At 72.0% G+C, this 112,120-nt stretch carries 100 protein-coding genes, 1 tRNA gene and 1 pseudogene (2 of these 102 running past the window's edge); 52 read left to right on the top strand and 50 right to left on the bottom strand.

Going from position 1 to position 112,120, the window contains the following annotated elements:
* Positions 1-663, bottom strand: the 5' portion of a protein-coding gene (locus tag ACFRIC_RS12850) for a sensor histidine kinase (protein ID WP_382784256.1). The gene continues 432 nt to the left of window position 1, outside the view; only the first 663 of its 1,095 coding nucleotides appear in the window; the start codon lies at positions 661-663; its stop codon lies off the left edge, out of view.
* 14 nt (positions 664-677) lie between these two features.
* A complete protein-coding gene (locus ACFRIC_RS12845; protein WP_382783626.1) occupies positions 678-1,514 on the bottom strand; it encodes a response regulator transcription factor in 837 nt (278 codons plus the stop codon).
* A gap of 103 nt (positions 1,515-1,617) precedes the next feature.
* Here ACFRIC_RS12845 and ACFRIC_RS12840 point away from each other — a divergent pair, with 103 nt between their 5' ends.
* The 3 genes and pseudogenes from ACFRIC_RS12840 (at position 1,618) to ACFRIC_RS12830 (ending at position 4,390) form a co-directional block, all read left to right on the top strand.
* Entirely contained in the window at positions 1,618-2,400 is a 783-nt protein-coding gene (locus ACFRIC_RS12840; RefSeq protein WP_382783623.1) for a glycosyltransferase family 2 protein, read from the top strand.
* Positions 2,397-3,002 (top strand): annotated as a pseudogene (locus ACFRIC_RS12835) (DUF2064 domain-containing protein); the annotation flags it as partial. The gene ACFRIC_RS12840 and the pseudogene ACFRIC_RS12835, both read left to right, overlap by 4 nt.
* 512 nt (positions 3,003-3,514) lie before the next feature.
* Positions 3,515-4,390, top strand: coding sequence for a methyltransferase domain-containing protein (locus tag ACFRIC_RS12830; protein WP_382783621.1), 876 nt, complete (start codon positions 3,515-3,517; stop codon positions 4,388-4,390).
* Between the two features lie 442 nt (positions 4,391-4,832).
* Here ACFRIC_RS12830 and ACFRIC_RS12825 read toward each other — a convergent pair whose 3' ends face one another.
* Complete coding sequence (locus tag ACFRIC_RS12825; protein ID WP_382783618.1) at positions 4,833-6,113, bottom strand: molybdopterin-dependent oxidoreductase; 1,281 nt, start codon at positions 6,111-6,113, stop codon at positions 4,833-4,835.
* Between the two features lie 255 nt (positions 6,114-6,368).
* On the opposite strand from ACFRIC_RS12825, the gene ACFRIC_RS12820 reads away from it, so the two are divergent.
* Complete coding sequence (locus ACFRIC_RS12820) at positions 6,369-7,784, top strand: hypothetical protein (protein ID WP_382784254.1); 1,416 nt, start codon at positions 6,369-6,371, stop codon at positions 7,782-7,784.
* On the opposite strand, the gene ACFRIC_RS12815 is transcribed toward ACFRIC_RS12820, so the two are convergent.
* Positions 7,756-9,009 (bottom strand): threonine/serine exporter ThrE family protein, encoded by a 1,254-nt coding sequence (locus ACFRIC_RS12815; RefSeq protein ID WP_382783615.1) that lies wholly within the window; start codon positions 9,007-9,009, stop codon positions 7,756-7,758. The two genes, ACFRIC_RS12820 and ACFRIC_RS12815, sit on opposite strands and share 29 nt — an antisense overlap.
* A 271-nt stretch (positions 9,010-9,280) precedes the next feature.
* On the opposite strand from ACFRIC_RS12815, the gene ACFRIC_RS12810 reads away from it, so the two are divergent.
* The 5 genes from ACFRIC_RS12810 to ACFRIC_RS12790 all read left to right on the top strand — a co-directional run bounded on the left by ACFRIC_RS12810 (position 9,281) and on the right by ACFRIC_RS12790 (position 13,709).
* Positions 9,281-10,756, top strand: coding sequence for an APC family permease (locus tag ACFRIC_RS12810; RefSeq protein ID WP_382783612.1), 1,476 nt, complete (start codon positions 9,281-9,283; stop codon positions 10,754-10,756).
* Complete coding sequence (locus ACFRIC_RS12805) at positions 10,753-11,190, top strand: hypothetical protein (protein WP_382783609.1); 438 nt, start codon at positions 10,753-10,755, stop codon at positions 11,188-11,190. The genes ACFRIC_RS12810 and ACFRIC_RS12805 overlap by 4 nt, the downstream gene beginning before the upstream one ends.
* Positions 11,187-12,551, top strand: a complete 1,365-nt coding sequence (locus ACFRIC_RS12800) for a dipeptidase (protein WP_382783606.1) — start codon at positions 11,187-11,189, stop codon at positions 12,549-12,551. Before ACFRIC_RS12805 ends, ACFRIC_RS12800 begins: the two co-directional genes overlap by 4 nt.
* A 63-nt stretch (positions 12,552-12,614) precedes the next feature.
* Entirely contained in the window at positions 12,615-13,205 is a 591-nt protein-coding gene (locus tag ACFRIC_RS12795; protein WP_382783603.1) for a hypothetical protein, read from the top strand.
* A 108-nt stretch (positions 13,206-13,313) separates the two neighbouring features.
* The gene (locus tag ACFRIC_RS12790; protein ID WP_382783599.1) at positions 13,314-13,709 is read left to right on the top strand and encodes a molybdopterin-binding protein; all 396 of its coding nucleotides are present in this window, start codon (positions 13,314-13,316) and stop codon (positions 13,707-13,709) included.
* A gap of 21 nt (positions 13,710-13,730) precedes the next feature.
* On the opposite strand, the gene ACFRIC_RS12785 is transcribed toward ACFRIC_RS12790, so the two are convergent.
* The gene (locus ACFRIC_RS12785; RefSeq protein WP_382783597.1) at positions 13,731-14,228 is read right to left on the bottom strand and encodes a molybdopterin-dependent oxidoreductase; all 498 of its coding nucleotides are present in this window, start codon (positions 14,226-14,228) and stop codon (positions 13,731-13,733) included.
* 220 nt (positions 14,229-14,448) lie between these two features.
* Between ACFRIC_RS12785 and modA the strand changes: the two genes are divergently transcribed.
* The 3 genes from modA to ACFRIC_RS12770 all read left to right on the top strand — a co-directional run bounded on the left by modA (position 14,449) and on the right by ACFRIC_RS12770 (position 17,390).
* The gene (gene modA / locus ACFRIC_RS12780; protein ID WP_382783594.1) at positions 14,449-15,288 is read left to right on the top strand and encodes a molybdate ABC transporter substrate-binding protein; all 840 of its coding nucleotides are present in this window, start codon (positions 14,449-14,451) and stop codon (positions 15,286-15,288) included.
* A complete protein-coding gene (gene modB, locus ACFRIC_RS12775) occupies positions 15,285-16,169 on the top strand; it encodes a molybdate ABC transporter permease subunit (RefSeq protein ID WP_382783591.1) in 885 nt (294 codons plus the stop codon). The genes modA and modB overlap by 4 nt, the downstream gene beginning before the upstream one ends.
* Before the next feature lie 138 nt (positions 16,170-16,307).
* Positions 16,308-17,390: an ABC transporter ATP-binding protein gene (locus ACFRIC_RS12770; RefSeq protein WP_382783588.1), complete on the top strand. Its 1,083-nt coding sequence runs from the start codon at positions 16,308-16,310 to the stop codon at positions 17,388-17,390.
* An 8-nt stretch (positions 17,391-17,398) separates the two neighbouring features.
* Here ACFRIC_RS12770 and ACFRIC_RS12765 read toward each other — a convergent pair whose 3' ends face one another.
* Entirely contained in the window at positions 17,399-18,343 is a 945-nt protein-coding gene (locus ACFRIC_RS12765; protein WP_382783586.1) for an FkbM family methyltransferase, read from the bottom strand.
* A gap of 81 nt (positions 18,344-18,424) precedes the next feature.
* On the opposite strand from ACFRIC_RS12765, the gene ACFRIC_RS12760 reads away from it, so the two are divergent.
* The gene (locus ACFRIC_RS12760; protein WP_382783583.1) at positions 18,425-18,883 is read left to right on the top strand and encodes a cupin domain-containing protein; all 459 of its coding nucleotides are present in this window, start codon (positions 18,425-18,427) and stop codon (positions 18,881-18,883) included.
* Between the two features lie 255 nt (positions 18,884-19,138).
* Positions 19,139-19,561 carry an ATP-binding protein gene (locus ACFRIC_RS12755; RefSeq protein WP_382783580.1) on the top strand — a complete coding sequence of 141 codons (423 nt, stop codon included), beginning with the start codon at positions 19,139-19,141 and terminating at the stop codon, positions 19,559-19,561.
* 142 nt (positions 19,562-19,703) lie between these two features.
* Here ACFRIC_RS12755 and ACFRIC_RS12750 read toward each other — a convergent pair whose 3' ends face one another.
* Positions 19,704-19,907, bottom strand: a complete 204-nt coding sequence (locus ACFRIC_RS12750; RefSeq protein WP_020871138.1) for a cold-shock protein — start codon at positions 19,905-19,907, stop codon at positions 19,704-19,706.
* Positions 19,908-20,210: 303 nt separating this feature from the next.
* Positions 20,211-20,525 (bottom strand): MerR family transcriptional regulator, encoded by a 315-nt coding sequence (locus ACFRIC_RS12745; RefSeq protein ID WP_382783576.1) that lies wholly within the window; start codon positions 20,523-20,525, stop codon positions 20,211-20,213.
* A 200-nt stretch (positions 20,526-20,725) separates the two neighbouring features.
* Here ACFRIC_RS12745 and ACFRIC_RS12740 point away from each other — a divergent pair, with 200 nt between their 5' ends.
* On the top strand, positions 20,726-21,574 hold the full coding sequence (locus tag ACFRIC_RS12740; RefSeq protein WP_382783573.1) for a hypothetical protein: 849 nt from the start codon (positions 20,726-20,728) through the stop codon (positions 21,572-21,574).
* Between the two features lie 83 nt (positions 21,575-21,657).
* On the opposite strand, the gene ACFRIC_RS12735 is transcribed toward ACFRIC_RS12740, so the two are convergent.
* The 4 genes from ACFRIC_RS12735 to ACFRIC_RS12720 all read right to left on the bottom strand — a co-directional run bounded on the left by ACFRIC_RS12735 (position 21,658) and on the right by ACFRIC_RS12720 (position 25,137).
* A complete protein-coding gene (locus tag ACFRIC_RS12735; protein ID WP_037614735.1) occupies positions 21,658-21,879 on the bottom strand; it encodes a hypothetical protein in 222 nt (73 codons plus the stop codon).
* 308 nt (positions 21,880-22,187) lie between these two features.
* Entirely contained in the window at positions 22,188-23,258 is a 1,071-nt protein-coding gene (locus ACFRIC_RS12730; RefSeq protein WP_382783570.1) for a tyrosine-protein phosphatase, read from the bottom strand.
* 209 nt (positions 23,259-23,467) lie between these two features.
* Positions 23,468-24,064, bottom strand: coding sequence for a hypothetical protein (locus tag ACFRIC_RS12725; protein ID WP_382783567.1), 597 nt, complete (start codon positions 24,062-24,064; stop codon positions 23,468-23,470).
* A 122-nt stretch (positions 24,065-24,186) separates the two neighbouring features.
* Positions 24,187-25,137 (bottom strand): L,D-transpeptidase, encoded by a 951-nt coding sequence (locus tag ACFRIC_RS12720; RefSeq protein WP_382783564.1) that lies wholly within the window; start codon positions 25,135-25,137, stop codon positions 24,187-24,189.
* Between the two features lie 111 nt (positions 25,138-25,248).
* On the opposite strand from ACFRIC_RS12720, the gene ACFRIC_RS12715 reads away from it, so the two are divergent.
* Both ACFRIC_RS12715 and ACFRIC_RS12710 read left to right on the top strand, forming a co-directional pair.
* Complete coding sequence (locus ACFRIC_RS12715; protein WP_382783561.1) at positions 25,249-25,797, top strand: SigE family RNA polymerase sigma factor; 549 nt, start codon at positions 25,249-25,251, stop codon at positions 25,795-25,797.
* Entirely contained in the window at positions 25,787-26,509 is a 723-nt protein-coding gene (locus ACFRIC_RS12710) for a L,D-transpeptidase (RefSeq protein WP_382783558.1), read from the top strand. The genes ACFRIC_RS12715 and ACFRIC_RS12710 overlap by 11 nt, the downstream gene beginning before the upstream one ends.
* Before the next feature lie 55 nt (positions 26,510-26,564).
* On the opposite strand, the gene ACFRIC_RS12705 is transcribed toward ACFRIC_RS12710, so the two are convergent.
* Positions 26,565-27,908, bottom strand: coding sequence for a tetratricopeptide repeat protein (locus ACFRIC_RS12705; RefSeq protein WP_382783555.1), 1,344 nt, complete (start codon positions 27,906-27,908; stop codon positions 26,565-26,567).
* Positions 27,909-28,058: 150 nt separating this feature from the next.
* Here ACFRIC_RS12705 and ACFRIC_RS12700 point away from each other — a divergent pair, with 150 nt between their 5' ends.
* On the top strand, positions 28,059-28,232 hold the full coding sequence (locus ACFRIC_RS12700; RefSeq protein ID WP_382783553.1) for a hypothetical protein: 174 nt from the start codon (positions 28,059-28,061) through the stop codon (positions 28,230-28,232).
* A 73-nt stretch (positions 28,233-28,305) separates the two neighbouring features.
* Positions 28,306-29,547: an amidohydrolase gene (locus tag ACFRIC_RS12695; RefSeq protein ID WP_382783550.1), complete on the top strand. Its 1,242-nt coding sequence runs from the start codon at positions 28,306-28,308 to the stop codon at positions 29,545-29,547.
* A 58-nt stretch (positions 29,548-29,605) separates the two neighbouring features.
* Here ACFRIC_RS12695 and ACFRIC_RS12690 read toward each other — a convergent pair whose 3' ends face one another.
* The 3 genes from ACFRIC_RS12690 to ACFRIC_RS12680 all read right to left on the bottom strand — a co-directional run bounded on the left by ACFRIC_RS12690 (position 29,606) and on the right by ACFRIC_RS12680 (position 32,824).
* A complete protein-coding gene (locus ACFRIC_RS12690; RefSeq protein WP_382783547.1) occupies positions 29,606-30,892 on the bottom strand; it encodes a hypothetical protein in 1,287 nt (428 codons plus the stop codon).
* A 71-nt stretch (positions 30,893-30,963) separates the two neighbouring features.
* Positions 30,964-32,046, bottom strand: coding sequence for a PP2C family protein-serine/threonine phosphatase (locus tag ACFRIC_RS12685; RefSeq protein ID WP_382783544.1), 1,083 nt, complete (start codon positions 32,044-32,046; stop codon positions 30,964-30,966).
* A gap of 139 nt (positions 32,047-32,185) precedes the next feature.
* On the bottom strand, positions 32,186-32,824 hold the full coding sequence (locus tag ACFRIC_RS12680; RefSeq protein ID WP_382783541.1) for an NAD(P)-dependent oxidoreductase: 639 nt from the start codon (positions 32,822-32,824) through the stop codon (positions 32,186-32,188).
* Between the two features lie 123 nt (positions 32,825-32,947).
* Here ACFRIC_RS12680 and ACFRIC_RS12675 point away from each other — a divergent pair, with 123 nt between their 5' ends.
* Complete coding sequence (locus ACFRIC_RS12675) at positions 32,948-33,382, top strand: hypothetical protein (protein ID WP_382783538.1); 435 nt, start codon at positions 32,948-32,950, stop codon at positions 33,380-33,382.
* 145 nt (positions 33,383-33,527) lie between these two features.
* On the opposite strand, the gene ACFRIC_RS12670 is transcribed toward ACFRIC_RS12675, so the two are convergent.
* Positions 33,528-34,079: an SH3 domain-containing protein gene (locus ACFRIC_RS12670; RefSeq protein WP_382783535.1), complete on the bottom strand. Its 552-nt coding sequence runs from the start codon at positions 34,077-34,079 to the stop codon at positions 33,528-33,530.
* A gap of 189 nt (positions 34,080-34,268) precedes the next feature.
* Here ACFRIC_RS12670 and ACFRIC_RS12665 point away from each other — a divergent pair, with 189 nt between their 5' ends.
* From ACFRIC_RS12665 to ACFRIC_RS12640, 6 genes are all read left to right on the top strand, one after another.
* Positions 34,269-35,168 carry a hypothetical protein gene (locus tag ACFRIC_RS12665; protein ID WP_382783533.1) on the top strand — a complete coding sequence of 300 codons (900 nt, stop codon included), beginning with the start codon at positions 34,269-34,271 and terminating at the stop codon, positions 35,166-35,168.
* A 77-nt stretch (positions 35,169-35,245) separates the two neighbouring features.
* Complete coding sequence (locus ACFRIC_RS12660; protein ID WP_382783530.1) at positions 35,246-37,180, top strand: FUSC family protein; 1,935 nt, start codon at positions 35,246-35,248, stop codon at positions 37,178-37,180.
* 244 nt (positions 37,181-37,424) lie between these two features.
* Complete coding sequence (locus ACFRIC_RS12655; protein ID WP_382783527.1) at positions 37,425-38,942, top strand: VWA domain-containing protein; 1,518 nt, start codon at positions 37,425-37,427, stop codon at positions 38,940-38,942.
* 165 nt (positions 38,943-39,107) lie between these two features.
* Entirely contained in the window at positions 39,108-40,832 is a 1,725-nt protein-coding gene (gene metG, locus ACFRIC_RS12650) for a methionine--tRNA ligase (RefSeq protein WP_382783524.1), read from the top strand.
* A 195-nt stretch (positions 40,833-41,027) separates the two neighbouring features.
* Entirely contained in the window at positions 41,028-44,207 is a 3,180-nt protein-coding gene (locus ACFRIC_RS12645; RefSeq protein WP_382783521.1) for an FG-GAP-like repeat-containing protein, read from the top strand.
* 187 nt (positions 44,208-44,394) lie between these two features.
* Positions 44,395-44,871, top strand: coding sequence for a hypothetical protein (locus ACFRIC_RS12640; RefSeq protein ID WP_382783519.1), 477 nt, complete (start codon positions 44,395-44,397; stop codon positions 44,869-44,871).
* A gap of 115 nt (positions 44,872-44,986) precedes the next feature.
* On the opposite strand, the gene ACFRIC_RS12635 is transcribed toward ACFRIC_RS12640, so the two are convergent.
* A complete protein-coding gene (locus tag ACFRIC_RS12635) occupies positions 44,987-45,916 on the bottom strand; it encodes an intradiol ring-cleavage dioxygenase (RefSeq protein WP_382783516.1) in 930 nt (309 codons plus the stop codon).
* Between the two features lie 139 nt (positions 45,917-46,055).
* Complete coding sequence (gene aspS, locus ACFRIC_RS12630) at positions 46,056-47,819, bottom strand: aspartate--tRNA ligase (RefSeq protein ID WP_382783513.1); 1,764 nt, start codon at positions 47,817-47,819, stop codon at positions 46,056-46,058.
* A gap of 154 nt (positions 47,820-47,973) precedes the next feature.
* On the opposite strand from aspS, the gene ACFRIC_RS12625 reads away from it, so the two are divergent.
* The gene (locus tag ACFRIC_RS12625) at positions 47,974-50,421 is read left to right on the top strand and encodes a SpoIIE family protein phosphatase (protein WP_382783510.1); all 2,448 of its coding nucleotides are present in this window, start codon (positions 47,974-47,976) and stop codon (positions 50,419-50,421) included.
* On the opposite strand, the gene ACFRIC_RS12620 is transcribed toward ACFRIC_RS12625, so the two are convergent.
* The 3 genes from ACFRIC_RS12620 to ACFRIC_RS12610 all read right to left on the bottom strand — a co-directional run bounded on the left by ACFRIC_RS12620 (position 50,319) and on the right by ACFRIC_RS12610 (position 53,184).
* Entirely contained in the window at positions 50,319-51,437 is a 1,119-nt protein-coding gene (locus tag ACFRIC_RS12620; RefSeq protein ID WP_382783507.1) for an AI-2E family transporter, read from the bottom strand. The two genes, ACFRIC_RS12625 and ACFRIC_RS12620, sit on opposite strands and share 103 nt — an antisense overlap.
* Before the next feature lie 122 nt (positions 51,438-51,559).
* Positions 51,560-52,537 carry a pirin family protein gene (locus tag ACFRIC_RS12615; RefSeq protein ID WP_382783505.1) on the bottom strand — a complete coding sequence of 326 codons (978 nt, stop codon included), beginning with the start codon at positions 52,535-52,537 and terminating at the stop codon, positions 51,560-51,562.
* 155 nt (positions 52,538-52,692) lie between these two features.
* Positions 52,693-53,184: an SseB family protein gene (locus tag ACFRIC_RS12610; protein WP_326786670.1), complete on the bottom strand. Its 492-nt coding sequence runs from the start codon at positions 53,182-53,184 to the stop codon at positions 52,693-52,695.
* A 142-nt stretch (positions 53,185-53,326) separates the two neighbouring features.
* Between ACFRIC_RS12610 and ACFRIC_RS12605 the strand changes: the two genes are divergently transcribed.
* The 3 genes from ACFRIC_RS12605 to ACFRIC_RS12595 all read left to right on the top strand — a co-directional run bounded on the left by ACFRIC_RS12605 (position 53,327) and on the right by ACFRIC_RS12595 (position 57,172).
* The gene (locus ACFRIC_RS12605) at positions 53,327-55,153 is read left to right on the top strand and encodes an acyl-CoA dehydrogenase (protein WP_382783501.1); all 1,827 of its coding nucleotides are present in this window, start codon (positions 53,327-53,329) and stop codon (positions 55,151-55,153) included.
* 328 nt (positions 55,154-55,481) lie between these two features.
* Positions 55,482-56,777: a M18 family aminopeptidase gene (locus tag ACFRIC_RS12600; RefSeq protein ID WP_382783498.1), complete on the top strand. Its 1,296-nt coding sequence runs from the start codon at positions 55,482-55,484 to the stop codon at positions 56,775-56,777.
* 149 nt (positions 56,778-56,926) lie between these two features.
* Positions 56,927-57,172: a DUF6458 family protein gene (locus ACFRIC_RS12595; protein WP_355765090.1), complete on the top strand. Its 246-nt coding sequence runs from the start codon at positions 56,927-56,929 to the stop codon at positions 57,170-57,172.
* A 6-nt stretch (positions 57,173-57,178) separates the two neighbouring features.
* Here ACFRIC_RS12595 and ACFRIC_RS12590 read toward each other — a convergent pair whose 3' ends face one another.
* The 3 genes from ACFRIC_RS12590 to ACFRIC_RS12580 all read right to left on the bottom strand — a co-directional run bounded on the left by ACFRIC_RS12590 (position 57,179) and on the right by ACFRIC_RS12580 (position 61,313).
* Positions 57,179-59,014: an NHL domain-containing thioredoxin family protein gene (locus tag ACFRIC_RS12590; RefSeq protein WP_382783494.1), complete on the bottom strand. Its 1,836-nt coding sequence runs from the start codon at positions 59,012-59,014 to the stop codon at positions 57,179-57,181.
* 159 nt (positions 59,015-59,173) lie between these two features.
* Positions 59,174-60,739, bottom strand: a complete 1,566-nt coding sequence (locus ACFRIC_RS12585; protein ID WP_382783492.1) for a recombinase family protein — start codon at positions 60,737-60,739, stop codon at positions 59,174-59,176.
* A 163-nt stretch (positions 60,740-60,902) separates the two neighbouring features.
* Positions 60,903-61,313: a cupin domain-containing protein gene (locus tag ACFRIC_RS12580; protein WP_382783490.1), complete on the bottom strand. Its 411-nt coding sequence runs from the start codon at positions 61,311-61,313 to the stop codon at positions 60,903-60,905.
* Between the two features lie 51 nt (positions 61,314-61,364).
* Between ACFRIC_RS12580 and ACFRIC_RS12575 the strand changes: the two genes are divergently transcribed.
* Together ACFRIC_RS12575 and ACFRIC_RS12570 are read left to right on the top strand one after the other, a co-directional pair.
* A complete protein-coding gene (locus ACFRIC_RS12575) occupies positions 61,365-62,408 on the top strand; it encodes a helix-turn-helix domain-containing protein (protein ID WP_382783488.1) in 1,044 nt (347 codons plus the stop codon).
* On the top strand, positions 62,405-62,899 hold the full coding sequence (locus ACFRIC_RS12570; RefSeq protein WP_382783485.1) for an LURP-one-related/scramblase family protein: 495 nt from the start codon (positions 62,405-62,407) through the stop codon (positions 62,897-62,899). The genes ACFRIC_RS12575 and ACFRIC_RS12570 overlap by 4 nt, the downstream gene beginning before the upstream one ends.
* Positions 62,900-63,080: 181 nt before the next feature.
* Here ACFRIC_RS12570 and ACFRIC_RS12565 read toward each other — a convergent pair whose 3' ends face one another.
* The gene (locus ACFRIC_RS12565) at positions 63,081-63,896 is read right to left on the bottom strand and encodes a carbon-nitrogen family hydrolase (RefSeq protein ID WP_382783483.1); all 816 of its coding nucleotides are present in this window, start codon (positions 63,894-63,896) and stop codon (positions 63,081-63,083) included.
* Positions 63,897-64,050: 154 nt separating this feature from the next.
* Here ACFRIC_RS12565 and ACFRIC_RS12560 point away from each other — a divergent pair, with 154 nt between their 5' ends.
* On the top strand, positions 64,051-64,875 hold the full coding sequence (locus tag ACFRIC_RS12560; protein WP_382783480.1) for a maleylpyruvate isomerase family mycothiol-dependent enzyme: 825 nt from the start codon (positions 64,051-64,053) through the stop codon (positions 64,873-64,875).
* A 26-nt stretch (positions 64,876-64,901) separates the two neighbouring features.
* Here the strand turns inward: ACFRIC_RS12560 and ACFRIC_RS12555 are convergent, their stop codons facing one another.
* Together ACFRIC_RS12555 and ACFRIC_RS12550 are read right to left on the bottom strand one after the other, a co-directional pair.
* On the bottom strand, positions 64,902-66,197 hold the full coding sequence (locus tag ACFRIC_RS12555) for a nitrate/nitrite transporter (RefSeq protein WP_382783478.1): 1,296 nt from the start codon (positions 66,195-66,197) through the stop codon (positions 64,902-64,904).
* Positions 66,194-66,868, bottom strand: coding sequence for a GntR family transcriptional regulator (locus ACFRIC_RS12550; RefSeq protein ID WP_382783475.1), 675 nt, complete (start codon positions 66,866-66,868; stop codon positions 66,194-66,196). The genes ACFRIC_RS12555 and ACFRIC_RS12550 overlap by 4 nt, the downstream gene beginning before the upstream one ends.
* A 202-nt stretch (positions 66,869-67,070) precedes the next feature.
* On the opposite strand from ACFRIC_RS12550, the gene ACFRIC_RS12545 reads away from it, so the two are divergent.
* Positions 67,071-67,967 carry a D-alanyl-D-alanine carboxypeptidase family protein gene (locus ACFRIC_RS12545; RefSeq protein WP_382783472.1) on the top strand — a complete coding sequence of 299 codons (897 nt, stop codon included), beginning with the start codon at positions 67,071-67,073 and terminating at the stop codon, positions 67,965-67,967.
* A gap of 82 nt (positions 67,968-68,049) precedes the next feature.
* Here ACFRIC_RS12545 and ACFRIC_RS12540 read toward each other — a convergent pair whose 3' ends face one another.
* Genes ACFRIC_RS12540 through pdhA (ACFRIC_RS12530) form a run of 3 tightly spaced genes read right to left on the bottom strand, consistent with a single transcriptional unit; the run spans position 68,050 to position 71,741 of the window.
* Positions 68,050-69,519, bottom strand: coding sequence for a dihydrolipoamide acetyltransferase family protein (locus ACFRIC_RS12540; RefSeq protein WP_382783469.1), 1,470 nt, complete (start codon positions 69,517-69,519; stop codon positions 68,050-68,052).
* 9 nt (positions 69,520-69,528) lie between these two features.
* Complete coding sequence (locus tag ACFRIC_RS12535) at positions 69,529-70,509, bottom strand: alpha-ketoacid dehydrogenase subunit beta (RefSeq protein ID WP_382783466.1); 981 nt, start codon at positions 70,507-70,509, stop codon at positions 69,529-69,531.
* Positions 70,510-70,511: 2 nt separating this feature from the next.
* Positions 70,512-71,741: a pyruvate dehydrogenase (acetyl-transferring) E1 component subunit alpha gene (pdhA, locus tag ACFRIC_RS12530; protein WP_382783463.1), complete on the bottom strand. Its 1,230-nt coding sequence runs from the start codon at positions 71,739-71,741 to the stop codon at positions 70,512-70,514.
* Positions 71,742-72,153: 412 nt separating this feature from the next.
* Here pdhA (ACFRIC_RS12530) and ACFRIC_RS12525 point away from each other — a divergent pair, with 412 nt between their 5' ends.
* On the top strand, positions 72,154-72,816 hold the full coding sequence (locus ACFRIC_RS12525) for a response regulator (protein WP_382783461.1): 663 nt from the start codon (positions 72,154-72,156) through the stop codon (positions 72,814-72,816).
* Positions 72,817-73,019: 203 nt separating this feature from the next.
* On the opposite strand, the gene ACFRIC_RS12520 is transcribed toward ACFRIC_RS12525, so the two are convergent.
* Entirely contained in the window at positions 73,020-74,579 is a 1,560-nt protein-coding gene (locus tag ACFRIC_RS12520) for a protein kinase (protein WP_382783458.1), read from the bottom strand.
* A gap of 304 nt (positions 74,580-74,883) precedes the next feature.
* On the opposite strand from ACFRIC_RS12520, the gene ACFRIC_RS12515 reads away from it, so the two are divergent.
* A complete protein-coding gene (locus tag ACFRIC_RS12515) occupies positions 74,884-76,503 on the top strand; it encodes a protein kinase (RefSeq protein WP_382783454.1) in 1,620 nt (539 codons plus the stop codon).
* A gap of 179 nt (positions 76,504-76,682) precedes the next feature.
* Here ACFRIC_RS12515 and ACFRIC_RS12510 read toward each other — a convergent pair whose 3' ends face one another.
* Entirely contained in the window at positions 76,683-77,225 is a 543-nt protein-coding gene (locus ACFRIC_RS12510) for a bacterial proteasome activator family protein (protein WP_382783451.1), read from the bottom strand.
* Between the two features lie 228 nt (positions 77,226-77,453).
* Between ACFRIC_RS12510 and ACFRIC_RS12505 the strand changes: the two genes are divergently transcribed.
* Positions 77,454-78,344, top strand: a complete 891-nt coding sequence (locus ACFRIC_RS12505; protein WP_382783448.1) for a hypothetical protein — start codon at positions 77,454-77,456, stop codon at positions 78,342-78,344.
* Between the two features lie 81 nt (positions 78,345-78,425).
* Here ACFRIC_RS12505 and ACFRIC_RS12500 read toward each other — a convergent pair whose 3' ends face one another.
* From ACFRIC_RS12500 to pdhA (ACFRIC_RS12470), 7 genes are all read right to left on the bottom strand, one after another.
* Positions 78,426-79,406: an NAD(P)H-quinone oxidoreductase gene (locus tag ACFRIC_RS12500; RefSeq protein ID WP_382783445.1), complete on the bottom strand. Its 981-nt coding sequence runs from the start codon at positions 79,404-79,406 to the stop codon at positions 78,426-78,428.
* A 30-nt stretch (positions 79,407-79,436) separates the two neighbouring features.
* Positions 79,437-80,534 (bottom strand): potassium channel family protein, encoded by a 1,098-nt coding sequence (locus ACFRIC_RS12495; protein WP_382783442.1) that lies wholly within the window; start codon positions 80,532-80,534, stop codon positions 79,437-79,439.
* A gap of 107 nt (positions 80,535-80,641) precedes the next feature.
* Entirely contained in the window at positions 80,642-82,108 is a 1,467-nt protein-coding gene (locus tag ACFRIC_RS12490) for a molybdopterin molybdotransferase MoeA (RefSeq protein ID WP_382783440.1), read from the bottom strand.
* Positions 82,105-83,241, bottom strand: a complete 1,137-nt coding sequence (locus ACFRIC_RS12485; RefSeq protein WP_382783437.1) for an NTP transferase domain-containing protein — start codon at positions 83,239-83,241, stop codon at positions 82,105-82,107. Before ACFRIC_RS12485 ends, ACFRIC_RS12490 begins: the two co-directional genes overlap by 4 nt.
* Positions 83,242-83,320: 79 nt before the next feature.
* On the bottom strand, positions 83,321-84,850 hold the full coding sequence (locus ACFRIC_RS12480; protein WP_382783434.1) for a dihydrolipoamide acetyltransferase family protein: 1,530 nt from the start codon (positions 84,848-84,850) through the stop codon (positions 83,321-83,323).
* Complete coding sequence (locus ACFRIC_RS12475; RefSeq protein ID WP_382783432.1) at positions 84,850-85,854, bottom strand: alpha-ketoacid dehydrogenase subunit beta; 1,005 nt, start codon at positions 85,852-85,854, stop codon at positions 84,850-84,852. Before ACFRIC_RS12475 ends, ACFRIC_RS12480 begins: the two co-directional genes overlap by 1 nt.
* On the bottom strand, positions 85,851-87,020 hold the full coding sequence (gene pdhA / locus ACFRIC_RS12470; RefSeq protein ID WP_382783429.1) for a pyruvate dehydrogenase (acetyl-transferring) E1 component subunit alpha: 1,170 nt from the start codon (positions 87,018-87,020) through the stop codon (positions 85,851-85,853). Before pdhA (ACFRIC_RS12470) ends, ACFRIC_RS12475 begins: the two co-directional genes overlap by 4 nt.
* Positions 87,021-87,194: 174 nt before the next feature.
* On the opposite strand from pdhA (ACFRIC_RS12470), the gene ACFRIC_RS12465 reads away from it, so the two are divergent.
* Complete coding sequence (locus tag ACFRIC_RS12465; protein ID WP_382783426.1) at positions 87,195-87,695, top strand: Lrp/AsnC family transcriptional regulator; 501 nt, start codon at positions 87,195-87,197, stop codon at positions 87,693-87,695.
* Between the two features lie 70 nt (positions 87,696-87,765).
* On the opposite strand, the gene ACFRIC_RS12460 is transcribed toward ACFRIC_RS12465, so the two are convergent.
* Positions 87,766-88,356, bottom strand: coding sequence for a TetR/AcrR family transcriptional regulator (locus ACFRIC_RS12460; RefSeq protein WP_382783423.1), 591 nt, complete (start codon positions 88,354-88,356; stop codon positions 87,766-87,768).
* Entirely contained in the window at positions 88,353-89,867 is a 1,515-nt protein-coding gene (locus ACFRIC_RS12455; protein WP_382783420.1) for a 3-hydroxyacyl-CoA dehydrogenase, read from the bottom strand. The genes ACFRIC_RS12460 and ACFRIC_RS12455 overlap by 4 nt, the downstream gene beginning before the upstream one ends.
* A gap of 148 nt (positions 89,868-90,015) precedes the next feature.
* Between ACFRIC_RS12455 and paaN the strand changes: the two genes are divergently transcribed.
* On the top strand, positions 90,016-91,728 hold the full coding sequence (gene paaN, locus ACFRIC_RS12450; RefSeq protein ID WP_382783418.1) for a phenylacetic acid degradation protein PaaN: 1,713 nt from the start codon (positions 90,016-90,018) through the stop codon (positions 91,726-91,728).
* A 22-nt stretch (positions 91,729-91,750) separates the two neighbouring features.
* On the opposite strand, the gene ACFRIC_RS12445 is transcribed toward paaN, so the two are convergent.
* Genes ACFRIC_RS12445 through ACFRIC_RS12435 form a run of 3 tightly spaced genes read right to left on the bottom strand, consistent with a single transcriptional unit; the run spans position 91,751 to position 94,847 of the window.
* Positions 91,751-92,500, bottom strand: coding sequence for a TrmH family RNA methyltransferase (locus ACFRIC_RS12445; RefSeq protein ID WP_382783415.1), 750 nt, complete (start codon positions 92,498-92,500; stop codon positions 91,751-91,753).
* Complete coding sequence (locus ACFRIC_RS12440; protein WP_382783412.1) at positions 92,497-93,732, bottom strand: HTTM domain-containing protein; 1,236 nt, start codon at positions 93,730-93,732, stop codon at positions 92,497-92,499. The genes ACFRIC_RS12445 and ACFRIC_RS12440 overlap by 4 nt, the downstream gene beginning before the upstream one ends.
* A complete protein-coding gene (locus ACFRIC_RS12435) occupies positions 93,729-94,847 on the bottom strand; it encodes a DUF5819 family protein (protein WP_382783409.1) in 1,119 nt (372 codons plus the stop codon). Before ACFRIC_RS12435 ends, ACFRIC_RS12440 begins: the two co-directional genes overlap by 4 nt.
* A 261-nt stretch (positions 94,848-95,108) precedes the next feature.
* On the opposite strand from ACFRIC_RS12435, the gene paaA reads away from it, so the two are divergent.
* The 6 genes from paaA (at position 95,109) to ACFRIC_RS12405 (ending at position 100,050) form a co-directional block, all read left to right on the top strand.
* Complete coding sequence (gene paaA, locus ACFRIC_RS12430; protein WP_382783406.1) at positions 95,109-96,149, top strand: 1,2-phenylacetyl-CoA epoxidase subunit PaaA; 1,041 nt, start codon at positions 95,109-95,111, stop codon at positions 96,147-96,149.
* On the top strand, positions 96,146-96,433 hold the full coding sequence (gene paaB / locus ACFRIC_RS12425; protein ID WP_164372737.1) for a 1,2-phenylacetyl-CoA epoxidase subunit PaaB: 288 nt from the start codon (positions 96,146-96,148) through the stop codon (positions 96,431-96,433). Before paaA ends, paaB begins: the two co-directional genes overlap by 4 nt.
* On the top strand, positions 96,430-97,149 hold the full coding sequence (gene paaC / locus ACFRIC_RS12420; RefSeq protein WP_382783401.1) for a 1,2-phenylacetyl-CoA epoxidase subunit PaaC: 720 nt from the start codon (positions 96,430-96,432) through the stop codon (positions 97,147-97,149). Before paaB ends, paaC begins: the two co-directional genes overlap by 4 nt.
* A complete protein-coding gene (gene paaD / locus ACFRIC_RS12415) occupies positions 97,143-97,670 on the top strand; it encodes a 1,2-phenylacetyl-CoA epoxidase subunit PaaD (RefSeq protein WP_382783398.1) in 528 nt (175 codons plus the stop codon). The genes paaC and paaD overlap by 7 nt, the downstream gene beginning before the upstream one ends.
* Positions 97,670-98,734 (top strand): 2Fe-2S iron-sulfur cluster-binding protein, encoded by a 1,065-nt coding sequence (locus ACFRIC_RS12410; RefSeq protein WP_382783395.1) that lies wholly within the window; start codon positions 97,670-97,672, stop codon positions 98,732-98,734. The genes paaD and ACFRIC_RS12410 overlap by 1 nt, the downstream gene beginning before the upstream one ends.
* Before the next feature lie 182 nt (positions 98,735-98,916).
* Positions 98,917-100,050, top strand: coding sequence for an acyl-CoA dehydrogenase family protein (locus ACFRIC_RS12405; protein WP_382784251.1), 1,134 nt, complete (start codon positions 98,917-98,919; stop codon positions 100,048-100,050).
* Between the two features lie 119 nt (positions 100,051-100,169).
* Here the strand turns inward: ACFRIC_RS12405 and ACFRIC_RS12400 are convergent, their stop codons facing one another.
* The 4 genes from ACFRIC_RS12400 to ACFRIC_RS12385 form a co-directional block, all read right to left on the bottom strand.
* The gene (locus ACFRIC_RS12400) at positions 100,170-100,517 is read right to left on the bottom strand and encodes a rhodanese-like domain-containing protein (RefSeq protein WP_382783392.1); all 348 of its coding nucleotides are present in this window, start codon (positions 100,515-100,517) and stop codon (positions 100,170-100,172) included.
* A 33-nt stretch (positions 100,518-100,550) separates the two neighbouring features.
* Positions 100,551-101,546 carry a hypothetical protein gene (locus tag ACFRIC_RS12395; RefSeq protein ID WP_382783390.1) on the bottom strand — a complete coding sequence of 332 codons (996 nt, stop codon included), beginning with the start codon at positions 101,544-101,546 and terminating at the stop codon, positions 100,551-100,553.
* Positions 101,547-101,894: 348 nt separating this feature from the next.
* The gene (locus ACFRIC_RS12390) at positions 101,895-103,481 is read right to left on the bottom strand and encodes a DUF2252 domain-containing protein (protein ID WP_382783387.1); all 1,587 of its coding nucleotides are present in this window, start codon (positions 103,479-103,481) and stop codon (positions 101,895-101,897) included.
* 204 nt (positions 103,482-103,685) lie between these two features.
* A complete protein-coding gene (locus tag ACFRIC_RS12385; protein ID WP_382783384.1) occupies positions 103,686-104,048 on the bottom strand; it encodes a winged helix-turn-helix transcriptional regulator in 363 nt (120 codons plus the stop codon).
* Between the two features lie 328 nt (positions 104,049-104,376).
* Between ACFRIC_RS12385 and ACFRIC_RS12380 the strand changes: the two genes are divergently transcribed.
* On the top strand, positions 104,377-105,030 hold the full coding sequence (locus tag ACFRIC_RS12380) for an FMN-dependent NADH-azoreductase (protein ID WP_382783381.1): 654 nt from the start codon (positions 104,377-104,379) through the stop codon (positions 105,028-105,030).
* 539 nt (positions 105,031-105,569) lie between these two features.
* Here ACFRIC_RS12380 and ACFRIC_RS12375 read toward each other — a convergent pair.
* A tRNA-Leu gene (locus ACFRIC_RS12375) sits at positions 105,570-105,656 on the bottom strand.
* Positions 105,657-106,150: 494 nt separating this feature from the next.
* On the opposite strand from ACFRIC_RS12375, the gene ACFRIC_RS12370 reads away from it, so the two are divergent.
* From ACFRIC_RS12370 to ACFRIC_RS12345, 6 genes are all read left to right on the top strand, one after another.
* Positions 106,151-106,276, top strand: a complete 126-nt coding sequence (locus tag ACFRIC_RS12370; RefSeq protein WP_362393720.1) for a hypothetical protein — start codon at positions 106,151-106,153, stop codon at positions 106,274-106,276.
* Positions 106,264-107,106, top strand: a complete 843-nt coding sequence (locus ACFRIC_RS12365) for an FhaA domain-containing protein (protein WP_382783377.1) — start codon at positions 106,264-106,266, stop codon at positions 107,104-107,106. Before ACFRIC_RS12370 ends, ACFRIC_RS12365 begins: the two co-directional genes overlap by 13 nt.
* Before the next feature lie 10 nt (positions 107,107-107,116).
* The gene (locus ACFRIC_RS12360) at positions 107,117-107,638 is read left to right on the top strand and encodes an FHA domain-containing protein (protein ID WP_355762002.1); all 522 of its coding nucleotides are present in this window, start codon (positions 107,117-107,119) and stop codon (positions 107,636-107,638) included.
* Between the two features lie 90 nt (positions 107,639-107,728).
* A complete protein-coding gene (locus ACFRIC_RS12355) occupies positions 107,729-109,300 on the top strand; it encodes a Stp1/IreP family PP2C-type Ser/Thr phosphatase (RefSeq protein ID WP_382784248.1) in 1,572 nt (523 codons plus the stop codon).
* 26 nt (positions 109,301-109,326) lie between these two features.
* On the top strand, positions 109,327-110,772 hold the full coding sequence (locus tag ACFRIC_RS12350) for an FtsW/RodA/SpoVE family cell cycle protein (RefSeq protein WP_382783373.1): 1,446 nt from the start codon (positions 109,327-109,329) through the stop codon (positions 110,770-110,772).
* A protein-coding gene (locus tag ACFRIC_RS12345) for a peptidoglycan D,D-transpeptidase FtsI family protein (protein ID WP_382783370.1) crosses the window boundary here: on the top strand, positions 110,769-112,120 show its 5' portion. It continues 130 nt past the right edge of the window; 1,352 of the gene's 1,482 nt are visible here — the first part of the coding sequence; its start codon is at positions 110,769-110,771; the stop codon falls past the right edge of the window. Before ACFRIC_RS12350 ends, ACFRIC_RS12345 begins: the two co-directional genes overlap by 4 nt.

The following is a 112,120-nucleotide window of genomic DNA, read 5'->3' as shown; positions in this document are numbered from 1 at the left end:
GTCGTACACCGAGACGCGGGAGGGGGAGAGGACGAGCGCGCCGGCGTGGATCCGGGAGAGTTCGAAGAGGTCTCCGACCATGTCGTTGAGGCGTTCCACCTCGGTGCGCATCTGGCGCAGATAGCGGTTCGGGTCCGCCGCCACCCCGTCCTCCAGCGCCTCCGACATCGCGCGCAGCCCGGCGAGCGGGGTGCGCAGGTCGTGCGAGATCCAGGCGACGAGTTCGCGGCGCGAGGTCTCCAGCGCCCGCTCGCGGTCACGGGACTCGGCCAGCCTGCGGCTGGTGTCCGCCAGTTCACGGCTGAGCGCGGAGAGTTCGGCGGTCGCCGGGCCGTCGGGGGCGGCGAAGGCGCCGCCGTCGCCGAAGGACCGGGCGGCGAGGGTCAGCGCCCTGCTGCGGGCCACGAACCAGCGGCCCAGCAGCAGCGCGGTGGCCAGGGAGACGACGGCCGCCATGGCGACCACCGTGGTGACCACGCTCAGGTCGTGCGGCGACAGGAACATCGCCCACGCCACCGCCAGGGTTCCCGCGAGCATCGCGCACACCGCGACGGCGGCGATGACGGTCAGGGACGCGGTGAGCGAACGGTGGCGGAGGAGCCGGAGGGCGCCCGCGCCCAGGAGGCCCGCCGCGGCCGCGCCCAGGAAGGCGTACAGAGCCATGACCGCTATGTCGTTCACGAGCCGCTCTCCCTCACGGTCGCGGGATGTTCCCGTCCGGGCCCGGCGGACCCGCCCTCCGATCCCGCGTCCTCCGATCCCGTCTCGTCGAAGCGGTAGCCCACGCCCCACACCGTCTGGATCAGCCGGGGCCGGGCGGGATCGTCCTCGACCTTGCCGCGCAGTCTGCGTACGTGGACGGTGACCGTCGAGAGGTCGCCGAAGTCCCAGCCCCACACCTCGCGCATCAGGTCCTCCCGCGCGTACGCGCGGCCGGGGTGGCGCAGGAAGAAGGCGAGGAGGTCGAACTCGCGCAGGGTGAGCGCGAGTTCGGTGCCGTTCTTGGTGGCGCGGCGGGCCGACGGGTCGACGGCGAGCCCGGCCGCGTGCAGCGGGCGGGCGGCGGCCACCGGCCGGGTCCTGCGGAGCACGGACTCGACCCGCAGGACCAGTTCCCGGGGGCTGAAGGGCTTGGTGACGTAGTCGTCGGCGCCGACCTCCAGGCCGAGGATCCGGTCGTCCTCGTCGCCGCGCGCGGTGAGCATGATGACCGGCACGGGCCCCTGGGCGCGCAGCCGGCGGCACACCTCCAGGCCGTCCATGCCCGGCAGCATCAGGTCGAGCACCACCAGGTCGGGCCGGTGCGCGGCCGCTCGGGCGAGCGCGGCGATGCCGTCCGCGGCCCGGTCCACGCGGTATCCGGCGCGTTCGAGGTACCCGGAGACGACCTCGGCGACGGTCGGATCGTCGTCCACGACGAGCACACGGGTGGACGGGGCGTCCTCGGGCCGGGCCGGGACGGTGGCCGTGCTCGGCGTCGGTGCGGGACCTGGGGATTCGGGCGGTCGATCCATGGATCCAGCGTCCCACCCGGACCGGTCCGGTGCGGCTCCTCCACTCCGACGTCCGAGTTTCGTAAGGACACGAAGTCCGCTATATCCCTTTCGCGTTCGTAAGGTGAAGGCCGTGACGACCCTTCCCGTACCGGACCCGGACGTCGACCTGGTCCTTCCCTGTCTGAACGAGGCCGGCGCCCTGCCCTGGGTGCTCTCCCGGATCCCGCCCGGCTGGCGCGCGCTGGTCGTGGACAACGGTTCCACGGACGGCTCCGCGGAACTGGCCCGCGCGCTGGGCGCCACCGTCGTGCGCGAGGAGCGCCGCGGGTTCGGTGCCGCCTGCCACGCCGGGCTGACCGCCGCCACCGCCGCCATCGTGTGTTTCTGCGACTGCGACGGTTCCCTCGACCCGGCCCTCCTCCTGCCGTTCGTCGCCGAGGTACGGGCCGGGGAGTCCGACCTCGTGCTCGGCCGGCGCCGGCCGACGGAGCGCGGAGCCTGGCCCGCGCACGCCCGCGCGGGCAACATCGCGCTGGCCCGGATGCTCCGGCGCCGCACCGGCCTGCGCCTGCACGACCTCGGCCCGCTCCGCGCGGCCCGCCGCGAGGCGCTGCTCGGCCTCGGGCTCACCGACCGGCGCAGCGGCTATCCGCTCCAGATGGTGGTGCGCGCCGCCGACGCCGGCTGGCGCGTGGCCGAGCACGACGTGCCGTATCTGGCGCGTACCGGCGTCTCCAAGGTCACCGGCACCTGGCGCGGTACCTGGCAGGCGGTACGGGACATGCGGCGCGTCCTCGCCGAACCGCCCACGCCCGCACCGGTGCCCGCCCGGACCGGAGCCCAGGTCCCGGCTCCGTCACCGACGGCCGACCCCGCACCGTCCCGAGGAGGAACCGCCCAGTGAGCGTCACTCTGCTCGTCATCGCCAAGGAACCGCGTCCCGGACGGGTCAAGACCAGGCTCACCCCGCCCTTCACCCCCGGGGAGGCCGCGGCACTGGCCCAAGCGGCACTCGTGGACACCCTGCGCGCGGTGGCGGCGACGCCCGCGCGGCGCCGGGTCCTCGTGCTCGACGGAGCGCCCGGCCCCTGGCTTCCGGCCGGCTTCGACGTCGTACGACAGTGCGCGGGCGGTCTGGACGAGCGGCTGGCCGCGGCGTTCGCGGCCTGCGACGGACCCGCGCTGCTCATCGGCATGGACACGCCCCAGGTGACGCCCGCCCTCCTCACGGTGGACTTCGCGGACTGCGACGCGTACTTCGGGCCGGCCGAGGACGGCGGCTTCTGGGCGCTGGGGCTCGCCGAGCCCGACCCGGAGCTCCTGCGGGGCGTACCGATGTCGACGAGCACGACGGGTGCCGTGCAGCGGCGGCGGCTGGTCGGGGCCGGGCTGCGGGTACGGGACCTTCCCCGGCTGCGGGACGTCGACACGGCCGCGGACGCGACGGCGGTCGCGGCGGCCGCGCCCGGAGGCGCCTTCGCGGCCGAGCTGGACCGGCTCGGGGCACTGGTCGCCCCGGGCGCGGGACACGTTCCCTCGCCCCCCGGGAGCGAGGCGACCGCCACGGCCTCGGGCTTCGTCGCCGGGCTCAGAGCCGGACGGCCCGCCGATGCCCCGGCCGACATCCGAACGGGCCGGGACCTCGGCACGGTGGCCGGGCAACGAGGTACCGACCGATGAGCGGCACACGGACCAGCACGAAGACGGGCCCGGAAGCGGGCCCGGGGACGGTACCGGGCCCCGGGACAGGACCGGGGACGGAACCAGGACCGAGGACGGAGACGGGAAGGGCCTCGGAAGCGGGCGAGGCGAGGACCGGAAGCCGGGCCGGAGGCGCGGGCGTTGGCGACGACACAAGCGATGGCGGCAGCAGGAGCAGAAGCGTCGGCGGGAGCGAAGGTACCGGCGGCCGGAGCGCCGTCGACAGCGGCGGCCGGCGCGGAGCCGGGAACTGGAGCGGCAGCGCCGACGGCGGCAGTGGAGGCGCGGGCGGCGGCAGGAGCCGAGGTTCTGGTTCTGTGGGTGGTGGTCTGTCCGGGCGGGCCGCGCGGTCCTGGGCCGCCGATCCCTACGCGGAGGCGCTGGGCGCCGGCCGGGGTCCGCTGTTCCTGCGCCGGACGGACGGCTGGCTCCTCCCCCTGGAGGTGGAGCGCTGGTGCGCCCGCGCCGACGCGGTGGACCTCCAGGTGCTCGCGTACTGCGAGGGTCCCGTCCTCGACGTGGGATGCGGGCCCGGACGCCTGGTCGCGGAACTCGCGGCACGCGGCCGGCCCTCGCTCGGCATCGACGTCAGCGAGGCGGCCGTGGCCCGCACGCTGCGGCTCGGCGGACGCGCGCTGCACCGGTCGGTCTTCGAGCCGTTGCCCGGCGAGGGCCGCTGGGGCACCGCCCTCCTCGTCGACGGCAACATCGGCATCGGCGGCGACCCGGCCGCCCTCCTGCGCCGCACGGCCGAACTCCTCGCCCCGGGCGGCCTGCTGATCGCCGAGACCGTGCCGGGCGCGGACATCGACGAACGCGTGGACGTCCGTATCGTCCGCGCCGCGCATCCCGGCGACACCGATGACACGCACCCCGGCGGCCGCGCGGCCGGTGCGGCCGGGGGCGGGGTCGCGGGCGAGGCCCAGGACGCGTCCGGGGACCGGACCGCCTTCCCCTGGGCCCGGCTCGGCACCCCCGCCCTGCTCCGGCACGCGGAGCGCGCCGGATGGCGCGCCGACGCTCAGTGGTCCGCGGGCGGACGCTCCTTCGTGGCCCTGCGCAACGGGCCCCGGCCCGGGGCCCGGAGGGACCGCAGGACCAGCAGCAGCGCGGACCCGGCGAACAGCGCCGCCGTGATCAGCAGCCAGCGGGCGAGGAACCCGTCGGCCGGGAGGGCGGTCGCCGAGCGGTAGCGGTCGGCGACCTGCCCGCTGATCAGCGGGAACCACACCAGCAGCAGGAGAGCGGAGAGAGCCGCCGGAACCCGGACGTACATCGTCCGGTCCCGGTGGCCGCTCACGTCCAGCGTCTTCGCGACGGCCCGGTCCGCACCGGCGTACAGCGGTACGAGCACGAGGTCGTGCAGCACGGCGGCGCCCACGAACCAGAGCGCCACCCGGGACCAGTCGGCCGAGAGCAGCCGCAGCCCGGCATAGGCGGCGAGCGCGAACGCGCAGGCGAGAAGCAGCAGTTGGAGGGGGCTGCCGATCAGGTCACGGACCCGGCGCGAACCCGCGGCCGGTCGTCGTGGCGCGGATCCTCCCGGTCCGGATCCTCGCGGTCCAAGGCGTCGTGATCCAAGGCGTCGTGATCCAAGGCGTCGTGATCCAAGGCGTCGTGATCCAAGGCGTCGCATCACAGGTCTCCGAACGTCATCCGGGCCACCCACTTGGTGTTGAGCACACCGGGCGCGGCCGGGACGATGACCCGCGCCGGGTAGCCGTGATCGGGGGTCAGGTCCTCGCCGTTGACGAGCAGCGCGAGCAGGGAACGCGGGTCGCGCACCTGGTTGTCCCGCAGCGCGGCCACCCGGAACGCGCCGTGCCGCTGCAACGACTCCACGAGCACGTCGGGGGCCGCCTCCGTCTCGTAGCCGACGAGCCCCGCCAGGTCGCGCAGCCGCACCCCCCGCCACCACTGGTCGGACGTCGACCAGCCCTCCACGCAGGCGATGGGCAGCGCGGCGCTGCGCAGGGGGAGCCGGAGAAGGTCGGCACGGCTCAGCCGGACCGTCCGTCCGTTCCCCGTGACGACCAGGCGCCAGGCCTCGTCACTCGTCTCGGTGGCGGTGATGCCCCGTGAGGCGGCCGTCTTGTTGATCTGGAAGCCGCCGGGCCCCGAGCCCGGTTCGGCGCCTCCGTGCGGGGCCAGCAGTGCCGTGTCGCGCAGCGGCCCGTCGAAGCTGTGGCCCGCCGAGGTGGCGGCCAGCAGCAGGGATCCGCCCCCGACGAACCCGAGGGCCCCGCGCCGCGAGACGGTGGGCGGCAGCGGGTCCGGGGACACCAACGTGTCCTCGGGCCGCGCAGGTTCACCCGCTCCGGCCGGTGGGCCCGCCGCCTCCGGCTCGTCCGGGTGACGCATCCGGCGCAGGTTGCGGAAGGCCGCCGGCACCCGCAGGACCGCGTGCGCGACGAACGCCGCGATGAACACCCAGGCTCCGTAGAAGTGCAGCGTGTAGAAGGAGCCGGGGAAGACGTAGTCGAGCTGGATGTTCAGCACGCCGGTGGTGAACTCGAAGAGCGCGCCCCCGACCAGAAGCAGCAGCGAGAGCCGTTCCAGGGCGTGGGCGAGCGAGCGGGCCGGGGGCAGCTCGAACAGTTTCGGCACGACCGACCACAGCTTGGCCAGCAGGACGGGGATCAGCGCGAGGCCGAGCGTGACGTGGACGCCCTGGGTGAGGCGGTACAGCCAGACCGGACCGGTCGGCCAGGAGAAGAGGTAGAACCCGAGGATCCCCTTGTCGGGGGTCTTGTCGTTCACAGGCGAGAGGTTCGGGTTGTAGGCCGCGTACGACAGGAGCCCGGTCACGAACAGCACCGTGATGCCGACGAGGAGCACCACGCCGAGCACCGAGGTGAACCAGGGGCCGCGCAGCGGGCTGCGCCAGAACGCGGGGGACGAGGGAGACCGTGGCATGCCCCGACCGTAGGCCGCGGGCACCCCCCGAACGGGTTCTCAAACCATGACGAAACTCTGACGTCCACCTCGGTGGCCGCTGTCGCCGGCGCCTCCCGGCCTAACGTGCGAGGAGTGAACCGCGACCTCCCCCGCGATCTGCCGCGCGACCTGCCGCGCACCCGCCCCGAAGACCTCCCCGGGGCTCCTCCGACGCCCTCCGACGTCCTGACGCGGGCCCGGGACCGGGCCCGGTCCCCCTGGCTGTCCCGGACGCTGCTGGGCGACCGGCCCCGCGACACCCGGCGCGACCTGGCCGCCGCCCTGGCCGCCGGGCTGCTCGTGCTGACGGCGGCCGTCGTCGGTCACGTCATCGAGCACCGCTACGGCACCCTGTTCGTGAGCGCGGCTCCGCTGCTCGGGCGCTGGGGGCCGCACGCCGGACCCGGCACCGCCGCCGCGATCGCCGTGGCCGTCGCGGTCGTGGCGTACGGACCCGTCCTCGCCGCCCGGCTGCCCTGGCGGGGGCTGCTGCCGGCCGTGTGGGGCACGACGACGGCGTGGACGTTCTCGCTCGCGCTGATCGACGGCTGGGAGCGGGGCGTGGCCGGTCGCCTCACCACGCGGTACGAATACCTCCAGGTCATCTCCCCGGTCGACCGCTTCCACGACATCCCGGCCGCCCTGCGGGACTTCACCCACCACATCCTGCTGCACTCCCCCGACCACTGGCCCCCGCACGTCGCCGGGCATCCGCCGGCCGCCACCCTCACCTTCGTCCTCCTCGACCGGGCCGGTCTGGGCGGCGGGGCCTGGGCCGGCGTCTGGTGCGTCGTCGTCGGCGCGACGGCCGGGGTGGCGGTGCTCGTCGCCCTGCGGGCGCTCGCCGGTGAGGCGCTCGCCCGCCGTGCCGCGCCCTTCCTCGCCCTCGCCCCGGCGGCCGTGTGGATGGGCACCTCCGCCGACGGCTACTTCGCGGCCGTCGCCGCCTGGGCCCTGGCCCTGCTGGCCCTCGCGGTCACCGGACACCGGCCGCGGCCGGCCGGCCTCGCCTCCGGTCTCCTGTTCGGCCTCACCGCGTATCTCTCGTACGGCCTGACGCTGATCTCGGTGATCGCGGGCGCCGTCCTTCTGCTCGGGCGCCGTTCCCGGCTCCGTCCGCTCCCGTACGTGCTGGCCGGACTCACCGTCGTACCCCTGGTGTTCACCCTGCTCGGCTTCAACTGGTGGGAGGCCTACCGCCTGTTGGTCACCCGCTACTACGAGGGGGCGGGCGGCATCCGGCCGTACGGCTACTGGGTCTGGGCGAATCTCGCCTGCACGGTGCTGATCACGGGACCGGCGACCGCGGCGGGACTGCGCAGGGCCGGGGCGGCGGCCGGACGGATCGCGGTCGCGACGGTACGGCCCCGGCCGGCCCCGGCGCCGGCCGGCCCGCCTCCCGCGCCCGCGCCGCCGGGCCCGGCCGCCGGGGAACCGGCGCGTCTCGCCGTCCTCGTCGTCGCGGCGCTGCTGGCCCTCCTCGTCGCCGATCTCTCCGGCATGAGCAAGGCGGAGACGGAGCGCATCTGGCTGCCGTTCGCGCTGTGGCTGCTCCCGGCGGGCGCCTTCCTCCCCCGGCCCCGTGCCTGGCTCGCCGCGCAGGCCGTACTGGCGCTGCTCCTCAACCACCTTCTGCTGACGGGCTGGTGACCCTCGGCTGCGCGAGCGCCGCTCCGAAGACCAGGCCGACGGCGATGGCCGTGACGATCGTGACGAGTTTCAGCAGGTCACGGAAGCCCTCGATGGCGTAGCCGCCGGCCAGGGTGGTCAGCCCGCGCATGCCGAGGGAGCCGACGGTGAGGGTGAAGAAGCCGGGCAGAACCAGCACGAGCCGGGGCGGCTGGTGCGGGCGCAGGGTCAGCCGGGTGGCGACGGCGGACAGGACGGCGGCCGCGACGAACGTCCCGCCGGTCTCGCCGATCGCCTTGGTGGCCAGGGACTGCACGGCCACGGTGAGGTACACCAGCACGAGCAGGGGCCCCAGCAGCCGGAAGGGGACGGCGAAGGCGAGCACGGTACCGACCGTGAAGACGATCCAGCTCAGGAAGAGGGCCCAGCGCGGCAGATCGGAGGCGGCGGCGAGGTCGAAGAGGGCGCGGGTCGAGGTGCCGGTGAGGAACAGGCCCAGCAGGACGCCGACATAGAGCTGGACGAGGAGGAACGCCGCGTAGACGAGCCGGATCGCGCCGGTGGTGATGTAGCCGGCGGCGAGTTCGGCCGCGGCGGCGCTCAGGTAGTCGCCGGGGACGAAGAAGAAGAGCGCGGGCAGCATCAGCAGGACCGGCCCGCCGTGCGAGACGTCGCGGGCGAACACCTCGACGGTGATCACGGAGACGGTGGTCGAGACGACCAGCGGGAGCACCGTGGCGAACCGGGGGATCCGGTCCGCGGTGACGGCCAGCGCGGCGGCGACGGTGCCGAGGACCGCGGTGGCGCCGACCTCGTACCACGTGGACTGCATCAACGGGGCGAAGCCCAGCGTGAACAGGACGATGCCGAGCAGCTTGAGCCACCACGGGTAGGGCGGCTCGGACGACTCGATCGCGGCCAGCCTGCGGTCCGCCTCGGCCGCACCGATCCGTCCGGCGACGACGTCCTGGACCAGCGGCTTCAGCGCGACGACCTGATCGAGCCGGAAGACCTCGGGGAAGCCGCGCAGGGTCACCGTGCGGGAGTCGCCGCGGGTGCTGACGGTCAGTGCCGCGCCGTCCGGCACGAGAAGGACGGAGGCGTCGGCGCCCAGCGCGCGGGCGGTGTGCCGGACGGTGCGCTCGACGACGGCGGCGCCCTCGCCGCTGGATCGCAGCAGCAGCCCGGTCAGCCGGGCCAGGAACGCGGCGACGTCGTCCGGGGCGGCCTCCGTGTCCGGTCTCATCGGCCGCCTCCCCTCGCCGTCGGGCCCGCCGCACGCCGGGATGCGCGCGGACCCGCGTCCAGCCTGCGGACCCTCCGTCCGCCCCGGCCAGCGAGGCGACCCGAACGAGTGAGAAGGCCGCCCGTCCGACGGCACGACCGCCACAGCGTGGTGAACCGCTCCCGTCCACCGGGGGCGTTGCTCACCCGGACGGGCCACTCGGCGCGCGGTGGCCGTCACTCGCGCGGAGGCTGGCGTCATCGCTTTCGACTCGGGAACAGGGAGGCGTCCGATGAGCTCGATGGACATGCCGGCGGACGCACCACGGCCGAGTGCGGGTGCGCGGACCGCCCGGGCCGCGGTCCCGGCGGCGCCGAGACTCACCTGGCTGACCCTGGCCCTCATGACGACCGCCTCGGTCGCGAGTCTGCGGGCCGCCCCCACGATGGCGGTGTACGGCCTGGCCTGCGTGTTCCTCTACCTGGTCCCGGCGATCGTGTTCCTGCTGCCGACCGCCCTGGTCTCGGCGGAGCTGGCCTCGGGCTGGAACGGCGGCGTCTACCGCTGGGTGAGCGAGGGCCTGTCCAAGCCGCTCGGATTCCTCGCCGTGTGGTGCCAGTTCGCGATGACGATCTTCTACTACCCGAGCCTGCTGGCCTTCGTGGCGAGCACCATCGCGTACATCATCGATCCCGCCCTGGCCTCCAGCGGTCTCTACACCGCGATCGTCATCGTGGTCCTGTACTGGACCGGCGTCTGGGTCTCCTCACGCGGCACCAAGGCCCTCGCGGGACTGTCCAGTTGGGGTCTGGTCATCGGCACCCTGGTGCCCGGCACGATCCTCGTCGTGCTCGGCATGGTCTTCCTGGCCCAGGGCAACCCCTCGGCCGCACCCATGACGGCCAGCCATCTGCTGCCGGCCTGGACGGGACTGGCCAGCCTCGTCCTGATCGTCAACAACTTCCTCTCGTACTCCGGCATGGAGATGAACGCCGTCCACGTGTCGTCGCTGAAGGACCCGGCGAAGGAATACCCGAAGTCGATGTTCCTGGCGATGGGTCTGGTGCTGCTGATCTTCATCCTGCCCGCGCTGGCGATCAGCTGGGTGGTGCCCGCCGACCAGACCAGCCTCACCGCCGGTGTCATGCAGGCCTTCGACGCGTTCTTCTCGTACTTCGACATCGGCTGGATGACCCCGATCGCGGCGGTCATGCTGATCTCCGCGTCCCTGGCCGGCATGCTGACCTGGCTCGCCGGACCCTCCAAAGGCCTGCTGGAGATCTCCCGCAGCGAGGGCTATCTGCCGCCGTACCTCCAGCAGCTGAACCGCTTCGGCATCCAGCAGAACATCCTGGTGACCCAGGGCATCGTGACGACGGTGATCGCGCTGGGCTACGCGTTCATCCCGAACGTCTCCAACGTGTACTGGATCTTCTCGACGATCACCACGCAGGTGTACCTCATCGTCTACCTGCTGATGTTCGTCGCGGCGATCCGGCTGCGGAAGAACCAGCCCGACCACCCGCGCGGCTACCGGGTCCCGGCGCTGACCCTGGTGTGCGTCGTCGGCTTCCTGGCCTCCGCCGCCGCCATGGTCATCGGTTTCGTGCCGCCCTCGCAGTTCGGCAGCAACAGCGTCCTGGTGTACGTCGTCATCATCGGCTGCGGCCTGGGCGTCCTCGGTCTGCTGATCCCCTGGGCGTTCCTGAGGTTCCGCAAGCCGAGCTGGCAGACGGAGGCCGCGCGCGAGGAGGAGGCGGGGGCATGAGTCCCACCCGGTTCGCATCCGAGCACAAGTGGCTCTACTACGGCGCGATCGTCGTGCTGCTCGGTCTCGTCGTGGCCGGCCTCGTGCGCTACTCGGCGATCACGACGAACAACAAGGCCGTGAGCAAGGCCAATCAGCTCGCCGACGCCGCGGTGGAGGCCGGACTGCCGCGCCCCGACACCGAGTTGGTCGCGAGCCTCCTGGGCACGGACGGCGGCCTGGTCTGCGACGATCCGGCCAGCGCCCTCAAGTCGGCGCTGTGGAAGATCAACGTGTCCAACGGCGCCGCGTTCGTCGGGCAGCGGCCCGTCATCGGCGACGGCAAGGCACTGCGGGCGGAGGCCACGATCATCGAGATCTACTGCCCGGAGAAGCTGGACAAGATCCAGGACAGGCTCGACGACCTGAAGACCGACGACACGGTGAGGCGGTGACCGTGTCCGAACTCGCCGAGAGGATCGCCGGTTTGATGGGCCGGGCCAGGACCGACCTGGCCGAGCTGGTCGCCATCCCCTCCGTCGCCGACCCGCGCCAGTACCCGCCCGAGGAATGCCGCAGGGCCGCACAGTGGGTGGCCGACGCCTTCACCGAGGCGGGGCTGCACGACGTGCATCTCGCCGAGACGCCCGACGGCAGCCACGCGGTCATCGGCCATCGCCCGCCGCCGCCCGGCGCCCCCACCGTCCTGCTGTACTGCCACTACGACGTGCAGCCGCCGCTGGACGACGCCGCCTGGACCACCCCGCCCTTCGCCCTCACCGAACGCGACGGCCGCTGGTACGGGCGCGGCACCGCGGACTGCAAGGGCAACATCGTGATGCACCTGACCGCCCTGCGCGCGCTCGGCGACGACATCCCGGTCGGCCTGAAGTTCGTCGCCGAGGGGTCGGAGGAGCAGGGCACGGGCGGCCTGGAGAGCTACGTGGCCGAGCATCCGGAGCAGTTCCTCGCCGACGCGCTGCTCGTGTGCGACACCGGCAACGCGGAGGTCGGCACGGGCACCGCCACCGTCACCCTGCGCGGCCTCGCCAACGTCGTCGTCACCGTCGACACCCTGGCCGGAGAGATCCACTCGGGCATGTTCGGCGGCCCCGCCCCGGACGCGCTCGCCGCCCTCATCCAGATGCTCTCCACGCTGCGCGACCCGGCCACCGGCGCCACCCGCGTCGACGGACTCGACTGCGAGGGCGTCTGGGAGGGCGTCGGCTACGACGAGGAGCAGTTCCGCGCCGACGCCGGCGTGCTGGACGGCGTCCGCCTCACCGGGACCGGCACGGTCGCCGACCGGCTGTGGGCCCGCCCCGCCGTCACCGTCCTCGGCGTCGACTGCCCGCCCGTGGTCGGCTCCGCCGCCGCCGTGCCGCCGAGCGCGCGGGCCCGCGTGAGCCTGCGGATCCCGCCCGGCACGGACCCGGCGACGGCCCGCGCGGCCCTCACCCGGCATCTCACCGAGGCCGCGCCCTGGGGAGTCCGGGTGGGCGTCGAGGACGAGAGCACCGGCGCCCCCTTCCGGGCGGCCACCGACGGCCCCGCCTACGCGGCGCTCGGCCGCGCCATGAACGAGGTCTACGGCAGGCCCATGGCCTTCCTCGGCCAGGGCGGCTCCATCCCGCTGTGCAACGTCCTCGCCGAGACCTACCCCCGCGCCGAGATCATCCTCATGGGCGTGGAGGAACCCAAGTGCCTCATCCACGCGCCCGACGAGAGCGTCGACCCGTCCGAGATCGAGCACATGGCCCATGTCGAGGCCCTCTTCCTCCGCGCCTACGCGACCACCGGAGGCCGCGGCCGCTGAACGTATCCGCCCGCCCGCGCGTCCCCGTACCGACGCTACGGTGCAGGGGACGGGGAGGGCTCGATGAACAGGCGGAGCAGGATCAGGGAGACGGCCGGCGTCGTGGCCGTGAGTACCGCGGCGCTCGTCGCGGTCCAGGGGTCGAGCGCCGGTGCGGGAGGCGACGAGAGCCGGACCGCGGAGCGCGTGACCGTGTGCGTCGGCACCCGGCCGACGGCCGGCCCACCCGACCCGGAGACCTCGCTGGACCGGGTGCTGCGCTACGTCCAGAGGAGGGGCGAGACACGCTACGCGAGTGTCTTCACCGGTCTGTCCGCCGACGACGACCCGAGGACGGCGGACGTGTACCGCATCCCCTCCAAGGCGTTCGACGCGGACGTCTGCGCCCATGCGGAGAAGGGGACACGGCTGCGGTTGCACGACACCGACGTCACCGCGCGCCGGCTCGAAGCCCTGGTCGACAGCACCGGCGACCGGATGGACCGCTGGGACGGCGAGTTCGACCTGCGGGAGGTGGGCCCGGACCCCAGTGGCTTCGTGTTCTTCGGCGTCGACGACCCGGCCAAGGCCGATCTCGTCCTCAAGAAGGACCTCGGCCCGTTCTGGGCGAAACACATCCGGGTGGAGTACGCGGAGTCGGCGTCGCCCCTCTGACACCGCGGCGGACCGGGCGAGAACCCCTCGCCGCGCCCCGGGGACGACTCGCGCCGCGCCCAGGGTCCGGCTTGCAGGGGTGAGAAGCACCTGCCTATCGTCGCGGCCATGCAGTCCTACACCATCGGCCAGGCCGCCCGGCTCCTCGGAGTGAGCCCCGACACCGCCCGCCGCTGGGCGGACGCCGGGCGGGTGGCCACCCATCGGGACGAGAGCGGACGGCGCCTCATCGAGGGCCGCGACCTCGCCGCGTTCTCGGTGGAACTGGCCGGAACCGGTGGCGAGGAGGGCATCACGTCCCACACGTCCGTGCGCAACGCCTTCCCCGGCATCGTCACCGCCGTCAAGCTCGGCGACGTCGCCGCCCAGGTGGAGATCCAGGCGGGACCGCACCGGCTGGTCTCCCTGCTGACCCGGGAGGCAGTCGAGGAACTCGGCCTGGAGGTCGGCGTGGAGGCCACGGCCAGGGTCAAGTCGACCAACGTGCACATCGATCGCTCCTGACCGGCCGCCGGGCGCGAACGCTCAGCCGGGGACCCCGGCGGTCCAGGACGGATAACGGCCGTCCACCCGGATGCTGTTGATGCCGCTGATGTGCCGGGCCCCGCACCGGTCCTGCGGCAGGACCAGTTGCGGTCCCGCCCGGTCCAGCGGCGTGCCGTCGATGCCCACCGCGAGCAGCACCGGGGCGTCGGCGAAGTCGGGGTCGATCTCGGCCCAGGTGAGCAGGGCGTGATGGCCGTCCGCGCCCGCCACCGCGATGAGGAAGCGCAGCCGGTCCTTGCGACGGGACGGATCGAAGCGGGGACCGGCGTCCCGCAGCACGTCGTGCAGCAGCGGGCCCTCGAATCCGTGGTGGCGCACACCGCTCGTGGCGCACTCGAAGGCGACGCGCGCACGGTGCTGGGGCCAGGCGAGCAGGTCGGGCACGGTCAGCAGGGCGGGCCGGGCGAGGTCACCGCTCAGAGCGAGTTCCGCGAGCGGGGGAGCCGGCGGCGTCGGCTGTGCAAGGGACTGGCTCACTGGACAGCACCTCCCGGTGGACCGTACCCCGCACGCAACCCGAGGCAAACGCACATGCGTACATCCGAAGCCCGTGGGCACAGCTCATGCGATGCGACAGGAGACGTACAGCTTGCATATGCGGAAGTATGATCAGGCCATAGCAGAACGTGAGCTCAGGACTGAGGATCACGACGGAGGTCTCAGCGGGCCTCCGAGTCTTCGAGGGAGTAGATCCGTGATGACCCGATCCGCGCGCCGGACCCGCCGCACCACCCGGACCCTTCAGGCGGCCGGCATCGGTGCCGCCGCGCTGCTGGCCCTGAGCGCCTGCTCCTCCTCCGACTCGTCCGACTCGCCGGAGAAGGCGAAGGGGTCGACGCCGTCGTCCTCCTCGCCGAAGCTCTCCGGCACGGTGACCGTGTTCGCCGCCGCCTCCCTCAAGGAGAGCTTCACGGCCCTGGGCCAGCAGTTCGAGAAGGCCCACCCGGGCACCAAGGTCACCTTCAGCTTCGGCGGCAGCGACAGCCTCGCCGCGAGCATCACGGGCGGCGCGCCCGCGGACGTCTTCGCCGCGGCCAGCCCCAAGACGATGGCCATCGTGACCGACAAGGGCGACGCGGCCACCACCCCCGAGACCTTCGTGCGCAACCAGCTCGAGATCGCGACGCTGCCCGGCAACCCGGACAAGATCGCCTCCCTGAAGGACCTCACCAAGTCCGGCCTCAAGGTCGTCCTGTGCGACAAGACCGTGCCGTGCGGGGCCGCCGCCCAGAAGGCGCTGGACGCGAGCAAGCTGAAGCTCACCCCCGTCTCCTACGAGCAGGACGTCAAGAGCGCCCTGACCAAGGTGGAGCTGAAGGAGGCCGACGCGGCGGTCGTGTACAAGACCGACGTGAAGGCGGCGGGTGACAAGGTGGAGGGCGTGGAGTTCCCCGAGTCCGCCGACGCCATCAACGACTACCCGATCGCCCTGCTCAAGGACGCGCCCAACAGCGCCGCGGCCAAGGCGTTCATCGAGCTGGTGCGGTCCCCCGAGGGCCAGAAGGCACTGACGGAGGCCGGCTTCCTGAAGCCATGAGTGATCCCCTGACCCCGCCCGCCGCGTCCGGCGCCCCGGCCGCCGACACCCTCGCCGGTGGACCGCGGCGCGGGCGCGTCCGGACGCCGGGCCGGGTGCGGGGCAAGGTGCCGCTCCCCCTGCTGCTCCCGGCCCTCGTCGGGCTCGCGTTCCTGCTCCTCCCGCTGATCGCGCTGCTCGTACGGGCGCCCTGGCGCAGCCTGCCGGAGCAACTGGCCAAGCCCGAGGTCTGGCAGGCCCTCCAGCTCTCCCTGTTCTCGGCCACGGCGGCCACCGCGGTGAGCCTGGTGCTCGGGGTGCCCCTCGCCTGGCTGCTGGCCCGTACGGAGTTCCCGGGCCGCGGACTCGTCCGGGCCCTGGTCACCCTGCCCCTCGTCCTGCCTCCGGTGGTCGGCGGTGTCGCGCTGCTGCTGGCCCTCGGCCGCAACGGCGTCGTCGGCAGACTGCTCGACTCGTGGTTCGGGATCACGCTGCCCTTCACGACGGCCGGGGTCGTCGTCGCCGAGGCCTTCGTGGCGATGCCCTTCCTGGTGATCAGCGTGGAAGGCACCCTGCGGGCGGCCGACCCGCGCTACGAGGAGGCCGCCATGACCCTCGGCGCCTCCCGCTTCACCGCGTTCCGCCGGGTCACCCTGCCCCTCATCGCGCCGGGCATCGCCGCCGGTTCCGTCCTGGCCTGGGCCCGAGCCCTCGGCGAGTTCGGCGCGACGATCACCTTCGCGGGCAACTTCCCCGGCCGCACCCAGACCATGCCGCTGGCCGTCTATCTGGCCCTCCAGAGCGACCCCGACGCGGCGATCGCCCTGAGTCTCGTCCTGCTGCTGGTGTCGGTCGCGGTGCTCGCCGGACTCCGGGACCGCTGGATGACGGCGGCCTCATGACGGACACGAGGACGAGCCGGACGACGGACACGGGTACGCAGGACGACGCCTGGCACGGGTACACGGGTACGAGGACGACACCGGGGACGGGTACGAGGACCGTACCCGGCGTCCGCACGAGGGTGGGGTGATCGCGTCATGACCGAGGCGGACCCGGTGGCGAAGGACGCCCCGTCCGGCACGGGCCTCGACGCCCGTCTCGTCGTCCGGCGCGGCTCGTTCCACCTCGACGTGGCGCTGTCCGCCGCCCCCGGGGACGTCGTCGCGCTGCTCGGCCCGAACGGCGCGGGCAAGACGACCGCGCTGCGCGCCCTGGCCGGGCTCACCCCGCTGTCCGAGGGCGGCCGGCTGCTGCTGGACGGCGCCCGTCTGGACCGTACGCCGCCGGAGTTGCGCCCCGTCGGCGTCGTCTTCCAGGACTACCTCCTCTTCCCGCATCTGTCCGCGCTCGACAACGTCGCCTTCGGACCGCGCTGCCAGGGCGTGCCCAAGGCGGAGGCCCGCGCCCAGGCCGCCGCGTGGCTGGAGCGCATGGGCCTCGCCGCGTTCGCCGGGACCAAGCCGCGCCGGCTCTCCGGTGGACAGGCGCAACGGGTCGCCGTCGCCCGCGCCCTCGCCACCCGCCCCCGGCTGCTGCTGCTCGACGAACCGCTCGCCGCGCTCGACGCCCGTACGCGGCTGGACGTGCGGGCCCAGCTCCGGCACCATCTGGCCGACTTCGAGGCGGTCGCCGTCCTCGTGACGCACGATCCGCTCGACGCGATGGTGCTCGCCGACCGGCTCGTGGTCGTCGAGGACGGCCGGGTGGTCCAGGAGGGCGGCCCCTCGGACATCGCCCGCAGACCGCGCACCGACTACATCGCCCAGTTGGTCGGGCTCAACCTCTACCGGGGCGCGGCCGAGGGCCACACCGTACGGCTGGAGGCGGGCCCGGCGATCACCACGACCGAGCGGCTCGACGGGCCCGTCTTCGTGGCGTTCCCGCCGGGCGCCGTGACCCTCCACCGCGACCGCCCCACCGGCTCCAGCGCCCGCAACCTGTGGCAGTGCCGTGTCGCGGGTCTGGAGACGCACGGCGACCAGATCCGCGTGGACCTCACCGGCGAGCTCCCGCTCGCCGCCGACCTGACGACGGTCGCCGCGGCGGAACTCGGCCTGCATCCCGGCGCGCCCGTCTGGGCCACGGTGAAGGCGGCCCAGACGCACGCCTATCCGGCGTAGACCCTCGTCTACGCACCTGTCTGCGTCCCCGCCGGGACCGCCGTCGCGCGGACCATCACGCAGTCGAACTCCACCACCCGGCCGGTCGCCTCCTCCCGCGACACCGGGTACATGCCGGTGATCTCGAAGCCGCGCTCCTCGTACACGGCGATGGCCTCGCCCATGCGGGGGCTGCCCTCGTACAGCCGCAGCGTGGCGACCTCCGACTGCATGCCCACGAACTCCGCCGCGCGATCCCCGGCACCCGCGAACACCTCCAGGTCGTAGCCCTGGGTGTCCATCTTCAGATAGGGGCGGGGGTCGTCGATCCCGGCGAGGGCCGCGTCCATCATCCCGTCGAGACGGCGGACCTCGATCTCCTCCGTACGGGTCTTGGCGAATCGCTTGTAGCGGTCCTTGCCGTAATCGCTGGGCGGGAGAAGGGAGTTCATGGTGTTCCAGCCCACGTGGATGGACTGGGTGGTGTTCTCCCGTCCGAGCCCGATCCGGTGCACCCGCCAGTCGGGGTCGCCCTCGGCGGCCTGCCGGAGCTTCTCGAAGGCCTCCGCTGTCGGCTCGAAGGAGACGATCCGGCCGGTGTAGCCGAGGCGGCGCAACTGGCGGCCGTACTGACCGGAGTTGGCGCCGACGTCGAAGACGCAGTTCACCTCGTACCGGTCCAGCAGGGCGGTGACGTGCTGCCCGCACAGATAGGACGCGGCCGAGAGCTGGAACTTGCGCTCGTCGGCCGCCGTCTCCTTCTCGTCGAGCAGGAGACGGGCGCCGGTGCCCCCGAGCGGGACCTGCTTCCAGGCCGCCGTCCGCCCCCGCAGCACCAGATCGGCGCCCTTGCCCAGGGCGACGCGTCTGCGCACACCGCGCCGGTAGACCACCGCGGCTCCCGATCCGAGGTCCAGCACCTGCACCCCGATCCGGGGAAGCAGACCTAGCAGCTTTCTGTGAAGGGTCGCCATGGACCACACCCTGTCAGACATCCCCGCGCGTCCACCGGCAGTTGGTTGAACCGCCCTTCGGCCGCGTGATAGAGGCAGGGGGTGACCTCACCTGAGACCGGCATCCCGCCACTGGCCGCCGCACTGGGCATGAGCCCCCACCCGGAAGGTGGCTGGTTCGTCGAGACCTGGACCGCGCCCCAGGCCTTCCTGCCCGACGGCTACCCGGGTCCCCGCGCCGCCGCCTCCGCCATCTACTTCCTCCTCACGCCGGGCGACACCTCCGCCTGGCACACCGTCCGCTCGGACGAACTCTGGCTGTGGCACCGCGGCGGACCCCTCGACCTCCTGCTCGGCGGCGACGGGACCAGCCCCCAGTCCACTCCGCAGGTCGTCCGCCTCGGGCCCCGCGTCGAGGCCGGGGAGCGCCCCCAGGTCCTCGTCCCGGGCGGTGTCTGGCAGTCGGCCCGGCCGGCCGGTGACGAGGAGGTTCTGGTGAGCTGCGTGGTGGCGCCCGGATTCGACTACGACGACTTCCATCTCCTGGACTCCGGTCGCTGAAGGGGCCGTTGACACGGAAGGGGCCGCCGAGGGACCGCCGGGCGTCCCTGGGACGGCCTCCGGGCGGCCTTCCGACCGCCTCGGTGCGTTCCTTGGCGGCTTTGTGACGCGGGTCCCCGGTTGCGGATCGCCCGGGTGGGGCATCACCCGAGGGCAGGACCGGCCGCGCACCGTTTCGCGCGGGGTCCCGGTCGACGGGGACGGAGCCGTCGGCCGGGTGCTTGTCGTCCTGGAGGGGGAAGAGAGGTGTCAGTCATGCGTGCGCACCAGCGCACCGTCCGGCCGACCGCCCGCGTGGAGTACACACTGCCGCGTACGGCCGTCTCGGCGGGCAGGGCCCGCAAGCTGACGACGGCGTTCCTGACCCGGCCGCGGTCACGGCTCGCCGCGCCGACCGCGGACCAGGTGGACGACGCCACACTGATCGCCTCCGAGCTCGTCGCCAACGCCGTGCGCCACGGGCGCAGCGGCTGCCGGCTGCGGCTGCAACTGGGGCACGGGCGGGTGACCGTCGAGGTCCACGACGACAGTCCGGGACGGCCGCGGATCGGCGCGCTGGACACGGAATCGGAAAGCGGCCGGGGCCTGGCCATGGTCCAGGAGCTCGCGCACAGCCTGGAGATCGTCAGTACGGGCTTCGGCGGCAAGACCGTACGCGCGGTGCTGGCGGTCCGGTAGCGGTTCGCCGAGATTTCGGGTTTGGCGCGGCCGAAAATGGGAACGCGAACCGAAAATTCATCGCAATTTCAATGACCGCGAAAAAGCAGACGGCCGGCGTCCGCACCGTGTGGTGCGAGCGCCGGCCGTCCGGTGTCCCGGACTAGGCGGGGACGATGTTCTCCGCCTGCGGGCCCTTCTGGCCCTGCGTGACGTCGAAGGTCACCTTCTGGCCTTCCTGAAGCTCACGGAAGCCAGAGGTGGCGATGTTCGAGTAGTGGGCGAAGACGTCGGCGCCGCCGCCGTCCTGCTCGATGAAGCCGAAGCCCTTTTCCGCGTTGAACCACTTCACGGTGCCAGTAGCCATGTCAAATCTCCTTCGGGGCTAAGCTCGAAGGCCCACACCTCGTGGACCCGCGTCGCCGTAATGATTGCCCCAACCGGAATGCACCGGAAAAACTTTGGGAACCACAACTGCAACTGAAATCGACAGTAGCACGTCAGCCGCCTCGAAGGCGGCGCACTATCTCACCCCGCCACGGGGAATATCAAAATCTCGCGGACCCGTGCACCAAATTCTGTAACGGCCGGAGCAGATATTCGGGCGCCGCCGGGAAACACCGCCGCGGGGCCGCCCGGAAGCACCTGCCCGGGGCCGTCGGGAGCGCGTTCAGGCGTCCTGCGGTGTCGAACCGCGCAGCTCCTCGTTGATCCGCAGGGCTTCGTCGAGGCTGTCCTCCAGCGTGACGATTCTGCAGGCCGCCTCGACGGGCGTGCCCTGGTCGACGAGGTCCCGGGCGCGGGCGGCGATCCTGAGCTGGTTGCGGGAGTAGCGGCGGTGGCCGCCCTCGGAGCGGAGGGGGGTGATCAGCCCGGCCTCCCCGACGGCCCGCAGGAACGCGGGCGTGGCGCCGATCAGCTCGGCCGCACGGCCCATCGTGTAGGCGGGGTAGTCGTCGTCTTCGAACCGGTCGGTGGGGCTCATGGTGCTTCCCTGGGGCGCATGCATCACCTTCCACTCTGGCAGATCCGCGCCGGTACCGGACGGGGGCACCCGTTACCGGCCCGGCGGCATCCGCGCGCCGCACTCACCCGGACGGCCCGGTGCGCTGGTGGGGGGCGGTGGCCGGTGGTGGCGTGGAGGGACACAGCCCGTTCTCGGGACCGTCCTCGGGAGGCCCTCGCATGATCCGTCCGTCCTGTCTCCTCGCGTCCGCCCTGACCGCGGGGATGCTGCTCTCGACGGCCGCCTGCTCGGGCGGCGGAGGTGACGGCGGCGGCTCCGGCCGTACGGACGCGCCCGCGTCCCCGGCGTCCACGGTCCCGGCCTCTCCCGTGGCCGAGGAGACCGGTGCCGCGAAGGCCTCGCCCTCCCCGTCCGTGCGTGCGCTCACCAAGGCGGAGGCGCAGTCGGCGCTGATCACCAACTCCGACCTGGGGTCGCAGTGGGACGAGTCGAAGGGCGTGGCGGCCTGGCACGACGCGCTGCTGAAGAGCAAGGTCGACGCCTCGGCGTTCGTCACCGACAAGGGGAACGCCCAGCAGTGCCAGAAGCTGCTGGACGGCCTGTACGCGGAGGACCTGCTCGGCAAGCCGCAGGGTGCAAGCGCGGTCACCGGCTTCGACGACAGCGACAACGACGCCCAGATGCGCTACGAGGTCGCCTCGTACGGGAAGAGCGCCCTGGACAGCAGGTTCGACTGGCTGAAGACGCTGCCGGACGTCTGCGACGAGTTCACGGCCGTCAACGGCAAGGGGGACAAGCAGACCGTCCAGGTCGTCTCGACCCATCTGCCCGATGTGGGGGACGCCCGCCAGGGCCTCCAGGTGACGATGAGCGGTGAGCTGGAGGGCGATCCCGAGACACTGACCCTCGACTTCGCGGCGGTGCGCGTCGGCGACAGCGCGCTGTCCCTCACCAACGGGGGCCTCTCGGGCACCGAGCACCAGTCGACGGAGCAGGCGGTTCAGGCGGGCACGAACCGGCTGAAGGACGTCCTGGCGGGGAAGTCGCCCGCGCCGACACAGGGCTGAGCGGGGGCCGGTGCCCGGATGCACCACGGCCCGGGCAACCTGTGGTGGGGCTGCCGCGGGCCGGAGGTGTCAGTGGGTGCGGTTCAGAGCCGGTCCATTCGGGTGTAGGGGCTCAGGACGCGGACCTGGCGAGCGCCGAAGTCGACGAGCATCGCGATGCCCTCTTCGACGCCGACGATCGTGCCCAGGCCGTACTGGTCGTGGGAGACGCGGTCTCCGAGGCTGAACTCCTTGGCCACGGGGACGACGGGTGCAGCGAAGGGGCTGGTGGGCAGGTGGCGCCGGGGCGCGGAGGATTTACTCATCGTGAATCCAGTATGGGCCCTATTCCGGCGGACGGTAGGGCCTGATGGTCTCGATCGCGCTCCGACTCGGCGTCCCCGGGGGCTACGGAACGGGGTGGGCGGGGTGCCCTGCGTACGCTCTCCGCCCGGCCGTCCGGGCGTTCCCTGAGGTCAGCCGACGGGGCCCCGGCTCCGTGATCTTTCCGGTGCGCGGGGCCGTCCTCCGGGCGAGCCTGTCGCGGACCGGACAACCGACGGGGGCATCCGGGGGGCGGCAGCGTGGCGCGTCCGGGTCCGGCCGGCCGCGGGAGGCCGGCCGGACGCCCGGGTCAGCCCACCAGGAGTTCGCGCTTGAGGTCGCGCAGTTCCCGGGCGTCCATGTGCAGGCCGTCCTTCAGGTACGAGCGGAAGTCGCCGTACTGGGCGCGGACCTCGTCGAAGCCGGAGTTGAGGTACTCGGCGCGGACGTCGAGCAGGGGCTTGTAGACGGCGGCCTGGGCCGGCGGCATGGCCGCGAGCGTGGCCGCGTTCGCGGCGGCGCGGTAGGTGTTGCTGGCGAGGTAGTCGTTCATCACCGTGGAGCGCGGGACGCCGAGGGCGGTGAGCAGGGCCGCGCTGGACCAGCCGGTGCGGTCCTTGCCGGCGGTGCAGTGGTAGAGGACTCCGTCGCCGGCGGCGGCCCCGGCGTAGACGGTGGTGTAGGCGGCCCGCGCGCTGTCGCCGCTGACCATGAACTTCTCGCCGTCGACCATCATCCTGACGGCCTCGGCCTCGGTGGTCGGCATGGCCGTGAGCGTGGACGACCCGGCGAGGACGTCGGCGACGGTGTAGGAGGCGCCGGAGGGCACCCGGTCCGGGGCCGAGGAGCGCTCCGACTCCATCCGCAGGTCGTACACCGCGTGGATGCCGAGCCGCCCGAGCTTCGCGAGGTCGGCGTCACTGAGCTTGTTCAGGGCGTCCGAGCGGTAGATCTCGCCCATCTTGACCCAGTGGCCGTCGCCGGTGCGGTAGCCGCCCGCGTCCCGGAAGTTGACCGCGCCGTCGAGCTTGACGAGCCGGTCGGCGAGGTGGAGGGAACCGCCCTGCTGCGGGACGAGGTCGAACCACTGCCGGTCGGCGGCGGGCAGTCCGCGCACGGTGACGTCGCCCGTGGCGCCGCCCCTGGCGACGGTCCGTCCGGCGGCGCGCACGACCACCTGGCGCACTCCGGGGGCCTTCCACACGATGCGGTACGAACCGTCGTCACCGGCGGTGACGGTCGCGGACGTGAAGGGGATGTGCTTGGAGGAGGCGTGGGCCGGGGTGTGGCCGTGGCCGCCGGGCGTGGCGGAGGCCGCGGGGGCGGTCACGGAGACGGCGGTGAGCGCGAGGACGACACCGGCCAGGGATGCGATCTTCATGACCCGGATAGTTGGTGATTGAACCTAATTTTCGGTGTACACGGCCGGACATCCCGACAGCCCCCGCATGTCGGACCGGTGACCGGGGTCGGCCGGTGCCGGGGGGGAGGTCGGCCGGTACCGGGGGAAAGGAGTGGCGGCACGTGGGAGCCGGCCGGGAAGGGCCGGCCCCCGCGCCCGTTGAGCCTGAGCCCGCGGAGCCCGTGGGCTCAGTTCAGGTCCAGCCGGGAGTAGACCGCTCCCGTGGTGTCGCGGACGACGACGTGCCGGACGGCGTAGTCCTGGTCGGCGGCGGGCAGATCGGTGCTGACGTACCAGACGCCCCAGCCGGGGTTCCCCGCGAGCTCCAGCAGCTTGGCGTGCAGGGTTCCGGCCGTGGTCCGCACCGTGACCCGCGACGCGGTGCCGGTGCCGCCGTAGTACACGCCGGAGAGCGTGACGTGGCCCTGGGCGGTGCCCTCGACGAACGCGGAGACACCGGGCGTGTGCAGGTCGATGTTGCCGTTGACCACGTTCGTGAACTGGGGGTAGGGGTTGTCGGGCGTCGTCCAGTGCTTGCCCTCGGGCGTCAGCCAGAACTCGGCGCCGCCGGGCTCGGTGACGTGCTCGTCCGGCGCGACGATCCGGGCCGTGGGGGCGGTCTTGGCGACCTGGAGCACGCGGGCGTGTGCCGGGACCGCGGCGCCGTGCGCCGGCCGGGCGGCGGACGCCGGTCCCGCCGGCGAGACCCCGTACGCGGCCGTGGGTGCCGTGATGAGCGCGGCGGCGGCCACGGCCACCGCCGCGTACCTCTTCCTACCTGCCATGGACGGACAACTCCTCGTGATGGGGACGGTGTTCGGACGGTGCGGGGGCGCCGCTCCCCCGTGCGGACCTCGGGCGCCCGCCGGCCGGACGACGCCGGCCGGAGATCTCTCGCGCGGACCCGTCAGCCGAGCGCGCTCGTGGCTCGCCACTGGTCCCAGGCCAGGTTCCAGTCGCCGTAGCCGTTGCCGACGGCGACCGTGTCCCGGGAGCCGACGACCTTGACGACGTCGCCGGGGATCACCTCGTCGAAGAAGCGCTTCGCGGGGCCGCCGGTGGCGAGTCCGACGCAGCCGTGCGTGACGTTCTGGCGGCCGCCGTAGACATTCGCCTTCGGGTTCTGGTGGAGGTAGGTGCCCGAGGCGGTGAGGTGGACGGCGTAGTAGTAGTAATCCGCGTACTGGTCGCCGTAGCCGACCGACCGCGAGTCCATGAACACCTTGGACGCCTTGTCGGAGACGACCATCGTGCCGTTCCAGGTGTCCATGCCCGGCGCGCCCGCGGTGATCGGGACGCGGCGCGACGATCCGGCGGTTTCGAGCGTCATGAAGTGTGTACGGACATCGACAGTGGCGACGAAGGAGCGGCCGACCGTGAAATGCCTGGTGATTCCGGCCCCGGCCCGGACGGTGACCGCCGTGCCGGGCTTCCAGTACGCGCGGGGCCGGAAGTCGACGCGCTGCCCGTCGGCGAGGTTACGGTCCTTCACCCAGCCCCAGGAGCCCTCGGTGTCGGCGGTCACCTTCAACTGCCGCTCCACCGCGGCCCGTTCGGCCACCGGTATGGGACGGTCGAAGGTCACCGAGACCGGCATGCCGACCCCCACGGTCTGCCCTTCGGCGATGTTGACGTGCGCGCCCGGCAGAGGCCTGGGCGGTGTGGCCGAGGGCTTCGGCCGTGCCGTGCCCGTCGGTTCGGCGGTGGCGGCCGGCCTGCCCCCCGGCCCGGCCTCCCCGCCCCCGGCGTCGGCCGCCGCCCGTGCGGAGCAGCCGGCGAGCGCGAGCGCGCACAGCGCCGCCGCCGCGCTCCGGACGCGGACCGACCGGCCTCTGCGGCCCCGCGGTTTCCTAGTCATGGTGATCCCCCCGTGGTGTGTTTCGATGTGCGACGTACGGGACCTGTACGCGCGGCGGGGACGGCCTGGTTGCACACGGCCGGAGAATTCGCGGACATTCGGGCGGGGGGCATGACCGAGGAAGAGTTCGACGCGTTCTACGCGACCGCGTTCCCCCGGCTGACAGGCCAGCTCTACGCGTTCACGGGGGATCACGGCGAGGCGCAGGACGTCGTCCAGGAGGCGTTCGTCCGCGCGTGGGACCGGCGGCGCGAGTTCCTCGCCGACGGCGCTCCCGAGGCGTGGATACGGACCGTGGCGACACGGCTCGCGGTGAGCCGCTGGCGCCGGGCCCGCCGCTGGCTGGAACTGGTGCGCCGCACCCCGCCGGCCGACCACACCCCGGGCCCGGGGCCCGAACGCACCGCGCTCGTCACCGCGTTGCGCACGCTCCCCGAGGCGCAGCGGATGGCGATCGTTCTGCACCATCTGTGCGACTTGAGTGTCGAGCAGGTAGCCTCCGAGACCGGTGCCCCCGTCGGCACGGTCAAGGCCCGTCTCGCGCGGGGCCGGGCGGCGTTGGCACGGGTGCTCTCGGAGGATTCGGCGGATCCGGCCGGTTCAGCACGTCCGTCGGGCCTCGCGGGCGAGGGGGAGAGGGAGGACGACCGTGTCCGATGAACTCACCACCGCCCTGCGCGAGTTGGCGACCGAGGCGGAGAGGCCTCCCGGGCTGACCGGTGCGGAGATCCGCGGCCGGGCCACGGGCCGCCGGCGCCGCCGTCGTACGGCCGTGGCCGCGGCCGGCGTCTCCGTCGCGGGCGCGCTCGCCCTGGTCGTGACGCTGGGCCCGGACGACGGGGCGCGGCACGAGCCTCCTCCGGCCGCGAGTCCTGGTCCCACGGTCGCCCCGAGCCTGCCGGTGTCCTCTCCGGACGCCACGATCGATCTGGGCAGGCGGGTGATCTCGGTGGCCGGCCAACGGCTGACGCTCCACGGCGACAACCTGACCACGGTCGGGCAGGCGGTCCGGACGACGGTCACCGGGAAGGAGGCCACCATGCGGGTCTCCGGCAGGACGGTCGGCTTCGGCGGGGGCTACTCCTTCAACGCCTCCTGGGTGGTCAGGCTCACCGATCCCGACGGCGGGACGGACTACGTGGGCTCCATGAGCTACGGCGACCAGGGCATCACCGACCCCGACAACGGCTGGATCAACCTGGACAAGTCCGACGCCAAGCTGCTGTACGACCGGCTCGCGCCGGGCGCGGTGGTCGAGATCCGGCCCTCGGGGGCGGACCGGGGCACGGCGACGGCGGGCTCGGACACGGCCACCGGCACCGGCTCGACGGCCGGCTCGGAGGGCTCGGGCTCGGGGACCTCGGGCGGTTAGAGGGACCCCAGGCGGTCGGAGGGGACCTCGGCCGGTCGGAGCGGCCCGCGCGCCCTCAGAGGGGCGGCTGCGCCGGGGCGGGGCCGAGGGTCGTCGTGCCCGGGGCGGTGCGGTGGCCCAGGCCCGTGCGGTAGGCGTCCAGGGCCGCCTCCACCCGGCCGGTGCGCCGCAGCAGGTCGCCGAGCAGCCGGCACAGGTCCGCCAGGTCGCCCGCCGCGCCCGCCCGCTCCAGCAGGCTCATCGCCCGCACGTAGTGCTCCTCGGCCGCCTCGGTGTCCCGGGTGTCCTCCGCGATGATCCCGAGCAGGCGGTGCGCGGCGGCCGCGTGGATGGCGCCCCGCTCGGAGTTCAGGTCGCCGAGCACCTGCCGCAGCATCTCGCCCGCCTCGTCGGACCTGCCGCGCCGGTGCAGCACGTCGGCCAGTTCCACCGCGACCTGGCTGGTGTAGAGCGCGGCCCGCTTCGCGGAGAGCATGGCCTGCGCCTCGCGCAACTCGCTCTCCGCACGCTCCAGTTCACCGTTCTGCGCGTACAGATAGCCGCGCATCCAGTGGCAGTTGGCGAGTTCGGTGCGGATCTGGAGCTGGCGGTAGAGCTCGGCGGCCTTGGCGAGGGAGACGTCGGCCTCGGCGATCCGCCCCTCGGCGATCATCGTCCGGGCCACCGAGCGGTGCATCCGCGCCACCAGCGCCGGGTCCTGGACCTGCGGCGCGAGGGCGAGCGCGAACTCGGCGGCCTGGGCGGCGCGCGCATGCGCGCCCATGTCCATGTAGGGGGCGATGACTCCCGTGTAGAGGAGGAGCAGCGCCTCGGGATCGTGCAGGCCCGTCCGGTTGAGCTCGTCGAGGGTGGACTCGAACAGGTAGCAGGCGTAACGGAGTTCACCGGCGAGGTAGTGGGAGACCGCCCGGCCCCGCACGGCGGGCACCCGCTGCGTCAGCGGCGCGTCCCCCAGTCGCTGCTCCGACTCCTCGAAGCGCCGCTGCGCCGTCTCCAGATCCCCTGTGTCCAGGGCGCATTCGCCCAGTCCCAGAAGCGCGGCCGCCTGTTCGGCGACCAGCCCGTGGGCGTCCGCCTCCGCGAGCAGGACGGCGTAGACCTCGGCGGCCACCTCGGCCTCTCCGGTGGACAGCGTGCGCTGCGCGTCCGTCAGCCGCAGCCGCAGGTCGGTGGCGAGATGGGCGGGGCGTCCGGTCGCCAGTTCCTCGTAGGCGACGCCCAGTCGGCCGGCTATGTGCCGCAGCGCGGGTTCGGAGGCCCGGACCCGGCCGGCCTCCAGGGTGGAGATGTACGCGGGCGTGTACACGGGCTCCGCGAGCTGTTTCTGCGTCAAACCGCGTTCCGTACGCAGCTTTTGCACCCTGCGCCCGATGATCTCAGGGTCGTCCCGCTCCGCCATGGGTCAAGCATGCCATCAAGCCGAGCCGGGACGGTCCGGCTTTTGACTACTGTCCAACTCCGGGACCCTCTTGCGATGTGCGCCCGGGAGCCTCTACGTTAAGCGCCGGATTAAGCCTGCTTAATACGCCGCTGTTGTTGCGAGGTCACCGTGCTCCGACGTATTTCCGCGCGCTACTCCAGAGGGCTTCTCGCCGCCGTCATCGCGGTCGCCGCGCTGGTCACGGCGGCGAACGTCGGCCCCGCGAGAGCGGCCGACCAGGCCCCCGCGACCCGCACCGCCACGCACGCGACCGGTCACCCGGGACTCGCCGCGAACCGGTGACGCCCTTCCCGCGCGGTCGCGCGAAAGCGGCGAATCCCCCGTACGACGAAATCCTGGCGCCTACGCTGACCCGGTGACCTCTACCGCCGCTCGTACCGCGCTGGACCTCACCGCCGACCTCCCGGTCCCCGCCCTGGAGGACTTCTACCGGGATCTGCACCGGCATCCCGAGCTGTCGCTGCGCGAACACCGTACGGCCGCCCTCCTCGCGGAGCGGCTGCGCAAGGCCGGGTACGACACGACCGAGGGCGTGGGCGGCACGGGCGTCGTCGGCGTCCTGCGCAACGGGGACGGGCCCACCGTCCTGCTGCGCGCCGACATGGACGCGCTGCCCGTCCCCGAGGAGACCGGGCTGCCGTACGCCTCGGCGACCGCCGGGGTCATGCACGCCTGCGGTCACGATCTGCACGTCACCTGGCTCACCGGCGCGGCCGAGGCGCTCGCCGCCGGACGGGACACCTGGTCCGGCACGCTCGTGCTGGTCGGGCAGCCCGCCGAGGAGACCGGCGAGGGCGCGGCCCGCATGGTCGCGGACGGTCTCCACGAACGCTTCCCGGTGGCCGACGTCCTGCTCGCCCAGCACGTGGCGCCCGGACCCGCCGGGCTGTACGCGCACTCCCCGGGCCTGATCATGTCCGCCTCGACCGACATCGACATCGTCGTGCACGGCCGGGGCGGGCACGGTTCGCGCCCCGAGGCGACCGTCGACCCGGTGGTGACCGCCGCGTACATCGTCACGCGGCTCCAGACGGTCGTCAGCCGGGAGATCGCGGCCCGGGAGTCCGCCGTGCTGACGGTGGGACGGATCGAGGCGGGCACCCGGCACAACATCATCCCGTCCGAGGCCCGGATCTCCCTGAACCTGCGGACGCAGTCGCTGGACGTGCGGGAGCGGATGATCGCCGCCGTGCGGCGCGTGGCGGCGGGCGAGTGCGCGGCGGCCGGCTGCCCGGCCGAGCCCACGGTCACCGTCGGCAACGACTTCCCGATGACCGTCAACGACGCCGAGACCGACCGCCGTGTCGCCGCCGTGCACGGGGAGGTCTTCGGTGCCGGGACGATCCTCGACCCCGGTCCGGCCATGGGCAGCGAGGACTTCCCCCGGCTCGCGGACGGCCGCATCCCCTACTCCTACTGGTTCGTGACCAGCACCCCCGCCGACGTCTGGAACGCGGCCCCGGGCGCCGACGACCTCATGATCCGGCTCGCGGCAGTGCCCAGCAACCACAGTCCGCACTTCGCCCCCGACCTGTCCACGGTCGCCCCGGGCGTACGGACCCTGGTCTCGGGAGCGCTCGCCTGGCTGTCGGCCTAGGGCGGGTCCGACGATCACCGGCCCTGGGGCCGAACTCCCCCGGGCCGGCGGGTATCGCTCAGGCCTGTGTCTGCAACTGGCTGAGCTGCCGCCGGACATGGTCCAGCGCGCCCTGCCGTCGCCCGGGCACACGCTGTCTCAACCGGGCCAGTTCCGCCCCGAGTTCACGGGCCAGCACCGGATCGGCGACACGGCCCCACTGGTGGTGGGCCCGGTCCACGGCCGACTCCACCTCCGGGGCGCCCGGCGCCTGTCCCGCGTCCAGCCGGGTCCCGGCGAGGGCCAGCCAGCCGCGGCAGCTCCGTTCCGCGTCCCCCGCGAGCATCGCCAGGTCGGCCCGTACCTCCATCCAGTGCAGGACCTGCTCGGAGCCGGGCCCGTGCGTGCGCAGCGCCTCCCGCTCCCGGTGCGCCGCCAGCGCGAGGGCGTCCTCGTGACGGCCGTCGCGCACCGCCGCGGTGATCTCCCCGTGCGGATCGGCGGGCAGGTTGGCCGGCGGGGCCGACGAGGGGGCGGGCAAAGTGGCCGGCGGAGCCGAACGGGGCGCGGGCGGGACGGTCGGCGGGGGCGTCGGCGGTACGGCAGGTGGAGCGGGCAAGTGCACCGTTTCGGCGGCCGGTTGAGCCGCCGCGTGCGTGGACCCGGCGGCCGGCGGAGCCGTGACGGTCGTGAACTCCGGTGCCGGGGGCCACGGCCGGCCGGCCCAGGTCTGCCCGGGCGCGAGGACGAGGTCCGCCCGCCGGGTGCTCTCCTCGCCGGACGTCCTCGTCAGGGCCTGCTGGTGGAGCTGGGCGGGATGCGGCCGGTGGCCGCTGCGGAGCAGGGTGGCCACGGCTCGCATGTACGCGGGCTGCGCGACCGTACGACGGGACGGCGGCGGGGCGACACGGCCGTACAGCTCGGTCGCCGGGCCCGCCGTGAGGGGGCGCCCGGCGAGGAACTCCCAGGTGTCCGCGTCCGCGTGCAGGTCGACGAAGACGGTCGTCGAACCCGGCGGGCGCAGCCGCAGTTCGTCGGCGATCCAGCGCCAGGGGAAGGCCGTGTAGCGGACCGTCGCCGGGGTGGTGCGGGCCAGCGCGAGGTGCGGAAGCCGCTGCCGGCGGTCGAGTTGGAGCTGGCCGGTCACGAACATGGTCAGCGGTCCGGGCGCCGTCGCCGCCGCGCGCAGCCGGGTCAGCACGGCCTGCGGCTCCAGCGGGTCGGCCAGTTCGACGACGTTCGCCGTGTCGGTTCCCGACAGCACCGGCGGGGCGACGGCCGCGAGCACGGGGAGCACGGAAGCCGCGTCCACCAGACACCCCTTGCCCACGGGTGAGGCGGCGAGGAGCAGCACGGTTCCGGGCACGGATTCTCTCCCCCATCGTTCGGACACCTCAGCACCGTAACGGCTGCGCGTGCAAAGATCCGCCGCCCCGGCTACTTCCGCCCACCGTCGGCCGCCCTGCGACGGACGGCGAAGATCGTGGTGTCGTCGGCGAGCCGCCCGCCGCAGTGGTCCAGCGTGCCGTCGCGCACCCACCGGACGAGCCGGTGCGGATCGGCGGTGCGCGGGTCCCGTGCCAGTGCCTTGGCGAGGGCGTCGCGGAGCGGGAAGAAGTCACCCGCCGCGTCGCGGGCCTCGGTCACCCCGTCGGTGACCAGGAGCAGCGTCTCCCCGGGGGCGAGGGGGACGCGGAGCACCGGTGGCGGCGTGGAGGCCAGATCGCCCATGCCGAGCGGGAGTCCGTCACCGGGAGGCAGGCTCCGCACCCCGTCGGGGGTGACCACGAGCGGCGGCTCGTGACCGAAGTTGACGACCTCGACCGTGGCCGGGGTGTCCTCGGGGAAGGCGACCAGGACTCCGGTCGCGAAACGGTCGTTGTCGTCGCGGCCGAGCGCCACGCGGTAGCCGTTGTGCCGCAGCATCCGGATCTCCAGCCGGGCGGCGACCGTGGTGAGCGCCGGCTCGTGGTACCCGGCCTCGCGGAAGGTGCTGAGCAGCGCGGCAGCCGCCTCGACCGCCGCGAGACCCTTGCCCTGGACGTCCCCGAGCAGCAGGCGGGTGCCGTGCCGGCCGGGCTGGATGTCGTAGAAGTCGCCGCCGACCCGGGCCTCGCTGTCGGCGGCGAGGTAGACGGCCGCGTGGTCGAGGCCGCCCCAGCCCGGGGGCATCGGGCGCAGCACGGTGCGCCGGGTCGTCTCGGCGACGTCCCGCATGTGCAGCATCTGGCGCTCCGCGCGCAGCCGCACGGAGCAGGCGAGGGCCGCGAGGGCGCCGCCGACCACGACGAGGATGAAATCGGGCAGGCCGTTCTGGTACCGGTGCGGCCACGACGCGTCGATGGCGACGTAGGCGAGCAGCGACAGCACGCCGAGGGCCAGCGTGCCGGGGACTCCGCAGATCGCCGCGGCGATGACCGGTACGAGCACGAGCCAGGAGATGATCCGGAACCTGCCGGAGGTACTGGCGTCGAGCAGCGCGATACCCATGAGCAGCAGCAGCGGGGGCAGCCAGGCCACACTGCGCCCGCCCACCTTCAGCGGCTGAGCCCGGGGGAAGGAGTACGCCGGCCCGGGGCGGGGCCGCAGGGCGTGCCGGAGCCGGTCGCGTACGGATCTCCGGCCGGCCACCTCCCCGTACCGCCTCCGTCTCTTCTTCTCAGTAGGCGACGGACATGCGGCCGTGCGGGTGGACGGGCATCTCGAGCTGGTCGACGAAGGCCATCGCGTAGTCCTCGGCGCTGATGCGGCTCTGGCCGGCGGCGTCGGTGAGCATGCGGTCACCGCCGATCCTGAACTCGCCCGTGCGTTCGCCGGGGGCGATGTCGGCGGCGGGCGAGATGTAGGTCCAGTCGAGGTCGTCGACGTCGCTGCGCAGGTAGGTGAGGGCGTCGCGGTGGGCGAGCGCTTCCGGCAGGTAGGCCTCGGGGAAGTCCGGCTGGTCGCAGGCGGCCTCGCCGGGCGCGACCTCCAGGGTGCCCGCCCCGCCGACGATCACGAGCCGGTGCACCCCGGCCGAGCGGACGCCCTCCACCAGGGAGTGGTTGAGGGCCAGGAAGGGTTCGCGGGGATCGGAGCCGTCGCGGGGTGGGACGCACGCCGACCCCACCGCGTCCGCGCCGGCCACCAGCTCGGCGACCTTCGCCGCGTCCGAGGCGTCCGCCGCCGTCGCGGCGACCCCGGGAACCGGGGACTGCCCGGAGCGGCTGACCGCGACGACCTGGTGTCCGCGCGCCGACGCCTCCGTGGCGATACGGCTGCCGACCATGCCGGTGGCACCGAAGAGTACGAGCTTCATGCACCTCAGCGAAGCACGCGACCATGATCACCGCATCCCGGCGAAGCGGTGGCGACCCGAGTTGCCGGGGGCTGCGGCGAGGTGTGACCTGGAAGGCGGGGGCGAGCAGAGAGGAGTCCTTCCATGGCTCAAGCCGCACCCGTGTCAGGGACACCAGGTACATCCGGATCGACCGATGTCTTCGGGGCACAGACCCACACGATCGCGAAATGGGCCGTGCCCGTCGCCGGCGGACTCGTCTACGGCTACTGGGCCGCCGCCATCAACCGGGACGCCGGTGCCATCACGGGCTGGAACGTGCTGTTCGGCTTCGTGTGCGCCATCGCGTTCGCGGCGGCCTACGTGGCCGCCCGGACGGTGGCTCCGCTGATGCGGCGCGAGACGCACGCGCTGGTGTGGGCCGTGTTCGCGGGCTGCGCGTTCGGTTTCCTGTACAGCCAGACCGACGCGACCGTCCTGCGGTCCGTGTTCATGTCGCTGCCGGTGGCGGTGGGCGTGTACGCGGTGGCCTTCTACCGCTACTACACGCACGAGGACGCGGAGGGAAAGGCGGGCTGACACCGTGACCGTGCCGTTCCGGCGTACGGGTACGCCGGAACGGCACGAACACGGGAACGCGAACACGCGAACGCATGAACTCGCGGAACGCACACGGGGCCCCGGCGTGATGCCGGGGCCCCGTGCGTCTCCCTCACTCACCTACTCACCCACCACCTGGGACCCAGTCCCAGGAGTTCGAGGAGGAGCCGGAGACGGTCCAGCTCCACGCGCTGGAGACGGTGAAGGTCCAGGAGCCGGAGGCGCTCACGCTCCAGCCGGGGTCGTTGCCGGGGTTCCGGTCGTTGTCCCAGTGCGCGTTGTGCCAGGTCCCGTCCTTCTGGTCGGGACACGGGTCCGAGCAACTCGGCACCCACTGGCCGTGGGTGGAGACGAACGCCGAGCTGGCCCAGGCGTGGGCGCCGACGAGCCAGTACCAGACGGTGGTGCCGGACACGCTCTGCCCGTTCACCGCGCACTGCACGCGGTCCTGGCTGCCCGAGGGAAGCGAACCGACGACGGGCGAGCTGGTGCTGGGCTGGAGCCGCAGGTTCATCTCCCCGCTGGAGATGACGGTGCCCCAGACGGTGCTTCCGGAGCCGTCGCCGGTGTGCGCCGACTCGGTCGCCGCCATGCTGGGACCGGCGGCCAGGACGGTCAGTACACCGCCGCTGAGCAGGGCCGCGGCAAGAATCCGCGGAGCTGGGGTGGTGCGCATATCGGCCTCCTTCTCCCCAGATCCAGGAAACACCCGTTCGGGTGAGGGCTCCACCCGAGCGCCCAAAACCCTTGGGGCCCAAGGGATGCGTGAGGTCTCCGTACGGGAACTCCCCGTACGGCTTGTCCTGTGCGCCCATTTGCAGGCGGCCCGGTCGCGCACGGGGTCCGGGAGGCCTTGCCTGAAGACGTGTCCCCTCGTGTCCGGAGCGCCCTGTCGGCCGTGCTGATCGCGCTCGCCTGCCTCCTCGCGCCGCTCGGCGCGCTGTCGGCGTGGGCGACGTACGGCCTCGGCGACTCCGAGCGCTACGAGGCCACCATGGCGCCCCTCGCCGCCGACGAGGACGTCCGGGACGCCATCGCGGCCGGCGTCACCGACGACATCCTGCGCGAGGTCCACGTACGGCCCCGGCTCCAGGGGCCGGTGAACCACTTCGTGCGGGACGCCGTGCGCTCGTTCACCGAGACCGAGGCGTACCGCACGGCGTGGGAGACCGCCAACCTGGCCGCGCACGACGCCGTGATGCGGGCGCTGCGCGAGGACCACGAGGGTGCGGTGACCGTCGATCTCGCGCCCGTCACCGAGCAGGTCAAACGCCGGCTCGCCGACGACCACATGCCGCTCGCCGCCCGGATCCCGGTCGAGCACACCGAGATCACCGTGCTCGAGGCCGAGGACCTGGCCCGGCTCCGGAAGGGGTTCCACGTGCTCGAAGTCGCCGGATTCTGGCTCCCGTCGGCGTCGGTCGTCTTCGCGGCGACCGGCATCGTCATCGCCGTGCGCCGCCGCCGGGCGGTCCTCGCCACGGGCCTCGGCACCGCGCTGGGCGCGGCCCTGCTCGGTGCCGCGATCGTCGTGGGCCGCCGGCTCACCCTCGACGACCTGCCGCCCGACGTGTCCCGCACCGCGGCGGGCGCGGTGTACGACGCCCTCACCGAGACCCTCCGGTTCGTGAGCTGGCTGCTGCTGGCCCTGGGTCTGACGGTGGCTCTGACCGCCGCGCTCGCCCGCGCGTACGCCCGCCGACGCGCGCCGGCCGAAGCCCCCGCGCAGACTCCGTCGGAGCGGTCGACGCACGTGGGGGCCTGACCGCGGGCCCAGTGCGTCCCCCTCCACCGGTGGGACCGCCCCCGGGGCCGCTCCGGGGAAACCGCCATACTTGGGGCATGTCCCGCGAGTTCCCCGTCGGTCTCACCCCTCCCGACTGGCTGGTCAGGAACCTCCGGCCGCAACAGGCCCCCGTCAACCGGGCCGCCGCCGTCCGCGCCGCCGTCGCGCTGGCGCTCCCCCTCGCCGTCGGCCTCGCCTGCGGACAGCCCGCGTACGGCGCCCTCGCCTCCATGGGCGCGCTGTCCGGAGTCATCGGCGACACCGCCGACGCGTACCGCATGCGGATCTTCAACATCGCCGTCCCCCAGCTCTTCGGCGCGATCGGCGTCACGATCGGCGCGGCGGTCTACGGGCAGGGCTGGACCGCGGTCGTCACGGTGACCCTGGTCGCGCTGGTCTCCGGGATGATCTCGTCGATCGGCGCCGTCGCCTCCGTGACCGGGCTGCTGCTGCTCCTCAACTGCGTGATCGGCGCCGGACTTCCGCTGCCCGGCTCCTGGTGGCTCGCCCCGCTGCTGATGGCCGGCGGCGGACTCCTCGTGCTGGCGCTGACCCTGCTCGCCTGGCCGCTGCGCTCGGGGGTGCCGGAGCGGTCCGCCGTCGCGGACACCTACCGCACCGTCGCCGCCCTGCTCGCCGCGAGCGGCACCGACGACTACGGCCGTCTCCGCCTCGCCGTCACCCAGTCCCTGAACGAGTCGTACGACCTCGTCCTGGCCCGGCGCGCCTTCCACCACGGCCGCAGCCCCGACCTCGTCCGGCTGCTCGCCCAGCTCAACGCCGTCACCCCGGTCGTCGAGGCCGCGCCCGCCGCCCACCAGCGGGGCGAGCCGCTGCCCGCCTCGATCCCCGCCGCCGTGAGCCTGCTCGCCGACACCGTCGAGACCGGCGGCACCGACCCCCTCGAACTGCGGCTGCCCGCCCCCGCCGACGAGACCGCGCGCGCCGTCGACCACGCCCTGCGGCACGCCGCCCGGGTCGTGACCCACCGCTCCCCGGACCCGCACACCCTCGACGACCGCCTCGGCCGGCCCGCCGCGCTGCGTGTCCGTGCCGCCCGCGCCACCCGCAACGTCCTGCTGTCGGGGGCCTCCTGGCGCTACGGCACCCGCCTCGCCCTGTGCATCGGCGTGGCCCAGGTGCTCGTCTCGACCGTCGAAGTCCCGCGCTCCTACTGGGTCGCGCTCACCATCACCTTCGTCATGAAGCCCGACTACGGCTCCGTCTTCTCCCGGGCCCTGCTGCGCGCCCTCGGCACGGTCGCGGGCCTGGTGGTCGCGGCGACCGTGCTGACGCTGGTGCCGCGCGGCTGGTGGGACGTACCCGTGCTGATGGCGCTCGGCGCGCTCATCCCGGCCCTGACCCCGCGCGGCTACGGCTACCAGACCGCCGCCATCACCCCGGTGATCCTGCTGCTGTCCGACACCCTCAACCACCAGGGGACCGGGCTCGTCGTCCCCCGCCTGGTCGACTCCCTGATCGGCTGCGGCATCGCCCTGGTGGCCGGATACCTGCTCTGGCCGGAGAGCTGGCACGCCCGGGTCGGCGACCGGCTCGCGGACGCGGTCGCCGACACCGCCGGCTATGTCGAGCTGGCCTTCGGGGACGCCGCCGAGCCGGCGGCCCGCGCCCGCAGCAGGCGCCGGCTGTACCGCGACCTGTCCTCCATCCGTACGGAGTTCCAGCGCGCGCTGACCGAACCGCCGCCGAACGGGCGCCGGGCCGCGGCCTGGATGCCGCTCGTCGTCGCCGTCGAGCGGATCGTGGACGCCACGACCGCCGCCCGGGTCCGGGTCCGGCAGGGCGCGGCCGAGCCGTCCGCCGCCGAGATCTCCACCATCGCGCGCCAGCTCAGGGAGCTGTCCGAGGGGCTGCGCGAGACGGACGTGCTCTTCGCCGTCCGCACCGATCTCACCGGGCCCGCGGGCAGCGTCCTCGAACCGGTGCGGCAGGAGGTCGCGGCGGCCAGGGCGATCGCCTCGCCTCATTGACACGGGAGGCGTCGGCACCGACTATTCGGCCATCGTCCCGACGTTCACGCGCGGGACGGACGGAACTCGGAATTCCGACAAATCACCATGGTAGGAAAGTGAACCCGTGGGCGCTGTAGGGGGGTTGACGCGACGGTTGTCCGGAGCGCCGCCCCTGCCGAAGATCACCATCTATGGCCGCTAACCTTACGTGTCCGTCCTGGCCAGGGATTGACGGGATCAACTCACGCGAAGGGTTGCGCACATGGGCATTCTCACTCTCCTGCGGAATGCGTTCGGCCGCTCACGCAAGGGTCGTGACGCTGACGCGGAGACCTCGCGAGAGGCCACGTCGACCGCGACGGTCCCGGCTCCCGCCGGGGAGCCGACACATTCCCCCGAGGCCGAGCCGGCCTCCAGCTCAGCACCGGAGGCCGAGCCGAGAATCCCGGCTCCCGCCTCCGAGCCCGAACCCTCGGTGGTCGACGAACTCGTGTCGGCCGCCTTCGACAACGTGACGGTCCCCAAGCAAACCGCTCCGGCGGACCCCACCGACGAAACCCCGGCCCCCGAGCCCGAGCCCGCCCCGGAAGCGGAGGCCGAGCCGGTCGCCGAGGTCGCGCCCGAGGCTGCGCCTGAGCCCGAGCCCGCCCCGGAAGCGGAGGCCGAACCGGTCGCCGAGGTCGCGCCCGAGCCGGAAGCCGCCGAAGAGCCCGAGGCGGAGCCGGTCGCCGAGACCCAGGCTGCCCCCGAGGCGGAAGCCCCTGCGGAGCAGGTGGCCGAGCCGGTCGCCGAGGCCGAAGCCGAGGCTGCGCCCGAGGTGGAGCCGGTGGCCGAGCCGGTCGCCGAGGCCGTTCAGGCGGACGAGCCCGCGGTCGCCGACGGCGGCGAGGCCCCACAGGAGGCACCCGCAGCCGACGACGAGAGCAGCACGGGTGGTGCGGGTGGGAACACCCCCGCCGAAGGCGAAGCCGAGGCGGAAGCCGCAGCCGAGCCCGAGGCGGAGCCGGTCACCGAGCCCGAGGTCCAGGCCGAGGCGGAGCCGGTGACCGAGCCGGTGGCCGCGCCCGAGCCGGCGGCGGAGCCGGTGACCGAGCCCGAGGTGGACCTGGTGACCGCGGCGGAGCCGGACGTGCTCGTCCGGGTCAAGGCCGAGGCCCCGGCCCTGGTCACGGCATACCAGGAGGCAGCCACGGCCCTCCAGAAGCACGACCTCACCGGCAAGCACGCCAAGGTCTACCTGGTCCTCGACCGCTCGTCGTCCATGCGCGCCTACTACAAGGACGGCTCCGCCCAGGCCCTCGGCGAGCAGGCCCTGGCCCTCGCCGCCCACCTGGACCCGGAGGCGACCGTCCACGTCGTCTTCTTCTCCACGGAGCTGGACGGCACCGGCACCCTCACCCTCGCCGAGCACGAGAACAAGATCGACGACCTGCACGCCGGCCTCGGCCGCATGGGCCGTACGAGCTACCACGCCGCCGTGGAGGAGGTCGTCACCCACCACCAGCGCTCCGGCTCCGCCGCCCCCGCCCTGGTGATCTTCCAGACGGACGGCGCCCCGGACGCGAAGACCCCCGCCACCCAGTCCCTCACGGACGCGGCGAAGAACCACCCGGGCGTCTTCTTCTCGTTCGTCGCCTTCGGCGAGCACGACAACAAGGCCTTCGACTACCTGCGCAAGCTGAAGACCGGGAACACGGCCTTCTTCCACGCGGGCCCGGCCCCGCGCGAGCTGACCGACGTCGAGGTCTACGACGGCGTGCTGGAGAACTGGCGCCCGTAACCCCCCGTCCGCGCACCACCCCGGCCGCCCCCTTCCCACGCCTTAAAACGGGAAGCGGGCGGCCCACCCATGTCGGCTACGATTTCAAGGTTCACCGACGACGACCCGCCCCCCGGAATCCGGACGCGATCGTCGCCCCACGCAGCGACCTGGGAGCAGCCCGCGATGGCTCGACACCTCATCACCAGCGCCCTTCCGTACATCAACGGGATCAAGCACCTGGGCAACATGGTGGGGTCCATGCTCCCGGCGGACGTGTACTCCCGGTACCTCCGCCAGCGCGGCCACGACGTCCTGTACATCTGCGCGACGGACGAGCACGGCACCCCCGCCGAGCTGGCGGCCAAGGAGCGCGGCCTGCCGGTCGACGAGTTCTGCGCGCAGGCGCACGACGCGCAGAAGGCCGTGTACGACGGCTTCGAGCTGGCCTTCGACTACTTCGGCCGCAGCTCCAGCCCGGAGAACCGCGAGATCACCCAGCACTTCGCGCGCCGCCTGAACGAGAACGGCTTCATCGAGGAGCGCGCGATCCGGCAGGTGTACTCGCCCGCCGACGGCCGCTTCCTGCCGGACCGCTACGTCGAGGGCACCTGCCCGCACTGCGGTTACGACAAGGCCCGCGGCGACCAGTGCGAGAACTGCACGCGCGTCCTCGACCCCACGGACCTGATCGACCCGCGTTCGGCGATCTCCGGGTCGACGGACCTGGAGGTCCGCGAGACGAAGCACCTGTTCCTCCTCCAGTCCAAGCTCCAGCACGAGGTCGAGGAGTGGGTGGCCCGGCACGAGTCGGAGTGGCCGCAGCTCGCCTCCTCCATCGCCCGCAAGTGGCTGACCGAGGGCCTGCACGACCGCGCGATCACCCGTGACCTGGACTGGGGTGTCCCGGTCCCGGCCGACACGTGGCCCGAGCTGGCGGCCGAGGGCAAGGTCTTCTACGTCTGGTTCGACGCCCCGATCGAGTACATCGGCGCGACGAAGGAGTGGTCCGACCAGGACACGGAGAACCGCGACTGGAAGTCGTGGTGGTACGACGCGGACTCCGGCGAGAACCCGGTCCGCTACACGCAGTTCATGGCGAAGGACAACGTGCCCTTCCACACCGTGATGTTCCCGGCCACCGAGCTGGGTGTGCGCGAGCCGTGGAAGAAGGTCGACTACGTCAAGGCCTTCAACTGGCTGACGTACTACGGCGGGAAGTTCTCCACGTCCCAGAAGCGCGGTGTCTTCACGGACCAGGCGCTGGACATCCTGCCCGCCGACTACTGGCGCTACTTCCTCATCGCCAACGCCCCCGAGTCGGACGACTCCTCGTTCACCTGGGAGCACTTCACCGCCACGGTGAACAAGGACCTGGCCGACACCCTCGGCAACTTCGTCAACCGCGTCCTGTCCTTCTCCAAGAAGCGCTTCGGCGAGGAGGTCCCGGCGGGTGCGGAGGCCGGCGAGGCCGAGGCGAAGCTGGGCACCGAGATCGCGGGCCTGCTCGCCGAGTACGAGTCCCAGATGGAGGCCCTCCAGTTCCGCAAGGCGGCCGCCGCGCTGCGCGCCCTGTGGTCCGCGGGCAACTCCTACCTGGAGGAGAAGGCCCCCTGGCTGGAGATCAAGACCAGCCCGGAGGGTGCCGCGCTGACGCTGCGTACGGCGATGAACCTGATCCACCTGTACTCGGTGGTCTCGGAGCCCTTCATCCCGGCGTCCGCCCGTGCGATGCGCTCGGCCTTCGCCCTCGCGGACGACACGGCGACCTGGGTGAGCGCCGACGAGGCCCGCGCCCTGTCCTTCCTCCCCGCCGGCACCCCCTTCACCGTCCCCCCGGTCCTCTTCGCCAAGATCACGGACGAGGACCTGGAGTCGTACAAGGAGCGCTTCGGCGGCGCACCGGAGTAACGGCCACCGCGCGACAGGGCCCGGGAACCACGGTTCCCGGGCCCTTCGCATGCCACGACCCGCCCGAGCCGCCGGGAAGCGAGCCGGTCCACCAGCAGCTTTACCAGACCCTGACCATCAGACCGGTCGTCACCTCCTGCTAGCATCCGCGCACTTGTGCGAGGGCGGGGGCCCTCGCGGGGAGGGACACTTCACGTGGGCAGAAACGCCCCGAGACGGGGCGGCACGTCCGCCCTCGTCTCCACGCTCGCGGTCGCCCTGGCGGCCGGCACCATCACCCTGTTCGCCGGCACCCCGGACGGCGCCGGCAGCGCGCAGGCCGCCCCTGCGGCCGGTACGGGGACGTCGGAGATCCTGCTCGACGATCCGAGCAGCGACACCCCGCGTTCCGACCGGCTGCTCACCGCCGGCACGACCGGGTTCCTGCACCGGCAGGCCGGAGTCGCGGGCCTGCTGTGGACGGACTACGCGAACGACACCACCGTCACCGTCCAGGGACCCACCGGCGTCTACAAGCCGACCACCACCACCTGCTACGACATCCAGGCCCGCTGCGCCTCGGGCATGTACGGGCAGGCCGCCGACACCGTGGCCCTGCCGCACGCCTCCTACGGCGACCCGGTGTCGCTGTGGAAGCCGGACGGCAGCGCCCTGCGGACCGTCGACCTCGACCCGTCCGACTACGTGGGCACCTACGGCGAGACGGTCGTCGCGGTCGAGCACAACAGCTTCATCACCACCGACCACCCCGAGCACTACCGCCTGCACCTGGTCGACCTCGTCGACGGCGAGCAGCGTGACCGCGTGGTCGACGGCTACCCCGCCGACAGTTGGTGGTCCAAGACCGTCACGCAGACGGGCGACGAGAACGGCTTCCTGCTGACCTACAGCGCCGCGGACGCGGCCGGGACCACCTCGTACACCGTCGCCTACCTCGACTTCGCGACCGCACGGCTCACCCCGGTCTTCACCGGCCTGGACGCCTCCCCGGACCTGGTGCTCAGCGACGACCGCGTCGGCTGGTACACCGAGACCGCCGGACTGCACCTCAAGCCGCGTGCCGACCTCACCGCCGCGGAGACGGTCCCGGTGGCGGGCGAGGGCATCGCCGGCTCACCCGTCCCCGTCCTCGTCGGCGACTGGCTGGTCCTCGCCACCTCCGGCGGGGCCGTCACGGCCGATCCGCTGGCCGGCGGCAGCAGGAAGACCCTGCTCACCTGGTCCTACGGCACCCCGCTCGCCACCCCCGACGGAGACGCGCTCGTCACCGGCGGCACCAGCGCGGGCGACTGGTGGATCCAGCGCGTCTCCCTCGCCTCCGACGGCACCCCGCGGCTGGAGAAGGTGCACAAGGTCGTTCCCTACGAGAACGCCAAGACCGGCCTCGCGCTCAGCCGCGGCTACCTCCGTGTGGCGGAAGACAAGCCCTCCAGTGCCTCCGACACCACCTCGTGGCGCTCCGTCGGCACGGTCGGCGGCAAACTGACCGCGACCGCCGCCACGGAGAGCGGCTCCGTCAGCCCCGAGTGCCCCTACGCCGGCGTCACCTGCTCGGTCCTGTGGGGCAACTACGGCGACGGGCCCCGAGACGTCTACCTCGACACGTACTACGACGGCGACGAGGGCGGCAGCGGCCTGGAGAACGCGGACCAACTGGTCTCGATCGGCTACAACCCGCTGGAGTTCCACACCGCGGGCGGCGCGATCGTCGACGTGTCCGACGACTACGCCGTCTACAACTCGGGCGGCTCGGCCCCGATGCAGTACGTCGGCGAGTTCGGCCAGGGCCAGAAGCTGAAGCGGTCCGTCCGCGCCGCCGCCCTCAGCGGCTCCACCCTGTGGAGCGGCTCCACCGCGGGCAAGCTCACCTCGTACAGCCTGACCGAGGACAAAACCCTCGCGACGGTGACCGTTCCGGGCATGTCCTGCGTGCCGAGCGAGCTCCAGGCGGCGGGGCGCTGGGTCTACTGGACCTGCGGTACGGGCTCGGCCGGCGTGTACGACACCAAGGCCGCCACCTCCCGCGCGGTGAGCGGCGGCGACGTGCTCCTCGGCGACGGCTTCACCGTCCGCCACGACCACGCCGCGGGCACCCTGGTCCTGACCGAGGCGGCCACCGGCGCCACCCGTGTCATCGCCTCCGGCCTCCCTGAGAAGGGCACGGCCACCGACCGGCGCTACCGCTGGACCGTGGACGAGTACACGGGCCTGGTCGCCTGGTTCGACGCGTTCGAGCAGACGCACGTCGCCACGACCGGCGTCGCCCCGTCCGCCGTGACGGCCTTCAGCTCCGAGGCCACGAGCTACGTCAGCTCCGGCACGCCCTTCCAGGGCTTCTGGCTGCTGTCCCGCCCGGTCTCCTCCTGGTCGGTGACCTTCACCTCCGTCCAGAGCGGCGCCAAGGGCAAGGCCACCCGCACGGTCACCGGAGGCGCGTCGAGCGCCTGGGTGGGCACGGACTGGTCCGGCACGACGATCGACAATGCCCGCTTCCCGAACGGACAGTTCACCTGGACCCTGAAGGCCACCGGCACCGGCACCGCATCGGCGGTCACCGTGGCGACCGGTGAGGGCTTCCTCCAGGGAGGCGCTCCGGTGCGGCACGACTTCGGCAGCGTGGACGGCGTGGACGGCCGCGGCGACCTCCTCACCCTGAATTCGTCCGGCGGCCTGACCTTCCAGTCGGGCACGGGCACCGGAAAGTTCGGGGAGAAGATCAGCGGCTCCGGCTGGGCCACCAGCATCAAGGCCGTGCCCTTCGGCGACCTCAGCGGCGACCGCTGCAACGACCTCCTCGTCCGGTACAGCAGCGGAGCCCTGCGCCTGTACAAGCCGCGCTGCGGCGCGGCGGTCACCCCGAAGACCTCGTACACCACGCTCGCGAGCAGCGGCTGGACGCAGTACGACGTCCTGACCTCGCCCGGCGACGTGAGCGGCGACGGCCGGCCCGACCTGATCGCGCGCGTCGCGTCCACCGGGACCGTCTACCTCTACAAGGGGACGAGCACGGGCACCCTGTCGGCCCGCGTGAAGCTCTACGACGCCTGGAAGGGCTACAAGAAGATCGTCGGGGCCGGTGACCTCGACGGCGACGGCATCGGCGACCTGCTCGCCCAGGACTCGTCCAACACCCTCTACCGCTACAACGGCAAGGGGGACGGAACCTTCGCCGCCCGGGTCAAGGTGTTCGGCGACTGGGGCGCCTCCTACAACGTCGTCGTCGGCGTCGGTGACATCACCGACGACGGCAGGGCCGACCTGGTCTCCCGGGACACCGGCGGCAACCTGTACCGCAACGACGGGGACGGCAAGGGGTCGTTCGGCTCCCGCACGAAAATAGCCACCGGCTGGAGCGGATACCGGTCGATCTCCTGAGGCTTCCCGCCTTGGAGAAGGGGGCACTGGACGACCCGTCCTGTGCCCCCTTTTCGTCGCCGAAGACCAGGTGAGAGCCCGGTGAAGACCCGGCAAAGAGCCGGGAAAGCCACCCTCCGTCCACTGCCGCCGATCCGTAATGGACCCCGGCTCCACACGGTGCCCCGCCACCCGTATGGTTTCCGCCATGGCAGTCCCCGAGGTCATTCCGATCGCCTACGAACCGAAGCACCGCACCGAGACCATCGGCCGGTACGCGGACGGTCAGTTCCTGGCGTCGATCACGTACGCCTTCCCCGAAGGGTTCCGTCCCGACGACGGCTGGGAAGAGCACAAACGTCTCTACACCGTGCTCCACACCTTCGACGCCGAGGGTCATTACCGCGACTCGGAGATCTGGTGCGCCGGCACCTGGGCCGAACAGCACGGGGCGCCGTACGGCGAGTTCTCGGTGCTCTCCCGCGCCCGCGTCCACCTGGCGAAGCTGCTCCGCAGTCTGCCCCGGCGCTCGTACACGGACATCGCGATACGCCCGTTCCAGCTCACCGTCGACGGCGTCCGGTTCGGCCTGGTGACGGGCGTGGACGAGGGCGAGGGCTGGGCCGAGCTGTACCCGGACGGCCTCGGCTTCGCCGAGCCGTGGGACGGCACGTACGACACCTGAGCACACCCCCTGCACGGACTGCCCTGCCGCACACCCGTGTTCCGGGCCCTACGCCTGTCAGGGGGCGAAGGGCCCGGAACACGTCGTGCCCCGGTGCTTCTCGGGTGCCGAGGCGTCAGGAGGACGTGGCCGAGGGGCTCGGCGCGGTGTCCGTGGTGTCGTGGGTCTCGGCCGGGGCGACGCCCATCGTCAGGCGGCCGTGGACGCCGCGGGCGAAGTGCCTCTTGTCGTAGGCGAGGTACAGCAGACCGCCCTCGTGACCGTTGCCCGGGTAGATCGTGTCCTCGTCCAGCGTCGTGCGCGTGATCGTGCTCGTGGAGTACGGGGCGACCTCGGCCGACGCCAGGACCGACTTCTCCGAGAAGAAGAGCTGGCCCGTGTGGCAGGTGTGGCCGCCCTCGTAGCCCGCGTCGGTCCAGGTGCCGTCCACATGGACCTTCACATGGATGTGGACGCAACGGCCCTGGTACCAGCCGGGGAAGACGGTCCTGAAGGTGACGCGGCCGTGCCGGTCGGTCTTCCAGGTGCCGCGCAGATACCGCTCGTCGTCGGTCGGCTCGGCATGCCCGCCGCCGCCTCCGGGCGGGGGACCGGACGGGGGTTCGCCGGTCGGAGTGCCGGTCGGGGTGCCGGTCGGCCCGCCTCCACCTCCTCCACCGCCTCCGCTGCCCATCGCCTCGTATCCGGAGTACACACCGAGCGCCGAGCAGTGCCAGATGTCCACCGCCGCGTTCCTGACCGGCTCGCAGGTCTCGGCGTCGATCACCTTGAGCACGAGGGTCAGGGGGACGCCCGCCTGGTCCTCGGTGATGTCCTGGCGGATCTTGTCCGCGTCGATGTAGTAGGGGCCCTCGACCGACTCCGAGGTCAGCGTGTAGCAGGTCTCCGCACGGGACCCGGCCGTCGCCGTGTCCCGTGTCGCCGCCAACGCGTTCACGGCGGCCGCGCCGCCCACGCCCACGGCCGCCACGGCCATTCCGCCCGCGACGACGACCCTGCGCCGGGTCATGTTCCCTTCGTGCGTTGGTTCCTGGGTCTCAGTCATGCGCGGGACCGTAGGGAGCCGACCTGTCAGCAGCATGAGTGCGGGCTGTGTTTTCACCCGTCACACGAGAATGGCCCGGAACCATCGCTGGTTCCGAGCCACTTCCGTGCGCGTCACCCTCGGGGGACGCGGAGCCTGCCTACTTCGGCTGCGGCTTGCGGACCGAGATGTGCAGCTCGCGCAGCCGCGTCTCGTCCAGCTCCGTGGGCGCGCCCATCATCAGGTCCTGCGCGTTGCCGTTGAGCGGGAACGCGATCGTCTCGCGGATGTTCGGCTCGTCCGCGAGCAGCATGACGATGCGGTCGACGCCGGGGGCGATCCCGCCGTGCGGCGGGGCGCCGAAGCGGAACGCGCGCAGCATGCCGGCGAACTGCTCCTCGACGGTCTCACGGTCGTAGCCCGCGATCTCGAAGGCCTTGAGCATGATCTCGGGCTCGTGGTTGCGGATCGCGCCGGAGGACAGCTCGACGCCGTTGCAGACGATGTCGTACTGCCAGCCCAGGATGTCCAGCGGGTCCTGGGTCTCCAGGGCCTCCAGACCGCCCTGGGGCATCGAGAACGGGTTGTGCGAGAAGTCGATCTTGCCGGTGTCCTCGTCCTTCTCGTACATCGGGAAGTCGACGATCCAGCAGAAGCGGAAGACGTTCTCCTCGAAGTTGCCCGAGCGCTTCGCGGCCTCGACCCGCACCGCGCCCATGATCTTCGAGACCTCGTCGAACTCGCCCGCGCCGAAGAACACCGCGTGACCGGCAGCCAGCGAGAGGCGCTTGGTCAGCTCGGCGACGTTCTCCTCGGTGAGGAACTTGGCGATCGGGCCGGTCAGCGAGCCGTCCTCGCCCACGCGCACCCAGGCCAGGCCCTTCGCGCCCTGCTCGACCGCGTAGTCGCCGAGGCCGTCGAAGAACTTCCGCGTCTGGCCGGCCACGTCCGGCACCGGCAGCGCGCGCACGTGCTTGCCCGCGAAGGCCTTGAACTCGGAGCCCTCGAAGATGTCGGTGATGTCGACGAGCTCGAGCTGGGCGCGCAGGTCCGGCTTGTCGGAGCCGTACTTCAGCATCGACTCGCGGAACGGGATGCGCGGGAAGGGCGACGTGACGTGACGGCCACCGCCGAACTCCTCGAACAGCTCCGTCATGAGCTTCTCGATCGGCTGGAAGACGTCCTCCTGCTCGACGAAGGACATCTCGACGTCGAGCTGGTAGAACTCGCCCGGCGAACGGTCCGCGCGGGCGTCCTCGTCGCGGAAGCAGGGCGCGATCTGGAAGTACCGGTCGAAGCCGGAGATCATCAGGAGCTGCTTGAACTGCTGCGGCGCCTGCGGAAGCGCGTAGAACTTGCCGGGGTTCAGCCGGGAGGGGACCACGAAGTCGCGCGCGCCCTCGGGAGAGGTGGCGCTGAGGATCGGGGTGGCCATCTCGTTGAAGCCCAGCGCCGTCATCTTGTGACGGATCGCGGAGATCACGGCCGTACGCAGCAGGATGTTGCGGTGCATGCGCTCGCGGCGCAGGTCGAGGAAGCGGTACTCCAGGCGGCGCTCCTCGTTGACACCGTCCTCGGCGTTGATCGTGAAGGGAAGCGGCTGGGCGGCGCCGAGCAGCTCGACCTCGCCCACCTCGACCTCGACCTCACCGGTGGGCAGGTCCGGGTTCACGTTCTCGGTGCCGCGCGAGACGACCTTGCCGTCGACACGGACGGTCGATTCCTTGGAGACCTTGTCGAGGGCCTCGTAGGCGGGGGTGCCGGGGCGGGCGACGAGCTGCGTGATGCCGTAGTGGTCGCGCAGATCGATGAAGAGGATGCCGCCCAGGTCTCGGCGATTGTGCAGCCAGCCGCTCAGCCGGACGTCACTGCCGACGTCAGAGGCGCGGAGCTCGCCGCAGGTGTGGGACCTGTACCGATGCATCGAGGTTCATCCAGTCTTCGCGGATTGGGGGGCTGTTTCACGTGAAACACCCCCAGGGTACCGGGCAGCCCACCTCGGCTCCCCCTCATTAGGCGCTCGGCGCCGCGCCGGGCATCGGTGGCAGGCACCGATCACCTGTTCCTACAGTGGGCGCATGCGCACTGGTGAGCCCCTGCCCGCGGTGGGGGACGTCCTGGCCACTCTCGCCACCGGCGTGTGGCGCTGGGACAACGCCTCGGGACTCGTCACCTTCGACGCGGAGGCCGCACGGCTGATCGGCCTGCCGGCGGAACTGACGACCCTGACCGAGGCGGGCGCGCGCTCCCATGTCCACCCCGTCGACTGGAACGAGATGGACGGGGTGGTGCAGCTCGCGGTGGCCGAGGGCACGCTCGCCGAGGCCCGGATGCGGATCATGGACGGGCACGGCCGGGTGCTCCGCACCGTCCGCAGCCGCTCCAGGCCGCTCATCGACCCCGAGACGGGCCAGTTCGAGCTGATCGGCACCCTCCAGGAGGTCAGCGAGCAGCCTCCGGGCGCCGCCGCGCGCACCCCGGTCACCGGGGACTGGCGCCGCTCCCGCGAGGCGTTCCTGCTGGACGCGGGACGGGCCCTGGCCGAGGCCCGGTCCACCGCGGAGGTGCTGCGGGTGGCGGCGGGCCTCTCCATGCCCGGATTCTCACCGGACGGTCTCGCCGTCTTCGGCGCGGAGGGCGACCGGCTGACGATCATCGGCCACCACGGGCACCAGCCGGGCGACGAGGGACCCTTCTCCCACATGTCGCTGGACACCGACTACCCGGCCGCCGAGGTCGTCCGCACGGGCCGTGCCGTCTACCTCTCCACCCCCGACGACTACAAGGCCCGCTACCCGGCCTCCTGGCCCCTCGCCCAGCGCTTCGGACGGCAGTCGTGGGCGTTCCTGCCGCTCACGGTCGCCGGGAGCACCATGGGCGCGTGGATGGCGGCCTTCACCTACCCCGTCACCTTCACGCCCGACGAACGCTCGGTCCTGACGACCGTCGCCCGCATGCTCGCGCAGGCGCTCTCCCGCGCCGAGGCCGCCGAGACCGCGCGGGAGCTGACCGACGGCCTCCAGCGCTCGATGATGCCGACGCTCGGCCCGCGGATGCCGGGCATGAGCGTCGCCGCACGTTATGTCCCGACCGGCGGGGGCCTCCAGGTCGGCGGCGACTGGTACGACGTGATCCCGCTGCCGGCCGGCCGCTACGCCCTGGTCATCGGCGACGTGCAGGGCCACGACGTCCGCGCGGCGGGCCTGATGGGCCAGCTCCGGATAGCCCTGCGCGCCTACGCCTCCGAGGGACACCGCCCCGACGCCGTGCTGTCACGGGCCGCGCGTTTCCTCTACGGGGTCACCGACTCGGTGACCTACGGGTCGAGCGGCGGCGCCGAGGCGGGCGAGGAACCGGCGGACCCCGCCGACGTGCGCTTCGCGACCTGTCTGTACGTCGAGGTCGACCCGGCGACCGGGACGCTGGACATCGCGCGGGCCGGGCATCCCGACCCCGCGATACGGATGGCGGACGGAACCGTGCTGATGCGGCCCACGGCGGGCGGGCTGCCGCTCGGCATCGACCCGGACGCCGACTACCCGACCACCCGGCTCGTCCTGGAGCCGGGCGAGACCATGCTGATCTGCACCGACGGGCTCATCGAGACCGGCGGCCACGACCTCGACACCGGCTGGCGCCGTATCCGCCGGACCCTCGAATCCCACGACGGCGACATGGAGACCCTCGCCGACGCGCTCGTCCAGGCCGTGCACGGGCCCTCCTCCCACCACACCACCGGCCCGCTGGCCGACCGGCGCGAGGACGACATCGCGGTGCTGCTGCTGTCCCGGCTGCCGCTCGCGGGGGCCGACGACGACACGGCGCCCGTACGGCCCCTGCTGCGCCGCACGATGCTGACCGTGGCGCAGGCCGAACCCGAGCGGATCGCGGACGCCCGGCAGCAGCTCCGGGAGCTGCTGCACGACTGGGCCTCCGCCGACCAGCTCGACTCCGCGGTCCTGCTCGTCTCCGAGATGGTCACCAACGTCCTCGTGCACACCGACGCGGACGCGCTGCTCGTCGCCGAGGTGGCGGGCGAACCCGGCAAGCGGCGGATGCGCATCGAGGTCACCGACGGCAGCGACGACCTGCCGCACCGGCGTCATCCCGGGGAGCTGGCGTCGTCCGGACGCGGACTGGTGCTCGTCGAGATGCTCGCGGACGCGTGGGGGGTGGACCCGCGGGGCCAGGGCAAGAGCATCTGGTTCGAGTTCGCCGAGGAGCCGGACGCGGGCTCCGGCGAGTCGGGCGGGACAGGGGCCCCGGACGAGTCCGCGGTGCTCGACGCGTGGGACGCGTTCGCCGACGCGGCGGAGGTCACCGGCCCCACGGACGCGAGCCCGGCGGAAACCGGCGGCTCCTCCGGGGGCGACGGGCCCGCCGGCGGCCGGACGTCCGCCGGGATCCACGAGCCCGCCGGCGGCTACGAATCCGCCGACGGTCCCGGTGCTCCCGGCACTCCGGGGAATCCGGGTGTGCCCGGTCCCTCCGGCCCGGGCGGCCCGTCCGGTTCCTCCGGCGCGTAGCGCACGCGGAGTTCGTGCACGACGCCGAAGGCCGCCGCCGTCAGGGGGACGGCGAGCAGCATGCCGAGGACGCCCGCCACGGACGCGCCCGCCGTGATCGCCAGCAGCACCACCGCCGGGTGCATCTGCACCTGCCGGCTCTGGATCATCGGCTGGAGGCCGTACCCCTCCAGCATCTGGATGGCGAGCACGACCCCGAGCGTCCACAGGGCGATGACGAACCCCCGGTCGGCGAGCGCGACCAGGACGGCCACCGTGCCGGAGATGAACGCCCCGAGATACGGGATGTACGCCCCCACGAAGACCAGCGCGCCGAGCCCGACCGCGCCCGGGACCCGCAGCACCAGGAGTCCGACGGTGATGCAGAGGGCGTCGATGAGCGCGATGATCGTGGTTCCGCGCATGAAGCCCTCGACGGCGCCGTAGGCCCGCCGTGCCATGGCCTCGACGACGTCGGCGGTGCCCCGGGGCGCGAGCGACCTGAGCGAGCCGGCCACCCGGTGCGAGTCGCGCAGGAAGAAGAACACGAGCAGCAGGGCGAGGAAGGCCATGGCGAGGGTCTCGGCCACGACGCTGACGCCGCTGACGACGTTGGACGCGGCCGTACCGCCGAACTTGGAGAGCAGGTCCTTGGAGTTGGCGGCGATGTCGTCGAGCGAGGTGCCCGCCGCCCCGAAGCGCTCGGCGACCGAGCGGGACGCCTGCCGGAGCGAGGACACGATCTGGGCGCCGGTGTGGATGAGGGCGGCGACGACGACGTAGACGGCACCGCCGACCACGACGGCCACCGCGGCGCAGGTCAGGGCGGCGGCGAGGGAACGGTTGAGCCGTGCCCTGACCATCCGCCGGTACAGGGGCCCCAGCAGGGCGGTCCCGAGCAGTGCGAGCAGCACCGGCACCACCGCCGTGCGGAACTCCCCGCACAGCAGGATCCCCACCCAGCCCACCCCGGCGGCCAGCAGGATCACGACACACCAGGCCGCCAACCGCCGGGCGCCCTCGGGGAGTAGCTGCACCCTGCCAGCTGACCATGCGTCAGCCGGACCGGCGCCCGGTGAAGTCCGAACGGGGGAGGAACCCCGGAAGGAAGCCCCGTCCGCGGCGGCGGACGGGGCTTCCTTCGGCGTGCCTGCGGGTCCTAGGACCGCGGCCCGCCCTCCGACATCCCGTGCACCGCCGGGATCGTCCCCAGGCGGCCCTTCTGGAAGTCCTCGAAGGCCTGCTGGAGCTCGTCGCGGGTGTTCATCACGAACGGACCGTAGTGGGCCATCGGCTCACGGATCGGCCGGCCACCGAGCAGCACGACCTCCAGGTCGGGCGTGTTGGAGTCCTGCTTCTCGTCCGCCCGGACGGTCAGCGAGGAGCCCGCCCCGAAGACGGCGGTCTGGCCGGTGTGGACCGGCCGGCGGTCGGCGCCCACGCTGCCGCGTCCGGCCAGCACGTAGGCGAGGCCGTTGAAGTCCTCGCGCCAGGGCAGGGTGATCTCGGCACCCGGCCGCAGCGTGGCGTGGACCATGGTGATCGGGGTGTGCGTGATGCCCGGACCCTGGTGACCGTCGAGCTCGCCGGCGATGACCCGCAGGAGCGCGCCGCCGTCCGGCGTGCTCAGGAGCTGCACGGTGCCGCCCCGGATGTCCTGGTACCTCGGGGCCATCATCTTGTCCTTGGCCGGCAGGTTCACCCAGAGCTGGAGCCCGTGGAAGAGGCCGCCCGACATCACCAGGTGCTCCGGCGGCGCCTCGATGTGGAGCAGGCCGGACCCGGCCGTCATCCACTGGGTGTCACCGTTGGTGATCGTGCCGCCGCCACCGTTGGAGTCCTGGTGGTCGAAGATGCCGTCGATGATGTAGGTCACGGTCTCGAAGCCGCGGTGCGGGTGCCAGGGGGTGCCCTTGGGCTCGCCCGGCGCGTACTCCACCTCACCCATCTGGTCCATCATGATGAACGGGTCCAGGTGCCGGTAGTTGATCCCGGCGAACGCACGGCGGACCGGGAAACCCTCACCCTCGAAGCCCTGGGGCGCGGTCGTCACCGTGAGCACGGGACGGTCCACGGCGTCGGCCGGCGCGGCCACACGGGGCAGGGCCAGCGGGTTCTCGACAGTCACTGCGGGCATGTCGGTACCTCCTTGTGCTTCGAGTTTAGTTGAGAGTTGAACTTTCTGCCACCCATAACGAAGCGCGCCCGGAGGGCATTCCCTCCGGGCGTCACAGGTTCGAGAGGCATCCGGCCGAGCGGACACCGGGGGCCGGCGGCACCCGAAGGGGCCCGTCAGCCGTACATACGGCGCATGGCGAAGTCCACCATCTGCTCCACGGCCTTCGCGTCGAAGACCATCCGGTGCTTGCCCTCCATGTCGATCACGAAGCCGTAGCCCGTGGGCAGCAGGTCGATCACCTCGGCACCGGTGATCACGAAGTACTTGGACTCCTTGCCCGCGTACCGGCGCAGCTCCTTGAGCGAGCTGAACATCGGGATGACGGGCTGCTGGGTGTTGTGCAGCGCGAGGAATCCGGGGTTGTCACCGCGCGGGCAGTAGACCTTCGAGGTGGCGAAGACCTGCTGGAAGTCCTCGGCGGCCATGGCGCCCGTGGTGAAGGCGCGGACCGCGTCCGGCAGGGACGGCGGGGACGGCTCGGGGTACAGGGGCGGCTGCTGGCCGTATCCGCCCGCCATCTGCCCGTCCGGCATCTGGCCGGGCATCTGCTGCTGCGGCGGGACGTACCCCTGCTGGGCGCCTGCGTTCTGCTCGTAGCCGTACATGCGTCAAAGAGTAGTGGGCCACATATGGCCCACTCGGGGTTGCTTCTTATTACTGGCGGGTAGCATCATCGTAGCTACTTGCTGGTACGTGACACAGTTGCGAGGAGTCAGTGCCTCGCCGATCTCTTACGGAGCCGTCGCCATGGGGCACTACAAGTCGAATCTCCGCGACATCGAGTTCAACCTCTTCGAGGTGCTCGGGCGCGACAAGCTGTACGGCACCGGCCCGTTCGCGGAGATGGACACGGACACCGCCAAGAGCATCCTCGCGGAGCTGACCCGCCTCTCGGAGAACGAGCTGGCCGAGTCCTTCGCGGACGCCGACCGCAACCCCCCGGTTTTCGACCCCGAGACCAACACCGCGCCGGTCCCGGCTTCCTTCAAGAAGTCGTACAAGGCGTTCATGGACTCCGAGTACTGGCGTCTCGGCGTGCCCGAGGAGATCGGCGGCTCCACCGCGCCCCGCTCCCTGATCTGGGCCTACGCGGAGCTGATCCTCGGCGCGAACCCGGCCGTGTGGATGTACTCCAGCGGCCCCGCGTTCGCGGGCATCCTCTTCGAGGAGGGCAACGACGTCCAGAAGCACATCGCGACGATGGCCGTCGAGAAGCGCTGGGGCTCCACCATGGTCCTCACCGAGCCCGACGCCGGCTCCGACGTGGGCGCGGGCCGCACCAAGGCGACCCAGCAGGCGGACGGCTCCTGGCACATCGAGGGCGTGAAGCGCTTCATCACCTCCGGTGAGCACGACATGGAGGAGAACATCCTCCACTACGTCCTCGCCCGCCCCGAGGGCCACGGCCCCGGCACCAAGGGCCTGTCCCTCTTCCTCGTCCCGAAGTACGAGTTCGACTTCGAGACCGGCGAGCTGGGCGAGCGCAACGGCGTGTACGCGACGAACGTCGAGCACAAGATGGGCCTCAAGGCCTCCAACACCTGCGAGATGACCTTCGGCGACCGCCACCCCGCCAAGGGCTGGCTGATCGGCGACAAGCACGACGGCATCCGCCAGATGTTCCGCATCATCGAGTTCGCCCGCATGATGGTCGGCACGAAGGCCATCTCCACGCTGTCGACCGGCTACCTGAACGCGCTGGAGTACGCCAAGGAGCGCGTCCAGGGCACCGACCTGGCCAACTTCATGGACAAGGCCGCGCCCAAGGTCACCATCACGCACCACCCGGACGTGCGCCGCTCGCTCATGACGCAGAAGGCCTACGCCGAGGGCATGCGCGCCCTGGTCCTGCACACCGCCGCGATCCAGGACGAGATCCAGGTCCTGGAGGCGGCCGGCGAGGACACCGCCGCCGCCGAGGCCCTGAACGACCTCCTCCTGCCGATCGTGAAGGGCTACGGCTCCGAGAAGGGCTACGAGCTGCTCGCCCAGTCGCTCCAGATCTTCGGCGGCTCCGGCTTCCTGCAGGAGTACCCGATCGAGCAGTACATCCGCGACGCCAAGATCGACACGCTGTACGAGGGCACCACCGCGATCCAGGGCCAGGACTACTTCTTCCGGAAGATCGTCCGCAACCAGGGCGCCGCGCTGAACTCCCTCGCCGAGGACATCAAGAAGTTCCTGGCCCTCGGCACCGGCGGCGAGGAGCTGTCCGCCGCCCGCGAGCAGCTCGCCAAGGCCGCCGTCGAGCTGGAGGCCATCGTCGGCCTGATGCTGACCGACCTCGCCGCCACCGAGCAGGACGTCAAGAACATCTACAAGGTGGGCCTCAACACCACCCGCCTCCTGATGGCCTCCGGTGACGTGGTCGTCGGCTACCTGCTGCTGCGCGGTGCCGCCGTCGCCGCGGAGAAGCTGGAGACCGCCTCCGCGAAGGACAAGCCCTTCTACACAGGCAAGATCGCGGCCGCGAAGTTCTTCGCCGCCAACGTGCTGCCGGGCGTCACCGGAGCGCGCAAGCTCGCCGAGGGCGTCGACCTGGACCTGATGGAGCTGGACGAAGCCGCCTTCTAGGGCGTGTCCGCAAAGTCGCGTCGTCCGCCCGAAGGGCGGGCCCGGCGGCGTCTGGTGCGTGCTCTCGGCGTGCCGGGCGCAGACCCTCGTACTGGACGTACTTGGGTCTTCGCCCGGTGCGGCGAGAGTACGTGCCAGGCGTCGCCGGGCAGGCGCGACTTCGCGGACACGACCTAGGCCCCGGCGGCCCCTGTACGGCCGGACGGGCACCCGCCCGGCGCCTGTCCGGCCGTTCAGGTGTCCCAAGGTGTCCACCCTTCACATCCCCCTTACGAAGGCCCGTTCCCAACCCCGGGAGCGGGCCTTCGTGCGTCGTTAAGGTGAACCCATGAGTGCACCCACCCGGTTCGACCGCAGCCACACCGACGACCTCATGTCCTTCCTCGCGGCGAGCCCGACGCCGTACCACGCCGTGGCCACCGCCGCCGAGCGGCTGGAGAAGGCCGGGTTCCGTCAGGTCGCCGAGACCGACGCGTGGGAGGGGACCGCCGGCGGGAAGTACGTGCTGCGCGGAGGGGCGATCATCGCCTGGTACGTGCCGGAGGGCGCCGAGCCGCACACCCCGTTCCGGATCATCGGCGCGCACACCGACTCCCCGAACCTGCGGGTCAAGCCGCTGCCCGACACCGGGGCGCACGGCTGGCGGCAGGTCGCCGTGGAGATCTACGGCGGGCCCCTGCTGAACTCCTGGCTCGACCGGGACCTCGGCCTGGCCGGACGCCTGTCGCTGCGGGACGGCTCGACCCGCCTGGTCAACGTGGACCGGCCCCTGCTGCGCGTACCGCAGCTCGCCATCCACCTCGACCGCTCCGTCAGCAGCGAGGGACTCAAGCTCGACAAGCAGCGCCACCTCCAGCCCGTCTGGGGACTCGGCGACGCCCGCGAGGGCGACCTGATCTCCTTCCTGGAGGAGGAGTCGGGGCTGCCCGCGGGCCAGGTCACCGGCTGGGACCTCATGACCCACTCCGTCGAGCCCCCCGCCTACCTGGGCCGCGACAAGGAACTGCTCGCCGGGCCCCGCATGGACAACCTGCTGTCCGTCCACGCGGCCACGGCCGCGCTGGCCGCGGTCGCGACGGCCGGCTCCGCCCTGCCCTACATCCCGGTCCTCGCCGCCTTCGACCACGAGGAGAACGGCTCGCAGAGCGACACGGGCGCCGACGGACCGCTGCTCGGCGGAGTGCTGGAACGTTCTGTCTTCGCCCGCGGCGGTTCCTACGAGGACCGGGCGCGCGCCTTCGCCGGCACCGTCTGCCTGTCCTGCGACACCGGCCACGCCGTGCACCCCAACTACGCCGAGCGGCACGACCCGACGCACCACCCGCGCGCCGGCGGCGGCCCCATCCTCAAGGTCAACGTCAACAACCGCTACGCCACCGACGGTTCGGGCCGCTCCGTGTTCGCCGCCGCCTGCGAGAAGGCCGGCGTGCCGTTCCAGTCCTTCGTCTCCAACAACGCCATGCCCTGCGGCACCACCATCGGCCCCATCACGGCGGCACGGCACGGCATCCGGACGGTCGACATCGGCGTGGCGATCCTGTCCATGCACAGCGCCCGCGAACTCTGCGCCGCGGACGACCCGTTCCTGCTGACGAACGCGCTGGTGGCGTTCCTGGAGGGGTAGTTCTCCGGGCTGTCAGGACAACGGCACGCCGTCGCGAGCGACGGCGTGCCGTTTCGTGTGAGGGATCGCCTCCGCATGTACCGCGAGGTCCCGGGTACCCGGAACGGGTCCGGAACTACTCGGAGTTGCTATTCAAGGAGACGACACCCATGGGCCTGGGCGGATGCATCATCCTGATCGCCGCGGGGGCGATCCTCACGTTCGCGACCGACTGGCACATGCAGGGGGTCAACCTTCATCTGGTCGGCGTGATCCTCATGATCGTCGGACTGATCGGCGTGACGACCTTCAGCAGCATCGCGCGGCGCAGGCGCGTCGTCGTACCGCCGACCGCGACCGTCGTGGACGACGACCGCCGCCGCCGTGACGGGTACACGGACGGCTACGGCGTCTGATCCGGATCAGCCGTCCATGCCGGCAAGGACCAGGGGCAGCCGGTCCGTGCCGGTCTCCGTGAGGCGGAGCGGAACGCCCCAGTCCTGCTGATGGACATGGCAGGCCGGGTACTCGTTGGCCGGATCGTCGTCGCAGGACGCGGCCATCGCCGAGACGTGCAGCACGCCCTCGGGGACGGCCGGGTTCAGCTCGACGTCCCGGGAGAGATCGGTACCGGCGCCCTCGCCCGCGAGCAGCAGCTCGGGCGGGGTGGCGGACACCAGGAGCCGGGTGGACGGACCGTAGCGGGTGTCCAGCTTCTGTCCGGCCGGCGCCTGGAAGATCACGTCCAGCCGGACGGCTCCGGGGGTGACGTCGGTGGCCGCGCGCTGCGTGCGATGGGCGACCGACTCCACCCGTACCGCCTCCTCCGGCAGCCGCAGCCGGGTCAGCCGGTGCCGGGCCGACTCCACCACCACGATGTCGTCCCCGACGAGCACGGCGTCGCTGGGCTCCCGCAGGTCCGTGGCCAGCGTGGTCACCTCACCCGTCGCCGGGTCGTACCGGCGCAGCGCGTGGTTGTACGTGTCGCTGACCGCGACCGAACCGTCCGGCAGCGCGGTGACCCCCAGCGGGTGCTGGAGCAGGGCCTGTGCGGCGGCACCGTCACGGTGCCCGAAGTCGAAGAGCCCCGTGCCGACGGCGGTGTGCACACTTCCGTCCGGGTCCACCCAGCGCAGCGCCGAGGTCTCGGAGTCGGCGAGCCAGAGCCGGTCCTCAGTGGCGGCGAGCCCCGACGGCTGCGCGAACCAGGCCTCGGGCCCCGGCCCGTCGACCAGCCCCTCGTTCGTCGTGCCCGCGGTGACCCCGACGGTCCCCGTCCCCGGGTCGTACGCCCAGAGCTGGTGCACACCCGCCATGGCGATCCAGACCTTCCCGCCGAACAGGGCCACGTCCCACGGCGAGGACAGATCGATCTCGCGCGCCGGTCCCGACGTCGGCGAGCCCTGCCACCACTGGCGGCCGGTGCCCGCGAGCGTGGTGACCGCGCCGGTCGCGAGATCGACCCGGCGCAGCGCGTGGTTCACGGTGTCGGCGACGACGACCGCGCCCTCGTCGAGCAGCGCGAGCCCCTGCGGCTCGCTGAACCCCGCCTCCTCGGCGCCGCCGTCCACGAGGCCCCGGACACCCGATCCGATGCGCCGGACGACCGTCTCGCCGTCCTCCTCCAGCTCCACGAGCTGATGCCGGGTCGTGTCGCTGACCAGCAGATTGCCGTTCGGCAGGGCGAGCGCCTTGCCGGGGAAGCGCAGAGCGGTCGGCGCGGGCTCGGGCGCCACGTACGGCCCGTCGCCGCGGCGCAGGGTCCCCTTCGCCGTGTGCTCGGCCTCCAGCTCCTCCACCAGCCGCTCGATGGCATGGGCGTGCCCCTCACCGGCGTGCTGCGCGACGACGTATCCCTCGGGGTCGATCACCACGAGCGTCGGCCAGGCCCGTACGGCGTACTGCTTCCAGGTCACGAGCTCCGGGTCGTCGAGCACCGGGTGCTCCACCCCGTAGCGCTCCACCGCGTCGACGACCGCCTGGTGCTCGGCCTCGTGCGCGAACTTAGGCGAGTGCACCCCGACGATCACCACGGTGTCCCGGTGCTTCTCCTCCAACTCCCGCAACTCGTCCAGGACGTGAAGGCAGTTGATGCAGCAGAAGGTCCAAAAATCAACGATCAGTGTCCGCCCTCGGAAGTCGGCCAACTTCAGATCCTTGCCACCTGTGTTGATCCAGCCGCCTTTACCGGTCAGCTCGGGGGCACGGACACGGACACGGCGACGTTCGGGGGTGGGCCTGGAAGCTGCGTCGTTCATGGTTCCAGCCTGCCACTCGAACCTGGGCGCCGGATCACACACTCGCCTCAAGGCCCGAGAGCGGGCCGCTGATCTGGTGCCGCAGGGCGGACACGGACCTTCGACGTGCGATGCCAGGACCTGGTCCCGGTCGGTCCAGGAGCTGATAGGCCTTGCCCGTCATTCCGCCGTTTCGTCACCACACGACTTCGCCCCGGTCGCTGCTTTCGTCGCCCAGACGATCCGGCAGCGCTCGCCACCGTCGAACCTGGCGCCCACTCGTCCACGCCGAACTTCCACACGGTCGATCGCGAGGCCAAGACACTCGCGCCTGTCGACCGCACCGCCGGCGGCCCAGCTCTCACGCAGGAGTTCGGCGTCCAGGAGCGGTGCGATGTCAACGGCGGGAATCGGTGTCCGCAGCAGATCCCCACGCAGCCCGTCGATGCGGTTGCGCAGTCGTCCGACGAGCCCGTTGTAACGGTCGACGGCATCTGCACCGGAAAACTCGCCCCGAACGTATCGAGCCTCTTCCAGGTCCGCGACGCGCTTTTCCTCGACAGCGATCTCCGCCTCGATGGCCTCCCGTTTCGCGAACGTCTCCGGGTCCTGCCTCTGCGCGCAGCGATCGGCGATCACAGCGATCAGCGGGTCCTGCGGCTCCATAGACGGCAAGTGGGACAGAAATGCCCGGGTCACGTAGTCGTCGATGCTCTCCACTCGAGCCGATACGCCGGCACACCCTCGTCCCATCCGACGGCTGGAACACTGGTACGACGTACCCGCCCTGCTCATCCTGTCTCCGCAGAGCCCGCAGCGCGCAATGCCAGTGAGCAGTGACCTTCCTTGCTTGTGACCGTGCCGCCTACCGGCCAGTGGAAGCGTCCGCGATGCGAGTTGACGAAGAATCAACTCCCGTTCTCCGACCGAAATGATCCCGTCACCGATACGCACGACCTCGAGCGTCTCCGGTTCCCGGTAAGGGGACACACGGTTCGCATACTTGCGTGTTCCGTCAGGCTGGTCCTCGTACTCGGTCTGTGGCATCAGCCCCGCGAAAGCCGGTGATCGAAGGAGCTGGAGGACGCTGGACGAGTTCCACATGCCACCTCGCGCCGACTCCACCCCGTGCTCGTTCAGCAGTCGTGCGATGTGAACAAGCGCCTTCCCCGAGAGTGCCTCGTCGGCGATGAGGCGGGCGTATTCGGCGGTCTCGGGGTCGTGAATGAGCTTCCTCGTCTCTGGGTCCACCAGCAGACCGTAAGGCGGTTGCCCACCGATCCACTGGCCTCTCCGACGCAGGTACCTCTTCGCATTGCCGACCCGCATGCCGAGGTCTCGTGATTCACTTCTGGCAAGATCCGCGAGTATCGCGATCGCATCCCGGGCACCGGGGTTCCTCGTGTCGAGGCCCTCCATGACGGAGACCAACCGTCCGCCGACCTGCTCCATGCCGCCCAGGGCTTTGCCGATCTCGCTGACACCTCTGCGGGACAAGCGGTCGAGCTTCCAAACGATCAGGACGCCCACGACGCCGGCTGTGACGGCGGTGATCGCCGCGTCGAATCCCTTTCGGGTGACGTTCTTGTACCCGGAACGTCCGCGGTCGATGTGAACCTTGCGGACCGTCAGTCCGTTGCGCTCCGCCCACGCCCGGCAGTCTGCTTCCTGACGGTCGATCGCGGTCTTGCCTTCTCGATCCAGTGACAGACGCAAGTACAGGTCCGCTGTCGCATGTTGGTGCATGTGTCCACGCTACTGACAAGTGCTCACATTGATTCAGAAAACCCTTAAATCCATCACCACATATAAATGCAGGCATCCATGGACATACGTGAGCCGCTATCGATCTCCGCTGGCAAGCAACCCCTGCCGGCCGGAACGTGACCGCATTCAGTCAGAGCCGTCATCAGCCCAAAGCATGCCCCGTCGTCGCGTCCACGTGGGCGGGGATGTCGTCGTGGCGGTCGCCGACCGTGAGGGTGCCGGTCGGTTCGAAGAGGAGGATCGACGCGCCGGCGGGGGCGTACGGCTTGTGCTCGGTGCCGCGCGGGACGGTGCAGACGGAGCCCTTGGGCAGGACGACCGTCCGCTCACCGGCCGGCTCCCTGAGCGTGATGCTCAGTTCGCCCTCCAGGACCAGGAAGAACTCGTCGGTGTGGTCGTGCACGTGCCAGACGTGCTCGCCCTCGACCTTGGCGACGCGGACGTCGTAGTCGTTGACGGTGGTGACGATGCGGGGGCTCCACAGCTCGTCGAAGGAGGCGAGGGCGGAGGAGAGGGAGACGGGTTCGCCGCGTCGGGCGGATGCGCTGGTCATGGATTCATCGTCCGCGCCTGCCCGGGGCCCGGCGAGTGCTAGAAATCGCTCATGCCGCAAGGATCCTCGCACCGTGCCGTCCGCCCGGCACCCTCGGAAGGGCGGGGACCGGCGTCTCGGCCCCACCGCGTCGCCGTCATCGTCGACGAGGGCACGAACCCCTTCGAAGTGGGCTTCGCGACCGAGCTGTTCGGGCTTCCCCGGCCCGAACTGGGGCGCCCCGAACCGCTCTACGAGCTGACCCTGTGCACGCCGACGCCCGGCGTCCGGATGAACCACGGGTTCTTCACGCTCGGCGGAGTGCCCGGCCTCGACGCGGCGGACGACGCCGACACCCTCGTGGTCCCGGGCCGTCCCGACAACGTCGTCCCGCGCCGGGCCGTCGTCCTGGACGCCATCCGGCGCGGCCACGCACGCGGCGCCCGGGTGGTGAGCTTCTGCACCGGATCCTTCGCGCTCGCCGAGGCGGGACTGCTCGACGGGCGCCGCGCCACCACGCACTGGCGCTGGACGGACGTCTTCCGGGAACTGCACCCGGACGTGCTGCTGGACCCGGACGTGCTGTTCGTGGACGAGGGGGACGTGCTGACGGCGGCGGGCAGCGCGGCCGCGCTCGACCTCGGGCTGCACCTGGTGCGCCGGGACCACGGCGCGGAGATCGCCAACGCCGTGTCGCGCCGGCTGGTGTTCGCCGCGCACCGCGACGGGGGCCAGCGTCAGTTCGTACGACAGCCGCTGCCCGACGTGCCCGACGTGTCGCTCGCACCCCTGCTGGCCTGGGCGCAGGAACGGATCGGGGAGCCGTTGACGGTCGGGGACCTCGCCGCGCAGGCCGCGGTCAGCCCGGCGACCCTGCACCGCCGCTTCCGCGCCCAGCTCGGCACGACCCCGCTGGCCTGGCTGACGGCGCAGCGCGTCGCCCTCGCCTGCCGGCTCATCGAACGCGGCGAGGTCCGGCTCGACGTGGTGGCGGACCGCAGCGGGCTCGGGACGGCGGCGAACCTGCGCGAGCGGGTGCGCCGGGCGACCGGACTCAGCCCGTCGGCCTACCGGCGGCGTTTCGGAACGCCCACCGGGGAACCGGTGACGGCATGAGATACCTCGTACGCGACCGGCTGCTCGGTTTCGGTGACGACTACTGGATCGAGGACGACCACGGCAACAAGGTCTTCCTCGTCGACGGCAAGGCCATGCGGCTGCGGGACACCTTCCAGCTCAAGGACACCCGTGGACGGGTCCTGATCGACATCCACCAGAAGATGCTCGCGCTGCGCGACACGATGATCATCGAGCGGGACGGCGATCCGCTCGCGACCATCAAGCGCAAGCGGCTGTCCCTGCTCCGCAATCACTATCGCGTGTCGCTGGTCGACGGCACCGAACTCGACGTCAGCGGCAAGATCCTCGACCGCGAGTTCGCCGTGGACTACGACGACGAACTCCTCGCGCAGATCTCCCGGCGCTGGCTGCACCTGCGGGACACGTACGGCGTCGACGTCGTACGGGAGGACGCCGATCCCGCGCTGCTGATCGCGGTCGCGGTGTGCGTGATCCACCTGGCCGAGAAGGAACGGGGGGACGACTGAGGACACGGCCGGCCGACGGCGGCACGGACGTCCACCGGTCTACGGCGGCGCGGAGGTCCTCCGGTCCACGGCGGGGCCGGCGTCCAGCGGTCCACGGCGGGGTGGGCTCCGGCCGGTCCCGCCGTGGGGCGGGCGCCGACCGGTCCGTGGCGGGGCGCGGGTCAGCGGGTGTCGGCGGGTGTCAGCGGGTCGGGGTGTCCAGGCCCAGCAGGCGGTCCTTGAGGGCCGGGAACTGCTCGCGGGTCTCCGCGACCTTCGCCGGGTCGAACTCCACGGTGAGGATCTCCTCGCCCGGACCCGCCTCGGCGAGGACCTCGCCCCACGGGTCGACCACGATCGAGTGACCGGCCTGGGGAACTCCCGCGTGCGTACCGGCCGTTCCGCAGGCGAGGACGTACGCCTGGTTCTCGACGGCGCGGGCCTGGGCGAGCAGGGTCCAGTGGGAGCGGCGCCGCTCGGGCCAGCCGGCCGGGAGGACGAAGGTCTGCGCCCCGGCGTCGACGAGTCCGCGGAAGAGTTCGGGGAACCGCAGGTCGTAGCAGGTGGCGACGCCGATGACGGTCTCCGGCAGCCGCACGGTGACCAGCTCCGTGCCCGCGCCCATCAGCACGGCCTCGCCCTTGTCGAAGCCGAAGCGGTGGATCTTGCGGTAGGCGGCGACGCGTTCGCCGGCGGGGGAGTAGACGAGCGAGGTGTTGTAGAGGGGGGCCTCGGTGCCGGGGCCGGTCCCGGAGGCTGCGCGCTCGGGGATCGAGCCGGCGTGCAGCCACACGCCCGCGTCGCTCGCGGCCTTGCTCATCGCATCGTGGGTCGGCCCGTCCAGCGGCTCGGCCTGCGCCCCGAACGCCTCGTAGGCGAAGGCGCCGGTGGTCCACAGCTCGGGGAGCACGACGAGATCGACTCCGGCTTGATCGCGTACCAGGTCGGCCACGCGGTGTCTGCGGTCCGCGACCGATTCGTCGTCGTTTACGTCGATCTGGAGGAGCGAGGCGCGCACACTACCACCGTCCTGGCATTCGAGCCGTCCATACGGGCCTACGATCGTCACACGAAAGCACTGCCGGGGTGCCTCACAGCAGCGTAACTTAGCGTCCCAAGACACCCGCTGCCTGTGAAATGCCCGCGTCCAACCGCCCGAGGGGTCCCGTTCCGTGAGTCTGCATCCGAGTCTTCAGTCCTACGCCGACGCCTGGGCCCACTCGATCGAAGCGATATCCGAGCTGGTGCAGCCGCTTGTGGAGGGCGAGTGGAACCGGCGGACTCCGTGCCCCGGCTGGTCGGTCCGCGACATCGTCTCGCACGTCATCGGGCTGGACTGCGAGATGCTCGGCGACCCGCGGCCGATCCACACGCTTCCCCGCGACCTCTACCACGTGACGAACGAACACCAGCGGTACATGGAGATGCAGGTCGACGTGCGCCGTCACCACACGGCGCCGGAGATGACCTCCGAGCTCGAGTACACGATCATCCGCCGCAACCGGCAGCTCCGGAACGAGTCGCGGCAGCCCGACGCGAAGGTGCGCGGCCCGCTCGGCACCGAGGTCACCCTGGAACACGCCATGCGCAACCGCGCGTTCGACGTGTGGGTGCACGAGCAGGACCTGCGGTACACGCTGGGCCGGCCGGGCAACCTCGACTCCCCCGGCTCACTGATCGTGCGGGACCAGCTCCTGGCCGCGCTGCCGAAGATCGTCGCCAAGGACGCGGGGGCGCCGGCGAACTCCGCGGTCGTCTTCGACGTGCACGGCCCCGTCGAGTTCCTCCGCACCGTCCGCGTGGACGCCGACGGCCGCGGCTCGATAGACGGTTCGCCCTCCCTCGGTCCCGCCGTCAGTCTCGCCCTGGACTGGGAGACCTTCGTCCGGCTGGCCTGTGGCCGCGTCAGCCCCGAGGCCGTGTCCGACCGCATCAAGGCCGAGGGCGACCCGGAACTGACCACGGCGATCCTGCGCAGCCTGGCCGTCACGCCGTAGTGCCGTCACGGCGTGGCCCGCGGGGGTCACGCCGGTACGTGCACCGTCTCCACCCGGCTGGCCACGAGCCGCTCGCGCTCCCGGCGGGCCGCCTCCTTGCGCAGCCGGAAGATCTGGCTGAGCCCGAGCGCCTGGAGCACGAACACGCTGGAGAAGGCGATCCGGTAGTCGTCGCCGGTGGCGTCGAGCAGGACACCGATGGCCAGCAGCGTCGTCATCGAGGCGATGAAACCGCCCATGTTGGTGATCCCGGACGCCGTCCCCTGACGCTCCGGCGGGTTCGCCGGGCGCGCGAAGTCGAAGCCGAGCATCGAGGCCGGTCCGCAGAACCCGAGCACCACGCACAGCACGACCAGCAGCCACATCGGCGCGACGCCCGGGTACACCAGCACCGCCGCCCACACGACGGCCGTCGCCGCGACCGTGCCCAGGGCCAGCGGCAGCCGCGCGGTGTGGTGCCGGGCGACGATCTGCCCGTACACCAGCCCGGCGCCCATGTTGGCCAGCACCACGAGTGTCAGCAGCTCACCGGCCGTGGCGCGGGTGAGGCCCTGTGCCTGGACGAGGAACGGCATCCCCCACAGCAGCAGGAACACCATCGCCGGGAACTGGGTGGTGAAGTGCACCCACAGACCCAGCCAGGTGCCGGGCTCCCGCCAGGACGCGAGGATCTGGCGGCGGACGTAGGCGGCGCCCCGGTGCGGGAACGGCTCGGGCCGGTGGCCTTCGGGGTGGTCCCGCAGGAACAGCAGCAGCAGGACGAGGACGACCACACCGGCGGCCGCGCTGCCGGCGAACGCCGCCGTCCAGCCGACGCCGTGCAGCAGCCGCGCGATCACGAGCGTCGAGACGAGGTTGCCCGCCATGCCGACCAGACCCGCGAGCTGCGCGACGAGCGGTCCGCGCCGGGCGGGGAACCACCGGGTGCCCAGCCGCAGCACGCTGATGAACGTCATCGCGTCGCCGCAGCCCAGCAGGGCGCGCGAGGCGAGCGCCATGCCGTACGACGAGGAGAACGCGAAGCCCAGTTGTCCCGCCGTGAACAGCAGGACGCCGATGGTCAGCACCTTCTTGGTGCCGAGCCGGTCGACGAGGAGCCCGACCGGTATCTGCATGCCCGCGTACACGAGGAGCTGGAGGATGGAGAAGGTGGACAGGGCGGAGGCGCCCACGTGGAAGCGGTTCGCCGCGTCGAGTCCGGCCACCCCCAGGGACGTACGGAAGATGACGGCGACGAAGTAGACCGAGACGCCGATGCCCCAGACGGCGATCGCGCGCCGGCCGCCGGGCGGGTCGCCGGGCAGGGTGGCCGGGGAGCTCATCGGACCTCGCCCCGCGCCAGGTTGGAGAACCAGCTCACGTGCCCGTGGATGAGGCCGACGACCGCGTCGGCGTCACCGGCGCGCAGCGCCTGGAGAATCTGTTCGTGCTCGATCAGCGTCTTGGTGATCCGGTCGGGGTGGGCGTGCATGACGGCGACTCCCATCCGGAGCTGCCGGTCGCGGAGCTGGTCGTAGAGCCGGGAGAGGATCTCGTTGCCGCCGCTGCGGACGATCTCGGCGTGGAAACAGCGGTCGGTGACGGCGGCTCCGGCCAGGTCCCCGGCGGCTGCCTGCTCCTTCTGCCGGTCGAGCAGTTCCTCCAGGCGGGCCAGGAGCTGAGGCGACGCCGGTACGGCCTTGCGCGCGGCGTGCTCCTCGACGAGCTGGCGGGTCTCGACCACGTCGGCGATCTCCTGGGCGGAGACCGGCAGGACGAGCGCGCCCTTCTTCGGGTAGAGCCTGATCAGCCCTTCGGCCTCCAGGCGGAGCAGCGCCTCACGGACCGGGGTGCGCGACACGCCCACCGCGTCGGCGAGTTCGCCCTCGGTGAGCAGGGCCCCGCCCTCGTAGCGGCGCTCCAGGACCCCGTCCTTGACGTGGGCGTAGACACGGTCGGCTGCCGGGGGCTGCTTCACGGGGGGCCGCGTCGGCGCGGGAGGGGCTGAAGGCATGCGCACATCATAGATACAACACGTACGCATGCCCGGGGGCATTTCAGCATGCGGACCCCAACAGCCGCCGCCTGTAACCCAGGTCACATGAATTTCATGCGTTTGCCGCACATCCCTTTGGGCGACCCGGGAGTCTGAACGTGGGACGGCACTCCCATGTGCTGTTCTCCCAGGGGCATTTCGCGCATACGGAGCGTTCATTTTGATTACCGGCATTAAGGGCACGCGTTTCCGCAGGGCCGCCGCTGTGACCCTCACGACCGGCGCCGTGCTGGCAGCCGGAGCCTTCGGCGCCGCGCCCGCGGGCGCGGTCGCCACCCCCTCGATCGTCGCCAAGGGCGGCTATCTGATGAACAACGGGACCGCCGCGACCGTCTACAAGAAGGCTGCGGACACCCGGCTTTCCACGGGTTCCACCACGAAGATCATGACGGCCAAGGTGGTCCTGGCCCAGGCGAACCTGAACCTGGACTCCAAGGTCACGATCCAGAAGGCCTACAGCGACTACGTGGTCGCCAACAACGCCTCGCAGGCTCACCTGATCGTCGGTGACAAGGTCACCGTCCGTCAGCTCCTCTACGGTCTGATGCTGCCGTCCGGCTGCGACGCCGCCTACGCGCTCGCCGACAAGTTCGGCTCGGGCACCACCCGCGCCGCGCGCGTGAAGTCGTTCATCGGCAAGATGAACGCCGCCGCGACCAGCCTGCACCTGACGAACACGCACTTCGACTCGTTCGACGGCATCGGCAACGGCAACAACTACTCGACGCCGCGCGACCTGACGAAGATCGCCAGCAGCGCCATGAAGAGCACCACGTTCAAGACGATCGTGAAGACCAAGTCGTACACGGCGAAGACCGTGACGAGCAGTGGCACCACGCGCACCATGGCGGCGTGGACCAACACGAACGGGCTGCTCAGCAGCTACAGCGGCACCATCGGCGTGAAGACCGGCTCCGGCCCCGAGGCGAAGTACTGCCTCGTCTTCGCCGCCACCCGCAACGGCAAGACGCTGATCGGGACGGTGCTCGCCTCGACGTCCATCCCGAACCGTGAGGCGGACGCCAAGAAGCTCCTGAACTACGGCTTCGCGAGCTGACACACGCGAAAGGGGCCTGCCGCGCGGTGCGCGGCAGGCCCCTTTTTCGTCGGCGTCCGGGCTCGGACCCCGGCCGGTCGGGCTAGGCCCAGGTGATCAGCCGCTTGGGCTGCTCCAGGACGGCCGCCGTGTCGGCGAGGACCTTGGAGCCGAGCTCTCCGTCGACCAGGCGGTGGTCGAAGGACAGCGCCAGCGTGGTGACCTGACGGGGCTTGACCTTGCCCTTGTGGACCCAGGGCTGCGGCTTGATCGCGCCCACCGCGAGGATCGCGGACTCGCCGGGGTTGAGGATCGGCGTGCCCGTGTCGACGCCGAAGACGCCGACGTTGGTGATCGTCACCGTGCCGCCCTGCATCGCGGCCGGCGAGGTCTTGCCCTCACGGGCCGTGGCCACCAGTTCGCCCAGCGACTCCGCGAGCTGCGGAAGCGTCTTGCCGTGGGCGTCCTTGATGTTCGGCACGATCAGACCGCGCGGGGTGGCCGCGGCGATGCCCAGATTCACGTAGTGCTTCCGGACGATCTCCTGGTTGGCCTCGTCCCAGGACGCGTTGACGTCCGGGTTGCGCTTGATCGCGACCAGCAGGGCCTTGGCCACGAGCAGCAGCGGATTGACCCGCAGCCCCTGCATGTCCTTGTCCTGCTTGAGCTCCTCGACCAGCCGCATCGTGCGCGTCACGTCGACCGTCACGAACTCGGTGACGTGCGGCGCGGTGAACGCCGAGCCGACCATCGCGTTGGCCGTGGCCTTGCGGACACCCTTGACCGGGATCCGGGTCTCGCGCGCGCCGTCGTAGGACGCGGCCGGGGCCGGGACCTGCGGCTGGACGCGGGCCGGGGCCTGCGGGACCTCGGCGGGGGCCGGGGCCGCCACCGGGGCGGGCGCCTGCGCCGGAGCGGCCGCCGCGTGCACGTCCTCACGCGTGATGACACCGTCCGGGCCCGTCGGGGTGACCGTCGTCAGGTCGACACCCAGGTCCTTGGCGAGCTTGCGGACCGGGGGCTTGGCGAGCGGCCGCTGCCCGCCGGGCGCGGTGCCGTGGCCGTGGCCGTGGCCGTTGAGCTCGCCCTGGATCGCGGTGGCCGCGTAGAGCGTCTCGGTCTGCTGGACGGGGGCCTCGGCACCCTTGCGGGGGCGCCGCTTGGTGGAGGACTCCGCCACGCCGTACCCCACGAGGACCGGCTTGCGGCCCTCGGGCTTGGCCTCCTCGGCGGGGGCCTCCGCGGGGACGGCGGGAGCGGCGGGGGCCTGCTCGGCGGCCGGGGCCGCCGGAGCGGGCGCCGCGCCACCGGACACGTCCACCGCGATGATCACCTGGCCGACGTCCACCGTCGTGCCCTCGGGGAAGCGGAGCTCGCTCACCACACCGTCGTACGGGATCGGCAGTTCGACCGCGGCCTTGGCGGTCTCGACCTCGCAGACGACCTGCCCGTCGGTGACTTTGTCACCCGGCTGGACGTACCACTTGAGGATCTCCGCCTCGGTGAGTCCCTCGCCCACATCGGGCATCTTGAACTCGCGGAGTCCCGACGCGTTCTCAGTCATCGTCGTCACGACTCTCTCCTAGTACGCCAGCGAGCGGTCGACGGCGTCGAGCACCCGGTCCAGGCCCGGAAGGTACTCCTCCTCCAGGCGGGCCGGCGGGTACGGGGCGTGGTAGCCGCCGACCCGCAGAACGGGCGCCTCCAGGTGGTAGAAACACCGCTCCGTGATGCGGGCCGCGATCTCCGCGCCCGTGCCCAGGAACACCGGCGCCTCGTGCACGACGACCAGGCGGCGGGTCTTCTCGACCGAGGCCTGGATCGAGTCGAAGTCGATCGGGGACATCGAGCGCAGGTCCAGGACCTCGATCGACTTGCCCTCCTCCTGGGCGGCCGCGGCGGCCTCCAGGCAGACCTTCACCATCGGGCCGTACGCGACCAGGGTGAGGTCGCCTCCCTCGCGCGCCACCCGCGCCTTGTGCAGCGGACCGGGGATGGCGTCCTTGTTGACCTCGGCCTTGTCCCAGTAGCGCCGCTTGGGCTCGAAGAAGATCACCGGGTCGTCGCTCTGGATGGCCTGCTGCATCATCCAGTAGGCGTCGCCCGCGTTCGAGGGAGAGACCACCTTCAGGCCCGCCACGTGCGCGAACAGCGCCTCCGGGGACTCCGAGTGGTGCTCGACCGCGCCGATGCCGCCGCCGTACGGGATGCGGATGACGACGGGGAGCTTGATCTTGCCGAGGGCCCGCGCGTGCATCTTCGCGAGCTGCGTGACGATCTGGTCGTACGCCGGGAAGACGAATCCGTCGAACTGGATCTCCACGACCGGGCGGTAGCCGCGCAGGGCCAGGCCGATCGCGGTGCCGACGATGCCCGACTCGGCGAGCGGGGTGTCGATGACCCGCTCCTCGCCGAAGTCCTTCTGGAGACCGTCGGTGACCCGGAAGACACCGCCGAGCTTGCCGACGTCCTCGCCCATGATGAGGACCTTGGGGTCGGCTTCGAGAGCCGTGCGCAGCGATTCGTTGATCGCCTTGGCCAGCGCCATCTTTTCCGTCGTCATGGCTACTTGCCCTCCCCGGCGTCCGCGAACGACGCCTGGTAGGCGGCGAACTGGGCGCGCTCCTCGTCGACGAGCGCGTGCCCGTCCGCGTACACGTTCTCGAAGATGGCGAAGTGGTCCGGGTCAGGCATGGCCCGCACGACATCGCGCACCCGCTTGCCCAACGTCTCGCTCTCGGCCTCGAGTTCCGCGAAGAATCCCTCGTCCGCGTGGTTCGCGGACTCCAGGTAGGCGCGCAGGCGCAGGATCGGGTCCTTGGCCTCCCACGCCTCGCGCTCCTCGTCGGCCCGGTACTTGGTCGGGTCGTCGGAGGTGGTGTGCGCGCCCATGCGGTAGGTGAAGGCCTCCACCAGGGTGGGGCCCTCGCCGCTGCGGGCCCGCTCCAGCGCCCACTTGGTGACCGCGAGGCAGGCCAGGACGTCGTTGCCGTCGACGCGGACGCCGGGGAAGCCGAAGCCCTGGGCGCGCTGGTAGAGCGGCACGCGCATCTGGCGCTCGGTGGGCTCGGAGATCGCCCACTGGTTGTTCTGGCAGAAGAACACGACCGGCGCGTTGTAGACGGCGCCGAAGTTGAAGGCCTCCATGACGTCGCCCTGGCTGGAGGCGCCGTCACCGAAGTACGCGATCACGGCCGAGTCCGCGCCGTCCTTGGCGATGCCCATGGCGTAGCCGGTGGCGTGCAGCGTCTGCGAGCCGATGACGATCGTGTACAGGTGGAAGTTGTTGCCGTTCGGGTCCCAGCCGCCGTTGTTCACACCCCGGAACATGCCCAGCAGGTTGGTCGGGTCGACCCCGCGGCACCAGGCGACGCCGTGCTCGCGGTAGGTCGGGAAGACGTAGTCGTCGTCGCGGGTGGCGCGGCCGGAGCCGATCTGGGCGGCCTCCTGGCCGAGCATCGAGGCCCACAGGCCCAGCTCGCCCTGGCGCTGCAGGGAGGTGGCCTCCGCGTCGAAGCGGCGGCTCAGGACCATGTCGCGGTAGAGGCCGCGCAGCTCCTCGGGGGTGATGTCGGCGACGTACGGGTCGTACGTGGCGTCCTTGACCCGCTTGCCTTCCGGGGTCAGCAGCTGAACGAGCTCGGGCTCGCCGCCCGTCGCCCCGGGCGACTTCTTGGCGGCCGCGCCGGCGCTCCTGCTCGCGGCGCTCTTGGTACCGGTCGTACTGGCGCTCGCGGCGCTCTTCGTACCGGCGCTGCGTCGCGGCTTGCGCGCGGCAGTGCTCTCCACGGTCACGTGTGCTCCTCCGTCGGTCCGGCCCCCGGGGTTGCCGGAAGGCTGGGGTCCCCCTCGCTCGCGGTTCGAGCTCGGGAGAGCGGCTCGCCTGTTCCGGCACCCGTGCACGGGGTGGGTGCCACTCGGCCGGGAACAGGCGTGACAGGTGCCCCGGCGAGCGCCCTGCAACTGCCACGTTACCCAGTGCTTCACATTTCTGTGAAACCCCTCCTGACCTGCGATTTTGATAGGAAATCCAAGTACTTGGAAACGTGGATTTCCTACTAGATCGAGCAGATCGGAACAGTTGCTGGTCACAGCACTGGTCACAGCCTTGCAGGGGGCCGGAACCCTGGCACGTTATCCCGGCCACCCCGGCCTCGGGAAGACTTCACCTGGCGCAATGCCGAGGGCCGTGTGTGAGACTGACAGGGTGCGTGAAATCGGGAAAATCATGGTATTCCTCCTCGATGACCACGAAGTGGTCCGCCGTGGCGTCCACGAACTCATCTCGGTCGAGGACGACCTCGAGGTGGTGGGGGAAGCGGGTACGGCGGCCGACGCACTGGTACGGATCCCGGCCACCCGTCCGGACGTGGCGGTCCTGGACGTGCGTCTCCCGGACGGCAGCGGCGTGGAGGTCTGCCGCGAGATCCGCTCCGCGGACGAGCACATCAAATGCCTGATGCTGACCTCGTACGCCGACGACGAGGCCCTGTTCGACGCGATCATGGCGGGGGCCTCGGGCTATGTCCTCAAGGCGATCCGCGGCCACGAGCTGCTCACGGCCGTACGGGACGTCGCGGCCGGAAAGTCCCTGCTGGACCCGGTGGCCACCGCGCGCGTCCTGGAGAGGCTGCGGGACGGCGGCACCAAGGACGACAGCCGGCTCTCCCGTCTCACCGACCAGGAACGCAGAATCCTCGATCTGATCGGCGAAGGGCTGACCAATCGCCAGATCGGGGAGCGCCTGCACCTCGCCGAGAAAACGATCAAGAATTACGTGTCGAGCCTGCTGTCCAAACTGGGAATGCAGCGCAGGTCGCAGGCGGCCGCCTATGTGGCCCGCAAACAGGCGGAACAGCGGCATCCTTGAATGATCAGGGGCTCGCGGCCCCTTTTACGGCTCATGGGCTCTTACGGCTGTCGGCTTGTCGGCCCCTTACGGAGAGCCGAAAGCCGCAAGCAGCGAGCGGACCGAAAGAACGCGATCAGCGAGCGGACCGAAAGAAGCGGACGTGAAGAATCCGCCTCCCGGGTCCGTTCGGACCCGGGAGGAACAGGGGAGGTCCGGGGAGGTCAGCCCCCGACCCCCGCGGCGGGGGACTCGGTGCCGCCGCCGGCCGGCTCGCTGGACTGCGGCTCGTCCGTCGGCGTCGCCGGAGTGCTCGGTTCCGTCGTGGTCGGCGCGGTCTTCGTCGGCTCGCCGGTCGGCTCGTCCGTCGGCTGCGGGGTGGTGGGGTTCCCCGTCGGCTCGTACGTCGGGGGGTTGTCCGTGGTGTCGCCGGTGTTGGTCGAGTCGTCCGACGTGTCGTCGCCCGTGGACTGGTCCGTCGAGCTGTCGCTGGGCTGGTCGGTGGAGTCGTCGTGCTTGCTGGAGTGCGAGACGGTCGGCGTCGGCGTGGTGCCGGTCCCCGAACCCGTGCCGTTCCCGGTGTTGTGCAGCGCCAGCGCGACACCACCGGCGATGGCGATCAGCGCGAAGACCGCGAGGATCCACAGCTTGCCGCGGCCGCTGCCCCGGTTGCCGTGCCCCTCGAAGCCGCCGTCGTCACCGGCCCCGTAGGCCGGGATGAGCGGCGCCGGGATCTGCGTGGTGCCGTAGTCGCCGGGGTGCGGCAGCGAGGCCGTGCCGGCGAAACCGGCTCCCTGGCCGTGCCCCTCGTGCATGGTGACCGGGCCGGTGTTCCAGGTGCCGGTGTGGCTGCCCTGGTCGTACAGCATCTGGAGCGCGTACTGGACGAGGCCGCGCATCTCCTCCGCGGTCTGGAACCGGTCGTCCGGGTCCTTCGCGAGGGCGCGCATGACGAGCCCGTCGAGCTCGGGCGGCACCTCGTGCGAGACCTCCGAGGGAGGCAGCGGGATGTCCTGGACGTGCTGGTAGACCACCGACAGCGGGGTCTCGCCGGTGAACGGGGGCCGCAGCGCGAGGAGTTCGTAGAGCAGACAGCCGGTGGCGTACAGGTCGGAACGGTGGTCGACGGCCTTGCCGAGCGCCTGCTCCGGGGAGAGGTACTGCGGGGTGCCCATGACCATGCCGGTCTGGGTCATCGTCGACTGCGCGCCGTGCAAGGCACGCGCGATGCCGAAGTCCATCACCTTGACCGCGCCGGTCTCGGTGATGATCACGTTCGCGGGCTTGATGTCGCGGTGCACGATCCCGTGCTGGTGCGAGTAGGCCAGCGCCTCCAGCACCCCGGAGACGATGATCAGCGCCTGCTCGGGCCCGGGGGCCTCGGCGTTGATCAGCAGATCGCGGATCGTGTGACCCTCGACGATCTCCATGACGATGTACGGCACGACGCCGTGCCCGACCACGTCCTCGCCGGAGTCGTACACGGCCACGACCGCGTGGTGGTTGAGCCCCGCGACCGACTGGGCCTCGCGCGTGAAGCGCGCCTTGGACACCGGGTCCTCGGCCAGATCGGCACGGAGCAGCTTCACCGCCACGGTCCGTCCCAGGCGCACGTCCTCGGCGGCGAACACCTCGGCCATGCCGCCCCGGCCGAGCCGGTGTGTCAGCCGATACCGGCCGTCGCCGACCAGCCCGCCGTTACCCCACATCTCCGGCGCATCTGACATACCGCCGCCAGTCGCCTCGGGGTCGGACGGGCCCTGAGCGCGCTGCTGCTGTGCCATCAGTCCTCGCCGTCGTTTCTGCCCGCGGTCTGCGCGGTGGTTGTTACGGTCTCCGTCGGGCCACGCTACAGGCTCCACGCCGGGCGCCGGTCCGAGATGAGCGTGAGATGGACCGGCCGTGACGTCCGCCGAAGTCCGTCGGTGCACATTCCGTGTACCGGGCGTACGTCACCTGTAACGCTTCCGCGACGCTTCTTTCTCAGACGGTCACGGAACGGGCACCGAGCTTGACGTGTCCGTGCCCTCGGGCAGACTTGGCCCGGAATAAGCCAATCGATCACCGATGCCGCGGGGGACGCAGAAGATGAGTCAGGACGGCGCACAGGGCCGGTACGCGGGGCGCGCGGTCGCCGGCGGCCGCTACCAGTTGCGCGATCTGCTCGGCGAGGGCGGTATGGCCTCGGTGCATCTCGCCTACGACTCGGTGCTCGACCGGCAGGTCGCCATCAAGACGCTGCACACCGAACTCGGCCGGGAACAGGCCTTCCGCGAGCGCTTCCGCCGCGAGGCCCAGTCGGTGGCCAAGCTCACCCACACGAACATCGTCTCGGTGTTCGACACCGGCGAGGACGACCTCGACGGCATGACGACGCCGTACATCGTCATGGAGTACATCGAGGGCAAGCCGCTCGGCTCGGTCCTCGACGCGGACATCCGGCAGTACGGCGCGATGCCCGCCGACAAGGCCCTGAAGATCACCGCGGACGTCCTGGCCGCGCTGGAGATCAGCCACGAGATGGGCCTGGTCCACCGGGACATCAAGCCCGGCAACGTGATGATGACCAAGCGCAACGTCGTCAAGGTCATGGACTTCGGCATCGCCCGCGCCATGCAGTCCGGCGTCACCTCCATGACGCAGACCGGCATGGTCGTCGGCACCCCGCAGTACCTCTCCCCGGAGCAGGCCCTCGGCCGGGGCGTCGACGCCCGGTCCGACCTGTACTCGGTCGGCATCATGCTGTTCCAGCTCGTCACCGGACGGCTGCCGTTCGAGGCGGACTCCCCGCTGGCGATCGCCTACGCGCACGTCCAGGAGGAGCCGGTCGCGCCCTCCTCGGTCAACCGCTCACTGCCCCCGGCCGTGGACGCGCTGATCGCCCGCGCGCTGAAGAAGAACCCGAACGAGCGCTTCCCGAGCGCCGAGATCATGCGCGACGAGTGCCTCCGGGTCGCCCAGTCGTTCCAGGCCGCCGCCCCGAACATCGTGCCGGGCGCCCAGACGCCGAGCGGTTCGGGCGTCGGTTCCGCCGTCTTCCCGCCGGTCGACCAGGGCACCCCGGCCCCCGGTCCCGTGCAGACGCCGTACCAGCCGAACCCGTACGGCACGCCGGCCCCCTCCCCGGCCTACGGCTACCCGCAGCAGGGCGGCTACCCGACCCCGCCGCAGACCTCCGCGTACTCCGGGCAGCACGGCACCTCCACGCCTCCCCCGTACAACCTCTCGCCCCAGCCCGCGGCCGGCGGCCAGGGCGGCGCCAGGAGCAACAAGGCGGTCGTGATCGGCTCGGTCCTGGTCGCGCTCATCGCGATCGGCGGCCTGATCACGGCGCTCAGCCTGAACGGCGGGAGCGGCGACGACAACAAGGGCGGCGGCGACACCACCGCCAGTTCGTCGACCACCGCGGTCGCGGGCCACAAGGGTCCGGACACGTCGAAGACGATCGACACCGAGAAGTGCACGGACCCGACGGAGTCGTACGACGACCCGAAGAAGATCATGGTCCCGGACTTCCACTTCAAGAACCTCACCTCGGTGAAGTCCTGCTTCCAGGCCGCCGGTTGGCGGATGAAGGAAGTACCCGTGGACGAGAACACCTACGGCGAGGACACGATCATGGACCAGTTCCCCGCCGCCGGGACGGACGTCGACCCCAAGAACATGCCCGAGATCGAGCTCAAGGTGTCCACGGGCAACCCCTCGTAGGGTCGGTCCCCGGGGCTCGCCCGCCTGGTCACCCGGGCGACCGGGGAGTCCGGGCACGGGTGAGGAACCGGGAACGGAATCGGGAACGGGCCCGGCACTTGAGTGCCGGGCCCGCTTCTTGTCGGTGGTGACCGCGCGACGCCGGGGTGACGGGGGCGGTGGCTCGATGACCCGCGCGGTTACAGGTACGGCCCGCCCGAACGGCCACCCGTACGGGGGTCCTCGTCGCCCTCCAGGCCGCCGACACCCGGCGGGAGCGCGCGGCGCATCTGCTCCAACTGCGCCCTGGCCGCCATCTGCTGGGCGAACAGGGTCGTCTGGATCCCGTGGAAGAGCCCTTCCAGCCAGCCCACCAACTGAGCCTGCGCGATCCGCAGTTCGGCGTCGCTGGGAGTCCCCTCGTCCGTGAACGGCAACGAGAGCCGCTCCAGCTCCTCCACGAGCTCCGGAGCGAGACCGTCCTCCAGCTCCTTCACGGAACTCGCGTGGATCTCCTTGAGGCGGACCCTGCTGGCCTCGTCCAGGGGAGCGGCGCGCACTTCCTCCAGCAGCTGCTTGATCATGCTGCCGATGCGCATCACCTTGGCAGGCTGTTCCACCATCTCCGTCACCGGGATCTCGCGGGAGTCCTCGTCCCCGGTGCCGCCGAGAGCCATTCCGTCCTGTCCGACGACCAGGATCTGAGGGTTCTCCTGCGACCGTTCGTTCCTCGGCATCTCCATGCCGCCATTCTCTCGCACCCACGTACTCCATCACGGTGGTGCCCCCCGTACACGGTGATCCACCACGTAGGTGGGCCCAGTTGGCGAAATCAGGGGGCGTCACGGCCTCTGAAGTGCGCGAATGACGTCACTTTCGGTCGAGATGCCGGGATCACGACGTCATGTGAGGCTGGTTGCGTCGATCACGGCACCCGTCTTGGCGAACCGTTCCGGGAGGGGGTCACCGACGTGACTCCAAGGCTGCGCACCCTGCCCACGGCCGGACTCCTCGCGGCGGCCCTGCTGACCGGCGCCGCCCCCGTCGCCCATGCCGCTCCCGCGGTCTTCGGGAGCCTCTCGTCGACGGCCGCGGCCAGGTCGGGGAGCCCCGCGTCCACCGGCGCCCTCGCGTCCACCGCCCTGGGCGGCTCCGGGGGCCTCGCGTCCACGGCCCTGGCCCGTTCCGGAGGCCTCCTCGCGCCCCTCGTCCCGGCCGGTTCCGTGGATCTCGCGCCCACCGCCCGGGCCGGCTACCGGGGCGGCGCGGCCGCCGTCTCGCGGGGGCCTTCGGCTCCCGCCGACAGCTCACCAGCCACGCCGCCCGGCCGTGGCAGCGGCTCGCCCGGTCCCTCCGGCGGGGTGACCACCGAGCCCACCCCGTCGACCTCTCCCGTGCCGTCCGCCCCGGGGACCGGATCACCCCGTCCGTCACCCGGACGGACCACCCCGCCCGTTCCGTCCGCGCAGGGGCCCACCGCCTCGGACGCGGCCGGTCCCACGGCCACCGATCCGGCCCGCCCCACCCCCACGGACGACCCCTCCCGCGCGGGCAGCTACGCGGGCGAGGGACGCGACCGTCCCGGCCGCGCGGAGCAGGACACCCCGGACGGCCGGGACAGCCAGAGCTCCGACAGCCCCGACCTGCAGGACACGGCCCCTGCCGCGGACACCGCGATCACGGAGCCGAGCCAGGTTCCCGACCCCTCGGGCGACAACGCGGCCCCCGTCCAGCAGAGCGTCGTGGGCCCCGGCTCCACGCCCGACGGGAACCTGGCGATCCTGCCGCTGGGCAGCGGCCTGATCCTCATCGGCCTGGGCCTGGCCCTCGCCTTCCTGGGCCTGCGGGTGCGCAACGGCTGAGCCGGGCCCTGGGAACCGGCCGGTACGCGGCGGCTGAGCCGAGTTCCGCGAACCGGCCGGTACCCAACGGCCGAGCGCGCCCTAGGGGGCGACGAGCAGCACCTTTCCGATGTGGCTGCTCTCCTCCAGGACCCGGTGCGCGCCCGCCGCGTCGCTCATGGGCAGCTCGCGGTCGACGACCGGACGGACATGGCCGGAGTCGATCAGGGGCCACACGTGCTCCCGTACGGCCGCCACGATGGCGGCCTTCTCGCCGAGCGGCCTGGCCCGCAGCGAGGTCGCGCTGATCGCGGCCCGCTTGTTCAGGAGGGCGGCGATGTTCAGCTCCGCCGTGATGCCGCCCTGCATGCCGATGATGGCGAGCCGGCCGTTGACGGCGAGGGCGCGCACGTTCCGGTCGAGGTACTTGGCGCCCATGTTGTCGAGGATGACGTCGGCGCCCGCCCCCTCGGTGGCCTTCTTGATCTCCTCGACGAAGTCCTGCTCGCGGTAGTTGATCAGGACGTCCGCGCCCAGCTCCGCGCAGAAGTCGAGCTTCTCCTTGGTGCCCGCCGTCACCGCGACCTTCGCGCCCACGGCCTTCGCGAGCTGGATCGCCATGGTGCCGATGCCGCTGGAGCCGCCGTGCACGAGCAGGGTCTCGCCGGGGCGCAGGTGGGCGACCATGAAGACGTTCGACCAGACCGTGCACGTCACCTCGGGCAGCGCCGCCGCCTGCCGGACGTCCAGCCCCGCGGGCACGGGCAGCAACTGCCCGGCCGGGACGGCGACCTTCTGGGCGTATCCGCCGCCCGAGAGCAGCGCGCAGACCTCGTCGCCGGCCGACCAGCCGATGACGCCCGGGCCGACCGCGGCGATGCGCCCCGAGCATTCGAGTCCGGGGTAGGGGGAGGCACCGGGCGGCGGGTTGTACAGGCCCTGCCGTTGCAGCAGATCGGCGCGGTTGACGGCACTGGCCACCACCTCGATCAGCACTTCGCCCTCGGCCGGAACCGGATCGGGAACCTCGTCCCACACCAGCGCCTCGGGCCCACCAGGTTCAGGAATCGTGATCGCGTACATGAGAGGGACGCTACTCCTGGGAGGTGCCGCCTAGTCCTGCGGCAGGGGCCGGACGTCCGGCGCCTTCCACGTGGTGCGCGAGACCCGCACGATCGTGATCAGCCGGTCCGTCAGCTCCAGCGTGCCGACGTCCGGATCGTCGTATCCGAGCACGCGATGACCTCGTACGACGCTGACCACCAGGTCGGTGGTGTCGCGGGCGTTCATGCCCACCTCGGCCTTCGTGACGGGCCGCTCCACGATGTCGAGCCCGCTGCCCTGATGGATCAGGTCCTCCATGACCATGCCCGCGGCCGGGCTGAGCACGGACAGTCCGAGCAGCCGGCCGGCCGCGCTGGCGCTGGTGATGACCGCGTCGGCACCGGACTGCCGCAGCAGCGGCGCGTTCTCCTCCTCGCGGACGGCGGCGACGATCTTCGCCCCGCGGTTGAGCTGCCGCGCCGTCAGGGTGACCAGGACCGCCGTGTCGTCCCGCTGGGTGGCGATGATGACCTGCCGTGCCTTGTGCAGCTCGGCACGCATCAGCACATCGCTGCGCGTCGCGTCCCCGATCACTCCCGCGTACCCCTCGGCCGTCGCCGCGTCGACCACCCGGGCACTCGGGTCGACGACCACGACCTGCTCCTTCCTGAGCCCGCTCGCGCAGACGGTCTCGATGGCCGACCGCCCCTTGGTCCCGAACCCGACGACAACGGTGTGCTCCCTCAAGGCCGCCCTCCAGCGGTTCAGTCGCCACTCCTCGCGGGTGCGTTCCGTGAGGACCTCCAGCGTGGTGCCGACCAGGATGATCAGGAACAGCACCCGCAGGGGCGTGATGACCAGGATGTTGATGAGCCGGGCGACGTCACTGGTCGGGGTGATGTCGCCGTATCCGGTGGTGGAGAGGGTGACCGTCGCGTAGTAGAACGCGTCGAGCATGTCGACGCTGCCGTCGGAGTTGTCGGTGTAGCCACCCCGGTCGACCCAGACGATGAGCGCGGTGAGCACGAGCAGCAGCAGCGCCATCGACAGCCGCTTGGCCACCTGCCGGATCGGGCGCTGCACCACCTTCTGCGGCAGCTTCACCTGGTAGGTCACGAGGTGTTCGTCCGCCTGGCGGGCGATCGTGTCGTCACCCGGAAGTTTCACGTGAAACACTCCCCGCCCGCGTCCGTGCCCACGGGCACTCCTCGCCCGCCTTCATGCCCCTCAGGCACGCCTCGCCCGGACGCACGCCCCTCACGCCCTCGGCCGGTTCAGGCGAAGCACGCGTCGATCCCCGTGACGGCCCAGGGCAGATCGACGAGGTCCAGCTCCTGCCCGGCACGGGCGCCGCCCGGCGGTACGACCGCGAGCGCGTCGGCGGCCGCGATACCGCGCAGCATCGCCGGGCCGTTGTAGTGCAGCGGCGTGGCCCGCTCGCCGCGCAGCGAGACGGGGATGAGCCGGGTGTCGTACGGGTGCCCCTGCACGGCGTCCCCCAGCGGCAGCGTGTACGGCTCCGGGGCCGCGCGTCCGGCCAGCGTGCGCAGCAGCGGCTCGGCCAGCGTGAGCAGGCCGGAGACGGCGGCGAGGGGGTTGCCGGGCAGCCCGACGAGGTGCTGGTTCTCCTGGGTGCGGGCCAGCAGCATCGGATGTCCCGGCCGCACCTTGACGCCGTCCACCAGCAGTTCGGCGCCGATGCGGCGCAGGGTGGGGTGGACGTGGTCGACGGGGCCGCCGGCCGTGCCGCCGGTGGTGACGATCAGATCGGCCCGGGAGCCGGTGATCGCCTTGTGCAGCGCCTTGGCGTCGTCGCCGAGCCGGCGCACCGCGACGACCTCGGCGCCCAGCGCCCGCAGCCACGGCGGCAGCATCGGACCGAGCGCGTCCCGGATGAGCCCTTCCCTGGGCAGTCCCTCGGTGAGCAGCTCGTCGCCGAGCACGAGAACCTCGACGCGCGGCCGGGGGACGACGGCGAGCGTGTCGTAGCCGGCGGCCGCCGCGAGACCCAGCACGGCGGGGGTGACCAGGGCTCCGAGCGGCAGCAGTTGGTCGCCGCTGCGGCACTCCTGGCCGCGCGGGCGGATGTCCTGCCCGTGCGCGAGCGCCAGGACACCCCGGGAACGGGCGGGTGAGGGCTCCTGCGCGACGCCCGCGTGGAGCCGGCCCTTGTCGTCGAGGCGGCCGTGCTCGCTGCGCAGGACGGCGGTGGCGTCCCGCGGGACCCGTGCCCCGGTGGCGATCCGGACGGCCTCGCCGTCGCTGAGCCGCTCCGGTTCCGCGTGCCCGGCGAGGACGCCGTCCTCCCGCACCTCCCAGGGGCCGGGCCCGGCGACCGCCCAGCCGTCCATGGCGGAGGTGTCGAAGGAGGGGAGGTCGGTGAGCGCGGTCAGGGGTGCGGCGAGGACGAGGCCGAGGGAGGCCTCCAGGGGGACCGGGACGGGGGTGCGGCGGGCCAGGGAGCGGGCGGCCCGCTCGGCGACGGCCCGGGCCTCCGGCCACGGGGTGGCCCGGTGCCGGGTGTGCTTGCCCTCGCCGCCGTCCTGGGCGCCGGGCGACGGGACCGCCGCCGGGTCGGCCGCCTGAGGGCCCGGGACGGCGCGCTCCGCCCGGCCGGGCTCGCCGGACGGTCGGGGGCTCGGGCCCTTGACCAGGGCGAGCGCCTCCTCGACGTCGAAGTCGTCGGTGTCCTGGCCGTCCCGGCTGTCCTGGCTGTCCCGGGTGGAGCGGGCGGCGGTCATCCGGCGTCCGGCTCGGTGGCGGTCGGGGAGGCGGGCGGCGCGGCGGCCGGTGGCGTGGCTTCGGGCGCGTCCTCGTCGGCCCAACGCAGCGCGAGCGCGGCGGCCTTGCGGGAGGCTTCGGCGACCGCTTCCGGGCCTCCTCCGGCCAGCGCGGCCGCGTATCCGACGAGGAACGTGGTCAGGGGCGCGGCCGGCCTGGCGACGCCGTGCGCGGCGTCGCGGGCCAGGTCGAGCAGCACACCGGTGTCGACGTCCAGGTCGATGCCCAGTTCGTCCTTGACTGCGGAAATCCATTCATCCAGCACGTGCCCATGCTCCCTGATGCGTGCGCGAGCGGCGGCGATGTCGTCCCAGGTGTCGCAGTCGAAGGACGCGACGGGATCGGCGATGCGTGTGAGGTCGAGTGCGGCGACGAGCCGCCGCAGCGGCAGCCCCGTGAGGCTCCCGTGGGCGGCGGCGAGCACGCCCAGTTCGCGGCGCAGCGCGTCGGCGCGGTAGACGGCCACGAGCGGCTGGTCCCGCCCCTCGGGATCGACGAGAAGAACGCCGTCGAAGCGGGTGCCGGGGCGGTCGGCGGGGGTGGCCGGCCGGTCCGGACGGGTTCCGGGCCGCTCCGCGCGGGCGTCTGCCGCCTCGTCACGGGTGTCGGGCCCCTGCGCGGGGGTGCCGGGCCCGGCACGGTTCGGGTCCGGTGCTTCGGGAAGGGGCGGGGGCTCGGCCGGGCCGGTGGTGCGAAGGGTGTCCAGCAGGCGCCGGACCGTCTTCTCCTCCAAAAACGGCAGGTCGGCCGAGAGCAGGAGGACGTACGGCGCCGTGGTGTGCCGCAGCCCGGCGTCCAGCGCGGCGAGCGGTCCCCCGCCGGGCGGGTCCTCGCGGGCCCACTCCACGGGGCGTGCCGTGGGCCGGGGCCCGGCCACGACCACCGTGCGGGCGGCGTCGGCGCAGGCGGCCAGCACCCGGTCCAGCAGGGTCCGGCCACCCACCCGTACGCCGGGCTTGTCCTCGCCGCCGAGCCGCCGGGCGGCACCGCCCGCGAGCACGACGGCGTCGTACCCGGCATCGGCGCCGGGGGCGCCGCGCGGATCACGGCTGCCCGGCCGCCCGGTCGCGCCCTCGGGCTCGTACGCGGTCATGCCCCCGAGTATGGGCGCCCGGGGGATCGGTGCCACCCCCGGGGCACGGCACGGTCCGGGGGTGACGGGACCCCGCGTTCTACAGGGTCCGCAGCAGCACCGCCGGCTGTTCGACGCAGTCCGCCACGTACCGCAGGAAGCCGCCCGCCGTGCCGCCGTCGCAGACACGGTGGTCGAAGGAGAGCGAGAGCTGGACGATCTGACGCACCGCCAACTCGCCTTCGTGCACCCACGGCTTGGGGATGATGCGGCCGACGCCGAGCATGGCGGCCTCGGGGTGGTTGATGATCGGTGTCGAGCCGTCGACGCCGAACACTCCGTAGTTGTTGAGCGTGAACGTGCCGCCCGTGAGGTCCGCCGGTGTCAGCGTCCCGGTCCGGGCCGCCTCGGTCAGCCGGCCGAACTCCGCGCTCAGACCCTCCGCGTCCCGGGCGTGCGCGTCCCGCACGACGGGGACGACGAGCCCGCGCTCGGTCTGGGCCGCGAAGCCCAGGTGCACCTGGTCGAGCCGGACGATCTCGCGGGCGTCCATGTCGACCGTCGAGTTCAGCTCCGGGAAACGGGCCAGTGCCGCCGTGCAGATCCGGGCCAGCAGCGCCAGCAGGGAGATCTTCGGGTCGCCGGCCGCGTTCATCGCCCGGCGGGCCCGCATGAGCTCCGTCGCGTCGGCGTCCACCCAGCAGGTCGCGTCCGGGATCTCGCGCCGGCTGCGCGAGAGCTTGTCGGCGACGGCGCCGCGCACCCCCTTGAGGGGGACACGGACACCCGCGGGTGTCGTGCCCCGGGAGACGCCGGACGCGCCGGGCACCACCGACGCGATGTCCGCGTACGAGGTCATCCGATCGGTCGGGGCCTCGAACGCGGGCGCCGTGGCGGGCACGGCGGAGCCGGCGGGCGCGGTCTGCGACTCCGGGCCGGCGGTCGACCGCAGCCGGCCGGTCGCCGCCGCGCGCAGTGCGTACTCGACGTCGGCGCGCAGGATGAGGCCCTCGGGGCCGGAGCCCTCCAGCTCCCGCAGGTCCACGCCGTTCTCCCGGGCGAGCCGGCGCACGAGCGGCGAGATGACCGGCACGGGTCCGTCGCCCCGCGACGGCGCCACGCCGTCGCTGTCGGCCCGCGACGGGCCCGCCATGGACGGCGGCACCGCGCCGACGGGTTCGGGGCGGCTCTGCGCGGGCCGGGCGGCTGACGTGCCGGGGCCGGGCCGGGACGGTGCCCCGGCCGGTGCGGCGGCTCCGCCCGAGGGGCGCACCCTCCGGCGCCGCGCGGGGGGCGCTCCGGTGCCGTACCCCACGAGCACGTTCCCGGAGCCCTCGTCGCTCCGCTCGTCCGTACCGGACCCGCTGTCCTCGGCGGGGGCAGGGGCGCCGACGGCGACGGTCAGCAGGGGTGCCCCGACGGGCAGTTCGGTGCCCTCCTCGCCGAAGCGGGCGGTGACCACGCCGCCGTAGGGGCAGGGGACCTCGACCATCGCCTTGGCCGTCTCGACCTCGACGACGAGCTGGTCGACGGCGACGACGTCACCGACCTCCACCAGCCAGCGGACGATCTCCGCCTCGGTGAGTCCCTCCCCGAGGTCGGGGAGCTTGAACTCCAGCACCTGTGCCATCAGCTCTGCGCCTCCCATTGCAGACGTCCCACGGCGTCCAGGATCCGGTCGACGCCGGGCAGGTGGTGCCGCTCCAGCATCGGCGGCGGATACGGGATGTCGAACCCGGCGACGCGCAGCACCGGCGCCTCCAGGTGGTGGAAGCAGCGCTCCGTGACGCGGGCCGCGATCTCCCCGCCCGGTCCTCCGAACCCGCCCGACTCGTGCACGACGACCGCTCGTCCGGTCCGCCGCACCGACGCCGCGACCGTCTCGTCGTCGAACGGCACCATCGAGCGCAGGTCGACGACTTCGAGGTCCCAGCCCTCGGCCCGCGCCGCCTCGGCGGCTTCGAGGCAGACGGGCACGGACGGCCCGTACGTGATCAGCGTGGCGCTGCGGCCCGGGCGCCGCACCACGGCGCGGCCTATCGGCTCAACGGCCGGCGGCTCGTCCGGGTTCCAGGAATCCTTCGACCAGTACAGCCGCTTGGGCTCCAGGAAGACGACCGGGTCGTCCGAGGCGATGGCCTCGCGCAGCAGTCCGTAGGCGTCGGAGACGGTCGCGGGCATGACGACGTGCAGGCCCGGGGTCGCCATGTAGTACGCCTCGGAGGAGTCGCTGTGGTGCTCGACGCCGCCGATGCCGCCGCCGTAGGGGACGCGGATCGTGATGGGCAGGGGCATGGCGCCGCGCGTGCGGTTGCGCATCTTCGCCACGTGCGAGATGAGCTGCTCGAACGCCGGGTAGGCGAACGCGTCGAACTGCATCTCCACGACCGGCCGCAGGCCGTACATGGCCATGCCGACCGCCGCGCCGAGGATGCCCGCCTCGGCGAGGGGGGTGTCCGTGCAGCGGTCGTCGCCGAACTCCTTGGCGAGTCCGTCCGTGACGCGGAAGACGCCGCCGAGGGTGCCGACGTCCTCGCCCAGCACGTGGACGGAGGGGTCGGCGGCCATGGCGTCGCGCAGGGCGCGTCCGAGCGCCTGCGCCATGGTGGCCGGCTTGAGGGCAACCGTGGTCATCGCCCGGCTCCTTCCGGGCCGTGCGGGCCCGCTCCGAGCGTGCCGTCCGCCTCGGCGTCCAGCTCCGCTCTCAGCTGGCTCTCCTGCTCGAGCAGTTGAGGAGTGGGGTGGGCATACACATGGGCGAACAGATCCATGGGGTCGAGCACCGGGTCCTGGTTCATGCGCTCGCGCAGGTCCGCGGCCATCGCCTCGGCACCGTCGCGCACCGCCTGCAGGGCGGCCTCGTCGAGCAGACCGCGCTCGGTCAGCTCGCGCTCCACCAGCGCGACGGGGTCGTGGGCACGCCAGGCCTCGACCTCGGCGTCACCGCGGTAGCGGGTGGCGTCGTCGGCGTTCGTGTGGGCGTCGATGCGGTAGGTCACGGCCTCGACGAGGGTGGGGCCGCCGCCAGCGCGGGCGTGGGCCATGGCCTCGCTCAGGACCTGGTGCACGGCCACCGCGTCGTTCCCGTCGACCAGGCGGCCCGGCATCCCGTAGCCGACGGCCTTGTGGGCCAGCGACGGGGCGGCGGTCTGCTTGGCGAGCGGGACGGAGATGGCGAAGCCGTTGTTCTGCACGAGGAAGACGACGGGCGCCTGCCACACGGCGGCGAAGTTCAGCGCCTCGTGGAAGTCGCCCTCGCTGGTGCCGCCGTCGCCGACCAGGGCGAGCGCGACCACGTCGTCGCCCTTGAGGCGGGCGGCGTGCGCGAGGCCCACGGCGTGCGGGAGCTGGGTCGCGAGGGGGGTGCACAGAGGCGCGACGCGGTGCTCGTGCGGGTCGTACCCGGTGTGCCAGTCGCCGCGCAGGAGCGTGAGGGCCTGGACGGGGTCGAGACCGCGGGCGACGGCGGCGAGGGTGTCGCGGTAGCTCGGGAAGAGCCAGTCGCGCTCCTCCAGCACGAGCGCGGCGGCGACCTCGCAGGCCTCCTGTCCGGTGCTGGACGGGTACACGGCGAGACGGCCCTGCTTGGTGAGCGCGGTGGCCTGGACGTTGTACCGGCGGCCACGGACCAGTTCCGTGTGCAGACGGCGCAGCAGGGCCGGATCGACCTTGGCGGCCGCGTCGGTGCCGAGGACGCGGTGGGGCAGCGCGTCGGGCAGCAACGGCGCGGGGTCGGTGCGGGGCTGCCAGGCGGGCGGCGGCGTGGGCCGGTAGGCCCCTCGCTGCTCCATGACCGTCATGACGGCACCTCCTCGTGGGAGCGGCTTCGGACGCATCACGGGTGTGATGCGCCTCACCTACCGATTGTTCGGTCGTCGGCACATTTTGGCTACAGGCGGCGCCAGGCTGTGGACAAACGGTTCCGCGCGGCCTGAGATGGACGCAGTACGTCCATGGTAGGGAGGCGGGGGGACATGGCACCTGAACAAATGGCCGAGCCGCCGGAGGCCGGACCCTCCGTGCCGCCCGCCCGTCCGCTCGACGCGATCGACCAGGACATCCTGCACATGCTGCAGGCGGACGGCCGTGCCTCCATACGCTCCGTGGCCGAACGGGTGCATGTCTCGAGGGCCAACGCCTACGCGCGGATCAACCGGCTCATCGAGGACGGTGTGATCCGCGGCTTCGGGGCCCGCGTCGACCACGAACGCGCGGGTCAGGGCACGTCGGCGTACATCACCCTCAAGATCGTGCAGAACTCCTGGCGCACGGTGCGGGAGCGGCTCAGGGTGCTGCCCGGGGCCTCGCACATCGCCCTGGTGGGCGGCGACTTCGACGTGCTCCTGCTGGTGCACACGCCGGACAACCGGGCGCTGCGCGAGCTGGTGCTCACCCGGCTCCAGGCCATCCCGGAGGTGCTCAGCAGCCGGACGCTGCTGGTCTTCGAGGAGGAGGACCTGGAGCCGGAGGCCTGACCTCCGCCGGGTCGGCCCACGCCGCCGACCGGGACCGGCCCGGGCCGGCCCCGCAGGCCCGCAGGCCGGCTCAGGGCTCCTGCCGGAGACCTCCGAAGACCAGCACCACCACGGCGTCGGCCACCTCGCGGGCGCCCATGCCCCGCGCGTCGGGGCGGTACCACTCCACGAGTGAGTTGATCATCCCGAAGACCAGCCGGGTCGCGAGCCGGACCTCGACGTCGCCGCGTACGTCCCCGTCCGCGGCCGCCGCCTTCAGGAGGTCGGCGACCCTGTGGTCGAAGTCGCGGCGCCGCTCCAGGGCCCACCGTTCGGTGTCCGTGTTGCCGCGCACCCGCAGGAGCAGCGTCACGTAGGGCAGTTCGGAGGTGAGCACCTCGACCATGCGCCGCACCACGTACTCCAGGCGCTCCACGGCCCGTCCCACGCGCGCGTGCTCCTCGTCGAGGATCTCGAAGAGGCCGTCCAGCGCCCGGCTCACCGCGCGCCGCAGCAGCTCCTCCTTGCCGGAGACATGGTGGTAGATCGACGACTTGGAGATGCCGGCGGCCTTGGAGAGGTGCTCCATGGAGGTGCCGTCGTAGCCGCGGTCGTTGAAGACCTGGACGGCGACGGAGAGCAGGGTCTCGGGGGTGTACGTGTCCCGTTTGGCGGTGGTCACGAGGTGCCCTCCCGCTTCTCCGTGGCGTAGGCGTGGCGGTAGAGCGCCAGCGACGGCGCGTAGCGCCCGGAAGGGTCGCGCGTGTGGAGTTCGTCCAGGACGTCGTACGACCAGTCGGCGCCGAGCCTGCGGCTCCACTCGAAGGGGCCGAGGGGGTAGTTGACGCCGAGGCGCATCGCGGTGTCGATGTCCTCCTCGGTGGCCACGCCCTTGGCGACCGCGTCGTGGGCGAGGTCGACGATCCGGGCCACCGTGCGGGCGACGATCATGCCGGGGCAGTCGCCGATCACGCTGACGTCCTTGCCCAGCGCCTGGAAGAGACCGATGGCCTCCGAGAGCGTCTGGGCGGCGGTGTCCTGGGACGTCGACAGGGCGATGCGGGTGGCCTTGCGGTAGTCGAGCGCGAGGTCGAAGTAGACGACGTCGCGGAACTCGACGGAGGTCTGGCCGTCGGCGAGGACCAGTTGGCCGCCGCTCGGCAGCACCAGCCGGGTGCCGTGGTCCTCCTCGTCCTCACGGACCCGGATGCCCGCCTCGCGGATCAGGGCGAGGACGTCGGCGGCGGGGCCCAGGTCGCCCTCGGCGATGACGTACGCGGGCGGCTGCTCCTTCTCCGCGGTGTGCGGTTCGGACCGCTCGGCGTCGTCCGCGTAGTCGTACCAGCCGTGTCCCGTCTTGCGGCCGAGCCGGCCCGACTCGACGAGCCGCCGCTGGGCGAGCGAGGGCGTGAAACGCACGTCCTGGAAGAAGGAACGCCACACCGAGTGCGTCACGGACTCGTTGACGTCCTGGCCGATCAGGTCGGTGAGTTCGAAGGCGCCCATCCGGAAACCGCCGGACTCGCGCAGCACCGCGTCGATGGTGGCGGGGTCGGCGGCCTGGGACTCGAGGACCGCGAAGGCCTCGGCGTAGAAGGGCCGCGCGATGCGGTTGACGATGAACCCGGGCGTGTCCGCGCAGGCGACGGGCGTCTTGCCCCAGGCGCGGGCCGTCTCGTACGCGCGCGTGGCCGAGGTGACGTCCGTCGCGAACCCGGAGACCACCTCCACGAGCGGCAGCAGCGGCGCCGGGTTGAAGAAGTGCAGCCCGACCAGACGGCCCGGATTGCGCAGCGTGCCGCCGATGGCCGTGACGGACAGCGAGGAGGTGTTGGTGGCGAGCAGGCAGTCCTCCCCGACGATGTCCTCAAGCTCGCCGAACAGCCGCTGCTTGACGTCGAGTTCTTCGAGCACCGCCTCGACGACGAGCACACAGTCCGCGAGGTCGGTGAGGCTCTCGGCCGGCTGGAGCCGGGCGCGCGCGGCGTCCCGTTCGGCGCCGGTGAGCCGGTCCTTCGCGACGAGCCGGTCGAGCCGGGCGCCGATCGCTTCGGCCGCCGCCGCGGCACGCCCGGGAGCGGCGTCGTAGAGCCGCACGGGATGGCCGGCCACCAGCGCGACCTGGGCGATGCCCTGGCCCATGGTGCCGGTGCCGACGACTGCCACGGGGCTGCTGAGGTCGAGTGCTGTCATGTGCGCGATCCTCCCGCACGACGTTTTCCACAGATGCGGCGGACCCCCTTGTCCCGACCGATCGTTCGGTTACTCTAACTCTGACTGTCCATTCCTGCCCAGCTCGCGAGCTCGACGAGGAGCTCTTGAGACAAGGAGTTGGTCCTTGATGGCCGCCGAACTCACCGCGCACCAGTTGATCGCCAAGCACCGGCCGACCCTGGATCAGGCGCTGGAAGCGATCCGCACGCGCGCGTACTGGTCCCCGCATCCCGAGCACCCCAAGGCGTACGGCGAGCACGGCAGCCTGGGCATGGCCGAGGGCAAGGCCGCCTTCGACGCCCTCCTGGGCACCCGCTTCGAGCTGGACCAGCCCGGCACGGACGACTGGGTCGGGGGCGAGGTGTCGCCGTACGGCATCGAGCTCGGCGTCACCTACCCGCACGCGGACATCGACACGCTGCTGCCCGCCATGCGCGCGGGACAGCGCGCCTGGCGCGACGCGGGCGCGGAGATCCGCGCGGTGGTCTGTCTGGAGATCCTCAAGCGGATCAGCGACCGCACGCACGAACTCGCGCACGCGGTCATGCACACCAGCGGCCAGGCCTTCATGATGGCGTTCCAGGCGGGCGGCCCGCACGCGCAGGACCGCGGCCTGGAGGCGGTGGCCTACGCCTACGTGGAGCAGGTCCGCACCCCCGACACCGCGGAGTGGAGCAAGCCCCAGGGCAAGCGCGACCCGCTCACGCTCACCAAGCAGTTCACGGCCGTCCCGCGCGGCATCGCGCTGATGATCGGCTGCAACACCTTCCCGACGTGGAACGGCTATCCGGGTCTGTTCGCCTCCCTGGCGACGGGCAACGCGGTCCTGGTGAAGCCCCACCCGCGCGCGGTGCTCCCGCTCGCGCTCACCGTGCAGATCGCGCGAGAGGTGCTCGCCGAGGCGGGCTTCGACCCGAACCTGGTCGCGCTCGCCGCCGAGCGTCCCGGCGAGGGCATCGCGAAGACGCTGGCCACCCGCCCCGAGATCCGCATCGTCGACTACACCGGCTCCACCGCCTTCGGCGACTGGCTGGAGGCCAACGCCCGCCAGGCGCAGGTCTACACGGAGAAGGCCGGCGTCAACACGGTGATCGTCGAGTCGACCGCCGACTACAAGGGGATGCTCTCCAACCTGGCGTTCTCCCTGTCGCTCTACAGCGGCCAGATGTGCACCACCCCGCAGAACCTGCTGATCCCCCGCGACGGCGTCTCCACGGACGAGGGCCACAAGTCCTACGACGAGGTCGTGGCCGATCTCGCGAAGTCGGTCGGCGGACTCCTCGGCGACGACGCCCGCGCGAACGCGCTGCTCGGCGCCATCGTGAACCCCGACGTCAAGGCCCGGCTGGAGGCCGCCGCCGGTCTCGGCGAGGTGGCGCTGCCCTCGCGGCAGATCGACAACCCCGAGTTCCCGGGTGCCGTCGTGCGCTCACCGCTGATCGTGAAGCTCGACGGCGCGCGCAAGTTCTGGGAGAACGCCGGGAGCGACGACGAGGCCGCCTACCTGAGCGAGTGCTTCGGTCCGGTCTCCTTCGCCGTCGCGGTCGACTCGGCCGCGGAGGCCGTGGAGCTCCTGCGGCACACCACCCGGGACAAGGGCGCGATGACCGTCGGCGCGTACACCACCGACGAGGCCTTCGAGCGCGAGGTGCAGGAGGCCTGCCTGGAGGAGTGCGCGCAGCTCTCCCTGAACCTCACGGGCGGGGTCTACGTCAACCAGACGGCCGCGTTCTCGGACTTCCACGGCTCCGGCGGCAACGCCGCGGCCAACGCGGCCCTGTGCGACGGAGCGTTCGTCGCGAACCGCTTCCGGGTGATCGAGGTACGCCGGGAGGCGTGAGCCCCGTAGCCCCGCGGGCGGCTCAAACCGGTGCGTCCCCGGTGGCGCTCCAGTGGAACAGCGTCATGGCCACACTGGTCGCGAGGTTGTAGCTGGAGACCTGGGGGCGCATCGGCAGCGAGACCAGATGGTCGGCCCGGGAGCGCAGTTCGGCGGACAGCCCGCTGCGCTCCGAGCCGAAGGCGAGCAGGGCGTCGTCGGGAAGCTTCGTCCCCCGGATGTCCTCGCCCTCGGGGTCGAGCGCGAACACCGGACCCGCCGGCAGTTCGTCCACGCTCAGCCGCTCCACGGCGGTCGCGAAGTGAAGGCCCGCCCCGCCGCGTACGACCGTGGCGTGCCAGGGGTCGAGCGTGCCCGTGGTGACCACACCGGTCGCGCCGAAGCCCGCCGCGAGCCGGATCACCGCCCCGGCGTTGCCGAGATTGCGGGGGTTGTCGAGGACGACCACGGGCGTGGTGCGCGGCGCGTGGGCCAGCGACTCCAGGTTGGCGGCACGTGAGGGACGCACGGCGAGAGCCGCCACCGAGGTGGGATGCGGGCGCGCCACGAGTGACGTGAACGCGGGCTCGGGCACCTCGGTCAGCAGCTCGTCGAGAGCGCCGCGCACGTCGGGGGCCAGGTCGCCGGCCAGTTCGAGGACCGCCGACCGGTCGGTCGTGACGGCGACCGGGATCCGCGCCCCGAAACGCACCGCGTGCTTGAGGGCGTGGAAGCCGTCGAGCAGGACGGAGTCGTCGCAGAGCTGGCGCCAGACACGTACCGGGTCGTTCATGCGGTGAAGCCTACGTGCGTCTGCTCGGGCTCCTCCGGAGTGCTCGGTTCCGGCTCCCGGGGCCCCGGGAGCCGGAACCGGCCGCCGCCGGGAAACAGCCGGTCCCGCGCGCGGGTCACCCGTCCGCCCAGGTGGCGCAGGAAGGACGTGGGCAGGAACACGGAGTCCGCGGCGATCATCGCGAGCGAGAAGAACGGCAGCCCGAGGACCACGGCGATCACGGCGTGCTCGGTCATCATGACCGCCAGCAGGACGTTCTTGACCCGCCGGTTGAACAGGGTGAAGGGGAAGGCGACCTGTGCGACGACCGTCCCGTACGTCACCAGCATCACGATCGTGCCGTGCGCGGACATCAGGTCGGACAGCGCCGGCCACGGCGAGAAGGACTGCAGGTGGAGCGGGTAGTAGACGGCGGTGCCGTCCTGCCAGCGCGAGCCCTGGATCTTGTACCAGCCCGCCGTCGCGTAGATCAGGCACGCCTCGGCCATGATGATCATCAGAGCGGCGTTGTGCACGAGGTTGGCGACGACGTCCAGCAGGACGCGCGGTTCCGCGGTGCGGGCGTGGCGGCCGACCGCCCACCACAGCCCCTGCGCCGCCCACAGCCCCCAGAAGACCGTGAGCCAGCCGCCCAGGAAACCCCCGTCGATCCGTCCCGCGCCCGTCGCCACCGCCAGCGCGAGCCCGAGCACCGCCCACAGCACCGGGCCCGCCCGGTCCGGCCCGTTCCACTGGCCCCGCGCGCGGGCCCCGCGGTCGAGGCGGTCCCGCCGCGCGTCGAGGGACCACACCTGGGCGCAGCGCGTGAACACGAGGTAGATCGCCATCAGGTGGAGGACGTTGTCCCCGCCGTCCCCGATGAAGACACTGCGGTTCTGCAGGGACAGCACGCCGATCATGAAGACCACGGACACCGCGCGGGTCCGCCATCCCACCAGCAGCAGGGCGGCGGAGAGGACCGCGAGGGCGTAGACGGTCTCGAACCACAGCCGGCTGTCGGACCACAACAGGACCGTGAAGGCGTGGTTGCTCGCGACGAGCTGCCGGGCGAGGTCCCAGCTCCAGGGCGCGTCGGGCCCGTACATCTCCTGACGATGGGGGTACTCGCGCAGCAGGAACAGCAGCCAGGTGACGGCGAAGCCGATACGGATCACGGCGCTCTGGTACGGACCGAGGGCGGACTCAGTGACCCGGGCGATGCCGCGCGCGAGCGCGGGAGCGATGCGGTTCATCGGGCACTCGCCTCCGTCGGGCCGTCCGCGCTGTCCCCGGCGGGCACGGCCCACCAGGGCAGCTCACGGACGACGGGCCGGTCGGACACCTTCTCGTCGCTCCACCGTGGAGGCGGCACGTCGGTGGTGAGGGAACGGAACTGGAGGCGTTCGACGACGGCGCCCTCGCCGCCCGCCCGCTCACGGTGCAGCCGCAGGACGCCGATACGGCGCAGATAGTGCTCCGACAGCTCGCCGCGCAGGCCCACGGCACGGTTCTCGCCGTCGTGCGTGCCGAGGTAGAAGTCCCAGGCCCGGCGCAGTTCGTTCTGCTGCGTGTGGCTCGGCAGCGGATTACCGTCGATGGCCAGTCCGTCGAGCGCGGACAGGTCGTACCAGCCGGTCTCGCGGCTGGTGCCGTCCTCGGACCGGACCAGGGCGCGGACCTGGACCGCGATGTCCTGCTGCAAGGGGTTGGGGGCGAAGAGCTTCCAGTTCTGCTCGAACTCGGGGTAGATCCAGTCGTCGATCGCGCGGCCGTGCTGCTTCGTCACCGTGTTGGACGGCGCGACATGCAGGAACACCATGCCGAGGTGCGCGCAGGCGACGACGGCCACGACCGCCAGGGCCAGGGCGGCGGCGATCTGCGAGCGCAGCGACAGCGCCGCGAGTCCCACGGGATCCCCGCCCTCCGGGCAGTCGGCTTCCCCGGGGGACCCGAGGGGGGCCGTCGTACCGGAAACGGGCCCTTCGAGGACCGGCGTCGCGGACGTGGGCTCCTCAGGAAGCGCGGCGGCGACGGGCTCGGACGGGGGCTCCGGCGGGAGCACGGGTGCGCTCGTCGAGGGCACGGGCTGCTGCGGGAGCGAGAGGGCGACGGGCGCGGACGGGGGCTCCTGCGAGGCCGGGGAAGCGGTCGCGTCGGATTCCGGGCTCTCGGGCTCCGCGACGGGGGCCGTCGTGTCCTCCTCGGCCGCACCGGTCTCGGGGCCCGAAGCCTCGGGCGCCGGGCGGGGCGCCGGCTCGCCCGGCGGCCGCGGGCCGGGCACCGGCCTGTCGCCGCTGACACCGGACGCGCCCTCCTCGGGCGCGGCCGAGTCCGGCTCGCGCTCAGAGCCCTCGTGCCTCGCGTCCATCCCGCCCCGATCCACGATCCCGGATCCGACTGCCGGCCGCCGGACTGCGGGCACCGTACCGCCACGTCGTTCCGCACCACGACGTGCGCAAGCGAACCGTACTCAGAGCGGGACCTCCGGCACAGCCCGATCTGTCACAACGGGCGCTCCGACGTCCGCGAGTCATCCACAGCGGTTGACACCGCCCGACGCTCGACCGACCATTGTTGCGAATGGACCGAACGATCGGTCGGTCGGGAGCGAGAGGTCGAGGGGGACCGCATGGCGACAGCATCAGCGCACCACACGGCCCGCACACAAGCGGACGAAGCCGCCGACGAAGCGGCGCGCACAGCGGCGTACGAAGTCGTCTTCGACGCCGCGGTGGCGGCCGACGAACGCATCGAGCCCCGCGACTGGATGCCCGACGCCTACCGCTCCACCCTGGTCCGCCAGATCGCGCAGCACGCCCACTCCGAGATCATCGGCATGCAGCCCGAGGCCAACTGGATCACGCGCGCGCCCTCCCTGCGCCGCAAGGCGATCCTGATGGCGAAGGTCCAGGACGAGGCGGGCCACGGGCTGTATCTGTACAGCGCGGCCGAGACGCTCGGCGTCGGCCGCGACGAACTGCTGGACAAGCTGCACTCCGGCCGCCAGAAGTATTCGTCGATCTTCAACTACCCGACGCTGACATGGGCGGACGTCGGCGCCATCGGCTGGCTCGTGGACGGCGCGGCGATCACCAACCAGGTCCCCCTGTGCCGCTGCTCGTACGGTCCGTACGCGCGCGCCATGGTCCGCGTGTGCAAGGAGGAGTCCTTCCACCAGCGCCAGGGGTACGAACTGCTGCTGGCCCTGAGCCAGGGCACCCCCGAACAGCACGCGATGGCACAGGACGCCGTCGACCGCTGGTGGTGGCCCTCCCTGATGATGTTCGGCCCGTCCGACGACGAGTCCTCGCACTCCGCCCAGTCGATGGCGTGGAAGATCAAGCGCCATTCGAACGACGAGCTGCGCCAGCGCTTCGTCGACATCGCCGTCCCCCAGGCCGAGTCCCTCGGCCTGACCCTGCCCGACCCCGACCTCGCGTGGAACGAGGAGCGCGGACACCACGACTTCGGCGCCATCGACTGGACGGAGTTCTGGGACGTCCTCAAGGGCAACGGCCCGTGCAACGACCAGCGGATCACCCAGCGCCGGCGCGCCCACGAAGAGGGCGCCTGGGTACGGGACGCGGCCGCGGCGTACGCGGCCAAGCACACCAGCGGGACCGTCGGCTCGACGAGCACGACCGGTGAGACAGGAGCGACCCGAGCATGACGAACACCGACTGGCCGCTGTGGGAGGTCTTCGTGCGCTCGCGCCGGGGACTGTCGCACACCCACGCCGGCAGCCTGCACGCGCCGGACGCCGAACTGGCCCTGCGCAACGCCCGCGATCTGTACACCCGCCGCGGCGAAGGCGTCTCGATCTGGGTCGTCCCCTCGGCCGCCGTCACGGCCTCCTCGCCCGACGAGAAGGACCCGTTCTTCGAGCCGTCCGCGGACAAGCCCTACCGCCACCCGACGTTCTACGAGATCCCGGAAGGGGTGAAGCACCTGTGACTCTCACCGTGAACACCGCGGCCGCCCTGGCCCTCGCCGACGACGCCCTGGTGCTCTCGCACCGGCTGGGGGAGTGGGCCGGCCACGCGCCCGTCCTCGAAGAGGAAGTCGCCCTGGCCAACATCGCGCTGGACCTGCTCGGCCAGGCCCGGGTCCTGCTGTCCATGGCCGGCGACGAGGACGAGCTGGCCTACCTCCGCGAGGAGCGCGCCTTCCGCAACCTCCAGCTCGTCGAGCAGCCGAACGGCGACTTCGCGCACACCATCGCCCGGCAGCTCTACTTCTCCACCTACCAGCGGCTTCTCTACGCGCACCTGGCCTCCAGGGAGAGCGAGTTCGCTCCCCTCGCCGCCAAGGCCGTCAAAGAGGTCGCCTACCACCAGGACCACGCCGAGCAGTGGACCCTGCGCCTCGGCGACGGCACGGACGAGAGCCACGAGCGCATGAGCGTGGCCTGCCAGGCGCTGTGGCGCTTCACCGGCGAGATGTTCCAGCCGCTCGACGGCGTCGACATCGACTGGGACGGCCTCCGGGCCGCCTGGACCGAGTCCGTGGAGGCCACGCTGCGCCGGGCCACCCTGACCGTCCCCGAAGGCCCGCAGACCGGGGCCTGGGCGGCCGGTGCCGGACGCCAGGGTCTGCACACCGAGTCCTTCGGCCGGATGCTCGCCGAGATGCAGCACCTGCACCGCAGCCACCCGGGGGCGTCATGGTGACGACCACCGCCCTGGAGGAGGAACTGCGCAGGCTGGCCGGCTCCGTGCTCGACCCCGAACTGCCCGTTCTCACCCTGGACGACCTCGGCGTCCTGCGCGCCGTCCACGTCCGCGGCGAGGACAGCGTCGAGGTCGAACTGACCCCGACCTACACCGGCTGCCCGGCCGTCGAGGCCATGTCCACGGACATCGAGCGGGTGCTCCACGAACACGGCATCCGCGAGGTGTCCGTGCGCACCGTGCTCAGCCCCGCCTGGTCGACCGACGACATCTCGGACGAAGGCCGCCGCAAACTGCGGGAGTTCGGGATAGCGCCGCCGCGCGGCGACCGTCCCGCCGGACCGGTGGCCCTCGATCTGGGTCCGACGCGCACGGTCACCGGCGAGCTGGAGCCCGTCCGCTGCCCTGCCTGCGGATCGGCCGACACCGAACTGCTCAGCCGCTTCTCCTCCACCGCGTGCAAGGCACTGCGCCGCTGCCTGTCCTGCCGCGAACCGTTCGACCACTTCAAGGAGCTGTGATGGCCCGCTTCCACCCGCTCACGGTGGCCGCGGTCGACCGGATCACCGACGACTCCGTGGCCCTGACGTTCGCGGTCCCCGCGGACCTGCGCGAGGACTACCGGCACGCCGCCGGCCAGCACCTGGCCCTGCGCCGCACGGCCGACGGCACGGAGATCCGCCGCACGTACTCCATCTGCTCGCCGGCGCCCTCCCCCGACGGCGAGGCGCCGCGCACCCTGAAGGTCGGCGTGCGCCTGGTCGACGGAGGCGCGTTCTCGACGTACGCGCTCAAGGAGATCGCCGTCGGCGACGAGGTGGAGGTGATGGTCCCGGCGGGACGCTTCACGCTGGAGCCCTCGCCCGGCCTGTACGCGGCGGTGGTGGGCGGCAGCGGGATCACCCCGGTGCTGTCGATCGTCTCCACGCTGCTGGCGCGGGAGCCGGACGCGAGCTTCTGCCTGGTCCGCAGCGACCGTACGTCGGCCTCGACGATGTTCCTGGAGGAGGTCGCCGACCTCAAGGATCGCTATCCGCAGCGGTTCCAGCTCGTGACCGTCCTCTCGCGCGAGGAGCAGCAGGCCGGGCTGCCGTCCGGCCGCCTCGACCAGGAGCGGCTCACCGCGCTGCTTCCGGCGCTGCTGCCCGTGGACCGGGTGGCGGGATGGTTCCTGTGCGGGCCGATGGGGCTCGTCCAGGGCGCCGAGCGCACGCTTCGCGCGCTCGGGGTGTCCCGGACCCGCATCCACGAGGAGATCTTCCACGTGGACGCCGGCACGACGGCTCCTTCCGCCATAGCGGCTCCCGCGCACAGCACGGTCACCGCACGGCTCGACGGACGCGGCGGCACCTGGCCCGTCCAGGACGGCGAGTCGCTGCTGGACGCGGTCCTGCGCAACCGTCCTGACGCCCCGTACGCCTGCAAGGGCGGCGTGTGCGGCACCTGCCGGGCGTTCCTCGTCTCGGGCGAGGTGCGGATGGACCGCAACTTCGCGCTGGAACCGGAGGAGACGGAGGCCGGGTACGTACTGGCCTGTCAGTCCCACCCCGCCACGGAGAAGGTCGAGTTGGACTTCGACCGCTGAGCCCGCGGCACCCACGGCACCCGCCGCACCCACCGCACCCACCGCACCTGCCGCACCCGCCGGGAAGGAGTTGCCGATCGTCGGCCGTTCCCTTCTTGTAGAACCTGTTCTATCTTGACGCACCGTCAGATCAGGCTGTCCGTCTGATCGTTGGTCCGGTGCGTGCGCGGGAGGACGGGATCGTGGACTTCACCTTCACCGAGGAGCAGCAGGCGGCGGCCGAAGCGGCGCGGGGGGTGTTCGCCGGGGTGGCCCCCGACGGCGTGCCCAGTCCCGCGCTCACCGCGGGCGCCGTCGCCGAGGACTTCGACCGGCCCCTGTGGGCGAGGCTCGCCGACGCCGACCTGTTGAGCCTGCTGCTCGACGAGGAGGCCGGCGGGGCGGGCCTGGACGCGATCGCGCTGTGTCTCGTGCTGCGGGAGTCGGCGAAGGTGCTGGCACGGGTGCCGCTGCTGGAGAACAGCGCCGCGGCCGCGGCCGTACGGCGCTACGGAGCCGAGGAGTTGAGGGCGGAGCTGCCGGCGCGGGCGGGCCGGGGCGAACTGGTGCTGACCGTCGCCGCCAACGGCAGGACCGGCCACGACCCGGCCGAACGCGCCGTGACCGCACGGCGGGACGGCACCGGATGGATCCTGGACGGCGTGCAGACGGCGGTCCCCTGGGCCCTGGACGCCGACTTCGTCGTCGTGCCCGCGCACACGGACACCGACCGGACCGTCCTCGCTCTGGTTCCCCGCGACCACGAGGGCGCCGTGCTCGCCGAGCAGATCTCCACGAACGGCGAGCGGCTCGGCGAACTGCGCCTGGATTCCGCCCGGATCACCGACCGGCATGTCGTCGACGCCCCGGGGGCCTGGGAGTGGCTGCGCGACCTGCTGGCCACCGGCACCTGTGCGCTGGCGCTCGGGCTCGGGGAGGAGGTGCTCCGGATGACGAGCCAGTACACGAGCAAGCGGGAGCAGTTCGGGTTCCCCGTCGCCACGTTCCAGGCGGTCGCCGTCCAGGCCGCCGACCGCTACATCGACCTGCGTGCCATGGAGGCGACGCTCTGGCAGGCCGCGTGGCGCATCGGCACGGGAGCCGACGGCGCGCTCCCCGCCGCGGGTGACGTGGCCGTCGCCAAGATCTGGGCGTCCGAAGGGGTCCGGCGGGTCGTGCAGACCGCCCAGCACTTGCACGGCGGGTTCGGCGCCGACACCGAGTACGCGCTGCACCGGTACCACGCCTGGGCCAAGCACCTGGAGCTGTCCCTCGGCCCGGCCGCGGCACACGAGGAAGCCCTGGGCGACCTGCTGGCAGCCCACACCCTGGGCTGACAGCGCCGCTCAGGCCTCCATCCGTTCCCGTCCCCGTTCCCGTTCCCGTCCCCGTTCCCGTCCCCGTTCCCGTCCCTCTCCCCGGACAGGCCGTTCGCGGGCAGGTTGGGCGGGTCCGGCTAGAGCACGAAGCCGGGCTCGCCCTTGGTGTTCACGACCGGGCGGCCGACGGCCTCCCAGCTCTGCATGCCGCCGTCGACGTTCGCGGCGTCGATGCCCTGCTGGACCAGGTACATGGTGACCTGGGCCGAACGTCCGCCGGAGCGGCAGATGACGTTGACCCGGCCGTCCTGCGGAGCCGCCTCGGTCAGCTCGCCGAACCGGGCGACGAAGTCGCTCATGGGGATGTGCAGGGCGCCCTCGGCGTGACCTGCCTCCCACTCGTCGTCCTCCCGGACGTCCAGCAGGAAGTCGTCGACCTCGAGATTGCCGACCCCGACCGTGGGCACACCAGCTCCGAAACTCATGCCTCCGACGCTACCCGACGGCTCGGACGAACCTCAGGGAGCCTGGGCGATCAGCGTCGCCAGCTCGTGCTCGCGCTCGCCGACCTGCGTGAGCAGTTGTTCGGCGATCTCCTCCAGGAGACGGTCCGGGTCTTCCGGGGCCAGCTTGAGCATGGCGCCGATGGCGCTCTCCTCCAGCTCGCGGGCGACGAGGGTGAGCATCTCCTTGCGCTGGGAGAGCCATTCGAGGCGGGCGTAGAGCTCCTCGCTGCGGCTCGGCTTCCACTCCTCGGGCGCGGGGCCGGCGGCCCACTCCGCGGCCAGCTCCCGCAGCAACGCCTCGTCGCCCCTGGCGTACGCGGTGTTCACGCGGGCGATGAACTCGTCACGCCGCTTGCGCTCGTCGTCGTCCTGCGCGAGATCCGGGTGGGCCTTGCGGACCAGCTCGCGGAAGAGCTTGCGGGCCTCCTCGCTGGGACGCACGCGCTGCGGGGGCCGTACGGGCTGGTCCGTGAGCATGGCCACGGCCTCGGGGAAGAGGCCGTCCGAGTCCATCCAGCCGTGGAACAGCTCCTCGACCCCGGGCATGGGCATGACCCGCGCCCGAGCCTCGTGCGCCTTGAATATGTCCTCCGGGTCACCGGTGAGTGCGGCACGCGCCTCGGCGATCTGGGCGTCCAGTTCATCGAGCCGGGAGTACATGGGGCCGAGCTTCTGGTGGTGCAGCCGGGAGAAATTGTCGACCTCGACGCGGAAGGTCTCCACGGCGATCTCGAACTCGATCAACGCCTGCTCGGCCGCTCGCACGGCCCGCTCCAGGCGCGCCTCGGGCCGGTCCTCCCCGCCCGGAGCCGGGCTCTGGACCTCCGCAGCCGGGCCCTGGCTGTCCGCGGCCGGGCTCTGGCCGTCCGTGGCCGGGCTCTGGCCGTCCGTGGCCCGAGCCTCGCCCTGCTCCTGGGGCTGCCCCTGGCCTTCCGGGGCACCGGAGTGTTCCCGGCCCTCCTCGAAGGCGGGCTCGGACTGGCTCTGATCGGCTTCCGGGGTCGTCACCCGACCAGCGTAGGCCACACTCCCCCGGGGCTCACTGTCTTCCCCGCCCCTACAGCCACCTGACCGGCCACAACGACCCCAATGACCCCAACCACCCCGATCATCCCAACCACCGAAACCCGCACCCGTGCCCTCACCGACCCCGGACCGGCACCAGACCGTGGCCGGCACCAGACCCCGACCGGCACCGAACCCTGGCCGGCACCGGCACCGAACCCTGGCCGGCACACCGGCACCGGACCACGCGGACCCAGGCACCGGCACGGGCACCGGCATCGGCCCCGCAGGACCACCGGCCCCGCAACGCCACCCGACCCCGGCGCGGGCGACGGCCGTCGTCCTCCCCGGTCACACTCCCGGTTCGGAGGCGATCCGTCCGCTGCGGATCGCCGCCGTCAGGGCGGCATGGTCCGCCTCCGTGCGGTCCGCGTAGGCAACGGAGAAGGAGGCGACGGCCTCGTCCAGCTCCTCGTTCTTGCCGCAGTACCCGGCTATCAGGCGCGGGTCGACGCTGTGGCTGTGGGCGCGGGCCAGCAGGGCGCCGGTCATCCGGCCGTAGTCGTCGATGTGGTCGGCGGCCAGCGCGGCGGGATCGACACTGCCCTTGCGGTTGCGGAACTGGCGCACCTGGTAGGGCAGACCGTCGACCGAGGTCCAGCCGAGAAGGATGTCGCTGACGACCTGCATGCGCTTCTGGCCGAGGACGACCCGGCGGCCCTCGTGCGCCACCTCGGGCACGGGATGCCCGATGGTCGCCAGATGCGGGAGCAGCGCCGAGGAACGGGCCTCCTTGACCTGGAGGACCAGGGCTTCGCCGCGGTGGTCCAGGAGCAGCACGACGTACGAGCGGGTGCCGACGCTGCCGGTGCCGACGACGCGGAAGGCGACGTCGTGCACCGCGTGGCGGGCGAGCAGGGGGAGGCGGTCCTCGGAGAGCGTCGTCAGATAGTGCTCCAGGGAGGCCGCGACCGCGGCCGCCTCCGCGTCGGGGACACGGCGCAGCACGGGTGCCGCGTCGACGAAGCGACGGCCGCCGCCGTCCACGGCCTCGGTCGACCTGGCCGCGAACCGGCCGCTGGTGTTGGCCCGCGCCTTCTCGGAGACGCGCTCCAGCGTGCCGAGAAGGTCGTGGGCGTCGGCGTGGGAGACGAGTTCCTCGTCGGCGATGGCGTTCCAGGCGTCCAGGACCGGCAGCTTGGCCAGCAGGCGCATGGTGCGGCGGTACGCGCCCACGCAGTCGCGCGCGGCCGCGCGGCAGGTGTCCTCGTCGGCGCCGGCCTCCCGGCCCGCGAGCACGAGCGAGGTGGCGAGCCGCTTGAGGTCCCACTCCCAGGGGCCGTACACGGTCTCGTCGAAGTCGTTCAGATCGATGACCAGACCGCCGCGCGCGTCCCCGTACAGACCGAAGTTCGCCGCGTGGGCGTCGCCGCAGATCTGGGCGCTCACGCCGGTCATCGGGGTGCGGGCGAGGTCGTACGCCATGAGGCCGGCGCTGCCGCGCAGGAACGCGAAGGGGGTGGCCGCCATCCGGCCGACCCGTATCGGGGTGAGCCCGGTGATCCGGCCCCGGTTGGACTCCTCGACCGCGGTCACGGCGTCCGGCCGGTCGGCGTCCATCAGGAGCTCGGCGTGCGCCGCGCGCGGGACCCGCCCGCGCAGGGCCTTCCCCTCTTCCTTGGGCGAACCCTTCACCGGCCAGGCGGCGAACCCCGGAACCGCGAAGCCGCGGACCCCGAACGCCTCGGCCGCCGGCCCGCCCTCGGCCGCCACCGGCAGCCCATCAGGCGAAGAACCCCGCCCGGACTCCGGCACGGACGCGCCCGCGCCCTGCCCGGCACCGATCTCCTGGCTCAGCGGACCCGCCTGCTCGACGAGCCCGGCCCGTCCCGCCGGCGCCGTCCGCCGCTCCGCCCCCGCTGTACCGACCTCGGCCATCTCGACCGCCTCCCCCGCACACGAACATCAACTCGTGCTGACCGTACAGCCGGTCGCGAAAACACGTCAGACCCTGTGGACAACTCCGCCGACGCCCGGGAGACAGCCGCGCTCCCCGCCGGGCGCACCGCCCGACCGGCGCTGCTGCGCGGCACCCCGCGGTCCGGAGGCATTCGGCGCTCCACGGCCCGGCGGAACCATGCTCTAGAGCCCTCGGCAGGCCCCGCCCTCCGGCAGGTACCGCTCGGCCCAGGAACCCAGTTCCTTGAGGGCCGGCTCCAGGGCCGCGCCCGCTTCCGTCAGGGCGTAGGAGACCCGCAGCGGCGGCCCTTCGTCGACGTTCCGCACGACCAGACCGGCCGCGCCGAGTTCCGTGAGCCGGTCCGAGAGCATCCGCTCGCTGATGCCGGGGATGGCTCTGCGCAGGTCGGCGAAGTGGACCGGGTGCTGCATCAGGACCGCGACGACGAGGCCCGTCCATCGCTTTCCGAGCAGCGTGAAGACACGGGTCATGCCGTCGTCGACCTTCTGGCAAGGCCCCGCGTCGTGGCTTCCCGGTACTGGCATGGCTCCAGGGTACTGCGTCTCCACAAGGGGATGAAAAAAAGTAAGTGACTGTGTTATCTCTAGTTAGGCACGAAAGAGAAGCCCGCCGGGGCGACTCGGTTCCCTGCGACAGCTCTGCCCCGATCCGGTTCACACCCCCACCCGGGCCCGGTCCGTCCGGGACCCCGGAGCCCCGCGAGGGACCGAAGCACCCCGGCCCCCGGCGCCCCACCAGGCGCCGGCCCCCGCACGCCACCCGGGGCCTCGACGCCCCACACGGCGCCGACCGCCACGCCCCACCCGGCGCCGACGTCATCACCCCATACATCCCTTTTGCCTGGAGATCATCATGGCCACCCTCCTCCACATCGACTCGTCCGCCACCCCGGGCGGCGCCTCCGTCTCGCGCACCGTGACGGACGCCTTCCGCACGGCCTGGCAGGAGCAGCACCCCGACGGCACGGTGATCTACCGCGACCTCGCCGTGGACCCTGTGCCGCACATCACGGCCGAGGCCCACTCCGCCGGCTTCGCCGCCCCGGACACCCACACCCCCGGGCAGGCCGAGGCCTTCGCCGCACGCGTGAAGCTGATCGAGGAGGTGGAGAACGCGGACGCGATCCTGATCGGCGCCCCCATGTACAACTTCTCCATCCCCTCGACCCTGAAGGCATGGCTGGACAACGTCATCCTCATCGGGCGCACCGCCATGACGGAGGACTCGGCGATCAAGGGCACCCCGGTCACGGTCGTCGCCAGCCGTGGCGGCTCGTACGCGGCGGGCACTCCGCGCGAGGGCTTCGAGTACGTGCAGAACTACCTGAAGGCCGTGCTGGGCGACATGCTCGCCCTCGACGTCGAATTCATCGTCCCGGAGCTCACCATGGCCCCGCACAACCCGGCGATGGCCGACCTGGTCCCGCTCTTCGAGGCGTCCCGGAGCAAGGCCCTGGACGAGGCGGCCGCCCGCGCCAAGAAGGTCGCGGCGCACCTCGCCGCCTGATCACGGCACCCGGTGACCTCCACCGCGCCCACCGGACGCGGCACGGCGGTACGCCGGCGCACAGCCCCGCAGGGCCGGACACCCGCCCCGCGGGGCTCCGCCGCGTCCAGGGCCCTTCGGATCCGCGAGCACCTTCCACGGGCTGCGGGCCCACAGGCATCCTTCACGGCCTTCGGATCCGCGAGCACCGTTCACGGCCTTCGGATCCGCGAGCACCGTTCACGGCCTTCGGATCCGCGAGCACCGTTCACGGCCTTCGGATCCGCGAGCACCCTTCACGGCCGTCGGGCCCGCGACCCCGTGCACCGGCCGCCGCCCCGGCCAACTCCCGGACGATTCCCCACCACTTGCGTGAGAGCATCGTCACACTTCAGAGCGCTCCCGGCCGTCCGCGCGACCCGCGACGACCCGCACCACCCGGCGCGCGACATCGCGCGAGCACCGAGGAGGGTCGGCGGAAGCAGCCCGGGAGGGGCGCGGCGGAAGCGTCCCGGACAACGTGAAAGCCCCTCAGGTCATCGACCTGAGGGGCTTTCAGCTGGTGCGCGAGGGGGGAGTTGAACCCCCACGCCCTTTCGGGCACTGGAACCTGAATCCAGCGCGTCTGCCTATTCCGCCACCCGCGCATTGGGTGTGTCTTCCGTCTCCCGCTTTCGCCGCGGGCGCCTTCCGACATGCAGAAGATTAGCACGCTGTCAGGGGTGGAATCACATCCCTTTCCCCCGCCCCTCCCACCCGCGCACCGGCCGCCGCACACCCCCGGACCTCCACGGCCCCCACGAGCCCGGTGCCCTTGCCCCGCCCGGCCTCCCGGCCCCGGCGGCTCGGCATCCGGCGCCGGCCGCCTCGTCACCGGCGCCCCGGCGGGCGTCACACGTTTCAGACAGAACCGGTTCACGTATCAACCTCGTACCGGTCCGGCGCATCTCCCCAGGAGTCGGACGGGCTGCACAGTCAGGTGCGGGACACTGGTCCTGGGGCGCCTCTACGATCCATGGCAGAAGCAGTGCCGGGAAGAGTTCGAAGAGGGGCCTCTCAGGGAACTTCGGGAGGGGACTTCGGAAGGTGTCGACAACCCGTCGACCGTGCCGACAGGGGGAACCAGCCGATTTCCCGACGCGTGGATACGATCAGTAAGCAGTACCAGCAAGGCCGGGTAGGCCGGCTGGTCCAGCAGGGCCGGAAAGACGACAGCAAGCTGTACCAGGACGGCAACGACGGAGGAGGTGCCCCATGGGAGTCCTGAAGAAGTTCGAGCAGCGTCTCGAAGGTCTGGTCAACGGCACCTTCGCCAAGGTGTTCAAGTCCGAGGTCCAGCCCGTGGAGATCGCCGGAGCGCTGCAGCGCGAGTGCGACAACAACGCCACGATCTGGAACCGCGACCGGACCGTCGTCCCGAACGACTTCATCGTCGAACTGAGCACGCCCGACTTCGAGCGCCTCAGCCCCTACTCCGGACAGCTCGGCGACGAGCTCGCCGGAATGGTCCGCGACTACGCCAAGCAGCAGCGTTACACCTTCATGGGCCCCATCAAGGTCCACCTGGAGAAGGCCGACGACCTCGACACCGGTCTGTACCGGGTCCGCAGCCGTACGCTCGCCTCCTCCGCCAATCAGCAGTCTCCCGAGCGCGCCCCCGCGGGCCCCGCCCCGGCGGGCCCCCGCGGAGCCCAGGGTGGCTACGGCTACCCGCCCTCGGCCGCTCCCCCCATGCCGTCCGCGCCGCCGCCCGGCGGCCGTCCGGGCGTGGCACCCATGGGTGCCCGGCCCCCGGCCGGCCCGGCGGCGGGTGGCCGTATGCGGCACTGGGTCGAGATCAATGGCTCACGCCATCAGATCTCCCGCCCGACGCTGGTGCTGGGCCGCAGCACTGAAGCCGACGTGCGGATCGACGACCCCGGCGTATCGCGCCGGCACTGTGAGATCCGGACCGGAACGCCCTCGACGATCCAGGATCTCGGGTCCACCAACGGCATCGTGGTGGACGGGCAGCACACCACCCGCGCTACGCTCCGCGACGGCTCGCGGATCGTCGTGGGCAGCACCACCATCATTTACCGGCAAGCCGAAGGGTGAAGCGGGGGCAATGTCAGAGCTGACCCTCACGGTCATGCGGCTGGGTTTCCTGGCCGTACTGTGGCTGTTCGTGATCGTGGCCGTGCAGGTCATCCGCAGCGACCTGTTCGGAACGCGTGTCACACAGCGCGGCTCGCGCAGGGACGCCGCGAGGCCCCAGCAGGCCGCGCGACAGGCCGCGCCTCCGCAGCAGCGCCAGCAGCAGGCGCCCGCCGCCGGCGGCCGGCAGCGCCGTGGCGCACCATCCAAGCTGGTCGTCTCGGAGGGCACCCTCACGGGCACCACCGTGGCGCTCCAGGGCCAGACCATCACCCTGGGCCGGGCGCACGACAGCACCATCGTGCTGGACGACGACTACGCTTCCAGCCGGCATGCCAGGATCTACCCCGACCGGGACGGCCAGTGGATCGTCGAGGACCTCGGCTCCACCAACGGCACGTATCTCGACCGGAGCCGGCTGACGACCCCGACGCCCGTTCCGCTGGGCGCGCCGATCCGCATCGGCAAGACCGTCATCGAGCTGCGGAAGTAGTACGACAATGAGCGAGCGGAGCGAGCACGCAGCGGCGGTCCACACAAGGGACCCCGGCGCGCTCCCGACCGGAGGGTGGGCACCGTGCGGATGTACCCGGAGCCGACGGGCGAGGTGCGCATGAGTCTGTCACTGCGCTTCGCCGCCGGATCGCACAAAGGCATGATCCGCGAGGGCAACGAGGACTCGGGCTACGCCGGTCCCCGTCTGCTCGCGATCGCCGACGGGATGGGCGGCCAGGCCGCCGGTGAGGTCGCCAGCTCCGAGGTGATCTCCACCATCGTCGCGCTCGACGACGACGTCCCCGGATCCGACATCCTCACCTCGCTCGGCACCGCCGTGCAGCGTGCCAACGACCAGCTCCGGCTGATGGTCGAGGAGGACCCGCAGCTCGAGGGCATGGGCACCACGCTCACCGCCCTGCTGTGGACCGGCCAGCGGCTCGGTCTCGTCCACGTCGGCGACTCCCGCGCGTACCTGCTGCGGGACGGCGTGCTCACGCAGATCACCCAGGACCACACCTGGGTGCAGCGCCTCGTCGACGAGGGCCGCATCACCGAGGAAGAGGCCACCACCCACCCGCAGCGCTCCCTGCTGATGCGCGCGCTGGGCAGTGGCGACCACGTCGAACCCGACCTCTCGATCCGCGAGGTCCGCGCCGGCGACCGGTACCTGATCTGCTCCGACGGCCTCAGCGGCGTCGTCTCCCACCAGACGATGGAAGACACCCTCGCCAGCTACCAGGGCCCGCAGGAGACCGTGCAGGAGCTCATCCAGCTCGCGCTGCGCGGCGGCGGTCCGGACAACATCACCGTCATCGTGGCCGACGTCCTCGACATCGACTCCGGTGACACGCTCGCGGCCCAGCTCTCCGACACCCCGGTCGTGGTCGGCGCGGTCGCCGAGAACCAGCACCAGCTCCACGACAACGGCGCCATGCAGACGCCCGCCGGCCGTGCTTCCGGCCTCGGCCGGCCCGTGCCCGGACAGGGCGGCGGCGGCGAGTTCGGCCCGCCCGGCAGCGGCGACACCACCGGCTACGTCTCCACGAACAGCTTCGGGGACTACACCGACGAGGACTTCGTCAAGCCGCGCTCCGGACGCAGGTGGCTCAAGAGATCCTTCTACGTCGTCCTGACGCTCGCCGTCATCGGCGGCGGCCTGTACGGCGGCTACCGCTGGACGCAGACGCAGTACTACGTCGGCGCCGAGGACGACCACGTCGCCCTCTACCGCGGCATCAGCCAGGACCTGGCCTGGGTCTCGCTCTCGAAGGTGGAGAAGAACCACCCCGAGATCGAACTCAAGTACCTGCCGCCGTACCAGCAGAAGCAGGTCAAGGCGACCATCACCGAAGGCGGCCTGGCCGACGCGCAGGCGAAGATCGACGAGCTCGCCGTGCAGGCGTCCGCCTGCCGCAAGGACGCCCAGCGCCGTGCCGCCGAGAGCCAGAACAGCGCGAAGCCCAGCTCCGCCAAGGCCGACGGGACCACGGGAACCACAAAGACCTCTCTGACGTCCAAGGCCACGTCCAGCCCGAGCCCGACCCCGTCGAGCTCGGCACCCTCGTCCTCCAAGTCCACGACCGCACCCACTCCCACACCCGGCCCCAGCCTCTCCGACGAGGAGCAGAAGCTGGTCTCGCTGTGCGGTAAGCAGTAAGAAGCCGTGAGGGGCCCTGTCACACGATGAGCAGTAGTACGAACACGCCGACGCACCACACGTCCACGATCGGATCGATCGGCACACCCAGCCGACGCAACACCGAACTGGCCTTGCTGGTGTTCGCCGTTGTCATCCCGGTGTTCGCCTACGCCAACGTGGGCCTCGCGATCGACGACAAGGTGCCCACGGGCCTGCTGAGCTACGGCCTCGGCCTCGGCCTGCTGGCCGGCGTCGCCCACCTCGCGGTGCGCAAGTTCGCGCCGTACGCGGACCCGCTGCTGCTGCCGCTGGCCACGCTCCTCAACGGGCTCGGCCTGGTGATCATCTGGCGGCTCGACCAGTCCAAGCTGCTCCAGTCGATCAACCAGGCCGGCAACGCGGCACCGCGCCAGCTCCTGTACACGGCGCTGGCCATCGCCCTGTTCGTCGCCGTGCTGTTCTTCCTGAAGGACCACCGCGTCCTGCAGCGCTACACGTACATCTCCATGGTCGGCGCGCTGGTCCTGCTGCTGCTGCCGCTGGTCCCGGGCCTGGGTGCCAACATCTACGGCGCCAAGATCTGGATCTCGGTCGCCGGGTTCTCCATCCAGCCCGGTGAGTTCGCGAAGATCGTCCTCGCGATCTTCTTCGCCGGTTACCTGATGGTGAAGCGCGACGCGCTCGCCCTGGCCAGCCGCCGCTTCATGGGCCTGTACCTCCCGCGCGGCCGCGACCTCGGCCCGATCCTCGTGGTCTGGTTCATCTCGATCCTGATCCTGGTGTTCGAGACCGACCTCGGTACGTCGCTGCTGTTCTTCGGAATGTTCATCATCATGCTGTACGTCGCCACCGAGCGGACGAGCTGGATCGTCTTCGGTCTGCTGATGTCGGCGGGCGGCGCGGTCGGCGTGGCCACCTTCGAGCCGCACATCCAGACGCGTGTCCAGGCCTGGCTCGACCCGATGCACGAGTACCTGCTCAGCCAGTCCGGGGTCCAGGACGGCATCATCCACTCCGAGCAGGCCATGCAGGCGCTGTGGGCGTTCGGCTCCGGTGGCACTCTCGGCACCGGCCTCGGCCAGGGCCACTCCGAGCTCATCCGCTTCGCCGCCAACTCCGACTTCATCCTCGCCACGTTCGGCGAGGAACTGGGTCTCGCCGGAGTCATGGCGATCCTGGTGCTCTACGGCCTGATCGTCGAGCGCGGCATCCGCACGGCGCTCGCGGCCCGCGACCCGTTCGGCAAGCTCCTCGCGGTCGGCCTGTCCGGCGCCTTCGCCCTCCAGGTCTTCGTGGTCGCCGGCGGCGTCATGGGCCTGATCCCGCTGACCGGTATGACCATGCCGTTCCTGGCCTCCGGTGGTTCCTCCGTCATCGCCAACTGGGCGCTCGTCGGCGTACTGATCCGCATCAGCGACACCGCCCGCCGCCCGGCGCCCGCGCCCGCCCCCAGCCCCGACGCCGAGATGACCCAGGTGGTCCGCCCGTGAACAAGCCCCTGCGCCGGATCGCGATCTTCTGCGGGCTCCTCGTCCTCGCGCTGCTCCTCCGCGACAACTACGTCCAGTACGTCCAGGCGGACACCCTGCGAACCGACGCGCACAACCGCCGCGTCGCCATCGAGCGGTACGCCACCCCGCGCGGCGACATCATCGTCGACGGCAACCCCATCACCGATTCCACCGAGACGAAGAAGAACGGCATCAACGACTTCGTCTGGAAGCGCACCTACAAGGACGGCGCCATGTGGGCGCCGGTGACGGGGTACGCCTCACAGGCCTTCGACGCCTCCCAGCTCGAGAAGCTGGACGACGGCATCCTCACCGGCAACGACGACCGGCTCTTCTTCCGCAACACCCTCGACATGATCACGGGCAAGCCGAAGCAGGGCGGCAACGTCGTCACCACCCTCAACGCCGCCGCGCAGAAGGCCGCCTACAAGGGCCTGCTGAGCCGGGGCAAGGGCGCCGTCGCCGCGATCAACCCGCAGACCGGCGCGATCCTGGCGCTGGCCTCCACCCCGTCGTACGACCCCTCGTCCTTCGCCGGAAACACCAACAGCGACGCGAAGGCCTGGAACAAGCTCCAGAAGAAGAACAACCCCGACGACCCGATGCTCAACCGGGCGCTGCGCGAGACCTACCCGCCGGGCTCCACCTTCAAGGTGGTCACCGCGGCCGCGGCGCTGGAGAACGGCCTGTACAAGTCGGCGGAGGAGCACACCGACACCCCGCTGCCCTACATCCTGAAGGGCACCAGGACCGAGCTGAAGAACGAGGGGAACATCCCCTGCAAGAACGCCACGATGCGCGACGCGCTCAAGGTGTCCTGCAACACGGTCTTCGGCAAGATCGGCGCCGACCTCGGTAAGGACAAGATGCAGGCCGAGGCCGAGAAGTTCGGCTTCAACTCCGAGCAGCTCACCCCGGTGCGCTCCAACGCCTCCGTCTTCCCCAAGAAGATGGACGACGCCCAGACCGCGCTCAGCTCCATCGGCCAGTTCGAGACGGCCGCCACCCCGCTGCAGATGGCGATGGTGGCCTCCGCCGTGGCCAACCAGGGCACGCTCATGAAGCCCTACATGGTCGACAAGCTGCAGGCGCCCAACCTGGACGTCATCTCGCAGACCGAGCCGGAGAAGATGAGCCAGCCGCTCTCCGAGGGCAACGCCCAGATCCTGCAGTCGATGATGGAGACGGTCGTCAAGGAGGGCACGGGCACCAAGGCGCAGATCCCCGGGATCACGGTGGGCGGCAAGACCGGTACCGCCCAGCACGGTGTCGCCAACAGTGAGAAGCCTTACGCGTGGTTCATCTCCTACGCGAAGCTCCCCGACGG

It is taken from the genome of Streptomyces sp. NPDC056738, assembly GCF_042790435.1.
GTDB lineage: Bacteria > Actinomycetota > Actinomycetes > Streptomycetales > Streptomycetaceae > Streptomyces.
The sequence above is the reverse complement of the archived record's forward strand: the minus strand, read 5'-3'. Positions and strand labels throughout refer to the sequence as shown.

Excerpts from the sequence above, each read along its gene's own strand:
- ACFRIC_RS12845 (WP_382783626.1), bottom strand. The coding sequence starts at position 1,514 with ATGGATCGACCGCCCGAATCCCCAGGTCCCGCACCGACGCCGAGCACG.
- ACFRIC_RS12825 (WP_382783618.1), bottom strand. The coding sequence starts at position 6,113 with ATGCCACGGTCTCCCTCGTCCCCCGCGTTCTGGCGCAGCCCGCTGCGC.
- ACFRIC_RS12815 (WP_382783615.1), bottom strand. The coding sequence starts at position 9,009 with ATGAGACCGGACACGGAGGCCGCCCCGGACGACGTCGCCGCGTTCCTG.
- ACFRIC_RS12810 (WP_382783612.1), top strand. The coding sequence starts at position 9,281 with ATGAGCTCGATGGACATGCCGGCGGACGCACCACGGCCGAGTGCGGGT.
- ACFRIC_RS12805 (WP_382783609.1), top strand. The coding sequence starts at position 10,753 with ATGAGTCCCACCCGGTTCGCATCCGAGCACAAGTGGCTCTACTACGGC.
- ACFRIC_RS12795 (WP_382783603.1), top strand. The coding sequence starts at position 12,615 with ATGAACAGGCGGAGCAGGATCAGGGAGACGGCCGGCGTCGTGGCCGTG.
- ACFRIC_RS12790 (WP_382783599.1), top strand. The coding sequence starts at position 13,314 with ATGCAGTCCTACACCATCGGCCAGGCCGCCCGGCTCCTCGGAGTGAGC.
- modA (WP_382783594.1), top strand. The coding sequence starts at position 14,449 with ATGACCCGATCCGCGCGCCGGACCCGCCGCACCACCCGGACCCTTCAG.
- modB (WP_382783591.1), top strand. The coding sequence starts at position 15,285 with ATGAGTGATCCCCTGACCCCGCCCGCCGCGTCCGGCGCCCCGGCCGCC.
- ACFRIC_RS12770 (WP_382783588.1), top strand. The coding sequence starts at position 16,308 with ATGACCGAGGCGGACCCGGTGGCGAAGGACGCCCCGTCCGGCACGGGC.
- ACFRIC_RS12765 (WP_382783586.1), bottom strand. The coding sequence starts at position 18,343 with ATGGCGACCCTTCACAGAAAGCTGCTAGGTCTGCTTCCCCGGATCGGG.
- ACFRIC_RS12755 (WP_382783580.1), top strand. The coding sequence starts at position 19,139 with ATGCGTGCGCACCAGCGCACCGTCCGGCCGACCGCCCGCGTGGAGTAC.
- ACFRIC_RS12750 (WP_020871138.1), bottom strand. The coding sequence starts at position 19,907 with ATGGCTACTGGCACCGTGAAGTGGTTCAACGCGGAAAAGGGCTTCGGC.
- ACFRIC_RS12745 (WP_382783576.1), bottom strand. The coding sequence starts at position 20,525 with ATGAGCCCCACCGACCGGTTCGAAGACGACGACTACCCCGCCTACACG.
- ACFRIC_RS12740 (WP_382783573.1), top strand. The coding sequence starts at position 20,726 with ATGATCCGTCCGTCCTGTCTCCTCGCGTCCGCCCTGACCGCGGGGATG.
- ACFRIC_RS12735 (WP_037614735.1), bottom strand. The coding sequence starts at position 21,879 with ATGAGTAAATCCTCCGCGCCCCGGCGCCACCTGCCCACCAGCCCCTTC.
- ACFRIC_RS12730 (WP_382783570.1), bottom strand. The coding sequence starts at position 23,258 with ATGAAGATCGCATCCCTGGCCGGTGTCGTCCTCGCGCTCACCGCCGTC.
- ACFRIC_RS12725 (WP_382783567.1), bottom strand. The coding sequence starts at position 24,064 with ATGGCAGGTAGGAAGAGGTACGCGGCGGTGGCCGTGGCCGCCGCCGCG.
- ACFRIC_RS12720 (WP_382783564.1), bottom strand. The coding sequence starts at position 25,137 with ATGACTAGGAAACCGCGGGGCCGCAGAGGCCGGTCGGTCCGCGTCCGG.
- ACFRIC_RS12715 (WP_382783561.1), top strand. The coding sequence starts at position 25,249 with ATGACCGAGGAAGAGTTCGACGCGTTCTACGCGACCGCGTTCCCCCGG.
- ACFRIC_RS12705 (WP_382783555.1), bottom strand. The coding sequence starts at position 27,908 with ATGGCGGAGCGGGACGACCCTGAGATCATCGGGCGCAGGGTGCAAAAG.
- ACFRIC_RS12680 (WP_382783541.1), bottom strand. The coding sequence starts at position 32,824 with ATGAAGCTCGTACTCTTCGGTGCCACCGGCATGGTCGGCAGCCGTATC.
- ACFRIC_RS12675 (WP_382783538.1), top strand. The coding sequence starts at position 32,948 with ATGGCTCAAGCCGCACCCGTGTCAGGGACACCAGGTACATCCGGATCG.
- ACFRIC_RS12670 (WP_382783535.1), bottom strand. The coding sequence starts at position 34,079 with ATGCGCACCACCCCAGCTCCGCGGATTCTTGCCGCGGCCCTGCTCAGC.
- ACFRIC_RS12660 (WP_382783530.1), top strand. The coding sequence starts at position 35,246 with ATGTCCCGCGAGTTCCCCGTCGGTCTCACCCCTCCCGACTGGCTGGTC.
- ACFRIC_RS12655 (WP_382783527.1), top strand. The coding sequence starts at position 37,425 with ATGGGCATTCTCACTCTCCTGCGGAATGCGTTCGGCCGCTCACGCAAG.
- metG (WP_382783524.1), top strand. The coding sequence starts at position 39,108 with ATGGCTCGACACCTCATCACCAGCGCCCTTCCGTACATCAACGGGATC.
- ACFRIC_RS12640 (WP_382783519.1), top strand. The coding sequence starts at position 44,395 with ATGGCAGTCCCCGAGGTCATTCCGATCGCCTACGAACCGAAGCACCGC.
- ACFRIC_RS12635 (WP_382783516.1), bottom strand. The coding sequence starts at position 45,916 with ATGACTGAGACCCAGGAACCAACGCACGAAGGGAACATGACCCGGCGC.
- aspS (WP_382783513.1), bottom strand. The coding sequence starts at position 47,819 with ATGCATCGGTACAGGTCCCACACCTGCGGCGAGCTCCGCGCCTCTGAC.
- ACFRIC_RS12625 (WP_382783510.1), top strand. The coding sequence starts at position 47,974 with ATGCGCACTGGTGAGCCCCTGCCCGCGGTGGGGGACGTCCTGGCCACT.
- ACFRIC_RS12615 (WP_382783505.1), bottom strand. The coding sequence starts at position 52,537 with ATGCCCGCAGTGACTGTCGAGAACCCGCTGGCCCTGCCCCGTGTGGCC.
- ACFRIC_RS12610 (WP_326786670.1), bottom strand. The coding sequence starts at position 53,184 with ATGTACGGCTACGAGCAGAACGCAGGCGCCCAGCAGGGGTACGTCCCG.
- ACFRIC_RS12605 (WP_382783501.1), top strand. The coding sequence starts at position 53,327 with ATGGGGCACTACAAGTCGAATCTCCGCGACATCGAGTTCAACCTCTTC.
- ACFRIC_RS12600 (WP_382783498.1), top strand. The coding sequence starts at position 55,482 with ATGAGTGCACCCACCCGGTTCGACCGCAGCCACACCGACGACCTCATG.
- ACFRIC_RS12595 (WP_355765090.1), top strand. The coding sequence starts at position 56,927 with ATGGGCCTGGGCGGATGCATCATCCTGATCGCCGCGGGGGCGATCCTC.
- ACFRIC_RS12590 (WP_382783494.1), bottom strand. The coding sequence starts at position 59,014 with ATGAACGACGCAGCTTCCAGGCCCACCCCCGAACGTCGCCGTGTCCGT.
- ACFRIC_RS12585 (WP_382783492.1), bottom strand. The coding sequence starts at position 60,739 with ATGCACCAACATGCGACAGCGGACCTGTACTTGCGTCTGTCACTGGAT.
- ACFRIC_RS12580 (WP_382783490.1), bottom strand. The coding sequence starts at position 61,313 with ATGACCAGCGCATCCGCCCGACGCGGCGAACCCGTCTCCCTCTCCTCC.
- ACFRIC_RS12575 (WP_382783488.1), top strand. The coding sequence starts at position 61,365 with ATGCCGCAAGGATCCTCGCACCGTGCCGTCCGCCCGGCACCCTCGGAA.
- ACFRIC_RS12570 (WP_382783485.1), top strand. The coding sequence starts at position 62,405 with ATGAGATACCTCGTACGCGACCGGCTGCTCGGTTTCGGTGACGACTAC.
- ACFRIC_RS12555 (WP_382783478.1), bottom strand. The coding sequence starts at position 66,197 with ATGAGCTCCCCGGCCACCCTGCCCGGCGACCCGCCCGGCGGCCGGCGC.
- ACFRIC_RS12550 (WP_382783475.1), bottom strand. The coding sequence starts at position 66,868 with ATGCCTTCAGCCCCTCCCGCGCCGACGCGGCCCCCCGTGAAGCAGCCC.
- ACFRIC_RS12535 (WP_382783466.1), bottom strand. The coding sequence starts at position 70,509 with ATGACGACGGAAAAGATGGCGCTGGCCAAGGCGATCAACGAATCGCTG.
- ACFRIC_RS12520 (WP_382783458.1), bottom strand. The coding sequence starts at position 74,579 with ATGGCACAGCAGCAGCGCGCTCAGGGCCCGTCCGACCCCGAGGCGACT.
- ACFRIC_RS12515 (WP_382783454.1), top strand. The coding sequence starts at position 74,884 with ATGAGTCAGGACGGCGCACAGGGCCGGTACGCGGGGCGCGCGGTCGCC.
- ACFRIC_RS12510 (WP_382783451.1), bottom strand. The coding sequence starts at position 77,225 with ATGGAGATGCCGAGGAACGAACGGTCGCAGGAGAACCCTCAGATCCTG.
- ACFRIC_RS12500 (WP_382783445.1), bottom strand. The coding sequence starts at position 79,406 with ATGTACGCGATCACGATTCCTGAACCTGGTGGGCCCGAGGCGCTGGTG.
- ACFRIC_RS12490 (WP_382783440.1), bottom strand. The coding sequence starts at position 82,108 with ATGACCGCCGCCCGCTCCACCCGGGACAGCCAGGACAGCCGGGACGGC.
- ACFRIC_RS12485 (WP_382783437.1), bottom strand. The coding sequence starts at position 83,241 with ATGACCGCGTACGAGCCCGAGGGCGCGACCGGGCGGCCGGGCAGCCGT.
- ACFRIC_RS12480 (WP_382783434.1), bottom strand. The coding sequence starts at position 84,850 with ATGGCACAGGTGCTGGAGTTCAAGCTCCCCGACCTCGGGGAGGGACTC.
- ACFRIC_RS12475 (WP_382783432.1), bottom strand. The coding sequence starts at position 85,854 with ATGACCACGGTTGCCCTCAAGCCGGCCACCATGGCGCAGGCGCTCGGA.
- pdhA (WP_382783429.1), bottom strand. The coding sequence starts at position 87,020 with ATGACGGTCATGGAGCAGCGAGGGGCCTACCGGCCCACGCCGCCGCCC.
- ACFRIC_RS12465 (WP_382783426.1), top strand. The coding sequence starts at position 87,195 with ATGGCACCTGAACAAATGGCCGAGCCGCCGGAGGCCGGACCCTCCGTG.
- ACFRIC_RS12455 (WP_382783420.1), bottom strand. The coding sequence starts at position 89,867 with ATGACAGCACTCGACCTCAGCAGCCCCGTGGCAGTCGTCGGCACCGGC.
- paaN (WP_382783418.1), top strand. The coding sequence starts at position 90,016 with ATGGCCGCCGAACTCACCGCGCACCAGTTGATCGCCAAGCACCGGCCG.
- ACFRIC_RS12445 (WP_382783415.1), bottom strand. The coding sequence starts at position 92,500 with ATGAACGACCCGGTACGTGTCTGGCGCCAGCTCTGCGACGACTCCGTC.
- ACFRIC_RS12440 (WP_382783412.1), bottom strand. The coding sequence starts at position 93,732 with ATGAACCGCATCGCTCCCGCGCTCGCGCGCGGCATCGCCCGGGTCACT.
- ACFRIC_RS12435 (WP_382783409.1), bottom strand. The coding sequence starts at position 94,847 with ATGGACGCGAGGCACGAGGGCTCTGAGCGCGAGCCGGACTCGGCCGCG.
- paaA (WP_382783406.1), top strand. The coding sequence starts at position 95,109 with ATGGCGACAGCATCAGCGCACCACACGGCCCGCACACAAGCGGACGAA.
- paaB (WP_164372737.1), top strand. The coding sequence starts at position 96,146 with ATGACGAACACCGACTGGCCGCTGTGGGAGGTCTTCGTGCGCTCGCGC.
- paaD (WP_382783398.1), top strand. The coding sequence starts at position 97,143 with ATGGTGACGACCACCGCCCTGGAGGAGGAACTGCGCAGGCTGGCCGGC.
- ACFRIC_RS12410 (WP_382783395.1), top strand. The coding sequence starts at position 97,670 with ATGGCCCGCTTCCACCCGCTCACGGTGGCCGCGGTCGACCGGATCACC.
- ACFRIC_RS12400 (WP_382783392.1), bottom strand. The coding sequence starts at position 100,517 with ATGAGTTTCGGAGCTGGTGTGCCCACGGTCGGGGTCGGCAATCTCGAG.
- ACFRIC_RS12390 (WP_382783387.1), bottom strand. The coding sequence starts at position 103,481 with ATGGCCGAGGTCGGTACAGCGGGGGCGGAGCGGCGGACGGCGCCGGCG.
- ACFRIC_RS12385 (WP_382783384.1), bottom strand. The coding sequence starts at position 104,048 with ATGCCAGTACCGGGAAGCCACGACGCGGGGCCTTGCCAGAAGGTCGAC.
- ACFRIC_RS12380 (WP_382783381.1), top strand. The coding sequence starts at position 104,377 with ATGGCCACCCTCCTCCACATCGACTCGTCCGCCACCCCGGGCGGCGCC.
- ACFRIC_RS12365 (WP_382783377.1), top strand. The coding sequence starts at position 106,264 with ATGGGAGTCCTGAAGAAGTTCGAGCAGCGTCTCGAAGGTCTGGTCAAC.
- ACFRIC_RS12360 (WP_355762002.1), top strand. The coding sequence starts at position 107,117 with ATGTCAGAGCTGACCCTCACGGTCATGCGGCTGGGTTTCCTGGCCGTA.
- ACFRIC_RS12355 (WP_382784248.1), top strand. The coding sequence starts at position 107,729 with ATGTACCCGGAGCCGACGGGCGAGGTGCGCATGAGTCTGTCACTGCGC.
- ACFRIC_RS12350 (WP_382783373.1), top strand. The coding sequence starts at position 109,327 with ATGAGCAGTAGTACGAACACGCCGACGCACCACACGTCCACGATCGGA.